This is a genomic window from Candidatus Amarolinea dominans (assembly GCA_016719785.1).
Classification (GTDB): Bacteria; Chloroflexota; Anaerolineae; order SSC4; family Amarolineaceae; genus Amarolinea; species Amarolinea dominans.
The window spans coordinates 173,015-288,357 of the sequence record JADJYJ010000007.1 but is presented as its reverse complement, the minus strand read 5'-3'; the positions used below and the strand labels follow the sequence as shown (position 1 = coordinate 288,357).

The 115,343-nt window shown below is 61.1% G+C and carries 94 protein-coding genes, 1 tRNA gene and 3 pseudogenes (2 of these 98 running past the window's edge); 74 read left to right on the top strand and 24 right to left on the bottom strand.

Annotated elements, in window-relative coordinates:
* The 13 genes and pseudogenes from IPM84_11080 to IPM84_11020 all read right to left on the bottom strand — a co-directional run.
* Positions 1–34: the beginning of a DUF4386 family protein gene (locus tag IPM84_11080; GenBank protein ID MBK9093303.1), read on the bottom strand. It extends 629 nt beyond the left edge of the window; the window shows 34 of its 663 coding nt (coding positions 1–34); the start codon lies at positions 32–34; its stop codon lies off the left edge, out of view.
* A gap of 170 nt (positions 35–204) precedes the next feature.
* A complete protein-coding gene (locus tag IPM84_11075; GenBank protein ID MBK9093302.1) occupies positions 205–528 on the bottom strand; it encodes a hypothetical protein in 324 nt (107 codons plus the stop codon).
* A gap of 726 nt (positions 529–1,254) precedes the next feature.
* Positions 1,255–1,446 (bottom strand): annotated as a pseudogene (locus tag IPM84_11070) (response regulator transcription factor).
* Between the two features lie 43 nt (positions 1,447–1,489).
* Positions 1,490–1,867 (bottom strand): hypothetical protein, encoded by a 378-nt coding sequence (locus IPM84_11065; GenBank protein ID MBK9093301.1) that lies wholly within the window; start codon positions 1,865–1,867, stop codon positions 1,490–1,492.
* Positions 1,868–1,911: 44 nt separating this feature from the next.
* Entirely contained in the window at positions 1,912–2,829 is a 918-nt protein-coding gene (locus IPM84_11060; protein MBK9093300.1) for an MBL fold metallo-hydrolase, read from the bottom strand.
* A gap of 56 nt (positions 2,830–2,885) precedes the next feature.
* Entirely contained in the window at positions 2,886–3,962 is a 1,077-nt protein-coding gene (locus IPM84_11055) for an alpha/beta hydrolase (protein ID MBK9093299.1), read from the bottom strand.
* Positions 3,963–3,997: 35 nt separating this feature from the next.
* Positions 3,998–4,240, bottom strand: coding sequence for a hypothetical protein (locus IPM84_11050; protein MBK9093298.1), 243 nt, complete (start codon positions 4,238–4,240; stop codon positions 3,998–4,000).
* 256 nt (positions 4,241–4,496) lie between these two features.
* Positions 4,497–7,232 (bottom strand): hypothetical protein, encoded by a 2,736-nt coding sequence (locus tag IPM84_11045; GenBank protein ID MBK9093297.1) that lies wholly within the window; start codon positions 7,230–7,232, stop codon positions 4,497–4,499.
* Positions 7,233–7,456: 224 nt separating this feature from the next.
* The gene (locus IPM84_11040) at positions 7,457–8,107 is read right to left on the bottom strand and encodes a hypothetical protein (protein MBK9093296.1); all 651 of its coding nucleotides are present in this window, start codon (positions 8,105–8,107) and stop codon (positions 7,457–7,459) included.
* Positions 8,104–8,640, bottom strand: a complete 537-nt coding sequence (locus tag IPM84_11035) for a gamma carbonic anhydrase family protein (GenBank protein MBK9093295.1) — start codon at positions 8,638–8,640, stop codon at positions 8,104–8,106. The genes IPM84_11040 and IPM84_11035 overlap by 4 nt, the downstream gene beginning before the upstream one ends.
* A 13-nt stretch (positions 8,641–8,653) precedes the next feature.
* Complete coding sequence (locus IPM84_11030; protein MBK9093294.1) at positions 8,654–9,871, bottom strand: TIGR00300 family protein; 1,218 nt, start codon at positions 9,869–9,871, stop codon at positions 8,654–8,656.
* Between the two features lie 50 nt (positions 9,872–9,921).
* Positions 9,922–11,961 (bottom strand): NAD-dependent DNA ligase LigA, encoded by a 2,040-nt coding sequence (gene ligA, locus IPM84_11025; protein MBK9093293.1) that lies wholly within the window; start codon positions 11,959–11,961, stop codon positions 9,922–9,924.
* A 7-nt stretch (positions 11,962–11,968) separates the two neighbouring features.
* Positions 11,969–12,616 carry an SH3 domain-containing protein gene (locus tag IPM84_11020; GenBank protein MBK9093292.1) on the bottom strand — a complete coding sequence of 216 codons (648 nt, stop codon included), beginning with the start codon at positions 12,614–12,616 and terminating at the stop codon, positions 11,969–11,971.
* Between the two features lie 238 nt (positions 12,617–12,854).
* On the opposite strand from IPM84_11020, the gene IPM84_11015 reads away from it, so the two are divergent.
* From IPM84_11015 to IPM84_11000, 4 genes are all read left to right on the top strand, one after another.
* A complete protein-coding gene (locus tag IPM84_11015) occupies positions 12,855–14,450 on the top strand; it encodes a hypothetical protein (GenBank protein ID MBK9093291.1) in 1,596 nt (531 codons plus the stop codon).
* A 35-nt stretch (positions 14,451–14,485) separates the two neighbouring features.
* A complete protein-coding gene (locus IPM84_11010; GenBank protein MBK9093290.1) occupies positions 14,486–14,923 on the top strand; it encodes a hypothetical protein in 438 nt (145 codons plus the stop codon).
* Positions 14,924–14,954: 31 nt separating this feature from the next.
* Positions 14,955–16,061, top strand: coding sequence for an ATP-binding protein (locus tag IPM84_11005; protein ID MBK9093289.1), 1,107 nt, complete (start codon positions 14,955–14,957; stop codon positions 16,059–16,061).
* Between the two features lie 161 nt (positions 16,062–16,222).
* The gene (locus IPM84_11000; GenBank protein ID MBK9093288.1) at positions 16,223–17,014 is read left to right on the top strand and encodes a VWA domain-containing protein; all 792 of its coding nucleotides are present in this window, start codon (positions 16,223–16,225) and stop codon (positions 17,012–17,014) included.
* On the opposite strand, the gene IPM84_10995 is transcribed toward IPM84_11000, so the two are convergent.
* Positions 17,004–17,678 carry a hypothetical protein gene (locus IPM84_10995; protein MBK9093287.1) on the bottom strand — a complete coding sequence of 225 codons (675 nt, stop codon included), beginning with the start codon at positions 17,676–17,678 and terminating at the stop codon, positions 17,004–17,006. The two genes, IPM84_11000 and IPM84_10995, sit on opposite strands and share 11 nt — an antisense overlap.
* A 105-nt stretch (positions 17,679–17,783) precedes the next feature.
* A complete protein-coding gene (locus IPM84_10990; GenBank protein MBK9093286.1) occupies positions 17,784–18,086 on the bottom strand; it encodes a Trm112 family protein in 303 nt (100 codons plus the stop codon).
* Between the two features lie 224 nt (positions 18,087–18,310).
* Between IPM84_10990 and IPM84_10985 the strand changes: the two genes are divergently transcribed.
* From IPM84_10985 to IPM84_10975, 3 genes are all read left to right on the top strand, one after another.
* Complete coding sequence (locus IPM84_10985) at positions 18,311–19,021, top strand: hypothetical protein (protein MBK9093285.1); 711 nt, start codon at positions 18,311–18,313, stop codon at positions 19,019–19,021.
* A 246-nt stretch (positions 19,022–19,267) separates the two neighbouring features.
* Positions 19,268–19,462, top strand: coding sequence for a hypothetical protein (locus IPM84_10980; protein ID MBK9093284.1), 195 nt, complete (start codon positions 19,268–19,270; stop codon positions 19,460–19,462).
* 24 nt (positions 19,463–19,486) lie between these two features.
* Positions 19,487–19,765 carry a hypothetical protein gene (locus IPM84_10975; GenBank protein ID MBK9093283.1) on the top strand — a complete coding sequence of 93 codons (279 nt, stop codon included), beginning with the start codon at positions 19,487–19,489 and terminating at the stop codon, positions 19,763–19,765.
* Positions 19,766–19,913: 148 nt separating this feature from the next.
* Here IPM84_10975 and IPM84_10970 read toward each other — a convergent pair whose 3' ends face one another.
* The 4 genes from IPM84_10970 to IPM84_10955 form a co-directional block, all read right to left on the bottom strand.
* On the bottom strand, positions 19,914–20,492 hold the full coding sequence (locus tag IPM84_10970; GenBank protein ID MBK9093282.1) for a hypothetical protein: 579 nt from the start codon (positions 20,490–20,492) through the stop codon (positions 19,914–19,916).
* A gap of 58 nt (positions 20,493–20,550) precedes the next feature.
* Positions 20,551–21,252 carry a hypothetical protein gene (locus tag IPM84_10965; protein ID MBK9093281.1) on the bottom strand — a complete coding sequence of 234 codons (702 nt, stop codon included), beginning with the start codon at positions 21,250–21,252 and terminating at the stop codon, positions 20,551–20,553.
* Between the two features lie 83 nt (positions 21,253–21,335).
* Positions 21,336–22,052, bottom strand: a complete 717-nt coding sequence (locus IPM84_10960; GenBank protein ID MBK9093280.1) for a hypothetical protein — start codon at positions 22,050–22,052, stop codon at positions 21,336–21,338.
* A gap of 130 nt (positions 22,053–22,182) precedes the next feature.
* On the bottom strand, positions 22,183–22,953 hold the full coding sequence (locus tag IPM84_10955; GenBank protein MBK9093279.1) for a hypothetical protein: 771 nt from the start codon (positions 22,951–22,953) through the stop codon (positions 22,183–22,185).
* 468 nt (positions 22,954–23,421) lie between these two features.
* Between IPM84_10955 and IPM84_10950 the strand changes: the two genes are divergently transcribed.
* The 7 genes from IPM84_10950 to IPM84_10920 all read left to right on the top strand — a co-directional run bounded on the left by IPM84_10950 (position 23,422) and on the right by IPM84_10920 (position 29,466).
* Positions 23,422–23,515 (top strand) — tRNA-Sec (locus tag IPM84_10950).
* Between the two features lie 98 nt (positions 23,516–23,613).
* Positions 23,614–23,955, top strand: coding sequence for a hypothetical protein (locus IPM84_10945; GenBank protein MBK9093278.1), 342 nt, complete (start codon positions 23,614–23,616; stop codon positions 23,953–23,955).
* A 67-nt stretch (positions 23,956–24,022) separates the two neighbouring features.
* The gene (locus tag IPM84_10940) at positions 24,023–24,739 is read left to right on the top strand and encodes an esterase family protein (protein MBK9093277.1); all 717 of its coding nucleotides are present in this window, start codon (positions 24,023–24,025) and stop codon (positions 24,737–24,739) included.
* An 88-nt stretch (positions 24,740–24,827) separates the two neighbouring features.
* Positions 24,828–25,757, top strand: a complete 930-nt coding sequence (locus IPM84_10935; GenBank protein ID MBK9093276.1) for a hypothetical protein — start codon at positions 24,828–24,830, stop codon at positions 25,755–25,757.
* Between the two features lie 18 nt (positions 25,758–25,775).
* Positions 25,776–27,146, top strand: coding sequence for a hypothetical protein (locus tag IPM84_10930; protein ID MBK9093275.1), 1,371 nt, complete (start codon positions 25,776–25,778; stop codon positions 27,144–27,146).
* 56 nt (positions 27,147–27,202) lie between these two features.
* The gene (locus IPM84_10925; GenBank protein MBK9093274.1) at positions 27,203–28,327 is read left to right on the top strand and encodes a carboxylate-amine ligase; all 1,125 of its coding nucleotides are present in this window, start codon (positions 27,203–27,205) and stop codon (positions 28,325–28,327) included.
* A gap of 11 nt (positions 28,328–28,338) precedes the next feature.
* Entirely contained in the window at positions 28,339–29,466 is a 1,128-nt protein-coding gene (locus IPM84_10920) for a carboxylate-amine ligase (GenBank protein ID MBK9093273.1), read from the top strand.
* A 22-nt stretch (positions 29,467–29,488) separates the two neighbouring features.
* Here IPM84_10920 and typA read toward each other — a convergent pair whose 3' ends face one another.
* The 3 genes from typA to IPM84_10905 form a co-directional block, all read right to left on the bottom strand.
* Positions 29,489–31,333, bottom strand: a complete 1,845-nt coding sequence (gene typA / locus IPM84_10915) for a translational GTPase TypA (protein MBK9093272.1) — start codon at positions 31,331–31,333, stop codon at positions 29,489–29,491.
* 103 nt (positions 31,334–31,436) lie between these two features.
* Positions 31,437–32,468, bottom strand: a complete 1,032-nt coding sequence (locus IPM84_10910) for a LysM peptidoglycan-binding domain-containing protein (protein ID MBK9093271.1) — start codon at positions 32,466–32,468, stop codon at positions 31,437–31,439.
* Between the two features lie 149 nt (positions 32,469–32,617).
* A complete protein-coding gene (locus IPM84_10905) occupies positions 32,618–33,667 on the bottom strand; it encodes an AAA family ATPase (protein MBK9093270.1) in 1,050 nt (349 codons plus the stop codon).
* A 282-nt stretch (positions 33,668–33,949) separates the two neighbouring features.
* On the opposite strand from IPM84_10905, the gene IPM84_10900 reads away from it, so the two are divergent.
* The 33 genes and pseudogenes from IPM84_10900 (at position 33,950) to ftsH (ending at position 76,380) form a co-directional block, all read left to right on the top strand.
* Entirely contained in the window at positions 33,950–34,729 is a 780-nt protein-coding gene (locus tag IPM84_10900) for a YIP1 family protein (protein ID MBK9093269.1), read from the top strand.
* Between the two features lie 29 nt (positions 34,730–34,758).
* A complete protein-coding gene (locus tag IPM84_10895; protein MBK9093268.1) occupies positions 34,759–35,508 on the top strand; it encodes an ABC transporter ATP-binding protein in 750 nt (249 codons plus the stop codon).
* 24 nt (positions 35,509–35,532) lie between these two features.
* The gene (locus IPM84_10890) at positions 35,533–37,242 is read left to right on the top strand and encodes a hypothetical protein (protein MBK9093267.1); all 1,710 of its coding nucleotides are present in this window, start codon (positions 35,533–35,535) and stop codon (positions 37,240–37,242) included.
* Between the two features lie 11 nt (positions 37,243–37,253).
* Positions 37,254–38,612 (top strand): ABC transporter permease, encoded by a 1,359-nt coding sequence (locus IPM84_10885; GenBank protein MBK9093266.1) that lies wholly within the window; start codon positions 37,254–37,256, stop codon positions 38,610–38,612.
* Positions 38,609–39,994, top strand: a complete 1,386-nt coding sequence (locus tag IPM84_10880; protein ID MBK9093265.1) for a nucleotidyltransferase family protein — start codon at positions 38,609–38,611, stop codon at positions 39,992–39,994. Before IPM84_10885 ends, IPM84_10880 begins: the two co-directional genes overlap by 4 nt.
* Positions 39,995–40,234: 240 nt before the next feature.
* A complete protein-coding gene (locus IPM84_10875; GenBank protein MBK9093264.1) occupies positions 40,235–41,101 on the top strand; it encodes a MurR/RpiR family transcriptional regulator in 867 nt (288 codons plus the stop codon).
* A 58-nt stretch (positions 41,102–41,159) separates the two neighbouring features.
* Positions 41,160–42,368: a cation:proton antiporter gene (locus IPM84_10870; protein MBK9093263.1), complete on the top strand. Its 1,209-nt coding sequence runs from the start codon at positions 41,160–41,162 to the stop codon at positions 42,366–42,368.
* Complete coding sequence (locus IPM84_10865; protein ID MBK9093262.1) at positions 42,361–42,735, top strand: hypothetical protein; 375 nt, start codon at positions 42,361–42,363, stop codon at positions 42,733–42,735. The genes IPM84_10870 and IPM84_10865 overlap by 8 nt, the downstream gene beginning before the upstream one ends.
* 8 nt (positions 42,736–42,743) lie before the next feature.
* On the top strand, positions 42,744–42,860 hold the full coding sequence (locus IPM84_10860; protein ID MBK9093261.1) for a hypothetical protein: 117 nt from the start codon (positions 42,744–42,746) through the stop codon (positions 42,858–42,860).
* Positions 42,861–42,864: 4 nt separating this feature from the next.
* Positions 42,865–45,159: a DUF389 domain-containing protein gene (locus IPM84_10855; protein ID MBK9093260.1), complete on the top strand. Its 2,295-nt coding sequence runs from the start codon at positions 42,865–42,867 to the stop codon at positions 45,157–45,159.
* 45 nt (positions 45,160–45,204) lie between these two features.
* Positions 45,205–47,019: a CBS domain-containing protein gene (locus IPM84_10850; protein ID MBK9093259.1), complete on the top strand. Its 1,815-nt coding sequence runs from the start codon at positions 45,205–45,207 to the stop codon at positions 47,017–47,019.
* Positions 47,020–47,313: 294 nt separating this feature from the next.
* Entirely contained in the window at positions 47,314–47,568 is a 255-nt protein-coding gene (locus tag IPM84_10845; protein ID MBK9093258.1) for a hypothetical protein, read from the top strand.
* Complete coding sequence (locus tag IPM84_10840) at positions 47,565–47,861, top strand: hypothetical protein (GenBank protein MBK9093257.1); 297 nt, start codon at positions 47,565–47,567, stop codon at positions 47,859–47,861. Before IPM84_10845 ends, IPM84_10840 begins: the two co-directional genes overlap by 4 nt.
* A 361-nt stretch (positions 47,862–48,222) precedes the next feature.
* Positions 48,223–49,842 carry an SAM-dependent DNA methyltransferase gene (locus IPM84_10835; GenBank protein ID MBK9093256.1) on the top strand — a complete coding sequence of 540 codons (1,620 nt, stop codon included), beginning with the start codon at positions 48,223–48,225 and terminating at the stop codon, positions 49,840–49,842.
* A 452-nt stretch (positions 49,843–50,294) separates the two neighbouring features.
* Complete coding sequence (locus tag IPM84_10830) at positions 50,295–50,615, top strand: hypothetical protein (GenBank protein ID MBK9093255.1); 321 nt, start codon at positions 50,295–50,297, stop codon at positions 50,613–50,615.
* Between the two features lie 264 nt (positions 50,616–50,879).
* The gene (locus tag IPM84_10825; protein ID MBK9093254.1) at positions 50,880–51,797 is read left to right on the top strand and encodes a hypothetical protein; all 918 of its coding nucleotides are present in this window, start codon (positions 50,880–50,882) and stop codon (positions 51,795–51,797) included.
* Positions 51,798–52,127: 330 nt separating this feature from the next.
* Positions 52,128–55,325 (top strand): DEAD/DEAH box helicase family protein, encoded by a 3,198-nt coding sequence (locus IPM84_10820; GenBank protein ID MBK9093253.1) that lies wholly within the window; start codon positions 52,128–52,130, stop codon positions 55,323–55,325.
* Positions 55,322–56,080: a DUF4391 domain-containing protein gene (locus IPM84_10815; GenBank protein ID MBK9093252.1), complete on the top strand. Its 759-nt coding sequence runs from the start codon at positions 55,322–55,324 to the stop codon at positions 56,078–56,080. The genes IPM84_10820 and IPM84_10815 overlap by 4 nt, the downstream gene beginning before the upstream one ends.
* Positions 56,081–56,094: 14 nt before the next feature.
* Positions 56,095–58,036, top strand: a pseudogene (locus IPM84_10810) (site-specific DNA-methyltransferase).
* A gap of 5 nt (positions 58,037–58,041) precedes the next feature.
* Complete coding sequence (locus IPM84_10805) at positions 58,042–58,572, top strand: gamma-glutamylcyclotransferase (GenBank protein MBK9093251.1); 531 nt, start codon at positions 58,042–58,044, stop codon at positions 58,570–58,572.
* A pseudogene (locus IPM84_10800) lies at positions 58,569–61,618 on the top strand (DEAD/DEAH box helicase family protein). The gene IPM84_10805 and the pseudogene IPM84_10800 overlap by 4 nt, the downstream one beginning before the upstream one ends.
* 248 nt (positions 61,619–61,866) lie before the next feature.
* Positions 61,867–62,580: a hypothetical protein gene (locus tag IPM84_10795; protein ID MBK9093250.1), complete on the top strand. Its 714-nt coding sequence runs from the start codon at positions 61,867–61,869 to the stop codon at positions 62,578–62,580.
* Between the two features lie 1,087 nt (positions 62,581–63,667).
* On the top strand, positions 63,668–65,173 hold the full coding sequence (locus tag IPM84_10790; protein MBK9093249.1) for an AAA family ATPase: 1,506 nt from the start codon (positions 63,668–63,670) through the stop codon (positions 65,171–65,173).
* 20 nt (positions 65,174–65,193) lie between these two features.
* The gene (locus IPM84_10785; GenBank protein ID MBK9093248.1) at positions 65,194–67,125 is read left to right on the top strand and encodes a DEAD/DEAH box helicase family protein; all 1,932 of its coding nucleotides are present in this window, start codon (positions 65,194–65,196) and stop codon (positions 67,123–67,125) included.
* Positions 67,126–67,204: 79 nt separating this feature from the next.
* On the top strand, positions 67,205–69,271 hold the full coding sequence (locus IPM84_10780; protein MBK9093247.1) for a hypothetical protein: 2,067 nt from the start codon (positions 67,205–67,207) through the stop codon (positions 69,269–69,271).
* A gap of 5 nt (positions 69,272–69,276) precedes the next feature.
* Entirely contained in the window at positions 69,277–70,278 is a 1,002-nt protein-coding gene (locus tag IPM84_10775) for a hypothetical protein (GenBank protein MBK9093246.1), read from the top strand.
* On the top strand, positions 70,262–71,110 hold the full coding sequence (locus IPM84_10770; GenBank protein ID MBK9093245.1) for a radical SAM protein: 849 nt from the start codon (positions 70,262–70,264) through the stop codon (positions 71,108–71,110). Before IPM84_10775 ends, IPM84_10770 begins: the two co-directional genes overlap by 17 nt.
* A 54-nt stretch (positions 71,111–71,164) precedes the next feature.
* Positions 71,165–71,542, top strand: a complete 378-nt coding sequence (locus IPM84_10765) for a DUF1257 domain-containing protein (protein ID MBK9093244.1) — start codon at positions 71,165–71,167, stop codon at positions 71,540–71,542.
* A 49-nt stretch (positions 71,543–71,591) separates the two neighbouring features.
* Positions 71,592–71,786, top strand: a complete 195-nt coding sequence (locus IPM84_10760; GenBank protein MBK9093243.1) for a DUF2997 domain-containing protein — start codon at positions 71,592–71,594, stop codon at positions 71,784–71,786.
* A complete protein-coding gene (locus tag IPM84_10755) occupies positions 71,737–71,958 on the top strand; it encodes a hypothetical protein (protein MBK9093242.1) in 222 nt (73 codons plus the stop codon). The genes IPM84_10760 and IPM84_10755 overlap by 50 nt, the downstream gene beginning before the upstream one ends.
* 114 nt (positions 71,959–72,072) lie before the next feature.
* Positions 72,073–73,071 carry an ROK family protein gene (locus IPM84_10750; GenBank protein ID MBK9093241.1) on the top strand — a complete coding sequence of 333 codons (999 nt, stop codon included), beginning with the start codon at positions 72,073–72,075 and terminating at the stop codon, positions 73,069–73,071.
* A gap of 66 nt (positions 73,072–73,137) precedes the next feature.
* Positions 73,138–74,367: a trypsin-like peptidase domain-containing protein gene (locus tag IPM84_10745; GenBank protein ID MBK9093240.1), complete on the top strand. Its 1,230-nt coding sequence runs from the start codon at positions 73,138–73,140 to the stop codon at positions 74,365–74,367.
* Between the two features lie 174 nt (positions 74,368–74,541).
* Positions 74,542–76,380 (top strand): ATP-dependent zinc metalloprotease FtsH, encoded by a 1,839-nt coding sequence (gene ftsH / locus IPM84_10740; GenBank protein MBK9093239.1) that lies wholly within the window; start codon positions 74,542–74,544, stop codon positions 76,378–76,380.
* Positions 76,381–76,435: 55 nt separating this feature from the next.
* Here ftsH and IPM84_10735 read toward each other — a convergent pair whose 3' ends face one another.
* Positions 76,436–79,516, bottom strand: a complete 3,081-nt coding sequence (locus IPM84_10735; protein ID MBK9093238.1) for a tetratricopeptide repeat protein — start codon at positions 79,514–79,516, stop codon at positions 76,436–76,438.
* A 458-nt stretch (positions 79,517–79,974) separates the two neighbouring features.
* Between IPM84_10735 and IPM84_10730 the strand changes: the two genes are divergently transcribed.
* From IPM84_10730 to IPM84_10600, 27 genes are all read left to right on the top strand, one after another.
* Positions 79,975–80,829, top strand: a complete 855-nt coding sequence (locus IPM84_10730) for a type 1 glutamine amidotransferase domain-containing protein (protein ID MBK9093237.1) — start codon at positions 79,975–79,977, stop codon at positions 80,827–80,829.
* A 40-nt stretch (positions 80,830–80,869) separates the two neighbouring features.
* Positions 80,870–82,576, top strand: a complete 1,707-nt coding sequence (locus IPM84_10725; protein ID MBK9093236.1) for a thiamine pyrophosphate-binding protein — start codon at positions 80,870–80,872, stop codon at positions 82,574–82,576.
* 26 nt (positions 82,577–82,602) lie between these two features.
* A complete protein-coding gene (locus tag IPM84_10720) occupies positions 82,603–83,049 on the top strand; it encodes a nuclear transport factor 2 family protein (protein ID MBK9093235.1) in 447 nt (148 codons plus the stop codon).
* A 149-nt stretch (positions 83,050–83,198) separates the two neighbouring features.
* The gene (locus IPM84_10715; protein ID MBK9093234.1) at positions 83,199–84,011 is read left to right on the top strand and encodes a nuclear transport factor 2 family protein; all 813 of its coding nucleotides are present in this window, start codon (positions 83,199–83,201) and stop codon (positions 84,009–84,011) included.
* Positions 84,012–84,071: 60 nt separating this feature from the next.
* Positions 84,072–84,509, top strand: a complete 438-nt coding sequence (locus IPM84_10710; protein ID MBK9093233.1) for an FHA domain-containing protein — start codon at positions 84,072–84,074, stop codon at positions 84,507–84,509.
* Positions 84,510–84,533: 24 nt separating this feature from the next.
* Entirely contained in the window at positions 84,534–87,500 is a 2,967-nt protein-coding gene (locus tag IPM84_10705; GenBank protein ID MBK9093232.1) for a molybdopterin-dependent oxidoreductase, read from the top strand.
* A gap of 81 nt (positions 87,501–87,581) precedes the next feature.
* Positions 87,582–88,445, top strand: a complete 864-nt coding sequence (locus IPM84_10700; protein MBK9093231.1) for a xanthine dehydrogenase family protein subunit M — start codon at positions 87,582–87,584, stop codon at positions 88,443–88,445.
* 86 nt (positions 88,446–88,531) lie between these two features.
* Positions 88,532–88,951, top strand: coding sequence for an ester cyclase (locus IPM84_10695; protein MBK9093230.1), 420 nt, complete (start codon positions 88,532–88,534; stop codon positions 88,949–88,951).
* 131 nt (positions 88,952–89,082) lie between these two features.
* On the top strand, positions 89,083–90,606 hold the full coding sequence (locus tag IPM84_10690; protein ID MBK9093229.1) for an FAD-dependent oxidoreductase: 1,524 nt from the start codon (positions 89,083–89,085) through the stop codon (positions 90,604–90,606).
* A 57-nt stretch (positions 90,607–90,663) separates the two neighbouring features.
* Complete coding sequence (locus IPM84_10685; protein ID MBK9093228.1) at positions 90,664–91,056, top strand: nuclear transport factor 2 family protein; 393 nt, start codon at positions 90,664–90,666, stop codon at positions 91,054–91,056.
* Positions 91,057–91,121: 65 nt separating this feature from the next.
* A complete protein-coding gene (locus IPM84_10680; protein ID MBK9093227.1) occupies positions 91,122–91,691 on the top strand; it encodes a DJ-1/PfpI family protein in 570 nt (189 codons plus the stop codon).
* A 40-nt stretch (positions 91,692–91,731) separates the two neighbouring features.
* A complete protein-coding gene (locus IPM84_10675) occupies positions 91,732–92,151 on the top strand; it encodes a VOC family protein (protein ID MBK9093226.1) in 420 nt (139 codons plus the stop codon).
* Between the two features lie 16 nt (positions 92,152–92,167).
* Positions 92,168–92,848: a DUF1211 domain-containing protein gene (locus IPM84_10670; protein ID MBK9093225.1), complete on the top strand. Its 681-nt coding sequence runs from the start codon at positions 92,168–92,170 to the stop codon at positions 92,846–92,848.
* 41 nt (positions 92,849–92,889) lie between these two features.
* Complete coding sequence (locus tag IPM84_10665) at positions 92,890–94,710, top strand: AGE family epimerase/isomerase (GenBank protein ID MBK9093224.1); 1,821 nt, start codon at positions 92,890–92,892, stop codon at positions 94,708–94,710.
* A gap of 67 nt (positions 94,711–94,777) precedes the next feature.
* Positions 94,778–95,110 (top strand): STAS domain-containing protein, encoded by a 333-nt coding sequence (locus IPM84_10660; protein MBK9093223.1) that lies wholly within the window; start codon positions 94,778–94,780, stop codon positions 95,108–95,110.
* Positions 95,111–95,130: 20 nt separating this feature from the next.
* On the top strand, positions 95,131–97,245 hold the full coding sequence (glgX, locus tag IPM84_10655) for a glycogen debranching protein GlgX (protein ID MBK9093222.1): 2,115 nt from the start codon (positions 95,131–95,133) through the stop codon (positions 97,243–97,245).
* Positions 97,246–97,373: 128 nt separating this feature from the next.
* Complete coding sequence (locus IPM84_10650; protein ID MBK9093221.1) at positions 97,374–97,712, top strand: STAS domain-containing protein; 339 nt, start codon at positions 97,374–97,376, stop codon at positions 97,710–97,712.
* A gap of 65 nt (positions 97,713–97,777) precedes the next feature.
* Complete coding sequence (locus tag IPM84_10645) at positions 97,778–98,227, top strand: ATP-binding protein (GenBank protein MBK9093220.1); 450 nt, start codon at positions 97,778–97,780, stop codon at positions 98,225–98,227.
* 38 nt (positions 98,228–98,265) lie between these two features.
* The gene (locus IPM84_10640; protein ID MBK9093219.1) at positions 98,266–99,534 is read left to right on the top strand and encodes a SpoIIE family protein phosphatase; all 1,269 of its coding nucleotides are present in this window, start codon (positions 98,266–98,268) and stop codon (positions 99,532–99,534) included.
* Positions 99,535–99,910: 376 nt separating this feature from the next.
* Positions 99,911–100,660, top strand: coding sequence for a MinD/ParA family protein (locus tag IPM84_10635; protein MBK9093218.1), 750 nt, complete (start codon positions 99,911–99,913; stop codon positions 100,658–100,660).
* Between the two features lie 247 nt (positions 100,661–100,907).
* The gene (locus IPM84_10630) at positions 100,908–104,270 is read left to right on the top strand and encodes a cyclic nucleotide-binding domain-containing protein (protein ID MBK9093217.1); all 3,363 of its coding nucleotides are present in this window, start codon (positions 100,908–100,910) and stop codon (positions 104,268–104,270) included.
* A 97-nt stretch (positions 104,271–104,367) separates the two neighbouring features.
* Complete coding sequence (locus IPM84_10625; protein MBK9093216.1) at positions 104,368–105,150, top strand: hypothetical protein; 783 nt, start codon at positions 104,368–104,370, stop codon at positions 105,148–105,150.
* A gap of 5 nt (positions 105,151–105,155) precedes the next feature.
* The gene (locus IPM84_10620; GenBank protein ID MBK9093215.1) at positions 105,156–106,988 is read left to right on the top strand and encodes a peptide ABC transporter substrate-binding protein; all 1,833 of its coding nucleotides are present in this window, start codon (positions 105,156–105,158) and stop codon (positions 106,986–106,988) included.
* Positions 106,985–108,997 carry a HAMP domain-containing protein gene (locus tag IPM84_10615; GenBank protein ID MBK9093214.1) on the top strand — a complete coding sequence of 671 codons (2,013 nt, stop codon included), beginning with the start codon at positions 106,985–106,987 and terminating at the stop codon, positions 108,995–108,997. The genes IPM84_10620 and IPM84_10615 overlap by 4 nt, the downstream gene beginning before the upstream one ends.
* A 113-nt stretch (positions 108,998–109,110) precedes the next feature.
* Positions 109,111–109,422, top strand: a complete 312-nt coding sequence (locus IPM84_10610) for a hypothetical protein (protein ID MBK9093213.1) — start codon at positions 109,111–109,113, stop codon at positions 109,420–109,422.
* Positions 109,423–110,877 (top strand): cyclic nucleotide-binding domain-containing protein, encoded by a 1,455-nt coding sequence (locus IPM84_10605; protein ID MBK9093212.1) that lies wholly within the window; start codon positions 109,423–109,425, stop codon positions 110,875–110,877.
* Entirely contained in the window at positions 110,870–111,745 is an 876-nt protein-coding gene (locus IPM84_10600; GenBank protein ID MBK9093211.1) for a cyclic nucleotide-binding domain-containing protein, read from the top strand. The genes IPM84_10605 and IPM84_10600 overlap by 8 nt, the downstream gene beginning before the upstream one ends.
* On the opposite strand, the gene IPM84_10595 is transcribed toward IPM84_10600, so the two are convergent.
* Positions 111,720–115,343: the 3' portion of a tetratricopeptide repeat protein gene (locus IPM84_10595; GenBank protein ID MBK9093210.1), read on the bottom strand. The gene runs 162 nt beyond the window's last position; only the last 3,624 of its 3,786 coding nucleotides appear in the window; its start codon lies beyond the right edge, outside the window — the gene reads right to left on this strand; it ends in the stop codon at positions 111,720–111,722. The two genes, IPM84_10600 and IPM84_10595, sit on opposite strands and share 26 nt — an antisense overlap.

Genomic DNA, 115,343 nt, shown 5'->3' with positions numbered 1-115,343 from the left:
CGGCGATACCGCCAGATTTCTGCAAGGATTTCATGTTTAGCTCCTTTAATGTTGAATCTATCTGAATTATGCTTGAGGGAAGCCCCCCCCCCCCCCCCCCCCCCCCGCCCCCCCCCCCCCCCCCCCCCGGGCGGGGGGGCGGCACGCGGCCCCCTTGCGGTCCTTCTCTGTTCCTGGACTTCGTTGTTTCATCGCTGGTCTCCTTTAGACTTCGTCAGTCCATGCCTGACCAAAAGCCCCGGTCAGCGCCGCCGCGCAACCCTGTTGTGTTCTGATTTGTTCCCTCTGACTGACGCTTGCTGCGAGACTTTCAGGGTTGCGCCACTTCCAGGCATACCAGACGATCAAAAGCTTGCAGGCCATCTCCACTATGCCGAAGAGCAGGTAGAAAGCGTGCAGGTTTCCCCGACCAGGTTCCCATATTGAATAGCCGTGTAGAGCGCCCCCAGGATGATGTTCGCCCAGCGCTCGACCCCGGGCTTCAATCGCCAGGGGCAGGAAAACCATGACGGCAGGGATCTGCATCATGATCGCGCGGTCAACAAAAAGGCCTGCGTGACTTGGAATGAACCCATTCGTTCCCGTGATCACTTCCTAAGACCATCAGACCAGGCTGTGCAACGAAAAGAGTCACCATAGATGTACAAGAACATGAGAGCCGCCCACAGGGCGGAAAGCTTCATCTTCACAGATCTTCACATCTTCCTTTCGGTGGTCCTATTGTTTGTGTTCATTTTTATCTCCTTGTTTTCTGCTTGATTTTGGCGTAAACGATCTGGATGAGTCTTACGATTTGACATCTGGCGCGTCTGCCTGGCCTGACCCCGCAAGCGTCGTCGGGGGGCTTGGGTTTGACGGGACAGACCGAGACTAAAGGCATGCCCAGATCACGCACTTTCTTGAGCAGGCCGTGCAGCGCGGCCTGGTCAACCACGGGGCCGGTCAGAAGCGTATCGCCGTCCTCTGCCAGCGTGATGGTCAGGCCGCCAAACCAGTCTGCCCACTCGGCGCCCCAGATGGCCCTTGAGCCTGATCTGATAGACCGCGGGCTGGCTTGGATCAGTTGTTGGTTCGAGTTCGTTCGCCATGACCTTGCACCTGTCCTGTCCGATGTTCGCCGGTTGAGCCGCTTGCTCAAGGCACAGGTAATATACAGGCGCGACGGTGTTGTTGTATAGACACTTTGGTGTTGGTGGGAGGTGTTGTTTTGAATTTATGGAGGGGGAGAGTGTCGAGGAAGACGAACACTTGGGGTTACAGCAAGCCCAGCTCGCGGGCGCGGGCAATGGCTTCGGTGCGGCTTTGCACCTGGAGTTTGTCGAAGATCCGGCGGTTGTGCCCTTTAACCGTGTCCAGGGCCAGGAACAGCCGTTCGCCGATCTCCCGGTTCGAGAGTCCCTGGGTGATCAGCTTCAGGATTTCCAACTCGCGGCCGCTCAGTGGCTCGAACGAAGGCTGAGGGATGAGGGATGAAGATTCTTTTCTTCTTTCATCCTTCATCCTTCATCCTTTCAGAGACCCATTCGCTGACCAGCGTGGTTTTGCCAAAGCCGGCGGCGGCAGAGATGAGGGTCAGTTTGCCGTGCAGACCCTCGTTAGGCGGGGGCGGAGGACGACTTTGGGCCGCGGTGGGGGAATATAAAGTTTGGTGGCTAAGATGGGCGTGGACGGTGTGGATGTTTCTGCTCTTGATGAACAGGCCCTGTTCCACACCGTTGATTTCGACGTGGATTTTCTCTGAAAGACTGCCGGCCAGCGGCTCCCCGGTTTCATCGAGGAAGGGCTGCGGCTGACCGGGACTCCAGGCGAACAGGATGCCCAGTAAAACAAGACTGATTGCCAGGAAAGAGCCGAGGACGATCCACATCACGCTTCGTGCCTTTCGTAAGTTGAATGGGAACATGATTCCGTTCAGGGAAACTGGATGGCTTCGCCAACCTTCAGGGTGTGATATGCGCCAGGGAAGGCGCTCTCGAACGCGGACAGGGCTTCCGGTCCGCTGTCGTGCGGCGAGAGGGCGACCAGGCTGACCCGGCGGGATTGCAGGATCTGTATCTGTGGTTGAACATCTTGCGCGGTTGCGTTGGTGTAGTGCAGGCCGCCGACCACACCGACAACCTGCGCGCCGTACAGGGACTCGGCGCGCGCCACCAGCCGTTCCAGGCCGGGATGCCCGCAGCCGGTAATCAACACCAATCCGTGACCGGCGACATGCACCACCAACGCTTGTTCGCCGCCTTTGGCCGCGAACAGCGCCAGCGGCCAGGCTTCCAGATAGGAAATGACGCCGGTCGTGGCGATGTCGGGCGCGGGCAGGGTGGGGATGGTGGCATGAACCGCGCCTTTGTAGGTCGTCACATGCGGGACAAACACCAGCCGCTCGCCCAATCCGCCGGGCAGTTCGCCAAACGAAATTGTGCGCTGGCGCCAGGCCGTCAATCCGCCGACGTGGTCGGGGTGGGGATGGGAAATCACCGCCCGGTAGACTTCATCCCAGGCGATGCCCAGGGCCTGCATATTTTGCGCGAAAGGCGCGACGGTCAGCCCATCGGGATTGTCGCCGACATCCAGCAGGATGGTGGCTGAGTCGGTGCGGATCAGGTATGAGACGCCATGTCCGCTGCTGAAGTCGGGGCTGGCGCTCGCCGCCTCGTACAGCGGGATGATTTCCAGGCTGGAAGTCGTCGCCAGGGCGGGCGCATGGGCGTCGAAATTCGTCCACGCGTCGGCCACTGCCTGCCTCGCCTGCCACCAGCGAAAGCCAATCAGGGCGGCGATGAGCAGGGGGATAAGGATCAGCACTGCGAAGAAGAGTTTAACTTTGTTCATTTCGGATTCCTTTCTACGGAAGTAGTTTGCAGGGTAGTCGTCATGGAATTCTCCATCTATCTGTACGTTTCAGCAAGGACGGTATCCACCATTAGGCTGTGGAACTTGTCAGCCTCCTCCCAAATCATGCCGTGCCCGGAGTTTTCAAAGAAGACCAGTTGCTTGCTCGGCGCTTCGAGCAGGTTGAAGTATTCTTCGGGAATCTGGGATGGATTGTTCATGTCGTGGCGTCCCAGCACGATGTACGCCGGCAGGGCGAGGCGGGTTGCGTCCTGGCGGAAGTCCATCTCCTGCAACTGCGGATAGACCACATTGAAGGTGTTCATTAGGCCCAGCAGGTAGTAGATCCGGTCCAGCCAGCCGTACTCGGGCTGTTTGAGCATCAGCATCAGGATGTCGCCGTCACGGCGGTATTCCGGGTCTTTGATATTGGGGGCTTCGAAAAGGGCATACTCGCGCCCAAACAGAGTGGCATAGGGCTGGATGGGGCTTTTGCCGAAGTAGGGCGGCGGGCCTTGCTTTTCCAGCGTCGCCACGAACTTGGCGTCGCCGCTCTGGCGGGAGTGCTCCAGTACCATGTCGTAGATCATCTGGTCGGTTTCCTGCATATCCACCATTTGCGACGTGCCGACGTAAGCGTGGAACAGGTCGGGGCGCTGTTGGGCGGCGCGCACGCCGATGATGGTGCCCCAGGAATGCCCCACCAGGTAGATTTTCTGCTCATCGAAGCGTCCACGCAGCAGGTCGGTCAGTTCGATGAGGTCTGCAACGTACTGGTCAACGGTCAACGCCGCTTTCGGGTTCAGCGCCGGGTAGGACTTGCCGCAGCCGCGCTGCTCCCAGATGACGACCACGAAATGCTGCTCCAGTTCGCTGTTGAAGCGCAGGACGCGTGCCGCTTCGCTGGCGCCGGGACCGCCGGAGAGGAAGAGCAGGACCGGCTTGTGTACATCCTGTCCGCGGACGATGAGCCACTGATCCACGCCGCCGAGTTTGACCTTCTCCAGCGCGGCGATGCTGCCGGGCAGGGGCTTCCCGTCCGCGCCGGTGATGGCGGGGGTGTGGGCGGTCCACTGCGAACCGATGACGATCGTCGCCAGTAGAACGATGATGACGGCAAGCAGAAGAATCATGCGACCTCCAAATCGCTTCAGTCGTTGAGGAGTGTTCATTCTGGTTTCCTTTCTTGATCTGGTTCGGTCTGCGCCGGGGCGCGCTGGATGGAAATCAACTCCAGCCCCAGGTCGCGCATCCGATTGAGAATGGCATGCAGGGCGGCCTGATCCAGCCCTGCGCCGGTGATGATGGTCTCGCCGGCGGGCGTCAGGCTGAGCGTCAGTCTGTCGAACCAGCGGAACCAGCGCTCATCCAGGTGACCTTGCACGCGGATTTGATAATCGTGGCGGTCCATACGTCAACTCCTTTGGGTCTCACATGGCGCCAAGCGCCGGCTGTTGCTCAGTGGCCGCAGCGCCCTAATGACAGCCCCAGTCTACCGCAACCAAGCGCGGCCTGTCGCCTATCGAAGGATAGGTTGGAGGATAGGTTGCGTGTCAGGTGAGGGGAGGGTGTGGACGAACTAAGGGTTCACAAAAGCATCCGTTCCGCCGCTGGTTCAGTCGGAGACCGGTCAGAGCAGGAAGTAGGAGGGGATGGGGCTGGACGAACTAATGCAAGCCGAGATCGCGTGCCTGCGCGATCGCCTGGCTGCGGCTGCTAACGCCCAATTTCTGCAAGACGTTGTGTACGTGCCACTTGGCTGTGCCCAGGCTGATCACCAGCTCATCGGCGATCTGCTGGTTGGACTTGCCGGCCGCGAGCAGGCGGAGGACGCGCAGTTCCTGTTCGCTGAGAGGCTCCGGCAATTGCCCACAGGGTGCGGGGCGCGCGCCGCCGGCGGCCGTGCCCATGCCCAGCAGGGAATCCACCAGTTCGGGCGCGTGGTGGCGCGCTTTGGGCAGCAGGTCGAGCAGGGCCTGGCCTTCATCCAAAAAAATCCGGGCGTAGCCTTCGGACGCGGCCAAGCGCAGCGATTGCCCCAGCAATTCCAGCGCAGCCGGGGTGTCCCCCCTGGCGTGCTGGCACAGGCCCAGCAACATGAGCGTCTCGATGCAGGCCTGGGTGCGGCCGGCCGCGGTGGCCCGTTCCAGGAGCGGGCGCAGGATGGCCGGGATCGCTTCCAGATCGCGTGTCGCCAGCAGCACGCGCGTCAACGTCAGATCCACAAATTCGTACGGCGCGTCAGCCCGTAGCGGCCGAACCTCAGCCGCCCATTGCGCCGCCGCGGAGATCTGCCTCAGGAGCAGTTGCAGGCGGGCCAGATAGGCCGCGACGTGTACATCCATGTGCTGAATGCCATACGCCTGTACGATGGACTTGACTTCCTGCATGGCGGCGAGCGCCCCGCGTGTGTCGCCCTGGCAGCCCCGCAGGCGGGCGAGAGACGCCAGCCCCAGGATCACATCTTCCATCAAGCCGCCCTGCCGGGCCAGCGCCATGCCATCCGCCAGCAGTTTTTCGGCCGCGGCCAGATCGTTGCGCTCCAGGGCAATGCCGCCGAGAATCGTGTACGCCAGCCCCAGCGGCGGCAGGCGGGCGCCTGCGGCCAGTTGAATGGCGGCGCGACAGGTCTGCTCGGCCTGGTGTAAGCGGCCTTGCCGGATTTGCACCTGCGCCGCGGCGCAGAGCGCATGGATGGCCAGGAAGAGCACCCCAGCCGCTTTGGCTTCCGCGCTGGCGTGTGAATAGTTCGCGACGGCCTGCCCGTTCTGATCAGCGATCTCGTACGCCAGCCCCAGGCTGAAAAAGGCGCGGGCATGCGCCAGGTGATTTTTGCGAGGGATTCGGGATTGCGCAAAGGCAATCTGCGCAATGGCTTGCGGGGCATCTCCGCGCATGGCCGCGATCGCGCCGCGATAAAGCGCAGCCAGCGCCTGCACTTGTCCGCGTTCCGCGTCAGGCAGCGCAGGGGCCGCTTCCAGCGCTTGTTCGGCTTGCATAAGGTGGGATTCGGCCAGCTCGAAGCGTCCCGCAAGATACAGGATACGTGAGGCGTCCAGGTTCAACTGCGGACGGCTTTGGAAGGCCGGCGGCGGCAAGGCGTCCAGCCAGGACAGCCATTGCGTCAGGTTGCCGGCCGACCAGGTCGCATCGCGCTGCAAGGCCCGCTCGATGACATCCGCAGCGAAGTTAGTATCGCCGCCGGCCAGCGCATATTGCACCGCCTCGCCCATCAGGTCATTGGCTTCGTGCCATGCAGATGCCTGCTGATACAACCGGCTTTGTTCAGGCCTGGTCAGCAGGGTGCGCAGGTAATCGGCAAACAGGTGGTGGTAGCGATACCAGCTCCGCTCGTCATCCAATGGCACGATGAACAGGTTGGCTTGTTCCAACTGCGCGATGGCCGCCTGGGCATCCCCTCGCCCGGTGAGCGCGCAGCAGACGTCGGCGTTGAAACGCTCCAGGATACTGGTTTGGATCAGGAAGCTGCGCAGCGCCTCGCCCTGCTGGCGGATGACTTCCTCTGCCAGGTAATCCAGCACGTACCGATGGCTGCCGGTGAAAGATTGGATGAAGCGGGTGACGTCCTGGTGTCCCTGCATAGAAAGCGCGGCCAGTTGCAGACCGGCGATCCAGCCTTCGGTGCGGGCTTCCAGCGCGGCGATGTTTTCTGCCGAGAGGCTCAATCCCATCACCTCGTTGAGAAAATCGGCGGCTTCGGCGGGGGTAAAACGCAAGTCGGCAGCGCGCAGTTCGGTCAACTGGTCCCGGACGCGCAAGCGGGCCAAGGGGAGCTGCGGATCCTCACGCGTGGCGATGACCAGGTGCATCTGCGGCGGCTGGCGCTCGACCAGGAAGGCGAGGATCTCGGCAACCGGTTTGGAGTCAATCGTATGGTAGTCATCAAGGACGAGGATGAAGCCTGTTCCTTCACTGCGTTCAGGACAAGCTTTGAGCGGAGGCGAAGGATCAGCCGGGATGGCGGCGATTTGGTTGAGCAGGATCGTCAGGAGCGGCTCGATGGGCGGCGGCTGCGGAGAATCGAGCGCGGCCATCACCTCGGCGTTTTCGCAGAAAATCGCCCCGGCGCCGATCCCGGACGAGATAGTCTGCAAGGCCGCCACGAAGTAGGCCAGGAAGCGGGCGGGATCGTTTTCGCCAGCGTCCAGCGACAGCCAGGCGACCCTCACCTCTGGCCCCTCTCCCGCTGGGAGAGGGGAAGGGGTGAGGGCGGCGACCCATTCGCTAACCAGCGTGGTTTTGCCGAAGCCGGCGGGGGCAGAGATGAGGGTCAGCTTGCCGTGCAGACCCTTGTTCAGCCGCTCGATCAGGCGGGGGCGGGGGACCACTTTGGGTCGCGGTGGGGGGATATAAAGCTTGGTGGCTAAGATGGGCGTGGACATGGATCAATTATACAGCACGCCTCCCCAAACTCAAACAGCATCCCAAATCAGCCACGATCTTCTATACAACAAACCCAGCTCGCGGGCGCGGGCTATAGCTTCAGTGCGGCGCTGCAACGGTATGGGTTTCGGTCATGCCGATATACTGCAAGCGGGAATAGGCTTCACTTTTCCGCCTAAGGGGTCAGGCGCAATTCATGCCCGCTTGCAGTATAGCTTAACGATCAGTCCTCTGCACGCAGACCCCGCGCCGCCAGCCAGGCTTTGAGCCACGGGACCAGGCCCCACGTCTGGCGGCTGAGTGCATCCACGGCCCACGCCTGCGTCAGCGCATCCACGCGTACGCGCTCGACCTCCTGCTGGGACAGCGACTCGCGACCCTGCACCGAGGCATCGAGCAGGCCCATCGCCGCGTAGATGTTGCTCAGGGCCGTTGCCACCTCCACCGGGCCGCGCAGGTCCAGCGGGTAGTCACCGCGCACGGTCTGCACGTGCTGAAGCGCGCTGCGCAGCACTGCTCCCAGCGTCAGCAATTGCGCCGCCTGTTCTTGCGCCAGAAAGCCGGCCACGCCTACGACCTGCCCCACGGTATCCCACACAAACTCCGCATCCATTTGCAACGCCAACGCCAGCGCGCGCGCCAGTTGACTGCACGCCTCATCCAGGCGCGCCAGGCGCAGCAGAATCAGCGCCTGGCTGCGATAGGCCACCAGCAGCCCCGGCGCATCACCGGCTTGCAGGAAACGCGCCGCGGCCGCCTCGTTCAGCGCCAGCGCGGCCGCCAGATCGCCACGGTCTTCGGCCGCGCGGCTCTGCTGGCCCAGGCTGCGCGCCTGCGCCGCCAATTCGGTAGGGGTATCCGGCAACAAAGTCATGCCAGCGTAACCTGGGGGGAGGGCGCGCTGCGGCCGGCCAGGTAGGCGCGGCTGGATTGGACGTAGGACTGCGCGATGCGACGAATCATGGCGGCCTGCTCCGAACTGACCGGCCGCACGATTTTGGCGGGCAGACCGAGCACCAACGAATGGGGCGGCACCACCATGCCTTCAGGCACCAGCGCGCCCGCGCCGATCAGCGAGCCGTGGCCGATCAACGCGCCGCTGAGCACGGTGGCGCGAATGCCGATCAGCACGTCGTCTTCCACCGTACATCCATGCACGATGGCGCCGTGCCCCAGGCTGACACGGTCACCCAGGCGCAGAGGCTTGTCCCCATCCACGTGCAGGATGCAGCCGTCCTGGATGTTGCACTGCGCGCCGATGGTGATCGTGTTGACATCGCCGCGCAACACGCAGCCGAACCACACCGATGACTCCGGCCCCAGCGTCACCTGGCCGGTGATGATGGCGCCGGGCGCGATGAAGACGGAACGATGAATCGTCTCAGGGTGAAAAAAAGGATCGAGCATCAGGTTTCATCGCCTATTCTGGCAGGTCGAGCTCTTCGACCAGCTCGCGCAAGAACAGTTCCGCATCGGTCACGATGCCAACCGCCTGGAACGAACCGCGGTCCGCCAGCTTAGTCACCGTGGCCGGGTTGATGTCCACCGCCACCACCTTGACATGGCTGGCGAGCAGGTTGCCGGTGCCAATCGAATGCAGCATGGTGGCCAGCATGATGCACATCTCCACGCCATGTAGCGCGGCGCGCATCTGGCGCTGCGCCTCGCCCATATCGCCGATGACATCGGGCATGGGGCCGTCATCACGCACGGAGCCGGCCAGCACCATGTCAATGCCACTGCGATAGGCCTCCGCCATCAGGCCGCTGCGCAGGAAACCGCTCTCCACCGCGCGCTTGATCGAACCGATGCGCCGCATAGCATTGATCGCGCGCATGTGATGGCTGTGACCGCCGGGCACGGGCAGCCCGTTGGTCAGGTTGATGCCGAGCGAGGTGCCGAAGAGCTGCGACTCGACATCATGCACGGCGATGGCATTGCCGCCAAAGAGCACCTGCACATAGCCGCTGCGAATCAGGCGCTCCATGTACGGCCCCGCGCCGCTGTGAATGATGGCCGGGCCGATCACAAAGCAGATGCGCTGCCCGGCCTCGCGCACCTGGCGCATGGTGCGCGCAATCTGGGCAATCGCCAGCTTGTTCGGCCGCTCCGATGAGACTTCGTTGCGCATGAAGCTGAAGACTTCCTGCTCACGCTGGCGCTGCGGCGGCAGTACGCGGATACCGCTGTGCCCCACGACGACCAAATCACCCTGTTTGACCTCTGAGATCGGCACGTTGTGCGCCCGGCCCTGGTCCGGGGCCACCACCACCACCAGGTCCATCTCCGTGCCTTCCACAGACTGCCAGCGTCCGCCCAGGCGCACCTCGGTCGGCAGGTTGGTTGTGGAATAGAAGGCATCTGGCAGCGCGCCGTCTGTCGGCGCTGGCGTCACATGCGCGTCGTCGCTGTTGACCAACTGCGCGCCCAATTCCTGCAGCGCAGTGATGATATGATCCATCTGCTCCTGCGTGTCGGCAAGAACCTTCATACGCGCCAGGCTGACCGCGTGCTTATGCGTGCCCACGTCCACTTCGAGCACATCGAAGTTGCCCCCCGCGTCCATGATGACATCCATCACACGCGGCAGGATCAAGGAGTCAATAATATGCCCTTCGAGCCTGATCTCTTCGCTCAGGCGAGAATGAGAATTCGCCACAGGTACCTCGTCCTCAAGTATCGTTTGCTTCAGGCGTGCAGCAGGCGCAGCAGATCATCCAGGCTGATCGTAGGAACGCCCAGGCCGGCCGCCTTCGCCGCCTTACTGCCGGGGTTTGTGCCCAACAGCAGATAATTGGTCTTCTTGCTCATAGAATCGGTCACTTTGCCGCCCTGGGCCTCGATCAGAGCTTTGGCCCCGTCGCGGCTCAGGCCTTCCAACGTGCCGGTGATGACGAACGTCATGCCTGCGAATGTCTGCGGCCCGACCAGGGCCGGTGCGTCTGCGGCCAGGCGCACGCCCGCGGCGCGCAGGCGCTCGATCGTCCGCCGGTTCGGCGCGTGGCTGAACCAATCCACCACGCTGGCGGCCAGCACCGGCCCCACGCCGCTGATCTGGCTGAGGTCATCCGCGGTGGCGGTCAGCAACGCTTCGATACCGCCAAAATGACTGGCGATAGTCTCCGCGCCCACCGCGCCGACGCCGTGAATGCCCAGCGCGTTGAGCAAACGGCTGAAGGGGCGTTCCTTCGACGCCTCGATGGCGCTCAGCAGGTTGCTGACCTTCTTCTCGCCAAAACCTTCCCGGCCCAGCAGCTCAGCCCTGCGCTCATGCAGGTAATAGATGTCGGCCAGATCGGTAATAAAGCCCAGTTGCACGAACAACTCGGCCTGGCGGATGCCAAAGCCCTCGATGTCCATCGCGCCCCGCGACACAAAGTGCTCGATGCCGCGCACCAATTGCGCCGGGCACGCGCTGTTGACGCAGTGGTAGGCTGCCTCGCCGGCCGGCCGCTGGATCGCCTCGCCGCAGACCGGGCATTTCTCCGGCATCGTCCAGACGCGCTCGGAGCCGTCACGCAGTTCCGGCAAGGAGCGCAGCACCTGCGGAATGACCTCGCCGGCCCGCTTGATGATCACGCGGTCGCCGATGCGCAAGTCCAGTTCCGCGACATAGTCAGCGTTGTGCAGCGTGGCGTTGCGCACCATCACACCGCCCACGGCCGCCGGTTCCAACACGGCAAAGGGGTTGATCGAACCGGTGCGGCCCACGTTGACCTGAATGTCGAGCAGGCGGGTGATCACCTCGTGCGCCGGGTATTTGTAGGCGGTGGCCCAGCGCGGCTCTTTACCCACGAAGCCCAATTCCTCGTGCAGCGCCACCTGGTTGATCTTGATGACCAGGCCGTCAGTTTCATAGGGCAACGCCTGACGCTGATCTTCCCAGGCGACCACGTAATCCACCAACGGCTCGAAGTCGTCGAAGAGGCGAATGTGCTCGCCCAGGGAGATCACCGGGAAGCCCAGGTCGCGCAGAAAAGTCAACGCGTCCCACTGCGTGGCCAACGGTGCTGCGCCTTCGAGTACCACCACCTGGTAGGCCCACAGGCGCAAGGGGCGCTGCGCACTGATCGCGGAGTCAAGCTGGCGCAGCGCGCCGGCCGCGAAGTTGCGCGGGTTGGCATAGGTGCGTCCTTCCTGCGCGGCGCTCTGTTCGTTGAAGCGTTGAAAGTCGGCCACGTTGACATACGCCTCGCCGCGCACCACCAGGCGAGCCGGCGCGGGCTGCTTACCCGTCAGCGGGATGGTCAGCGGCAGGCCGCGCACGGTGCGCAGGTTGGCGGTGATGTCCTCGCCCTCCGTGCCATCACCGCGCGTGGCGCCGAGGACAAAGCGGCCGTTGTCATAGTGCAGCACCACGGTCAGGCCATCAATCTTCGGCTCAACCACATAGCTGAGCGTTTGGCCCACCTCAGGCGACAGCAAGCGCAGGGTGCGCTCACGCCAGGCGCGCAGTTCACCGGGATTGAAGGCATTGCTCAGGCTGAGCATCGGCTGCGGGTGGCGCACCTTGACAAAGCGATCGGCCACCCAGCCACCCAGCCGCTGCGTGGGTGAATCCGCGGCCTGAAGCTCTGGATGATCAGCCTCCAGGCGCCGCAGTTCGTTCAACAGCGCGTCATATTCCGCGTCGCTAATCTGCGGCGCGTCCAGCACGTGGTAGAGATAGCCATGATAGTTGAGCGCCTGGCGTAGGGCGGCGGCTTTTTGCATCAGATCCATGGTCATACTGGGTTCAATTGATCGGCTGCAGCCAGGCGGAAGCCATCCAGCCGACAGTGCCATCGTCCATGCGGATGCGCCACCAGGTGAAGCCGTCGGCTATCGTGGGGTAGGGATCGGTGTAACCGGCCGGCGGCTCCATGACCGTCAGTTCAACGCCATCGTACAGGGTTGTCATGCGTGCATTGCCCTGACCGGCGCCAAAGCGGACGCTGATCCCTTCCGGATTCGCGTTGACGACGCGCACACGTCCGCCCATGCGAATCTGAGTGGCAGGGATCGGCGCCGGCGTCGGCGTGGCGGTAAAAGACAGATCGGCCGTCGGTGTGATGACGGCGCCGGCAAGCATGGTTGGCGTGGCCGTGGCTTGAAAGACCGTCACCAGGGTTGGGGTTGGGGTAGCGGTTGGCTCCACGCGGCCAAAGCCGCTGATGCCCCAGATCAACGCCAGGACGATCAACGCCAGCACCACGCCACCGGCTACCCAAGCTAACAGGCCAGGGCTACGGGACGCTCCGGCTGCGAAATTCGGCTGATTGTCCCAGCCGTCGGCATCAACGTCAGCGTCAGCGTCAACGTCAGCATCAGTCGCGCCGGTGTCGTCGGCCGAATCATTCCAGTCAGCAGGCGCCGATCGGTTGTTCTCAGAGTCATACGTCATGAAAAATGCCTCCACTTCTGGTCAGGGTTCCCCAGGCTCGAACGAGCAGACGGGGAGTCAACAGAGCCCCCTGCGGAGGCTGTCTGTTACCCGCCAATTATACCAACGGACAGGATGCTTGACAAAGACCTCTGCACGCATTTGTCAAAGGCGCGGCAAACTGCTAAAATTGTGAAGATTTACATTAGAAACCGAAAAAGATGCATAAGCTGACACCACACGGAGGAGGATAGACGGGGTGATTCGTCGTAATACGCAGACTACCGCCTATTGGCGTGAATCGTTCAAGATCAATCTCGATGATTTGGAGTACCTCGGAAACTATCTCCTGGAGAAAGAGACTCCGCAGACCTCTGAAGCACTGACCCTGGCGCTAATTGAGTATCGCTGCCAGCGTGAAGAGAGCAAGATCCGCAGCGAGCTGAGCAAAGGCGAGATTTACCAACCTAGCAAGGCTTATCGCACGGGCCAACAGGTGGTTTTTCCCGCCTTTGAGTACACCCTGGGAACGATCACCAGTGTACGCAAAGGCTCGAATCCTGAACACGGCGAGTTCGACGTTGTCCAGGTGATGCTGGAAGGACAAGCGGAACCACGTGAATTTGCCGGTAGCCTCAAGACCGCGCATCGCCTCAGCCGCACCGATGGCGAAACCGTGGAAACTGGCGAGCGGCTGCAGACGCCGCGAGATCTGTACAGTCAATACGGTGGCAGTGTGCGCAAGGCGTTGGTTGAGCAACTGCGCGCCAGCACTCAGCCGGCGTTCGTGCAAGACGGGGATCAGTGGCTGACCCGTGAGGCGCTCGTCGAGGTTCATGTGGGGCATCTCAACATTGCCGAGGCGCTCATCGAGATGAAGACTCAGCCCATCACGACCACTGTGCTGCTGACCGAGATGGGTCTGCCGACGGAAGTGCCGGAGCACCTGCGTCGTTTTTCAACCAATGCCGGGTTGCGCCAGGACGAGCGTTTCGATGACGTGGGTAGCGGGACCGAACCGTCATGGTATCTGCGCCGTCTGCAGCCGCCCGAAGTCTGGCAGACGCCAAGCGCCCTGCGTTATGAACCGATCCCCTATGATCGCCTGGCCCTGGGCGTTGAGATGCTGCAACAGGAATGGGAACTGGACGATGAATGGTCAACCGACGGCATTAGCGTGGACACACCGATGGTGGTGCCGACCATTACGCTCAATCTGATCTTTCCCCACCTGCGCTCTGGCACGTTGCCCTTGAGTGGTCGGGCGCAAGGATTCTTCCCGCGTGGCCTCGGCCGCAGCACGATGATCACCCTGGTTGATGGGCGCTGGGGCGCACGCTTTGCGGCCTTTGTCTGCCATGAAGGGCGCTACATCGCCGGTCTTGGCGGCTGGTTAGAACAGCACAAGCTACCGGTTGGGGCCATCATCACGCTGGAACGCACGCGCGAGCCGCTCGAATATGTGGTGGACTTCCGTCCGCGGCGCCCACGCCGCGAATGGTCGCGCACCGCCGAGATCCGAGACGGCGAGTTGGTCTTCGCCCTACAAAAACAGTCCATCAACTGCGATTACGATGAACATCTGACGGTCGCCGAGATCAGCCCGGGCGCCTTGGATGCGTACCGTCAGACCCTGGCGACGGAGCGCGTCCCACTCAGCCGCCTGGTGCGGCAGTTGGCCCAGGAATTGGCAGGCAAAAGCCCGCAGGGCACGGTCCATGCCAAGACGATCTACAGCGCGGTCAACCTGGTGCGGCGCTCACCTCCGGGGCCAATCTTCGCCATTCTTGCCACCGATAGTACGCTGCGCAGCATGAGCGGCGGTTATTGGGCAATGGCGGTGCGTGCATCCTAGATCATTTCCAAGAAAGCAGGCAAAGGCGACGATTCATGACAACAACCTGGATAAAGCCGACAGTTAGTTCCAAGTTTCATATTGACTTTAATTGGTGGGAAACGAGCGGGCTTGATTTCCGCCTCTATCTGCGCAATCAGTTGTGTGAGGATTGCAAGTCTCGTTTTCCCAGTCACCGCGACACGGAGATGGTTGACTGGATTGATCCGGAGACTGCGGAAGTCAAGCGCACCGATGCCCTATGGCAGTGTTTGCGTACCGTTTGCGCGCGCAAGCCAGACTATATCAATAATGGCTTGCCCCTGGCAACGGCTGTTTTTCGCGCGTTTTTGGCCAACAACAATGCCCCGCTGAGTCCCAACGAGATGCACGATCTGATTCCCTGGAAATTGCCCGACGTGATTCTGCGCACCCTCACCGCCGGCGACACCCATATGGGCATCCGCCCGTTGCAGATTGTCTCCAGGCGCTAGTCTGCCAGAGCTAAAAACGGAGAAGAACCAGATGCCGGCTCCCATCTTTCCCTTTACGGCCATTGTCGGCCAGGACCGCATGCGGCGGGCGCTAATCTTGAATGCCGTCAGCCCGCGTATCGGCGGTGTGTTGATTCGCGGCGAGCGCGGAACCGCTAAATCTACGGCTGCGCGCGCGCTGGCCGCACTGCTGCCAGAGATCGAAGTGGTGGCCGACTGCCCGTTCCAGTGCGACCCGAACCGCCCTGACCATCTGTGCGATAACTGCCGCGGTCGTCTGCAGCGCAGCGAGGTGCTGCCCACGGCTCTACGGCGGACCCGTTTCATTGACCTGCCCGTCAGTGCCACCGAGGACCGCGTGGTGGGAACCCTCGATATCGAGAAGGCCATTCAGCGAGGTGAACGCCATTTCGAGCCAGGCGTGTTGGCCGCGGCCAACCGTGGCCTGCTCTACGTGGATGAGGTCAATCTGCTGGATGACCACGTGGTGGACATTCTGCTCGATTCCGCGGCGATGGGAATCAACGTGGTGGAGCGTGAAGGCATCTCGTTTCAGCACCCGGCGCGCTTTATCCTGGTTGGCACCATGAATCCAGAAGAGGGCGACCTACGGCCGCAGTTGCTCGATCGGTTTGCGCTGTGTGTAGATATGCAGGGTATCAACGATGCCAACCAGCGCGTGGAAATTCTGAAGCGCCGCATCGAGTTCGAGCAAGACCCGGATGGTTTCCGTGACCGCTGGTACACTTCGGAGCGCCATCTGACCGAAGAGATTGATCACGCCCGTGCGCGCTTGCCCCTGGTGACGTATGCACAACGCGATCTGTATATGATCGCGGCGCTGACCGCGGACTTCAAGGTGGACGGTCACCGGGCCGACATCGCCATTCTGAAGACGGCCCGTGCCCAGGCTGCCTACGAGGGCCGCCTCAGCATCAACGAGCGGGATATTCTGCTGGCGGCCGAGTTGGCCCTGCCCCATCGCATCAAGAAAGCGCCGTTCCAGGATATTGCCCTGGAACCGCGGCAGTTGGAAGAACGCCTGCGCCAGATTCGCGCCGACATGGGGCCATCCGAAGAGAGCAGCTCGACCGAGAGCCAGGCGCCGTCGCCCAATGTAAAAAAAAAGATGATGTAAACGACGAAGCACAGGAGGGCGAGCCGCAGAGTGCCAGCGGCTCGCCGGATATGAGCACCAACCCCAGCCGCCCAGGCGAGGACAACAAGGCGCCGGCCGGCCGGCCGATCAAGGTCGGCGACACTTTCAAGACCAAGCGCATCGGCACTCCACTCGACAAATTGGCCCGTCAACAGGCGGGCAAACGCTCTGTCACCCGCACGCAACGCAAGCGCGGCCGCTACATCAAGGCGCGGCCAGTACACGATCACCCAACCGACATTGCCTTCGATGCCACGATTCGAACGGCCGCGCCCTATCAGTTGCAGCGTGCCCATCTGCGCGCGGAGCGGGCGGTTGCCTTTGCCGTTCAACGCCGCGATTTGCAGCAGAAGGTGCGCGTGCGCCGCACCGCCAATCTCGTGCTGTTCGTGGTTGATGCCAGTTGGTCCATGGCCGCGGCCGAGCGCATGGAAGCCACCAAAGGGGCCATTCTCTCGCTGCTCATGGACGCCTATCAGCGGCGTGACCAGGTTGGGCTGGTGGTGTTTCAGAAGGATCGTGCGCGCCTGATCTTGCCGCCTACTTCCAGCGTGGATCTGGCGGAACGAGCGCTGCGCACCATTCCGGTGGGTGGCAAGACGCCTCTGAGCAGTGGCTTGCTGCTGGCGTATGAGATTTGCCTGGCGGCTCGCCAACGTGACCAGGAGGTGCTGCCGATCATCATCCTGCTCACCGACGGGGCCGGCAATGTCACCATGACGGGAATGCCGCCCCAAGAGGAAGCCACGCGCATGGCAGGCCTGATCAAGGCGAACCATTTACGTAGCGTGGTCATCAACATGGAACATGTGGCGTTCGATCGTGGCCTGGCGCGCAATCTGGCCGACGCGATGGGCGCGCCCTGCTTCACACTGCCTGAGTTACGCACCGAGGTGTTGGTGCGCACCGTGCGCGAACACCTCAAGCCGTAAGGCCGTAGATGCGCCGCAGGCGCTGCATCTCCAGAGTCTCGACCGCGACCACGAAGGCCTCGACATCGCGCGCATGGTGAAAAACCTTGTAGCCTCGGATCAAAAAGGCCAGCGTAGGTTCCCAACCCAGGCGCCGGGCCGGCAGGCGCAGGGCCTGCAAGTTCCAATCAATCAGTGGCAGGCGGCTGAGGTTGGCCACCGCCCGCAGCGTGGCGCCGATGCGTTCGATCTGCTCGACCCGCGCCAGGTAGTTATTGCACTCTCGGTAGGCCCACTCATACTCCGCAGTCGTCCAGCCGTCGGCCTTTTCGTGCAGAACCAGTACATCAATCAGGTAATCGTCCAGGGCCTCGGTCAGTTCCACCAACTCCAGCGATTCCTTCATCGTTGCCAGCGGCTTCGGCCCGACGATGTGAACTAACTTGTCGTACAACTGACGAAAACGAGTATTGCGGTCATCGAAGTCGTGCGGGCCATAGATATCAACGAAGAAGAACTCCGCCAGGCGTCCGTACACGGGCGAACGCGCCAGATCATCGTGATCATGGCGCAGACGCTGGCTCTGGTAGGCCTGCAGCCGCGTACGCAGCACGGTGCGCTGGGCATCGGCCAGGTGAACAGCGGTCAACGTCGGTTTGTAGCGAACATGCATCCAGTCAGGCATGGCAAATCGCAGGTGGTGATCAGGCTCTATCGTGCATTGGGCGTCGGAACGTCTCCGGCATCCGGCGTGCTGCCAGTCGCGGAGACGTTCCGGGCCAGCTCGAATTTACGCGGGTTGGGCGATCAGGCTGGCATCCTGATACTTGCGCCCTTCGTCAATCAACATCACGGGGATGCCGTCACGAATGGGATACCGGTAGCCATTGCGGGGGTTGATGAGCCATTTGCCATCCGCGCTGAGGGTCAGAGGCCCCCTGTCCAACGGGCATACCAGGATCTTCAACAGGTCCGGGCTGAGGTCGCCGCCCAGTTCAGTCTCTTTCAACGCTTCGGCTTCTGACGGGCCTGTGTTTTCTGCGCCGCTCAAGTCAATCGCCTTCTGTTCGCCCAGGATCTTGCGCAGAATCATGATGGCGGCTGCAATCAAGGCCAGGGGCAGCAGCCATTTCAGTAGACTTTTCATCGTCGTGATGATCTCCTTTACAAACTAATTGGCCTGCCCTGCGCAGCGTAAACCACGCCACGCAGACGCCAGGGCACCCGGTAAATATCTTACGACGAACAGGGCGACTTGGCAAATTCGAGTCTGAGGTCAATTTGCAGCCCAGGCCCGGTGCCCGTTATAATCGCAGCATGGCGATTCGGCAAGAGAGTGACCTGTACGCGCCGCTCAAGCGGTTCTTCGAGCAACAAGGCTACGAGGTGCGTGGCGAGGTCAAGGACTGTGATCTGGTGGCACGGCGGGACGTGCGGTTGCTGGTCGTGGAGATGAAGATTGCCTTCAACCTGACGCTGGTGCTGCAAGGGCTGCGACGCCAACAGGTGACGAATCATGTCTATGTGGCGATCGAGGCGCCGGGACGCAAACAGCGGACGTCACGGTGGCGCGAAGTCCAGCAGTTATGTCAACGGCTTGGCTTGGGACTGCTGATCGTCAATTTCAGAATGGAACCGCCGTTGGTCGAAGTGGTGTTGGAAGCAGGGGTCGAGCAAGCGCCCCGCACTCGCCGAGCCAAGCAAGCACAGGTTGCAGGCGAGTTCGACGGGCGCAGCGGTGACTTCAACACGGGCGGAAGCACACGGCGCCCATTGGTCACCGCCTATCGCCTGCTGGTGTTGCGCATTGTGGGGTATCTGCAGGAGCATGGCGCCAGCCCGCTGGGCGAGATCAAGACCGCGCTGGGGCAGGCCAATGTTGCGGCCATCCTGCAGCACAATCATTACGGCTGGTTTCAGCGCGTGACGCGCGGGGTCTATGGGCTGAGCGCGGAGGGGGAGGCCGCAGGCCGGCAGTATGCGGATGTCATCGCCTCTGCCGTCGCGGGCAATTTGAGGTCCCGCTAGCGGACACAAGAGGCGGCCAGGCAGCACAGCCAACGTCGTGCGCAGAGAGGTTTGACAATTCACTAAAAGCGGTTAGAATAACTTCGATCCTCGTGCTCGAATGTCAGCGAGGAAGTCCAGTGCGCACCAGCCGTGCGCCCGCCACGCCAGGCGTGGCCAATCTGTTTCCGACCGACAATTGCACGGCAAGCGGGCGCGTCACGGCACGCATTGCTGAACGTTGTGACCAAGGAGAAACCCTAATTCATGGGTGAATGGGAATGTATGGAATGTGGGTACATTGCACCGGGGCAAAAACGGCCTGACCACTGCCCTGAATGTGATGCGCCGACTGAGGCCTTTGAATACTTCGAATACGAAGAGGACAACTTCGAGGACTTCGACGATCTCGATGAGAGCGACGAGGACTACGAGGGCGTAGAAGCAGCGATTTCAGCGTAACCTCGCCAAAAGGAGACACTCTCTATGACCAAGATTCTGTGCCCACTCTCGGACTGTGGCAACTGGGATGACGGTTTCTGTGCTGCCGAGACGATTCGCCTGAGCGAAGAAGGCTATTGTTTGACCTACGAAGAAGTGGGCCAGGTAGCTGCGGACACAACTGAAGACCAATGGGAAGACGACGATCTGGATCTCGACCTGGATGAGGACGAGGACTGGATGGATGAAGAAGACGATGAAGATGAAGAAGATGAAGACGACTGGAGCGACGATGGGGATGACGATGACGTCTCGTCTTGGTAGCTGTGTGATGTGTACTGCAAGCGGGCACGAATTGCGCCTGTTTCCTTAATCGGAAAAGTGAAGTCTATTCCCGCTTGCAGTATAACTGCAACAAAAAAGCCAGGCTTTTGGGCAAAGCCTGGCTTTTTTGTTGCCATCGGCGCGCGGTTCAGGGCCGACGCCGGCGCAGCAAGAGAAACGCGACAACCCCGACGAGCAAGATGCCTGCGCCCAAGAGCAGAGATTGCGCGTTGTTGATGGAGGCAGGGGTAGCCGCCGTGGCCACGCTGACCTTACCCGCGCTGATTTCGCCCGGCAAGGCTGTGCCACCCGCGCCGGCCAGTTGCAGCTTCTGCAGTTGCAGATCCAGGTTGCCGTTGGCTTTGGCCTTCCAGCGCAGCGTGACCATCAGGCCATCACCACCGGCGCCGGCTTGCTGACCCAGGGTATAGGCGCCAATGGTGGCGCGGCCGCCCTCTTTGGCCAGGGCGGGGCCGAGCTTGGCCGGGCTGCGGCCAGAGCTGCCCAGCCAGGGGCCGAGATCGAAATCGCTCAATTCCACCAGGTTGGCATCGTAGAGCACGTCGAACTGGAAACCCAGGACCGCCTCCGCGCCTTCGATGGTGACATCGGTCGTGAATTCACTGCCAGCCACGACGCCGGCTGGCGGCGAGTTGAGGGTAACGATCGCGCCCGCGGCCAGGACGGTGGCGGGCAGGACGGTGGCGGGCAGGAGCAGCAGGGGCAATAACCAGGTAGCTTGTCGTGCGTGTCAGTCGCATCAATCTCCTCCGATTCGTTGGTGTTCAAGGCCTGCGTGTGCGCAGGAAAGCGATCAGCGCAGCCGCAAGCAAAATGATGCCGCCGACGAGCAGCGCCAGGATAGGGGCCGAGGTAGCCAGGGGAGACGCTTGCGCAACAGGGCTGTCAATCGTGGTCTGGATGCCTTCGGTCTGGTCGCCACAGGCGCCGCCATCGAAGAGATCCGCGTCGGTGAAGGTGTAAGGCTCATTGTTGACGTCAATGATGTCGCTGACCCCTTCACCAAATTGCTGGGCGCCGGTACGCAAATCAACCACAAAACCCTCGCGGCAGTCTGCCCAGTGCAGAGTGGCGATGACCAGCACATCCTTGACCAGGCCGGCCGGGATGCGCGTGGTGCAGAAGCCGTTGATCATGATGTCATTGGCAGCCAGCGCCGCTGAGGTCTCGCTAGTGGAGATGTTCGTGGTGAAACCGCAGTCGAGCGCCTCCCAGTCAGGCCCGGGCGTGATCCCCACCAGGCGTCCACGGCTCTGTGGAAAATTGAAGTAGATGTCCCACGAGATGGCCGGTTGCGCGCCGGGGTTGGTGCCCACGTTGTGCGCGATGATTTGGGAGGTGGTGGCATCTATCGGCTTGACAGACAGGGTGGTGGGGCCGGGGGAGGCCGCGGCCAGCCAGGGCAGCAGGAGCAGAATCAGACAGGCAGCCAGAAATGGCGGCAGAGCAGGAAGAAAACGTTTCATGGTCGGTCCGCGGATGAGTAGAAAAACAACAGGGGCAGCCCTGTCGGCAAGGCTACCCCCGTCAGTCACGAAGACGCAACAGTCTAGTGCTTGCGCATGCCCTTGAAGGCCACGCCAGCCATCGCCAACAGGGCCGCAACGCCGGCCATGGCCGGGTAGAGGGCGTTGGTCATCGGCGCCACCGGGCCGGCCGTGATGTTCGCCAACTGCACGGCCGTGGGATTGCCGCACGCGCCGCCGTCGGTCAGTTCAGCATCCGAGGGGAAGTACGGATCGTTGAAGCGGTCAACAACGTCGGTCACCTCGTCGCCGAACGCATCATCGCCGCTGTCCATGTCCATGAGGAACCCAGTAGCCGGACAGCCGCTAAAGGTGAGTGTTGCAATTAAGACGTCACTACCGGTCACAGGAGTGGTCGGAGTAGCAGTACAGAAACCACTGATGTAGTATCCATTGCTGCCTACGCCGCCTACACCCGGTTGACCCGGCGCCACAACCGTCGTAAAACTGCACGGAGACATGGCAGTCCACGCTGGCCCAGGGACAATAGTGATGGTCGGGTACGGCATGGACACACTCGCCGGCAAGCGGAAGTAGATGTCCCACGAGATGGCGCCATTACCGGCGGTGCCGCCGTCTGTAATGCCGTCGGCGCGGATCTCTGCAACACTCGGATTGGCCGTTGCACGCCAACGCAGGGTTGGCGCTCCAGGAGCGGCCGGGCTGGCGCTGGCCATGGACGCAACCAGCAGCAGGGCGACCAACGCACCGAGAATAATAAATCGGCGTTTAATCATCATGACATTCCTCCTCTGACGATAGTGAACGGAATCTGAACAAAGCAAGAAACATTGACTCGCCCATGCGTCCAAACTGATCTGTTTGGAGAACAGTCTGGGGCAGTAGGTGAGTCAATACATATCAAAGATCTTAGCTTACGCACGCTGTCGTCGTGTTTTGACCGACTTTGGCTACAACCGCGTTGACATCCAGTGAATTGATCAGTGGGCCACCCACCGATGCATCGTAACGGTAGTTGCCACCGACAGCGCATGCCGCACCGACAGCCTGTCCAACCTTGCCAACCACCGCATTGACATCCAGTGAGTTGATCAGCGGGCCGCCGGCGCTGGTGTCGTAGCGGCTGAACACAGCTACCGAGCCGCCGGTCTGATTGGTCAGGGCAATGACGGTGCCATTGATGTCAACCAACTGGGTCTCGGCCAGGGTCACGGCGGCGGAGCCACACGTGGCAGAAGGCTTGACGCTCACGGTGGAGAGGAGGCCGTCAGCCGCGTTGCCCGGAGGATTGCCGGCGCCCCAGGAGTAACCACCCCATTTGACGGCGTCGGTAGAGACGGCCTTGAGGGCCGGTGTGCTGCTGTCACCAGTCTGTTGGCGGGTGCCGCCGTTGGTGAGGTAAGCGCCAATGTTGATGGAAATGTCAGCATCGGCTGAGCTGAAGCGACCGGCGGCCCAACTGAGTTTGGTCTCATAGCCACCCAGGCCGGCGCTCAGGCCGCTGACGTTGATTGCCACAGGCACTGCGCAGTTGTGTCCATTCCACACTTGCGCACCAGAGCCTACGGCTAGAGTTCCGGCGTCTGGTGATGCCGGGAGCGCGGGGGCCGCAGTAGCTACGACCAAGAGAGCTAGTAGCCCCACCACGGCTGCCAGTCGCCCGAGGGTTACACGATTCATGTTGCGCCTCCTAATACAGAAATCTGAAGGTGAGAAATTGGTGTGTGGGGAAGCGAGCTTGGCCATCAGCCTACATGCTCAGCCACACGATTTTAACACAGGGCCGTGAATTTGTCCAGTACCACGTTTGTACTAAATCCCGGCGCTTTGCCTGCGCTTTGTTACTCGCTGCCCCGGCCATGCGCTTGCGAGCCGTCTGGACAGCCACCCGGGGTGGAGCCACGATTCGTTATCATGACACCGTCAGTCCAAACTTTGTTACAGGGCTCTTCACGCCTCGCTATGCTCAAAGAGATGAACAGCGTCTCTTTCTTGCAGGCGAATCCGACGCGCTTTGCAGCCCGGCGCTGCCTTGAACCTCTTTAGCGCCTTCTTGTACCTCCTTGAACCCTCTTGTCTCGCGGCCTGGACGTTCAGCCGGACTTTGACGAATCGTGCAAAGCATTGTATTATCCCCATCGCTGCAATGGGGGTGGATGGGTCCCGGTGGGCTCCCCGGTCTTCAAAACCGGTGACGGGTGCTCGAAGCGGCCGTGGTGGGTTCGACTCCCACCCACTCCCGCCTCCTGGGCTGACGCGTGGATCAGACAGCCTATGTTAGCAAACCGCGGGGTCATCATTCTGCAAGCTAAAATCCGAACTGCGTCGCACTCGTGAATCATGCAAATACAGATCAACTGGGAAGACCAGGCACCACAGATTATGGCGGCGGTTGTTTATCCCTACCCTGACCTGGGCCGGCTATGGCTGCGCGTGGCGCTCAGCGCGTTTGCCGAGTATCCCAACCTGGATGTGATCATTACCGACCCTGCGGGCAACCAGGTCGCAACTCTAAGCGTGATAGAGGTACGCGAGCAGGAAGTTGCCTACACCTTGCACTTGCGCCAGGCGCCGCAGCCTGCCGCGATCTACCAGGCCCATTTCCTCCTCACGCGTGGCGATGTGACGCTGCACCGGTCAACGATTGATTTTCCCCTGGCCTTTGTCGAGCCGGCAAGCTGAACGCGCGATCAGCAGCACGGCCAATTTTCTTGATGGGGAGGGAAGATGGGAAAGAGGAAGAGAACCCATGAATCGTGAATACTACAAATGGTATAGCCCAACGCTGAACCGGGAGATGGAATTGCTGGTCTTCGGGCACGGGGGGGCGCGCATGATTGTCTTTCCAACCTCGCGCGCCCGTTTCTTTGAATATGAAGACCGGAGCATGGTCGCGGCGCTTGGCGATCACATCGAGAGCGGCAGATTGCAGCTCTTTTGCGTGGACAGCGTGGATGCCGAGAGTTTCTACGCGCGCGCGGCACATCCTAGCGGGCGCATCGTGCGCCACCTCCAATACGAGCAATACCTGATCCACGAGTTGCTGCCCTTCGTGTGGTCCAAGAACCTGACACCGTTTACCATTGTCCATGGCTGCAGCTTCGGAGCCTACCACGCCATCAACTTTGCCCTGCGCCACCCGGAACTGGTCAACCGAGCCATTGGGTTGAGCGGCAAGTATCAGATGCGCGGTTTCTTCGATGGCTATGACGACGATAACATTTACTCCAACAACCCCAGTGACTACGTGCCCAATGAGCATGACTCCGGACGGCTTGAGCAGATCAAAAAAGTTGACCTGATCATGGTCATCGGTGAGCATGACCCGGCATACCAGAACAATCGCGAGCTATCCAGTGCGCTGTGGAGCAAGAATATCTGGCACGCTTTTCGGTCGTGGAACGGATGGGCGCACGATTGGCCCTACTGGCAGCAAATGATCCGCAGGTACATCGGCGGCGCCTGAATGGTCGCCGCAAGCAGCTACGTGCTGACCGAGCGCTTGACAGTCAAGCGGCCAGCCGTCCGCATACAACATCATGCAGGAGGAATAGATGACAGACATCAAAAAAGTTGGCGTCATGGTGGGCCGTGAGTGGTCTTTCCCCCCCGCTTTCATCGAAGAAGTCAACCGCCGCAATGTCGGCGTCCACGCGGAGTATGTCAAACTCGGCGGCACGGTGCAGAACGAGCCGAATGAGTACGCGGTGATCGTAGATCGCATCTCGCATGAGATCAAATACTATCGCACCTATCTGAAGAATGCCATCTTGCAGGGTACGTACGTCATCAATAACCCCTTCTGGTGGTCGGCTGACGATAAATTCTTCGAGGCGTCGTTGGCCACGAAACTTGGCGTCGCCAGCCCGCGCACGGTGGTGCTTCCCAACAAGGGCTACGTTCCGGGCGTCGTCAGCGAAAGCCTGCGCAACTTGAAATACCCGATTGACTGGCAGGCCATTGCCGACTACGTGGGGATGCCTGCCATCCTGAAGGATGCCTGGGGCGGCGGCTGGCGCGATGTCTACAAGGTCAACACGATTGATGAGCTGATCTACCATTACGACCAGAGCGATCAGTTGTGTATGATTGTGCAGGAATTCATCGCGTGGGATCACTACGTGCGCTGCATGTGCATCGGCCAGGAGACCATCCTACCCATGAAGTATGACCCGCACGAGCGCAAGTATCATGTGGAACATGCACACTTGGACCCTGATCTGGGCCGGCGCGTGGTGCATGACGCCCGTCTGCTCAACCGGGCGCTGGGCTACGATATGAATACGGTCGAATTTGCGGTGCGCGATGGGGTACCCTATGCCATTGACTTCATGAACCCGGCGCCCGACATGGACATCTACTCCCTGACACCGCACTATTTCGAATGGGCGCTCAATGCCATGAGCGACCTGGTCATCAGCCGGGCCACCCAGCCTGTCTGGCAGGGCTACCAGTACCCGTGGGGCAAGCTGGTACGACCGTAGATTACAGAGGAAGGGCCAATGAGCGCCGAGACCAACATCACCGATGTCATCGCGTACTACCACGATCTGTGTACGCCGGCCATGGCAGCCGCAACCTGGAGCGAGCTGGAACAGGGAATGCGCGACCGCCGTCTGTTTTTCGGCGACCGCCCGCTATGCACCGTTTTGCGACCCCACCTGCTGACGCAAGCGCAATGGGACTACGTCGTGGGCGTGTGTGAACAGCTGCTGAGCGCGTTCAACAAAATCTACAGCGCCATGATGGCCGATGCCTCGTTACGGCAGCAGGTGGCGCTGACGCCTACCGAAGAGTATTTGATCACGCTGGAGACCGGCTATGATACACCGGTGCCCACCGCGCGCCTCGATTCCTTCTTCAGCCATGACGGCACGCTGCATTTCGTCGAGTACAACGCCGAAAGCCCGGCGGCCATGGCCTACGAGGATGTCCTCTCCGAGGTCTTTCTGCAGACGCCGCTGCTCAGGAAGTTCCAGGAGCGCTACCCCCTGCAACCACTGTGGGCGCGCCAGCACGCGGTAGATGCCATCCTGGAGATCTACTACGCCTGGCGCGGCAACCGCGGGGCGCTGCCCACCATCGCGATTGTGGATTGGCACGGCGTCCCCACGGCCAACGAGTTCATCCTGTTCCAGGAATACTTCGCCCGGCAGGGCATCCAGTCTGTCATCGTCAGTCCGGACGAGCTGGAGTATCGTCACGGCGCCATGATCGCGCACGGCGCCGGTGGGGGGCTGGCGGTTGATTTCATCTATAAGCGTGTGCTGTCCACCGAGCTGCTGGAGCACTACGGCCTGAATCATCCGATCATCCATGCGCTGGCCGATGGCAAAATCTGCATGATGAACCCCTTCCGCTGCAAGCTGTTGCACAAAAAGGCCAGTTTTGCCGTGGTCAGCGATGAACGCAATCAGCACTTCTTCACGCGCGCCGAACAGGCCACCCTCGCCGCCCACATTCCGTGGACGCGCATGATCGAAGAGCGCAAGACTCTCTTCCACGGCCAGGAAGTGGATCTGCTGCCCTTTGCGCTGGAGAACAAAGACCGCCTGGTCATCAAACCAAACGATGAATATGGCGGCAAAGGCGTTGTCATCGGTTGGGAAACCGATCGCACGGCCTGGGAGCAGGCCCTGCAGACCGGTCTGCCGGAGAATGCCGTCCTGCAGGAGCGGGTGAAAATCGCCTACGAGGACTACCCGACCTTGACCAGTAACGGACAGGTGGAGATCAGTCGGCGCCTGGTGGATTGCGACCCCTTTGTGTTTCATGGGCGCATGATTGGCGGCTGCCTGACCCGACTCTCCACGGTGACACTACTCAACGTGACCGCCGGAGGCGGTTCAACGATTCCCACCTTCGTGGTGTGATCCACGGTGCATCTCGAACCGCAGGGAATGGCAGAAGATTTAACGGGAGGCACGCGATGGCCCAACAGCCCAGCCTGAACATTGGCATTAGCGAAGAATACCAGATCATTGACCCGGAGACGCGCGAACTGCGTTCGATCATCTCGCGCGTGATGGATAGCGAGCGGCTTATCCTGCGCGAACAGGATGCGCAGGGGGACGTCCTGGTGGAATTGCCGGCCACGCTGGAGATGGGCACGCCTGTGTGTGCCAACATCAAAGAAGCGCGCCAGGCCCTGGTGCAGCAGCGGCTGGGCGTCATGAAACTGGCCGAGAAGCGCGGGTATGTGGTGGCCCTGGCCGGCACGCACCCGATCACCTCCTGGCGCACACCCGGCATTCCGCGCCCCGGTCACATCGAGGGTTTGGTGTCGGGACGTGACATGCTGGCGCAGCGACTCCTGATCTTCGGCACGCATGTGCATATCGGCATCGAAGACCCGGAACTGTGCATTGACGTGATGAATGTCATCCGCTACATGGTGCCGCACATGCTGGCTCTCAGCACCAGCTCGCCATTTTGGAGCGGTCGCAACACCGGGTTGAAATCGTACCGCAACGTGCTGCTTGAAAACTTGCCGCGCAGCGGCATCCCGCACCACTTCGCCTCGTGGAGTGAATACCGCCAGTACGTTGACATGCTGCTGGCTACCCACTGCATTGATCACGAACGCCAGATCTACTGGGATTTGCGGCCCCATTGGCGCCTGCCCACGCTGCAATTCCGTGTCTTCGACGCCTGCACCACCATAGATGAAGCGCTGGCCGTGGCCGCACTGGTGCAGGCCACCGTGGCCTGGCTGGTGGAACTGCGGCGCCACAACATGATGTTCCGCGACTACACGCGCAGCCTGGTCGCCGAAAACAAATGGCGCGCCGTGCGCTACGGCCTGGATGGCAAGCTGGTGGACTTTGGCAAGGAACAGCAGTTCTCTGCCAAGCAACTGGTGCGCGAGCTGTTACGTCTGGTTGACCCCGTAGTGGATGAACTGGGTAGCCGCGAGGAGCTCGAGTTCGCCTATTCGATCATCGAACAGGGCACCAGCGCCGACCGTCAGTTGCGCATCTACGAGGAGAACAACCATGACTTGCGGGCCGTGGTAGACTATTTGATTGCCGAAACACGCAAGGGGTTGGACTGAGAGGACTATTTATGGTAAAGCGACCATCACTGACCATTGGCGTCGAAGAAGAATATCAGATCATTGATCCCTCCTCGGGCGATCTGAAGGCCGCCATCACCGAACTGATGGAGCAGACCGGCGCCCAGAACGTGGAAAAAGGGGTGCTCAAAGAGCATGGCATCAAGCCAGAGATGCACCAATCCATGGTAGAGCTAGGCACGCCCATCTGCCAGAACGTGACACAACTGGCGGACGAGCTGCGCAGCCAGCGTGCGTCCATCATCAGCCTGGCTGCAGAGCACAACCTGGCGATTGTGGCCGCGGCCACGCATCCGTTCTCGCACTGGGCGCAGCAGGAAATCACGCCGTTCGACCGCTACAAGGGCGTGGTGCAGGACATGCAAATCCTGGCGCAGCGTCTGCTCATTTTCGGCATGCATGTACACATCGGCATCGAAGATCGCGACTTCGCGATTGATTGCATGAACGTCGTGCGCTACATGCTGCCGCACGTTCTGGCTCTCTCCACCAGCTCGCCTTTCTGGCTGGGGCAAAATACCGGCTTCAAGTCCTATCGCAGCATCGTCTTCGAGGATTTCCCGCGCTCCGGCGTGCCAGAGCGCTTCGAGTCATGGGGCGCATTTCAGCGTTTCATTGACCTGCTCATCAACACCGGCTGCATCCCCAACGGCTCCAAAATTTGGTGGGATGTGCGTCCGCACTACTCCTTCCCCACCATTGAGTTTCGCGTGTGCGACATGGTGACGCGGGTGGATGAGGCCATTGCGATTGCAGCCCTCTTCCAGGCCATGGTGGCCTGGTTGTGGGAGCTGCGACGGCGCAACATCACCTTCCGCATCTACCGCCGCGACTTCATCGAAGAAAACAAACGTCGCGCCGTGCAGCATGGCATTGATGGCAAATTGATTGATTTTGGCAAGAATGTCGAGGTGCCCACGCGACAACTGGTGCGTGAGATCCTGCGCCTGGTAGACGAACAGGTGGAAGAACTGGGTAGCCGCGAAGCCATCGAGCCGATCTACCGCATCCTCGAACATGGCACCAGCGCCGACCGCCAGCTCAGAGTGTTCGAGAAGACGCACGACATCCGCGCGGTGGTGGATCATCTCATTACAGAAACCAAAATGGGAATTTAGAGTCTGAACCTCTCAGACTCGATTATCCCTCGCGGTCCTTGGAGGCCTTACGTCTCTGGTCCGAAGCTAAAATGCGTTTGCGCATACGAATGTTGCGCGGCGTCACTTCAACCACCTCATCGTCGGCAACGAACTCGATGCAGTCATCCAGGCTCATGATGCGATGCGGCGTCAGGCGAATCTGAATCTCGCTGCTGGATGCGCGCATGTTAGTCAACTGCTTCTTCTTGCAAACGTTGACTTCCATGTCGCTGTCGCGGCTGTTCTGGCCCACAATCATGCCTTCATACACATCCCGGTTGGGGCCGATAAACAGGATACCGCGGTCCTCGGCATTTTTCAGGCCATAGGTCGTCGCGATGCCCGCCTCCCAGGCGATCAAGCTACCGTGCGTGCCCGTGGCGATCGGCCCGTAGAACGGCTCGTACGCGGCAAACAGGGTGTGGAGGATGCCGTTCCCCTTGGTCATGGTCATGAAATCGTTGCGAAATCCGAGCAGGCCGCGCGTCGGCACCTTGTAGTGCAAATAGACGATGCTGTTCTCGCTGTGGCGCATGTCCTGCAACTGTGCCCGCCGCATGCCCAACATCTCCACGACCGCACCCAGCCACGGTTCCGGCACTTCGATGAAAGCTTCCTCGATCGGCTCCAACCGTTCGCCGGTTTCTGCATCGGTACGGAAGATCACCTCAGGCTTGCTCACCTCGAACTCATAGCCCTCACGGCGCATCGTTTCGATCAATATCACCAGGTGTAATTCACCGCGTCCAGACACCAGGAAAATTTCGGCCGAGTCGGTCTCGTTGACGCGCAGGCTGACGTTGTGCTCCAATTCCTTGAACAGGCGCTCGCGCAGCTTGCGGCTGGTGCTCCAGGTGCCCTCACGCCCGGTGAAGGGGCTGGTGTTCACGCCAAAGGTCATGCGCACCGTCGGCTCTTCGATGCGGATGGGCGGCAGCGGGTGCGGGTCATTGGCATCGGCAATCGTCTCGGACACGGTGACATCAGGCAGCCCGGTGATCGCGACAATGTCGCCGGCCTCCACCTCTTCCTGCTCGACACGCTGCAGGCCCTGGTGCGTAAAAACCTGCGCCAGACGCCCGAAGGTCGTCTGGCCGCTGGGCGTAATCACCGCCATCGGTTGCAGGCGCCGCATTCGTCCGGCAAACAGGCGGCCGATCGCAATGCGGCCCTTGTAGTCGTCGTAGGCCAGCAGCGTCACGAGCATCTGCGCCGGGCCGTCCATGTTGACGGAGGGGCCAGGCAGGTACTCCAGGATGCGGTCGAGCAGAGGGGTCAGGTCAGGCGCCAGGTCTTCCGGCGTGTCGCCAGCGCGCCCATTCTGGCCAATGGCGTAGATGACCGGATAAGAAGCCTGCTCGTCGGTGGCGCCCAGATCAATGAAGAGATCGAAGATGGCATTGGTGACCCAATCGGGCCGGCTGTCCTTGCGATCCACCTTGTTGACCACGACGATGGCGCGATGGCCCAATTCCAACGCCTTGCGCAGCACAAAGCGCGTCTGCGGCATCGGCCCTTCGGCCGCATCCACCAGCAGGAGAACGCCATCCACCATGTTGAGCACGCGCTCCACCTCGCCCCCAAAATCGGCATGGCCGGGCGTGTCCACGATGTTGATCTTGACATCCTTGTAATAGACCGCGGTGTTTTTGGCGAGAATCGTGATGCCACGCTCGCGCTCCAGATCGTTCGAGTCGAGCACCCGATCTATCACCGTCTGGTTGTCGCGGAAGACCCGCGTCTGCTTGAGGATGGCATCCACCAGCGTGGTTTTGCCATGATCCACGTGCGCAATGATGGCGATGTTGCGGATGTCGTTTCTTGTTGTCAGATTTAGTTCAGTCATGTTTTTATATTTCCGCTCATTTTCTTCAGATGATTCCCACAAAAAGAGACCCTCACCCGGCGGCAAGGGCCTCTGGCGTCTCTTGATTTCAGGGATAGATCGGCTAGTAGCGAATGACCACCGGCATGCCGATGTAGGCCAGGCTGTACAGTTGGGCAGCCGTTGTGTTGTCCAACATGACGCAGCCAAAGGTGATGGGGGTGCCCACCAATCCGGCCCACACCTGGCCCCCGTTTGGATACCAGGGCTGGCCATGAATTCCATTCTCGCTGGAACCGGCCCAGTAGATACCCAGCCAATAGGGCATCCAGAACTGCCAGCGCGAACCCCACGCGTTGCGAATCTTGCTCTGCACGCGGAACGTGCCGGCCTTGGTGCCCGAACCTTGACGCCCGGTGGAGCAACGCCAGGTGTTGAGCAGCGTGTTGCCAGCGTACAGTTGGCAGCGCTGCGCGGAGATGCTGACCTGGAAGCGCAGATTGCGACTGCCGCCCGGATAGGTGGTCGCGCCACCGCTGCTGCTGGTCGCCCCCGCACTGGGAATACGCAGGCGTTGGCCAACGATGATCAGGTTGGCGCTGCGGATGCCGTTGGCCGCCATGACCGCGGACACCGTTATGCCATAACGGGCGGCTATGGCGCTCAAAGAATCGCCGCGCGCCACCACGTGGACGCGAGCGCCGGTCGTAGTGGCGCTGCCGCCGGCGGCCGGCGCACTGCCGTTGACCCGCAGACGCTGGCCCACGATGATCCGGCTGGCGTTGGTGATGCCGTTCAGCGCCATCAGGTTGGCGACCGTGGTGTTGTAGCGCGCTGCAATGGCGCCCAGGCTATCGCCAGGCTGCACCACGTAAACCCCAGTGGTCGTGCCGGCGCTGGTCCCAGCACTGGCGCCGGGGATGCGCAGCCGCTGACCCACGTAAACCAGGTTGGCGTTGGCAAGGCCATTGGCCGCCATGATCGCTTGCACCGTGGTGCCGTAGCGCTGGGCAATGCTGCCCAGGGTTTCACCCGCCTGCACCACATGGATCGCATTCAGAACGGGTTGCTCGCTGGGGAGAGCGAGGGCGGGCACGGCAGTCGCCAACAGCAGAAGCAGCGTGAGCGCGACCTGTGCGAATCTACGTTTCGTCATGTCTTCCTCCTCTCGGCCTGACCCAATCAACGCCAACTGTCATAAGGCTACATCATATTCATATTCAGACAACGATTTTAGCACCGTCCGGGCAAACCGCCAAAACGGAACGCAAGTAATGTACGAGCGCGCGGCGATAACCGGCCAACTCAACCGGTCGGCTCTACCCGGTCTCCAATCAGCTTCTCTTTGACCGATTGACCTTCGGGCCAGACGCAGCAGTAAGCCAGGCGCAGCGGATATTCCAGGTTGATGGCCCCAGGGCCGCCGCGGTTCTTCTCCAGCGACACGATCAGCCAGTTACGGTACGCCTCGGCCTTGTGCGGGCTGTAGGTCAGATGCGAACGGGAGACGATGTCATACTTGTTGTTCAGCATCAGGATGACGTCCGACTCGTACTGGAGCGCGGAACTGCCGCGCAGATCGAACAGGCGAATGCGATCGCCTTGCAGCGCCTTGCGGTCGGCCGCGGCCACGGCCAGGACCGGGATGTTGAAGGTGTTGGCGATGTCCTTCAGGCCTTCGGCCACCATCGTGGACTTGTCATCTTCGTCTTTCGCGACGCGTGGATGGATCGGAATCTTCTGCAGGTAGTCCACAAAAAAGACGCAATCGCCCTGGAAGCGGGCGGCCAGCGCGCCGGCCATCTGGCGCAAGGCGTCGAGCGTGGTGGTGGTGGTATTGGCCTTGACCATCTCCAGCCGGCTGCCATAGCGGTCCACCTGGGCCAGCATCGGCGCCACCCGCGGGTCGGCGCGCAGGGCTGAGGTGATGGGACGGCCCGAGCGCGCCGCTTCCAAAAAAAGCGTGTTCAGGTGATAGAGCGTGAGCGGTTCTGGCAGCCCGGCCAGGGCGCTTTCCATGCACAGCAGGCGCTTGGAAAGGTCAATGTGGTCGTGTTCGTAGCAGACGTACATGGCGCCGCGCGTGGGTGATGACGCGACGACGTTGCGCGCCATTTGCAGGGTCATGGTCGTCTTACCCACACCGGGCGCGCCGCCGAACAGGACCAGCTCGCCGCGACCAACGCCGCCGCCGATCAGGCGATCGAGCGGTTCATACCCCAGGGGCATCATCGTGTAGCGCCCGGTTGTACCGCGACTGGTTTCCTGGTCGGCCCGACGTAGAACCTCGGCCAGGCTGGCCGGCTGCGTCTGATGGACTTGCCAGTCACTGTTATTTGCGTTTGCTTCGGGCATACCCGATCTCCTCTCGACCTTGTTGACTCCCGTGTGGGCGGTGGTATGCGGATCATGGTCATGGACAGCGCCTATTGTCCCCGCGGATCGGTCTCTTGTCAACCCCTGCTGTAAGGCTATTTTTGCACTACAGCGCCACCAATTGGGGAGCATAAACCCGGCTGTGCTATAATATGCTGCAAGCGGGCACGAATTGCGTTTGTTTCCTTAGGCGGAAAAGTGAAGTCTATTCCCGCTTGCAGTATACAGTCCAGCCAGATTTCATCCACAAAGGACATCGCGATGTCATTTTCTTTCGACCCGGCGGCTGCAACCGCCCTGCCTGCTGCCCCACGGGGACCGCACCCGTTTACCCTGCTCTGGTGGATTTGGGTGCGTCCCCGCATGGCGCTGACGGCCGTGCGCGACGGCCGGCGCTGGCTGCTGCTGATCCCACTGCTGGTCATCCTCAGCCTGCTGGCGCTGCGGGTGGTGGTCGAGGCGCCCTATGTGACTGAACTGCGGCGCCAGGCAAGCATCGAACAGATGCGCCAGACGCTGTCGCCGCAAGAATTCGAGAACCTGCCGCCCGAAGCGCTGCAAGGCCCCACAGCCCAGCCGATCTCCCTCGGGCTGCTGGCCGCGCTGGGGCCGCTGCTGCTGGTCTGGGGGGTTCGCGCAGGTATCCTGCACTTACTCGGACTGGCCTTTGGCGGTCAGAACACGTATGGCAGCCTGTTCAGCACCGCGGCCTGGGCCAGTTTGCCCCTGGCCTTGCGCACGCTGCTGCAGATCATCTTCATCGCCGGCACCCGGTCACCGGTCGTGGGCAGCGGCCTGGCCGGCCTGATGACGCCTGCCGAGCAGATCATCAGCGGGCCGACGGGGTTCGCTGCTGGGCTGCTGAGCACCGTGGATCTGTTTTCGCTCTGGTACGTCATTCTCCTGGGCATGGCGGTGTGGGTCAGCGGGCGTTTGAGTCGCAACAAGGTGCTGATCATCATGAGTATTTACGTCGTGCTTTCCCTGTTGCTGGGCGCTGCGCCCAGTCTGCTGATGGGCGCCTTGTCCCGGGGCTTTTAGCGCGGCAGGCGTTGATTTCGATGGCAACCATGGCAAATTCAGACAACGGTCAGGGCACGCCTTCGACGATGATGATCGAGGTTAGCGGCCTGCAAAAAATCTACGTGATGGGCAAGACCCAGGTGCATGCGTTGCGCGGGGTCAGCCTGCGCGTGCCGCGAGGCGAGTTCTGCTGTCTGATGGGAACCTCTGGCTCCGGCAAATCCACCCTGCTGCACCTGATCGGCGGCTTGGATCGGGCGTCGGCCGGTGAGATCACGGTGTCCGGGCAGAAACTAAGCGAATTGGACGAAAATGACCTGGCGGCCTACCGGCGCACGTGCATCGGCTTTCTCTTCCAGTCGTTCAACCTGGTCTCGACGATGACCGCGGCGCAAAATGTGGAGTTTCCGATGCTGTTTGCCCGTGTGGCGGCGGTCGAGCGCCGGCGGCGGGCGCAGCATCTACTGCAAGCGGTGGGCCTGGCCGCGCGTGTGGGGCACAAACCGACTGAGCTATCCGGCGGCGAGCAACAGCGCGTGGCGCTGGCGCGGGCGCTGGTCAATCAGCCGACCATTCTGCTGGCCGACGAGCCGACCGGTAACCTGGACAGCCACACCGGCCAGGAGATCATGGACATCATGCTGCGCGCCAACCGTGAGGCCGGCATCACCATCCTGATGGTGACGCACGACCCGGCCGTGGCCCGTTATGCGGACCGCGTGGTGCGCCTGAAGGACGGTCATGTCCTGGGTGAAGAAAGCGCCGAGAACCTGGAGAAGGCGGCAGCCGTTATTTGATTCAGGAATGCTTAAAGGAGCATTATGCGTTCGAGCCTGAGACTCGCCTTGTATCTGACCGTGCTGTGTATGCTGATCGGTGTTGGGCTGCCAACCCTGGGTCACGGCATGGTGGCGCATGCGCAAACCAGCACGCCGCCGACTTCTAACGAGCGGCCGCTGATCTTCATCCGCAGCTTCCGCACGGAGCCGGCCGTGGTGCAGGCCGATCAGACCTTCCGCCTGTTCCTGGAACTGCACAACGTGGGGTCGGCGGGCGCGACGAACATCATCATCTCCCTCGCCAGTGAAAACTTCGTGCCCCAGGGATCGTCCAGCGTCAAAACGCTGAACGGGCTGACGGTGGATGAGCACGGCTGGGTCTGGCAGGACCTGCGCGGCAATCCCGATCTCAAGGGTGGCACCTATGCGATGGCGATCAGCATCAGCTATCAGGGCGACGATGGCGTGCCCTATGCCTCCAACGAGACTGTGGGCGTCAATGTGGCTGCGGCGCCCCCCACCCCAACGCCCACCGCGCAGCCCAAACCAGGCATCCCCCAGTTGGTGATCGAACAGGTGTCCACCGATCCCGTCACCATCATCGCGGGGGAGCCGTTCACGCTGACCTTTGCGGTGCGCAACACCGGCACCGGCGCGGCGCGGCGCACCCTGGTCACGGTGAGCAGCGAGAATAAGAATTTTGCGCCGACCGTGGGCAGCAACGTCGTCAGCGTGGGCGACATCGGCTTCAACAAGCGGCAGGCGGTCTCCTTGCACCTGGTGGCCGACACGGATACGACGCCGGGTCTGCACACCCTGCAACTCGGCCTCGATTTCATCAACTGGGGCGATGAAAAGTACAGCTCGCAGCAGGTGATTGCCGTGACCGTGGGCGGCGTCAGTGCTGGCAAGCCTTCGACGCCGCAAGCGCTGCCGATCATCGAGAGCTACGTCAGCGAACCGCTGCGGCCCAGTCCTGGCCAGCCCTTGACGCTGCGCCTGAACATCCGCAACGTGGGCACGAGCGATGCGCGACGGCTGAATATCACCTTCGGCACCGCGTCCACGGGCGGCGCCTCCGCGGTCACCGTGTTTGCCCCGCTGGGCACCGGCAACGTGCGCGTCGTACCGGTACTCGGCGTCAACGAATTGACGACGGTCGAGATGCAGTTCATCGTCAGCGGCTCGGCCAGCGCGGGCACCTACGTCGTGCCGATTGAGTTTAGCTACGATGGGCCGACCGACAAGACGCTGGAGCGCACCGAGCAGATCACCCTGCTGGTCAGTGTGGCGCCCCAATTGCGGGTCAGCTTCTATCGGCCGGTGGGTCAACCGATGCCGGACACCCCCATCGAGCTGCCGATCGAGATCATCAACCAGGGCCGCAACACCGTGGGCATCACCTCGGTGGAACTTGGCCCTGTGGAAGGATTGACGTTCGAGAACGCCTCGGTCTACATCGGTTCGCTCGACTCCGGTCAGTCGGGCACGCTCGACGCGCAGGCCGCGGCCGCGCAGGGCGGCGAGTACAACATCGAAATCATCATCAAGTACATTGATGATTTCAACCAGAACCAGGTTTACACCGCCACCCTGCCGCTCAGCGTTCTCAACATGGGCGAACCGGGCGACGGCAGCGGCGGGAGCGATGGGGGCAAAGGCGCGAACGGCGGCGAACCGCCCGTCACCCGCGTCCAACGCCCCTTCTGGCAACGCCTCTTCCTGGGCCTGTTCGGTCTTGGCAGCGGCTGACAGAAGTACAAATGACATTCATTGATCTGTTTCGCACCGTTCTATCGAATCTGAACCGTATGCGCATGCGCGTGGTGTTGACGGCCATTGGCGTGGTCATCGGCACGGCCGCGGTCCTGGTGTTGATCAGCCTGGGCGCGGGTTTGCAGCGCAGCGCCACGCAGGGCATCGGCGGCATCTCCGACCTGACCCTCATCAACGTCATGGGCGAACAGACGGTGATGATGGAAAAGAGCGCGCCGGATCCGTCAAGCGTCCAGCGCAGCGAGGCGCAGGGTCTGACCCTCAAGGTGTTGGAAAAACTGCGCGCCCTGCCCAACGTCGTGGCGGTGACGCCGCAGGAATATATGCAGGGCCAGGTGGAAGTGCATTTCAATCGGCTGACGGGCGGAGGCGGCATTTTGGGCGTGGATCCGGAAGCCTGGAAGGCGTTCGGCTACAAGCTGACCTCCGGCGAAAACCGGGTGAGCACCGGCCAGGTCGTGGTCGGCGCCCAGGTCGGCGCCACACTCTACGATCCGCGCCAGGCCGGCCGCAAGGAGGACCTCTTCAGCAGCCCCAGGGGCCTGGGCGCGTCAGGTGAGCCGGACGTCACAGACTTGCAGGACGCCAGCCTGACCCTGCGCGCCATTCGTTACGACAACGAGGGCAAGATGGCGACGCGCAATCTGCGCGTGCAGGTGACGGGCGTCCTGGCATCGTTGGGCGAAACCGACTACAACATCTACCTGCCGCTCAAAGAGGTGGATGAGTTGAACCAGTGGTTCAGCGGGCGCCGGGTGGATCGCACGCGTGAGGGCTATCAGCAAGCGATCGTCAAGGTGGCCAATTCCCGCGACGTGGCGGCCGTGCAGAAGGAGATTCAGCAGATGGGCTTGAACGCCTACTCCGCGCAGGACACCGTCAACAGCATCAACTCCTTCTTCCTGGTGCTGCAAGCCATCCTGGGCGGCATTGGCGCCATCGCGCTCCTCGTCGCCGCGTTCGGCATCGCCAACACCCTGAGCATGGCGATCTACGAGCGCACGCGTGAAATTGGCTTGATGAAAGCCATCGGCGCGCGCAACCGCGATGTCATGAGCATCTTCCTGGGCGAAGCCGCCGCCATCGGCTTCCTGGGCGGCGTGGTCGGCGCCGGGCTGGGCTGGGCGGTCAGCGGCGTCATCAACCTGATTGCGCAGTCGGCCCTGGGGCAGCAGGGCAACCCCATCTTCGGCGGTCCCGGCGCCGACAGCAGCATCGTCTACACCCCTATCTGGCTGATTCCGTTCGCTGTCATCTTCGCCACCCTGGTCGGCCTGCTCTCAGGCGTCTTTCCAGCCCTGCGCGCCGCCACCCTCGATCCGTTAAAGGCCTTGAAGTACGAATGAACCAGGCCACCCTCTCCCGCGCAACGGCCGTCTCGCGGCTGATGCGCTGGCTCGGCGCCGCAGCCCAGCCCCCCGCACCTGCACCGCAACAGGTGGACGCGACTGGCGCAGAGCGACCGTTTTCCCTGGCCGACTGGACCGTGATTCTGCAGGAGGCGGTTCGGCACGGCGTCCATCTCCTCCTGGCCGAACATGGGCAGACGATCGCCGCGCCTGATTATGTCATGCGCTGGCTGGCGGCTGAGACTGCGGCCAACGCCCGGCGCAATGACCTGCTGGCCGCGGAATTGAGCGCCATCCTGGTCGGCGCGGCGGCGGCCCAGGTCGAGCTGATCCCTTTCAAGGGCGCGCACTTCCTCCTCGAACGGCGCAGCTATCCCCGGCCCGAGATCAGGCCGCTGGCTGATCTCGATCTGCTGGCGCGGCCGGGTCAAATTTCCGCGCTGCGGAAGGTCATGCAGGCCCTGGGCTACAGCGAAGAATCACGCGTCACCTGGAAGCACCTGAGCTTCATCAAGCCTGACAACCGGCAGCTCGCGTCCTTCAGCGCCGGCGATCCAAATAACCCGCGGCGGGTGGAGGTTCACAGCGCGCTGGCCGAAGATTTTCTGGGCCTGCGCCTCGATCTGACGACCGCGGCCTGGGGACACAGTCAACCCATGGAGATAGAGATGAAGATGGACGCGGCATCGGTGCGCCTGCTGCCGCCCTGGCTGCTCTTCCTGCACCTGGCGGCCCATGCGTCGCAGGATGTGTGGGAGCGCAAGGCGCGCCTGCTACAACAGGCCGATCTGCAGCGGGTCTGGCAACAGCTAACGCACCCGGACATTGCCATCATCGGCGGCGCCTGCGCGGCGCCGGCCGCCTGGTTCGATGCACAGGGCTTGAGCGCGCATGACCGAACCGCGGCCAGCCTGGTGGGCGTAGCGCGCCTGGAACCGCGCTTGCTGCTGCCCAGCCTCACCCTGCTGGAAACCGCCTTCCCCGGCGCGCTGCCGCCCGGTCTGACAGCCGCATTGGCCGCGCCCCTGCCGCCCGCGCTGCGGGCCTGGCTGCAACATCTCAGCCTGGCCGAGGTTTCCCTGAGCAATCCTGCGCCGCGGCGCCTGGCCGACAACCTGCGTTGGACGCACGGGCCGGCAGAGCGCGTGGGCGCGCTGCGCCGCCTGCTGCTACCCGACCGCTTCGGCCTGTTGGGCAACCGCTTCCCGCGCCTGGTCAGCTCACCGCTTTATCCGCTGGCCTACCCCCTGCACCTGGTCTTCCTGGGCGGCTGGTTACAGCGCCGCCTGCGCCGCCACGGCCAGCGCGCCGACGGCTCCCTCCATCAACGCATGCTCGATGACCTGGCCCACAGCCTGGCCGCAGAAGCCAACCGGTAGGGGCATGGCCTTGCGCCTGCCCGCTCAGCCAGGCAGTGAGAATGGTCTCGATAGCGCCCGGAGTGCCCCCCTGCCCCCCAATCCTGGGGGAGCCGAATGCTTTTCCCCCCAGGATTGGGGGGCAGGGGGGTCGCCTGAGCAAACTTTTCATTCGTCTAGTCTTTGACAAAAGATATTTCCTTTAGTATCATAACGGTAGTGTTCTGGTTCGTCAAGGTCTTATCCGCACAGGAATCGCAGATGGCAGGATCGTTATCAACACCCACAACCAGTTTATTGCTTACCATTCGCGGCTTACTGCCGGCGCTCAATGAGCAGGAGCAAAAGGTGGGTCAGTACGTGCTGGATCACGCCGATGAAGTGATCCACCTGGTGATGAGCGACCTGGCCGAGAGGTGCGCAGTCAGCGATACGACGGTCTTTCGGTTCTGCCGGCGGGTCAGGACCGACGGATACCAGGATTTCAAGATCCGCTTGGCGCTGGAGTCAGAGCCAGATCATACCACCACCTATGCTTCGATCACGGACGGGGATAGCGTCGCCCAAGCTGCGCGAAAGGTCATCGCGGCTGACGTCAAGGCATTGGAAGACACCCTCAAGGTGCTGGATTTGGCCGCCCTGGAGCGTGCCGCGGATGCGCTCCTGGCGGCACGCCGGGTGGACATCTACGGATCCGGCGGCGGAGCCATCGCCGCGCTGGAATTGCAATACAAGCTCATGCGCGTGGGTGTGCGCGCCGTCCCCCATACGGACGGCGAGATGCAGGTGATCTCGGCGACGCTATTGACACCGGCCGACCTGGCTATCGGCATCTCACATTCTGGGGAGTCGCACGATGTCCTGCGCGCGCTTGGGGTAGCCCGACAGGCCGGCGCCACGACGATTGCCATCACCAACCACCCGGCCTCGCCCCTTGCGAAATCAGCTGACATCTGCCTGCACACGGCGGCTCAGGAGGCCCTCGCCCACGGCTATCCGCTCGGCGCGCGCGTGGCCCAGGTCGCGTTGATTGATGTGCTTTACGCCGCACTGGCGCTCCAGTGCCCGTCCGAAGTTGAACGCAGCCAGGTGCGCATCGCCGATGCTTTGTTGATACGATTGAGCTAGTCGAAAATCCAGTCGTGTCGTGTCGTGTCGTGTCGTGTCGCAATGAAAGGGCTATCACATGACCCCATTTCTGCAACTCGTTTTTTCTTTGATGGTGATTATTACGGCGGCGAAAACCGGGGGCTGGTTGGCCAACCGCCTGCGTCAGCCAGCCGTCCTGGGCGAACTGCTGGTTGGCGTCTTCCTCGGCCCCAGCGTGCTCGACCTTCTCCACTGGCCGTTTCTGGCCAATCCGGTTGATCCGCATTTGTTGACCGAAGCAGTTTACGAACTGGCTGAGTTGGGGGTGGTCTGCCTGATGTTCCTCGCCGGTTTGGAGGTGGACATACGCGAGATGCAACGCGCGGGGCGCGTGGCGACGCTGGCGGGTGTCAGTGGCGTGATCGTGCCGCTGGCGCTAGGCGCACTGGTTATGCTGCCGTTTGGCTACCAGGGTAACGCCGCCCTCTTCGTCGGCATGATCCTAACCGCAACCAGCGTCAGCATCAGTGCGCAAACCCTGCTCGAGTTGGGTATGTTGCGCAGCCGCGAAGGCATTGCGCTCCTCGGTGCGGCCGTCGTAGATGACGTGCTGGTCATTCTGTTGTTATCCATCTTTGTCGCCGTGGCAACCAGCAGCGCGGGGCTGGCCGCGGTGCCGCTCATCCTGCTACGCATGCTCATTTATCTGGGGGTGGCCGTGGCCGTCAGCTTCCTAGTGCTGCCACGGCTGGCCGACTGGGTGGATCGCCAGTCAATCAGTGAGGGGTTGGCCGCGCTGGTCTTGGTCGTAGCCCTGGCGTTTGCCTGGACTGCCGAAGTGAGCGGCGGCCTGGCTGCGATCACCGGCGCGTTCATCGCCGGTGTTGGTTTCGGCCGTAGTCATCTGCACGCCAAGATTACACGCAGCATGCACACCATCACCTACGCATTCCTGGTGCCGATCTTCTTTGTCAGTATTGGCCTCAAAACGGACGCCCACCTGCTGACTGGGCCGAATCTCCTGTTGATTATGGTCCTGGTCGTGGTGGCCGTCATTTCCAAGATCGTCGGGGGTGGGCTCGGTGCACGCCTTGGCGGCTTCACGAACCGAGAAGCGCTGCGTGTCGGCTTGGGGATGATTAGCCGCGGCGAGGTGGGCCTGATTGTAGCGGCCGTTGGTGTGAATGCCGGACTGATCCAACCAGAACTATTTTCCAGCATCACGTTCATTGTACTGATTACCACCCTGATTACGCCGCTCTTTCTGCGGCGGGCCTTTGCCGAAAAAGAGGTAAGTTATGCCTAACATGGTCGTAGCTGTCTTGCCGAGCCTGGAAAAGAGCCAGGATGTGCTAAGTGCCTGGGAAGCCTTTGGGGTCACCGGCGTCACGATCCTGGAGAGTATTGGACTTCGCAAACTGCGGCAGTTGCGCGCCCAGCGCGATGATATCCCCTTATTCCCCTCGTTGCGACATCTCCTCGAGGAGGAAGAGTATCACCAACGCACGATTTTTGTGGTCGTGGATGACGCCTTTGACCTGGAGGGACTGATCCGCGTCACTGAAAAAGCGGTGGGCGGCAATTTCAACGCACCTGACTCCGGGTTGCTCTTTGTCACGCCGGTGACGCACGTGCTCGGACTGCGGCCGCATTGGACGCGAGAGCGCAGATAGAAGTCGTCGTGCGCCGCGCCGACCTGCCCTGCGTGCTCCAGGCCGTGGACTCCGTGGATGGCAAGGCGTTTGTCACGGTCGAAGAAACCCGCCGCGTCTATCGAGATTGGCGGCTAGGAAAATAGCTAGATGGCGTCCGTTCATCACACACAGACTGGAAGCATCCTTCTTCCGGTGTCCAACCCCAGCCGCGCGGCCAGCCTGGCAGCCACGGCAGCCCGCATCGCCTTGGCTCGATCTGCCCCGGTGATCGTTCTGACCATTGCCTTGCCGACCGATCCTTCGCTTGCGCGACTCGAGGCTGAGACAAGCGCGGATATGCAGCCGGCTTTGGAGACGGCGCTGGTTGTCCTCCGCGCAGCCGGCGTGAGCGCGCGTTCGATGGTGCGCGTTGCCGACGACGTCGGCGTAGCCATTCGTCAGACGATCCGCGAGCTGGGCAGCCAGCTCATTGTGCTCGGATGGCGCGGCGAAGCCCAACCCGACGGCAACTATCTCAACACGGCCCTCGCCGCTGTGCTGGAAGACCCTATCTGCGATGTTGTCATTGTCGGCGGATATGCCCCGCAGCAATTGCAGCGAATCCTCGTGTCGGTTGGCGGCGGACCTCATTCCGCCTTTGCCTTTCGGCTGGCTTCGGAGTTGGCTGGCACTTCTACCGGAGGCTCTGCGCAGCATGTGCAGGTAACTGCCCTGCATGTCGTGCCACAGGAGCACCATCCCCGCAGCACATTCATCTCCTCGGCTCGTCATCTTGAGCAAATTATCGATGACCGCCTGCATGATTCAGGTCTGGTTCGCAAAACCGTGGTGGCGAGTGACATCGCACAGGCAATCCTGGATGAGCTTGCGACCGGATACGATACGGTCTTGATGGGCACCTCACGCGAAGCCTTGATTGATCGGCTGCTGTTTGGGGACCTACCACAACGAGTTGCCGAGGAGAGTCGCGCGACAGTAATCGTGGTTCGACGACGCACCGGGTTTGTGACGCGGGTCTTCCGGCGCGCCTGGCATGGTATCATCGCCGCCATGCCCGCGCTGACCCCCAGTGAGCGAGACGAGGTCCGCACCGTCATCAGGGAAGGTGCGAGTTCTCGCGCCGACTTCTTTGTCATGATCGCGCTGGCTGCCATCCTGGCAGGTTTCGGCTTGCTCTTGAACAGCCCCGCGGTCATCATCGGCGCCATGCTGGTCGCACCGCTGATGACCGCCATCGTGGGGATGGGGTTGGGAATTATTGAAGGTGACACCGGTCTTCTGAGGATGGCAGCCTGGGCTTCAGCCCGTGGCATGCTGCTGGCCATCTTGATTGGCGCCCTGTTGGGTATGCTTGTGCCGGATGCGGCCACGACGCCTGAAATCATGGCGCGTACGCAACCGAATGTGCTGGATCTGGGCGTCGCCCTGGCCTCTGGCGCGGCCGGCGCCTACGCGTTGTGCCGCAAATCAGTCTCTGCTGCCCTCGCGGGCATTGCGATTGCCGCCGCGCTTGTGCCGCCACTGACCACAGTTGGCATCGGCTTGGCACTCGGTCGTCAAGACATCGCCGGCGGCGCGCTGCTCCTGTTCTTGACGAACTTGATCGCGATTGCTGCGGCCAGCGGGCTGTTTTTTCTTTTATTTGGGTTCGCGCCGCCTGCCAGGTACAAAACACAGCGCGCCCTGTTGCGCCGAGGACTCTTGGGCGCGCTAGCGCTCCTGGCGGCTGTCACCGTGATCCTCGGCATCCTCACGACCCAGACCCTACGTGTCGTGCGCCTCGATCGAGCCATTGACGTAGCGATTCGGGCCGAAGTCGAAATTCTGCCTGATACTGAACTCGTCGAAGTACGGCGTAGCCAGACCGATGATGGCGTCCTACACCTGGCTGTCACCTTGCGGTCGGTCCGCCAATTCCCACATGAAACAGCGTTGACATTTCAACGAGACATCGCCACGCGCCTGCAACAGCCGGTCGCACTCTTGCTCAACGTGATTCCCGCGACCCGGCTCGATCCATTAGTGCCGCCGACATTAACGTCAACGCCAACGCCGACTCGAACGCCAACCCCTGGGCCGACGGCTACGACCACCTTCACGCCAACGCCGTCCCCCACGCTCACGCCAACGGCGACGGCATCCGCTTCACCCACCGCCACGGCTACCGCGACCGCACTCTCTACCCTGACGCCGACTGCCACACCGACGACGCCTCCGACACCGGCGCCAGCCGTGGTGGTCAACACAAGCGGCCGCGGCGCCTGGCTGCGAACAACGCCTGGCGGATCAATTGCCGGCACGGTGATGGAGGGCACGGCAGTTTTTCTGTTGGGAGAGCAGATTGAAGTCAACGGGCGCCTGTGGGCACGCGTCTTGATCCCCCGGGGACTTACCGGTTGGATTGCGCTGGATTATGTGAAGCTCGTTAGTGCTACGCGTTAACCCCGCGCACTGCTCATTGCGCCCCCAGCTTATGCCATGGTTGGCATGGCTGCCGTACTGGCTGCCGCCGTACACGCACCCCTGACCGCCATTATTCTGCTGTTCGAGATGACTCAAGACTACCGCATCATTCTGCCGGTGATGTTTGCCGTGGTGGTCGGTCTGTTCGTGGCGCAACGATTGCGTCGTGACCCTGTCTATACCCTGGGACTTGCGCGCAAGGGGCTGCGCCTACAACGCGGTCGCGACGTGGAGGTGCTGGAAGGCATCACGGTCGGCGAGGTCATGGAGACGAACGTCGTCACGCTGCGCGAAACGTACCTGCTCGCTACGGCCGCCGATCTCTTTGCACGGACGCGCCACCACGGACTGCCGGTCGTTAATGAGGCGGGCGATCTAGTCGGTATCCTCACGGTACAGTATCTGGAACAGGCACGAAACGAAAATGATGATTCAATCTGCACGGTGGGCGATGTATGCACGCGCGAGATGCTGGTGGCGCATTCCGAGGAAAGCATTGCACGCGGGAACCATCCCGCATCGGCTTCCGTCTCGATGGCGCACTCGAAAGGAGGTGCTGCCATGAGACACCGTCTAGCCAGGCATTTCTGGCTTACTACCTGTCTGTTCATCGTGCTCGCCCAACTCGTGACCGGCTGTGAACCGGCGCCGGTGGGGGCGCAACCACAACCACCCCCCGCACCCGCCATCCCCGCCCCGGCGGAAGACCTGGCCCAGCTCGCGGCCGGGCAGAATACGTTCGCAACCGACCTGTACCAGCAACTGCGTGACACCCCGGGCAATCTCTTCTTTTCCCCGTACAGCCTGGCCACGGCGCTGACGATGACCTATGCCGGTGCCCGCGGTAACACTGAAACCCAGATGGCGCAGGTTCTGCACATCACCTTGCCGGCTGCCAGGCAGCATGCGGCGGCGGCAACCCTCAACTGGACGCTCTACCCCGCGGAGAAAAGCAGCGCCCGGCTCAACACCGCCAATGCCCTGTGGTCCCAACTGGACCTGCCGCTGCAAGCAGACTTTGTGGCCCTGATGAATCAGCACTACGGCGCCGGCGTCAAGCCGACCGATTTCAAGCAGGCGCCAGAAGCGGCCCGTGTAGCCGTCAACGATTGGGCGAGTTTCCAAACCGCCGGCAAGATCACGGACCTGGTTCCGCCCGGCATGATCACCGCGGACACCCGATTGGTGCTGGCGAATGCCATCTACTTCAAGGCCGATTGGCTCCTGCCGTTTGACAAGGCGCTCACGCGGGACGAGCCGTTCTTCCGCCTGGACGGCAGCGAGCGCCGCGTCCCCATGATGTTTATGCAAAAGCCCGCCGATCTCGCCTACGGCGCCGGCGACGGCTACCAGGCGGTCACCCTGGAATACACGGATACGCTCATTGCCATGACGGTCATCGTGCCGGACCGCGGGCGCCTGGAGACGGTTGAAGCAAACCTCAGCGCGGACTGGCTGCGTACGAGTATGAGTTCCATGACCTCACGCAAGGTCGCGCTGGGCCTGCCCAAATTCCGCTTTGGCTCGACCTTCTCCGTGGCGGATGCGCTCGGCGAGCTGGGCATGTCCGATGCCATCACGCCCTATCAGGCCGATTTTTCCGGCATTGATGGCACCCGCGATCTCTTCATCGGCGCGGTGCTGCACAAGGCTGTGGTGGAGGTGGACGAGAAGGGCACCGTGGCGGCTGCCGCCTCGGCTGTGGTGGTGAGGACACTCTCGATTCAAGTAGAGGAGGAACCGCTCCCCCTCACCGTTGACCGTCCCTTCCTGGTGGTAATCCACGACCGGCAGACAGGCGCGATCCTCTTCCTGGGCCGCGTGGTGGACCCGGCTTGAAATTGCAGCAACGTTCCCGGCACGGGTCAGAAGATCGTTCTTCAGAAACGGTCTGTGCGGCCTGTGCCGGGGACAGGGCAAGGCCGCGACGATCTCGGCTTCGCTCTTGTGGCCGTGCGGATCGCGATAGGTTGCCAGTTTGTGCGGATTGCGCTCGTCTGCGATAATATCCTGAATGATCGCAAACCCGGTCACGCCGGTGATGTCGCTGAGCACGTTGGTCAGCTTGAGGTTCATCAAGTGTTCGCTTGTTTATGGGTCTAATGGCGTGGCTATTGGCACTGGGAGCACGCTATGAGCGTCCTTTTTCCCGACACCCACCCCAAAATGGAAGCCCTGCAAATCCAGCTATGGCGGCAGGCCAGCCCCACCCGCAAAATGAACATGCTGGCGCAGCTCAACAAATCGGCGCAAATGCTGGCGTCTATGGGACTGCGCGCCCAATATCCCCAGGCCAGTGAGGCCGAAATCCGCCGCCGGCTGGCCGGTTTATTATTGGGAGAAGAGACCGCCCGCAAAGTGTATGGAGAAATCAGCCATGCAAAATGAACCGATTGAAGTCACGCTCAATTTTACAATCGCAACTGGCCCGCGCCCAACAACAGACCTTCGCCTTTGAGACGGAAATCAGCGCCAAATTTGCCAGCCCCGAAGATACGGTCCTTGCCAAGCTCGAATGGTATCGCATCGGCGGCGAAGTATCAGAGCGCCAATGGCGCGATATTCTCGGTGTGCTGATAACCCGCGCCGGCGCACTCGATCTGGATTATTTGCGGAAATGGGCGGGCGAACTCAGGGTCAATGATTTGCTGGAACGCGCCTTAGGAATGAGAATTAAATAAGTGTCCGCTTTGGTGCTGTCTGTATGCTCAGAATTCGCTCGGAACTGGACAGTTAAAAAATTCTCATTCCTTACAACAAATGAAGTACAACGCACGCAGATTATCCTCAGAGTAATTCATCGGATCATGATCCAGGTGCGCCACGGTCAGCAACTACTGTGTCACCTGGCAATCCGACTTGTTCGGCGAAGGCGCCGTAGTGCGCTCTTATATTGCGTCGCCGCCCAACCCTGCGTGCAGGCGACGGAGGCTAATAAGTCGCAAAATCAAAGTTCAGGCGACAGCCGCCCCCACGCCTGACACACGCCGTTAGCGGCCTGCACGACCTATCGATCCACTGCATGACGCGATCAGGAACTCCATGGCAATCACGAAGGACAAAACCAACGATACCGGCGCCAACCTCGGCTTCGAAGCGAAGCTCTGGGCCGCCGCGGACGCGCTGCGCAACAACATGGATGCGGCCGAGTACAAGCACGTCGTCCTGGGCCTCATCTTCCTCAAGTACATCTCCGACGCGTTCGAGGCGAAGCATACGGAACTGGATGCGCAGCGCGCCGAGGGTGCGGATCCCGAAGACCGCGACGAGTACCGCGCCGCCAGCATCTTCTGGGTTCCCAGGGAGGCGCGCTGGCAGCACCTGAAGGCCAGCGCGCCGCAGCCCACCATCGGCACGCTGGTTGATGACGCGATGGCCGCGATCGAACGCGACAATCCGTCGCTCAAGGGTGTGCTGCCGAAGGATTTCGGCCGCGCCGGCCTCGACAAGCAGCGGCTGGGCCAGATCATCAACCTGGTGAGCGACATCGCCTTCAACTCCCCTCTCCCCGCGGGAGAGGGGCCAGGGGTGAGGGCCGACCGCGCCAAGGACACGCTCGGCCGCGTGTACGAGTACTTCCTGGCACGCTTCGCCAGCGCCGAGGGCAAGAGCGGCGGGCAGTTCTACACGCCCTCCAGCGTGGTGCGCGTGCTGGTCGAGATGCTGGCGCCCTACAAAGGCCGCGTCTACGACCCTTGCTGCGGCTCCGGCGGCATGTTCGTCAGCAGCGAGAAGTTCATCGAAGCGCACAGCGGCAGGATCGGCGACATCTCCATCTACGGCCAGGAGTCCAACTACACCACCTGGCGCCTGGCCAAGATGAACCTCGCCATCCGCGGCATTGATGCACAGATCGCGCACGGCGATACCTTCCACCGTGACGCGCACCCCGATCTCAAGGCCGACTATGTGCTGGCCAATCCGCCCTTCAACGACAGCGACTGGCGCGGCGAGCTCCTCAAAGACGACAAGCGCTGGGTCTACGGCGCACCGCCCGCGGGCAACGCCAACTACGCCTGGGTGCAGCACTTCATCCACCACCTCGCGCCCACGGGGCTTGCCGGCTTCGTGCTCGCCAACGGCTCGATGTCGTCCAACCAGTCGGGCGAGGGTGAGATCCGCAAGGCCATCATCGAGGCCGACCTGGTGGACTGCATGGTGGCGCTGCCGGGCCAGCTCTTCTACTCGACGCAGATCCCGGTCTGCCTCTGGTTTTTGCGCCGAGACAAGCGCCACCTCCCCTCTCCCGGCGGGAGAGGGGTCGGGGGTGAGGTGCGCGACCGGCGCGGCGAGACGCTCTTCATCGACGCGCGCAAGCTGGGCACGCTGGTGGACCGCACGCACCGCGAGCTGAGCGACGCCGACCTCGCCAGGATCGCCGGCGCGTACCACGCCTGGCGCGGGGATAAAGGCGCGGGCGCGTACACCGATGTGCCCGGTTTCTGCATGGCCGCGCAGCTCGACGACATCCGCAAGCACGGGCACGTCCTCACGCCGGGACGGTATGTCGGCGCGGAGGCGGCCGAGGACGACGGCGAGCTATTCGAGGAGAAGATGGCGCGGCTCGCTGCGACGCTGCACGAGCAGCAGACCGAGGCTGCGAAGCTCGATGCTGCCATCGCCGCCAATCTCAAGGAGTTGGGCTATGGTCTATCGAAATAACGATGTACCGGCATCCGGCGCTCTTGGAGGTCTTGAAGGCATGAGAGACCATTTTACTCGCAGAGATATGCCGGCGAAATCGGTATTTCATCGGCATATCGCCCGAATATGCCGACGTCATCGGCATATCGTTGCCTTACAGAGCAGTCCTATGCGCGTCATCGTTGACTTGGAGGAGCTTGGGTATGGCGGGTGATTGGAAGCGATACCAAGTAGCCACGGTCAGCAACTACTGTGTCACCTGGCAATCCGACTTGTTCGGCGAAGGCGCCGTAGTGCGCTCTTATGGACGTAAGGGCGGCGCGAACCGTATCCTCAGCTTGTCCTTCGACCGGCGGCTCTGCGGACCGCCGCAGGCGATTTGACAAATCTATAGACGCCCTCAATAATACAGGCAGATGAATGCACATCAGCGGGCGCCCCGACGCCCGCCACAGGATCCCAGTACCCATATGGCTGCCACCCTGGACACCGCACCACGCGGCCCCGCCGCACACCTGCCAACCCGGCGCAGAACGTCGCTGAATATCACCGCGGCGCTCGACGCCAAGCTCGCCCAGATGGCCGGCCGCACCCGCCTGACCAAGACCGCCATCCTGGAAGCCGCGCTCGATTCCTACTACGCCGTCGTCATGAAGTCGCCTGACATGACGCTCGGCTACGTACAGGTCGCACGTCCCGGCGACGGTGGTATTTGGTTCACCGTGGGTCTCACCCGCAACCAACTGTCACTCAGTGGCCCGCTGCGCATACGCTGCGCAGCCAGGGAGTAGACTCATGAAGACCCAAGCCCCGCCGGCGCAACGAAGTCGAGGCGTTGCAAAGTTCGAGTGGTTGAATTATGTGTTAGGCCAACAATGCGATGCCCGCTATGAAGAAGGAGTTACAGAATGTCAAGACGCCATTCCTGGCCCATGATACGATACTGGTTCACAGCTTGTCTCCTGAGTTTTGCGGTAACGATAGGGCCATCTTCTCTGACCGCTCAAGGAGGACACACGCCAGAGTCCGTGCCGCCGGCGCGCTATGGTCACTCGTTGGTTAACGTGAATGGGAGGGTGTTGCTCTTTGGCGGTAGAAATAGCACCTATGTCTACAACGATCTGTGGGAATTCGATCCTAGTACAAACACGTTCAGGCAGATTGTCCCAAGCAGCGTCTCCCCGCCCCCGCGCTACAGCCACGGAGCAGCTGAATTCAACGGCAGGATGTATGTGCTTGGCGGACATAATGTTGGGTCCGCCTCGCAGGATTTATGGTATTTCGCGTCTGGGACGAACACTTGGACGCAAGGCAGCAGCCATCCCACGTGGCCCGCTTTCAACCATACGAATCTGTCGCACCTTGGCGATTTCCTCTACCGTACTTCTTTTGCCGGTTTGACTAGCCGGTATGATCCCGGTACCGATACTTGGACATCTGGATACGCGGAACCGGCACCTCCGGGTGGCTGGGTCGGCACGGCGCCGGTCAATGGCAAGTTATGCAGTTTCAAAGTTGAGTGGTCCAATACGCAACCTCCGCCTGTCAAGGTCATCTGCTATGAGGAGTGGACTGGCCCATACCCGCCAGGATATGATATGTCGCTTTCCGGTGAGCTACAGCCTTATACCCTTGAGCCCGCCATGGCTTGGTGGGGCAACACAGTCTGGCTCCTCGGGGGACATACGTCCACAGGGTCAAACAAACAGGTCTGGCAATACACCTTCACTGACGCTACCACGGTCGCCGTGACCCGGTTGCCGGACATGCCGACGCCGCGGACGCGGGCCGCCGCGGCACCTCTGTCACCCAGACCAGCAACGACCGCTGCTTCTGCGACGATCCAGGCCAATTTGCCGATTGTAGTCTTTGGTGGACAAACCATCCCTTGGGGTGGGGCAATGGCAGACACAATGATCTACACTGTGACAGTGTCTGCTAACTTCGTCTATCTTCCGTTGACCATGCGATGAGGAGCGTGATTAACCACTACGTTTCGTCGTCGTGGGTGGCGTTCGCGTTGGGCGGGGCTGGTCAGGGGCGGGGCCTAACACTGCGTCAAGCTGACGGCTGCGCCGGTCGAGTTCGCGCGATTGTGGGTTGGGTGGGCGCAGCCGCAGCTTACACCATCCGTTAGGCGCACCCGTGCCCGCGCCTGAAAGCGACCCATGCGCAGCCTGTGAAAGGAACGCGATGCCAATCCATCCTATAACCGTTCGCTCATGGCCTCACGATGGCCTTAACCACCACCCCGACGCCGGCTGGAGAGCCACTCTGTCCGACGATCCCCGGTCAGCAACGGCATGAAGCTCATCCGCAATACCGGCGCCGACCGCGTCATTGACCTGCTACGCCCGCAACTCACCGCAGGACGCCAGTGCGACGTTGTAACGTCGGCCATTTCGCTCTTTGCGTTCTCCGAGTTGCTGCACGAGCTGGCCGCGTTGAAGCGATGCCGCCTTGTCCTGCCACCGGCTGGTACCGACCTCAGCGTATTGGGCTCGGACGCCGACCGCGCCGCGCGCAACCGTCTGCAAACGCGCTGGCTTGCAAGACAGCTCTGGCAATGGATTGGGGACAAGGCTGAGGTAAGGCGAGCACTTGGCGCGGTTCCACAAGGTGCGTTTGTCCTGCGCGATGGCGAGGCACGCCCGCTACAAGTGCTTCTCGGCTCGCTTGCGTTCAGTACCGATGGGCTTGGGCTGACGCCGGGCAATCCCCTGAGCCTGATCCAGGCATCCGAGACGCCCGAAGAAGCCACCTTGCTCAGTCAGTGGTTCGATGCGCAGTGGTCCAGCCTTGTGGCCGACGCTGGTGCGAAGGCCGCCTTGATGGGCAACTTGCAATCACTCGCCGCCCACCGCGACCCATTCCTTGTCTACACGCTCATCCTGCACCACCTCTTCCGCGACCGTGGTGACGATCTCGACGAAGAGCGCATCATCAAGTCGGCGACCGGCATTCGCAATACGGTGGTCTGGAAGAAGCTCTACAGGTTTCAGCGTGACGGCGTGATCGGTGCGATTGACAAGCTGGAGCGCTTCGGCGGCTGCATTATCGCCGACAGCGTTGGCCTCGGTAAGACGTTTGAGGCGCTCGCAATCATCAAGTACCACGAGCTACGAAACGATCGTGTGCTGGTGTTGGTGCCCAAACGCCTGCGCGACAACTGGACGCTCTATAAGGCGAACGATCGCCGCAACTTCCTCGCGCCAGACCGCTTCAACTACGACGTTCTGAATCACACCGACCTCTCGCGAGACGGCGGGTTATCAGGCGACATTGACCTCGCACACGTCAACTGGGGCAACTACGACCTCATCGTGATTGACGAGTCACACAATTTCCGCAACAAAAAAACGCCACGCGTCGGCAGTGAGACGCGCTACGACCGCCTGATGCGCAAGATCATCAAGGAAGGCGTCAAGACGCGCGTGCTGATGCTCTCGGCGACACCGGTCAACAACCGCCTGGCCGATCTGCGCAACCAAATCGCGTTCGTCACCGAGGGCGACGACACGGCTCTGCTCGATCACGGTATCAGCAGCATCGACAGCACCACGCGCCTCGCGCAGAAGCAGTTCAACCGCTGGCTCGATTCCGAGGACGCTGAACGAACGCCTTCCCGGCTAATCGAGATGCTCGGCTTCGATTACTTCACCCTGCTCGACCTGCTCACCATCGCCCGCTCGCGCAAGCACATCGAGAAGTACTACGGCACCGCCGAGACCGGCCGCTTCCCAGACCGGCTCAAGCCGATCAACATCAAGGCCGATGTGGACCGCGCCGGAGAATTCCGCTCGATTCGAGAAATCAACAATGAGATTCGGCGGCTGAATCTCGCCTCCTACGCGCCACTCCGGTATGTGCTGCCGCACAGGCAGGCGGCGTACGACAAGAAGTACAGCACCGAAATTCGCGGCGGCGAGGGCTTCTTCCGCCAGGTCGACCGCGAGGAGAGCTTGATCCATCTGCTGCGCGTCAACGTGCTCAAGCGCATGGAAAGCGCGGTGCCTTCGTTCGCACTCACCGTGCACCGCCAATTGCACGACGTGGAGGCCATGCTAGCCCGCATCGAGAGTCACGCCGAGGAACTGGAGGAGATAGATATCGAGGACGTGGAGCTCGACGATCCCGCCTTCGAGAGTCTGCTCGTCGGGCGCAAGGTGAAGGTGCTGCTGAAGGACGTGGACGTCATCCGCTGGAAGCAGGAGCTGATCGAGGACCGCAACCGCTTGGCAACGCTCCACGCGGCAGCGATCATGGTGGATGCCTCTCGTGACGCCAAGCTCACGGCCCTGCGCGCGATGATCGAACATAAGTGTCGTAACCCGATCAACCCCGGCAACCGCAAGGTGATCGTCTTCACCGCCTTCGCAGACACCGCGCGCTATCTCTACGACCAGCTCGCCCCGTGGGCGAAGAAAAGCCTCGGCATCGACACGGCGCTGGTTACCGGCACGGGTAGCAACCAGACCACGCTGACCGGCCTGCGTAAGGATCTGGCTTCAATTCTGACCACGTTCGCGCCACGGGCAAAGGAGCGGCCCGTGGAACTCGCCGGCGAGGGCGAGCTTGACCTGCTCATTGCCACCGACTGCATATCGGAAGGCCAGAACCTCCAGGACTGCGATTGGCTGATCAACTACGACATCCACTGGAATCCAGTGCGCATCATCCAGCGCTTCGGACGCATTGACCGCATCGGCTCACCCAACACTCGCATCCAGCTTGTCAATTTCTGGCCCAACATGGAGCTGGAAGAGTACATCAACCTGGAACAGCGAGTCAGCGGCCGCATGGTGCTGCTCGACATCTCCGCCACCGGTGAGGAGAACCTGATCGAACAGCAGTCCGGCAACCAGATGAACGATCTGGAGTACCGCCGTAAACAACTGCTGAAGCTCCAGGACGCGGTGATAGACCTGGAAGACCTCTCTTCCGGTGTCTCCATCGCCGATCTGACGCTAACCGACTTCCGCATTGATCTGGCGCAATACCTCAAGGCGCATCCGGGCGTACTGGAGAGTCTGCCGCTCGGCACCTGCGCGGTCACCACCACCACCGAGGCGGAGATTGCAGCGGGCATCATTTTCTGCCTGCGCGCCGAGGGCAACGCTGCCAAGCGCAGCGCCGAGGCCGGCTATCCGCTCGGCGCCCGGTATCTTGTGCATGTGGGCGACGACGGCACGGTGCTGCTCCCGTACACGCAGGCCAAACAGATCCTCGACCGGCTCAAGCGCCTCTGCCTGGGGCGCGACCTACCCGATGCCGGCGCCTGCGCCCGCTTCGACAAGGCGACCAGGCAGGGCGAGGAGATGCGCGCTGCGCAGCGCCTGCTCGCCGCCGCCGTGGCCTCGGTGGTAGGCAAGAATGAAGAACGCGCCGTGGTGAGCCTGTTCCGCCCCGGAGGCACTCACGTTATGAAGGGCGAGTTCGCGGGCATCAACGACTTCGAGGTGGTGGCCTGGCTCGCGGTGCTGCCAGAGGCGGCCGGATGAACGGCGACGCGCTCCTCACCGCCCTCGACCTGCCCGCCAGCAGCCGCGTGGATCAGCGCGTGCCCAAGAAACTGATGCTTGAGAATGGCGCGCCCACGGTCGCTGACAAGCGTCTCATCAACGCCGGCATCGAGGAGCTGCTCTGGCTGGCGGCGCTCAAGCCCACGACCATCGGCGTGCCCGAGTACCGCAACGATGTGCGGGAATATCTGGAGATCGCCGTGCTGCGCCTCACCCTGCGGGCTGGGGCCAGGGCGACGCGGTTGGTGGAGTTGGTGCACCGGGCGGTACCCTATCCGTTATTGCTGTTGACGAAGCAGGGCGAACGGCCCGGACTTTCTGCCGCCCACAAACGCTGGTCGCAGGGGGAAGCGGGCAAGACGGTGCTGGAGGGCGTGGTAGTCGCCGTCGAGTGGGACGCGGCGCGCGATGCCGAACGCTGGCCCGCCTTCCGTGACGCGCTGGCGCTGGGCAAGCAGCCACACACAACGCTCTATGCGCTGTATCAGGGCTGGATCGACACCCTGCTTGCGCTGCATGCTGCCCGCGTGACCGGCGCCTTCGCAGTCGCCGGCAACGCCGAATACGCCGCCACCCGGCGCGACGCCCTGCAAGAATGTGCGCGGCTCGCTGCGGAGATCGTCCGCCTGCGTGCCGCCGCGGCGAAGGAAAAGCAGATGGCGCGACGCGTGGAACTGAATCTGGAACTCAAGCGCGTGGAGGCAGCCCAGGCTGCCGCTCGCGCTAACCTGTGAAGATCGAGGACACGATGCAGAAGTTCACCGCCCACGACCCCGAAACCAAGTCCCCGGACCTCGTCGCCGCGAACCTCGCCGCGCTGCGGGCGCTCTTTCCTGAACTCGTCACCGAGGGGCCGGACGGCGTGGTCGTGAATCTCGACGTGCTCAAGCCTCGTGGGTGACCAGACCGTCACCGATGCGGAGGAGAAGTATGGCCTCAACTGGCATGGCAAACGCCGCGCCCGCCAGCCGCCCCTCACCCCCTCCGCCGGCACCCTGCGACCCTGTCCGGAAGACAGCGTCGACTGGGACAAGACCCAGAACCTCATGATCGAGGGCGACAACCTCGAAGTCCTCAAGCTGCTCCAGAAATCCTACGCCGGGAAGGTGAAGCTCATCTACATTGACCCGCCCTACAACACCGGCAAGGACTTCGTCTATCCCGACAACTTCCAGGACAACATCAAAAACTACCTCGAACTCACCGGCCAAGTGGTAGGGGGCCGGAAGATCAGCAGCAACACCGAAGCCTCCGGCCGCTTCCACACCGACTGGCTCAACATGATGTATCCCCGCCTCAAGCTGGCGCGGAATCTACTGCGACAGGATGGGGCGATCTTCGTAAGCATCGACGACACTGAAGTCGATAATTTGCGTAAAGTCTGCGATGAGATTTTTGGGGAAGAAAACTTCGTTGGTATCTTCGTCGTAAACGCATCCCCAAGCGCGATTGACTACGGGCACATTGCGAAGATGCACGATTACGCCTTGTTCTATGCCAAGTCTATTGATGCCACTTTGACTCTGCCGCTGACGGAGGAAGACAAGGAATTCAAATACGAAGACGAAACTGGGCCATTCAACATCTACCCTCTTTACAATGGAAACGTTGCGTTCAATCCTCAGACGCGACCAAATCTCTTCTACCCGTTCTACTTAAACCCTAATAGCAAAATCGGAGATTGCTTTTATGAGATCAGTCTGGAGCCGCACCAGGGCTGGGAGAAAGTGCATCCCGTAGTCTCCAGAAAAGATTCCATTCAGCGCGTTTGGCGGTGGGGAAAAGACCTGTCTCGCCAGCATCTCAATAAAGAGATCGTCGGCTACATTACAGAGGAAGGCGAATACAGGGTTGTTCAGAAATCCCGGCACACCGGAAAAGTGATTCGTTCCCTTCAGCTCGACAAAGATATTTCGACAAGGAGAGGAACGGGCGAAGTAGAGGAGCTGTTTGGCTCGAAGGTCTTCCCATTCCCGAAACCAGTGGAGCTAATCAGGAGATTCGTTGCTGTCGGCACTGAGCCCGACGGGGTAATCCTCGACTTCTTTGCTGGTGCAGGAGGGACTGCACACGCAGTGATGAAACAGAACTCGCAAGATGGTGGAAAAAGACAATTCATCCTCGTGCAACTGCCTGAACCGACCGAGCAGGAAGACTACCCGACGATTGCCGACATCACCAAAGAGCGCCTGCGCCGGGCCGGGAAGAAGATACGTGAAGAGAACCCGATGTTCGCGGGCGACACCGGCTTCCGCGTCTTCAAGCTCGCCAGCAGCAACATCCTGGCGTGGGAGCCGGACCGCGACAAGCTCGCCGAAACCCTCGAAGCCTCCATTGAGCACCTCAAGACCGACCGCACGGAGCAGGACATCCTCTTCGAACTGCTCCTCAAGCTCGGCCTCGACCTCTGCGTACCCATCGAACGAAAGAAGGTGGCCGGGGGCGCGAAGCAGGCGCATACAATCCACGCCATCGGCGGCGGCTCGCTGCTCGTCTGCCTCTCGCCCGCCATCCCGCAGGCCGACGTAGAGCCGCTGGCCCTCGGCCTCGTGGCGTGGTACAAGGAACTCAAGCCCGCCGGAGAAACCACCGTCGTTTTTCGCGACAGTGCCTTCGCCGACGACGTGGCCAAGACCAACCTCGCCGCCATCCTGCAGCAGCACGGCCTCGAAACCGTGAGGAGCTTATGACAGCGATGACTACATCCATACCTACCATTTTCGTATATGCCTATGGCTCGAACATGCTCACGCAGCGTATCAAAAAGCGATGCCCTTCAGCAGAGCCGATTGGCATAGCCACACTGGAGGGGCATGAGCTTCGGTGGCACAAGCGGAGCAGGGATGAATCCGGGAAGTGTAATGTCGTCGAGTCCGCTGCGGCAGGAGCGGTGGTCTTCGGGGTTCTCTTTCAGATCGCAGTGGCCGAGAAGCCTGCCCTCGACAGAGCTGAAGGCGTAGGAAGCGGGTACGAAGAGAAGTCCGCGACTGTCACATGCAACGGTGAGTCGCACAACGCGTCCATCTACTTCGCGACAGACATCGAAGACTCTCTACAGCCATACACCTGGTACAAGGCGTTGGTCGTGGCCGGAGCCAAAGAGCACTGCTTGCCAGCCGCATATGTTGCCCAATTGGAAGCCGTAGAAGCAGTCAAGGACCCGAACGCCGGGCGGCACGCAAGCAACATGGTGATCGCCAACGACGCACCGGACATGGCGCAATGAAACTCCACTTCGAACCCAACCTCGACTACCAGATCCAGGCCATCGAAGCAGTCTGCGATCTTTTTCATGGGCAGGAAACCTGCCGCACGGAATTCACCGTCACGCGGGACGCCGCTAGTGGGCAAATATCGTTGCTTGAAAATGACCTCGGCATCGGCAACCGGCTGACTTTGCTCGACGACGAGCTGCTGGCGAACCTGCACGCCATCCAACTGCGCCACGGCCTGGCGCCCTCGGCCTCGCTCGCGTCCGGTGATTTCACCGTGGAGATGGAGACCGGCACCGGCAAGACCTACGTCTACCTGCGCACCGTCTTCGAGCTGAACAAACGCTACGGCTTCACCAAGTTCGTCATCGTGGTGCCCTCGGTGGCGATCAAGGAAGGCGTCTACCACACCATCGAGACCGCAGCAGAGCACCTCAAGGGACTCTACGCGGGCGCACCCTTCGACTTCTTCATCTACGACTCGGCGAAGCTCGGCCAGGTACGCAACTTTGCCACCAGCCCGCAGATCCAGATCATGGTGATGACCGTGGGCGCCATCAATAAGTTCGGCGACGAACAGCAGGCGCAGTCGGAGGAGAAGGACGAGGCCGCGCGCCGCGAGAAATCGAAGAACGTGATGTATCGGCCCAGCGAGAAGACGGGCGGGGAGAAGCCCATCGACCTGATCCGGGCGACGCGCCCCATCCTGATCGTGGACGAGCCGCAGAGTGTGGAAGGCGGGCTTGACGGCAAGGGCAAGAAGGCCATGGAACGGATGAATCCGCTGTGCAACCTGCGCTACTCCGCGACGCCGAGAGATGCGCACCACATGGTCTTCAAGCTCGACGCGATAGACGCCTACGAACGCAAGCTGGTGAAGCAGATCGAAGTGGCGGCGGCCACTGTGGAGGGCGGGCACAACAAGCCGTATCTGCGCTTGCTCTCCGTGAGCAACCGACGCGGCGTCATCACGGCCATGGTGGAACTCGATATGCAGACGAAGGCCGGGGTGGCCCGCAGAGAACTCGCCGTCCAGGATGGCGACAATCTGGAAATGACCACCGGGCGGGCGGTGTATCACGATTGCCGGGTGGGCGAAATCCGCGTGGCCAAGAACGATGAATTCCTGGAACTGCGCTACCCCGGCGGCGAGCAATACCTGCGCCCCGGCCAGGCCTACGGCGACGTGGACGCGTTGGCGGTGCAGCGCCAGATGATCCAGCGCACCATCAAGGAGCATCTGGACAAGGAGAAGCGCCTCCGTCCACAGGGCATCAAGGTGCTCAGCCTGTTCTTCATTGATGCCGTGGAGAAATACCGGCAGTACGACGCAGGCGGCAATCCGGTGAAGGGGGACTACGCCCGCATCTTCGAGGAGGAATACCGCCGCCTCGCCAAGCATCCCGATTACCAGACCCTCTTCCAGGAAGTGGACCTGACCACCGCCGCCGAGGATGTGCACAACGGCTATTTCTCCATCGACAGGAAGAAGGTCGGTGGCAAGACAGTGGAAATGTTCAAAGACTCCAAGGGCGAAGGCACGACGCAAGCCGACGACGACACTTACAGCCTCATCATGCGCGACAAGGAGAAGCTGCTGAGCTTCGACACGCCGCTCAAGTTCATCTTTTCCCACTCGGCGCTACGCGAAGGGTGGGACAACCCGAACGTCTTCCAGATCTGCGCCCTGCGCGAGATGGCAAGCGAGCTCGAGAGGAGGCAGACCATCGGGCGCGGCCTGCGGCTGTGCGTGAACCAGCAGGGCGAGCGCGTCCGGGGGTTCGAGGTCAATACGCTGACCGTGATCGCGACCGAGAGCTACGAACAGTTCGCTGAACAGCCCAGAAAGAGATCGAGAACGAAACCGACATTCGGTTTGGCATCGTCAAGGATCACGAATTCGCCGGGGTCACCGCCACCGGCGCCGACGGCCAGCCCGCGCCGCTGGGCTCCCACCAGTCGAAGGTGCTGTGGGAGCATTTGAAAACCGCCGGTCTCCTGAACGCCCAAGGCAAGGTGCAGGACACGCTGCGCAAGGCGCTCAAGGACGGCACGCTGACCCTGCCAGAGCCGTTTACCGCCCAACTGCCGCAGGTGCAGGAGATTCTCCGCAAGCTGGCTGGCCGCCTCGAGATCAAGAACGCCGACGAACGCAGGCAGGTAAAGACTCGTCAAGCCGTGTTGCAAGGTGCGGACTTCAAGGCGCTGTGGGAGCGCATCAAGCACAAGACCACCTACCGCGTGCAGTTCGACAACGAGGCCCTGCTGGCAACCTGCATCAAGGCGCTTGCGGGCGCGCCGCCCATCGCCAAGACCCGCCTGCAATGGCGCAAGGCCGACCTCGCCATCGGACGTGCCGGCGTGGAAGCGACGGAAACGGCCACCTCCGCCCCCGTGACGCTCGACGAAGGCGACATCGAACTGCCCGATATCCTCACCGACCTCCAGGACAAGACTCAACTCACGCGCCGCAGCATTCACGGCATCCTCGTGGGCAGCGGCAGGCTCGACGACTTCAAGCGCAACCCGCAGCAGTTCATCGAACTCGCCGCCGAGATCATCAACCGCGCCAAGCGCCTCGCTCTTGTGGACGGCATCAAATATCAGCGTATCGGCGCCGAGGAATACTACGCCCAACAACTATTCGAGTCTGAAGAGCTTAGCGGCTACCTCAAGTCCATGATTAACGCCAGCAAATCGGTTCACGAGCAAGTCATCTACCAGTCCGACACCGAGCGCACGTTTGCCGACGACTTAGAGAAAAACGAGGCAATCAAGGTCTATGCCAAGCTCCCGGGCTGGTTCCAGGTCCCGACGCCGCTCGGTCCTTACAATCCCGATTGGGCCGTGCTGGTAGAGAAGGACGGGGCAGAGCGTCTTTACCTCGTGGTTGAGACCAAGAGCAGCCTCTTCACCGCTGACCTGCGCGACAAGGAAAGCGCGAAGATCGAATGCGGCAAGGCACACTTCAAGGCACTCGCGGTTGGCGAGTCGCCTGCGCGGTACGTTGTGGCGAGGTCCGTGGACGACGTCCTCAGCCGCAATAGGATGGGGAGGTGAGTGCTCAGGTGCGTGAACGACCTGGACCAGTGCGGAAGGACGCCTAACCCGCGCATGGAGCCGGCCTTGCCATTCGCGCAGCGCGCTCGGCCCGGCGGCTCAACCCACTGTGTCAATGAAGCCTGGGTTTGAGATTAAATTGCCCACGAAAGTTCGATGATTACGACAATCAAGATTACCTACAACTGCAGAATTGACCGCACCAGCTACTATCGTTCAACTGAGTCAATGAAGACGGAAAACAAAATATGCCATCCATGCCATTCACTTCACCATTGAGTTATCTGGGAGCCTTAGCTTTAATATTCGGCTTTTTTCTGATCATTGCAGGGTTAAAGATTGTCACGGTTGAGAAGGTTTCAGTAAAAGAGGGGCCAACGACGTGGAAATTTGGTGTCGTTTTAGTAGCAGTAGGAATGGCGGCTTTGCTGCCAGATGTTTCAAGGTCACTCTCTCAAACTCCCAACCTAACTCCCACACTCGAAAAGGAACCCACTGCTACTTCCTTCCCTATATCGCCAACTAATACCCTTTTTCCCCAAACGGATATACCAACACCTGTACAGCATCGAATCGTGTACTTCTCCGATAGCACTTTTCATATTGGTGATGAGGAGTTTCGAGATTGGGTACATCTTAATGGAGAGTGCTTTGATATTAGCTTTAGAATAGACTTCTTAATACAAACTCTGACTTTAGAACTGGAGACATTTGGAGCGGAAGTTCCAAATCCGTTATCTCTAAACGGGCGTAGGATTGCCGTACTACCGCCTCAAGAAGCCAAAAGCGCTGGCGCTAGACCTAATGAATGGACTGAGGTTCGATATATTTCAATACCAACCAGTGATATTGTTGAGGGTTTCAACATACTCAAGCTTTGCTCCGAGCTCACACCAGTTCCCGAGTTTTCTGGAGATAAGGATGATTTCCAGTTCCGAAGTATTCGGCTCATTGCTAACTAGATTTTCAAAAATACATGCTCTACGTTTTGAACATAACAAAATCTTTGCCAGGCGCCGCAGCCACTCCGGTCGTAACGCCCGTCGCCCTGCTGGGGGACGCAGCGATATAGAAACACCTCGGATTTCGAGTGGTTGAATTGCGGTTGTGCTGCTGGTTTTCAACAATATCATCGCAATGACATTTGGGGGATTGAAATGCCAAGTACTAGAACCCAATCATGGGAATTCGCCAAAGTGGAGTATGAAAATGCGCTCGAACAATACCGTCACTATACTAGCCTACGTAGACAAGATATGGCGTTCGTAACGACGGTCCAAGTCGCCGTATTGACTATCATTGGAGCAAATTTGCGCAACCTGGATTTGGCTAATCTGTTACTCTCAATTATTGCCTTTTTCGTTCTGCTACTTGGCATTAACAATGAGCGACGCCTTACAGCCTACATGGCCGGATACATGAAGCGGGCTACCCAAATCGAAACAGACTACGAGATGTCCTTATTGGTCAAAGGCAGGCAAGAAGTTTTAAATCGGAAGTTGCTGCTTTCTAACATAGTTGTATTTCAGCTTTATTATTTCATTTTCTCTGTTGTGTGGGTAGTTGTGTGGGTATTGAATGTTATTTGAGCTTCTATGTGTTGGCAACACTTTTGCCGTCAAGTAAAACGCAGCCCAACACCGCGTGCAGGCGACGGCGCTCCGCTCCGCTGCTCGCCGCGCCTGACGCCGGCTTTTAGCCCAAACGCCAATCAAAAAGCCCTGGGGGAACCTGCCCCCGCGGCTTTTTTATAGCAATTCCATTTGCCCACTCGCAATCCGCTTCCGCCTTCGCGTCCTCGCCGCATTGGCCGCGTGATGCCTCGCGTCATGCCGCAGATGACAACGCTGGCACAACGCTCGCAGATTACCCTCAGAGCAATTCATCGGATCGTGATCCAGGTGCGCCACGGTCAGCTCTTGCCCTCGTTCTACAACCTCGGCGGCGGCTGCTTCTTCCACCACGGGCTTAACCGACTGCGCAAAGGCAAAGGTTCTGTGGTATACTTGGGCTCGCAAGTCAGAAGACGAGGACGAGGACAAGCATTCGATGCGCCAGGAACTCGATATTTACATTCGTGCCCGCTATCCGCTGTTGTACGTGGTGACAGCCGAAGAGGAGCGCGCGCTGGCCGAAATCCAGAAGCTGGCCGACGAATCCAAGACGCGCAAGCAGGTCATCGCCTGGTCGTGTACGGAGGGCTTCGTCAACCAGGCCAGCGGTCGCAAGGACCCAGCCAAACGTGATCCACTCGTGGCGCTCAACAGCATCATGGAAGACAACACCCCGACGCTGGTCATTTTGCGCGACTTTCACCCCTTCTTCGAGAATCATGAGATCGTGCGTAAGCTGCGCGACCTGGCCCAGGCCCTGCAAAAGGGCCATCGCACCGTGATTCTGCTCTCACCGGTGCTGCGCATCCCGCCGGAGCTGGAAAAAGAGATCACGGTCATTGACTTCAGCCTGCCCAATGAAACCGAGTTGGCTGACCTGTATGAGCGCGCGGTGCAGACGCTGGAGGCTGACGGCAAGGCGCGTATCCAGCTCGACCGGCGCGAGCGCGAGCGCCTGGCCAAAGCGGCCCTGGGGCTGACCTTGTCCGAAGCCGAAAAGGCGCTGGCCAAAGCCGTCATCATGGCCGGCGGCCGCCTGGATGGTCACGCCGCGGAGGCGGTGACGGCCGAGAAGAAGCAGATCATCCGCAAGTCGGGCTTGCTGGAGTTTTACGACACCTCGGAGACGCTGACCGATGTGGGCGGACTCGATGTGCTCAAAGAATGGCTGCGTAAGCGGGTGCGCGCCTTTTCGGCCGAGGCGCGCGCGTTTGGCCTGCCGGAGCCGCGTGGCATCCTGCTGGTGGGCGTGCAAGGCTCTGGCAAGTCGCTGATGGCTAAGGCTGTAGCCAACGCCTGGCGCCTGCCGCTGCTGCGCCTGGATGTGGGACGCCTCTTTGCCAGCCTGGTCGGTTCGTCCGAAGAAAACCTGCGCACCGCCATCCGCGTGGCCGAATCCATTGCGCCGTGCCTGCTCTGGGTGGACGAGATCGAGAAGGGCTTTTCGGGCGTCGGCAGTTCCAACGTGAGCGATGCCGGCACCGCGGCGCGTGTCTTTGGCAGCTTTGTCACCTGGCTGCAAGAAAAAAAGGCGCCGGTTTTTGTCGTTGCCACCGCCAACCTGGTGGATCAACTGCCGCCCGAATTGGTGCGCAAGGGGCGCTTCGATGAGATTTTCTTCGTAGATTTGCCCATGACTTCAGAGCGTGAGGACATCTTCCGCATCCATCTGCGCAAACGCAACCGCGATCCGCAGCAGTTCGATATCTCAACCCTGGCGATGTCGAGCGAAGGCCTGAGCGGCGCGGAGATCGAGCAGGCTGTGGTGGCGGGCCTGTACGAGGCCTTCGACCAGGGCCGGCCGCTGGCGACAGACGACATGGTCAGCGTGCTGGCCGAGACGATCCCGCTGTCACAAATGATGGAAGAGACGGTCAACGCACTGCGCACCTGGGCCAAGCACCGGGCGCGGCCGGCGTCATCCCAAACCCGGCTGTTTTAGACGAGCGATGAACAGATTTTATGCTTGAACGATTCGAATGGCTGGAGATTCCGGCTGAAGTGCAGGCCCCCAAGAAGCGCCGCTCCGCGGCCGATGACGTGGTTTTGGGTAAGCGCTGCCCCGCGTGCGGCTGGCTCGATGAAGAGACCGCACTGGAATGTTTCCGCTGCGGGCATCGCTACAACCGCCAGACGCAGTTGGTCAGCGCCATCGAGGCGCTCGGCGTGCAGTTGCGTCCGCGCGTCATCGAAGGACACAGGGACATGGCGCGCTTCCTGCGCCAGCAGGAGCCGGCCGGTCTCGATCTGTTTCACTTACGCCTGCGCGCCGAGATGCTGCACCTGTCGCGTGGCTTCGACGAGTTGATCTGCCTGGAAGATATCGCGGTGGATCACTACGATCATCAGTTGGACACAGCCCGCCGCGCCCTGCGCGACATGCGCGGCCGCGCCCTGCTGGCCGATGAGGTCGGCCTGGGCAAGACCATCGAAGCCGGCATCATCATGAAGGAGTTGATCGAGCGCGGGCTGGCGCAGACCATCCTGGTGCTGACGCCGGCGTCGCTCACCGAGCAATGGCGCGAGGAGTTGGAGAGCAAGTTCCGCGAGCCATTCACGGTCCTCGATGCCGCGGCCGACTGGGCCGCGGTGGCAGGCGCCAGCGCGGGGCGTTGGATCGTCTCCCTGGACACGGCCAAGCAGGCCAACCGCGCCGAGCATCTGCTGAAACGTGACTACGACCTGCTGATTGTGGATGAAGCGCACAAGCTGAAGAATCGCAGCACGGTGGCCTGGCGGTTTGTCAACCAGATTCGCAAGCGCTATGTGCTGATGCTGACTGCCACGCCGGTGCAGAACGACCTGACCGAGCTGTACAGCCTGGTGACGATTCTGTCGCCGGGGCACCTGGGCACGGTGCGCGGTTTCCGGCGCCAGTATTTCGATCAAAGCGATGGGCGCCAGCCCCGCAACGCGCCGGCGCTGCGACGCCTGCTCAACGATGTCATGATCCGCAATCAGCGCAGCAAAGTGACCGTGCATCTGCCCGCCCGCCGCGCGGCCGTCTATCATCTGAACCTCTCCGAGCCTGAACTCAATCTGTACCGGCAGGTCACGCAGTACATTCGCGATGAATTCGAGCAGGTAGGCAATAGCAAACACCTGCGCCTGGTGCTGCTCACGTTGCAGCGCGAGCTGTGCAGCAGCCCGCAGGCGGTGGCCGGCACCCTGCAAAAGCTGGTAGCCGACACCCAATATCCGGAGGCGACGCGCCGGCGCCTGGCCGCGTTCCTGGCCCTGGCGCAGTCCATTGGCGAGAGTCGCAAGCTGAGCGCCGTGCGCGAGATCCTGGGGCGCTTTCCGGGCAAGTTCCTGATCTTTACCGAGTATCGGCACACGCTGGAGCAGATCGTCAGTCAGTTGCGCGCCTGGGACATTGCCACCGTGGCATTTCATGGCGGCATGAACGTTTTTCAGAAAGAGGACGCGGTGCGCGCCTTCGCGAAAGACGCGCGCGTGCTGGTCAGCACCGAATCGGGAGCCGAGGGGCGCAATCTGCAATTTTGCCATCAACTCATCAACTATGACCTGCCCTGGAACCCAATGCGCGTCGAGCAGCGTATCGGTCGCCTGCACCGCCTGGGTCAACGGCACGAGGTCAGTATTTTCAACCTGTCCAGCAACGAAACGGTCGAATCGCACATCCTCGACCTGCTGGCCTACAAGATTCGCATGTTCGAGCTGGTCATCGGCGAGCTGGACCTGATCCTGGGCACGCTCGACGCCCGCAAGAGCTTCGAGGACCTGGTGCGCGAGGCCTGGCAAGGCAGCCGCAGCGAGAATGATCTGACCACACGCATGGGCGCGATTGGCAGCGCGATTGATCGCGCCCGCCGCGAGTTCGACCACATTCGACAATCGAACGATCTCCTCAACACCTGGTTGGAGAACTGAGGATGCAGACGACGCCGCGCAACCTGCCCGGCCGCGACCCTGCGCGGCCCCTGGAATTTCCGCTGGATCGCTCAAGCTGATGGCACGCAAGAAGGCAACCACCCAAACCCCGGCCGATTCACCTCTGCGCCAACTCGCGCTGGAGTTTTTCCGCCTGTTTGGCGCCACCGTACAGACCAATGGCAGCACCGCCTTGACGGTGGAGTTGACGCCGGACCTGGCGGCTCATTTCGATAAGCCAACCCTTAGCCTGGTTTTTTCGACCGCAGAGCTGTCGCCCTATCATGACCTGGTAGCCTATGGCAGCCGTGTGTTCGACCGCATGATGACCTACATCGCCAATCACGGTTCGATGGCGCGCGAAACGCTGCCAACCCATTTCCCTGAGCTGGCAGTGAGCCGCCTGCCCGGCGAACTGACCCTTTCGGCTTGCGACCTGACCCACAGCGCGGGCAAGAACGGCTGGCGCTACCTGTTTCAGTTCAATTTTCACATCAGTTACCGGGCGGATGACAAGCGCGAGGAGGTCTTCTCGGTAGCGATGGACGAGGATGGCAACCCGGCGCCCAACATGGACGACCTATTGGCGCAAGCGACGCGGGCCGGCGCTGAGGTGACCGCGCCCAAGATGGAAGGGCTGATCGAGTTGGCGCAGCAGGCACAGAAGTTGGCGCTCTTTCATGCCGATCAGCAGTGCGGTGAGGTCGAGCAGGACATTTTGCCGCGCTTACATGCCATCCTCTCACGCCTGGTCAACTACTATGAACAGCAGGCGCTGGAGATCCAGGAGCGCGGCGATGATCCCGACTATGCCGCCAATCAGCGCCAGGCGTTACGGTCCGATTTGCAACGCAAAATTGCGGAAGAGCTTGAGAATCATCGGCTGCGCGTGGCGGTGACGCTGTTCAGCCTGGCGCAGGTGGCGCAGCCCACGTGGGAACAGAGCCTGAGCTTGCGCAGCCGGGCGGGCGACACCACACTGAAGCTGCCGCTGACGCGTAACCTCTACACCGGCAAGTTGACCCTGCCTGTCTGTCATGCCTGCGATACAGAGACGGCCGTGGTAGGCGTTTGCGCGCACGAGCATGTCAGTTGCCCCGCCTGCCTGACCCATTGCCACGCCTGCGCCAGAGACATCTGCCTGGAATGCGGCGTGCAGGGCTGTACCGTTTGCAAGGAATTGCTCTGCCAGGACTGCGCCGTCACCTGCCCGGCCTGCGGTCAGTGGGCGTGTCAGGAACACACAGCGCGCTGTCCCATTTGCCAGGAGACCACCTGCTTTGCCTGCCAGGACACCTGCGCGCAGTGCGGGGTGCAGCAGTGCAAGACTCACCTGGTAGCCGATTATCTCGCGCCGGGAACGCTGCTCTGCGCCAATTGCGCGCTCACCTGCCCTCACTGTCAGCGCCCCAGCGCGCAGACGGCCCTCTGCGACTTCTGCGGTCAGGTTTTCTGCCGGGGTTGCACCGATTCTTGCTATGCCTGCGGCAAGGTCTTCTGCCGACCCCATCTGCTGGCGGATCCGGTCAACGGGGGCGCGGTGTGCAAACGCTGCGTGGCGCCCTGCCCGCACTGCGGCATGAAAACCGCCTCGCTGACGACCTGCGCGGTGTGCGGCGTCACACAGTGTACTTCATGTCTGCAAGGTTGCGCAGAATGTGGTACAATGGTCTGTGCAGATCACCGGGAACGGTGCAGCCTGTGTGGGCGGTTGCACTGTCAGCGTCACAGCGACCGCTGCCACATGGATGGAAAGACCGTATGCGTTGCCCACAGCTTTGCCTGTCCGGTCTGCGGCGCCACGGTGTGTCATGCCCACCAGAAGTTCTGTGTCGTGTGCAACATGGCTTATTGCCCCGATTGTATCAACCTGGACAACAACGTTTGTGCCACATGTCAACAGTTGGAGGATGCGGACCCGATCAACCTGGCGCAGGAACCGGTGGCTCACGATCCAGATGTGGCAGCCCTGGCAACGGCCTACACCTGGCGTTCAGCCAGCAATCGCGCCCACACCGTCTATTTCGGCACGCGGCTGATGGGACAAATGACGCTCGTCGTGAGACACGACGGCAAGGTGGTGCATACATCTCATGTCAAGGGGCTGGAATCGCTGATCAGGTGGGGACGTCGTCTTCTTGGATGAACTGAATGGAACACGATCAATTTTTCAAGACGCTTCTGCGGGCGTTCCTGGCCGAATTCCTGGATCTTTTCTTCCCGGATATCAAGACACGGCTGCACTTGGATACCGTCAAATGGTGGGACAAGGAGCAATGGCTCAACCTCGATCTGGGCGAATCTCAAGAAGCGGACTTGATGGCCGAGGTTGAGGCGTTGGGAGACGAGCCAGAACTGCTGTACATTCACATCGAAATCGAACGGCAGCATCGCCAGGCGTTTCGCCAGCGCATGTGGCGTTACTACGCCTGGATACGGTTACATCTTCAACGCCGCGTCATTCCCATCGCGATCTACCTCACCAGCGGAAGCGGCGGCCTTGTGAGAGAAATCTACGAAGAGGGTGTGTTTGGCCGCAAGTACCTGGAATTTACTTTCGACTGCGTGGGGCTGCCGGATTTGCAGGGCGAAGTGTACATCAACCGTACCAATCCCCTGGCATATGCGTTGGCAGCCCTGATGCAACCACCGCAAGGCATAAACCGTATTGCCTGGAAATTATCCTGCCTGCGGGGGATTCTACAACACGAACCGAGTCAGACGCGACGGAGCGTCCTGGCGATGTGTGTCAACAAGTATCTGCCGTTAGCAGAAGTTGAGCAACGGAGGTTAGAGATGATGCTAAGTACGGATCCACGGATCGAGAAGGAGTTAGAGGACATCGTTGCAGCGTGGAAGCAAGAGGAACGCGAGCGTATGATCCGCGAGGCGAAGGCAGAAGGACGCGCAGCAGGACGCGTAGAAGGCCTTGAAAAAGGACGCGCGGCGGGAATTACTGAGGGCGAGAAACGGGGCCTGCTCTATCTGGTGTCCATGCGCTTTGGCGATCAGCCGATTCCAGACGAATTGCATGATACCATCATGAACATTGCCAGTGAAGAGGAACTGCTGAAGTGGTACCGATTTGCCTATGAAGCCGAGAGCTTGACCGATCTGTTGCCAGGTAAACGTGGAAATGGGCACGGCGCCTAGCCTCGACTCCGCATCGTTGACCGCGCGGGCGGCGCAGGCACGCACGCACCTTGACAATTGCCAGTTGTGCCCGCACCGCTGTGGTGAAACCCGCGTCACAGGCCGCGGGGTCTGCCGGGTTGATACCCGCACGTTCATTGCCAGTGAGATGCTGCACATGGGCGAGGAAGAGGCCATCCGGCCGGCCCATGCAGTGTTCTTCTCCGGCTGTACGGCGACCTGCACCTTTTGCACGGCGGCGCGCTTTGCCTTTCGACCGCAGTACGGCGTGGAAGCGACGCCGGGTCAACTGGCGGCCGCCGTGCGGCGACGCGTGGCGCAGGGGGCGCGCACGCTCGAATTCGTGGGCGGCGACCCGCTGCCGCATCTGCCGTTTGTGTTGGAAACGCTGGCGCTGCTCGGCCATGATGCCAATAACGCGCCGCCGGTGGTCTGGAACTCGAATTTCTACCAGACGCCAGAGGCGCTGGCGCTGCTCGATGGCGTTGTGGCGCTCTATCTGCCCGACTTGAAGTTTGGCAATGACCGCTGCGGCCTGGAACTGGGCGGTATGCCTGACTATTGGGCCGTGGTGACAGGCGCCATTGCCTGGGTCGCGGCCCGCAGCCCGGTGATGGTTCGGCATCTGCTGATGCCCGGGCATTTCGACTGTTGCACCGAACCGGTGTTGCGCTGGCTTGCCACCGCTGTCCCCCAGGTCACGGTGAGCCTGCTCACCCAATACTTCCCGCCGGCGCAGGCGCGTGGCAGCCTGGCGGCGTTCCTCAGCACGGCTGAGATTGAGCAGGCCCAAAACCTGGCCCAGGCGCTGCAGCTCAGGCTGACTGTCTGAGGCCAAGTGAGTCCACGAAGCGAATGAAAGTAGGATTGCGAACGGAGGTTTATCATGTCCAAGTTCGTCAAGATACGTACGGAGTTGCGCGATCTCACGATGATCAAGCGCGCATTGGATGACCTGAAACTGAACTACCAGGAAAACGCCAATTATCGTCACGAATGGTCAGGCGCCAGTCACACGGCCGAACTGGTTGTCACGGCCGGCATGTTCACCAGCTTCGGTCTGCGCCGCAATGATGAAGGCGTGTACGAAATCCTGGGCGACAACATGGGCCTCTCCAGCCAGCAGGAGACTTTGCAGCAGTTGAATCAGCGCTACGCCTATCACAAGGTTCTGAATGAAGTGGGCAAGGCAGGATTCAGCCTGGTAGAAGAAGCCACCGATCGCAACAAGGCGATTCGCCTGGTTGTGCGGCGCTGGGCCTGACAGGTCAACAGCCGGCTTCTGCCTTCGACTGTAGACAAGGGAGCGACTTATGCCTAAGAAACAGGAAATTGCCATCACGATCCTGCCGGATGGACGGATTGAATACACCATCCAGGGGATCAAAGGCGCGCAGTGCGAGAGCATTTCCCAATTGCTGGAAATCCTGGGTCGGGTAGATCAGGAGAAGAAAACTGGTGAGTACTACGAATCTGACCGCGCCCCCGGCATTGTCATTCAGCACTGAGACCGAGATCTACCTGACGGCTGATGGTCAGATCATTGTGGCGGACTTGCCGGTGGAGCTGGCCGATCTCATGGTCGAACTGGGGCAGGTACAGCCCTGCGAGATTGGCCCTGCCGTGGCAACGGCGCCGGTGCGGCTCTTGGGCCAGGCGCTGGCTCCAACTCAGCCCTGACCCATCCGTGAATGGCGAGTGTCCCGCCAACCGGCTTCAACCGGCTTCGACCGGTTTCGACCGGTTTCTAATTAAGGTGGCGGAACAAGAAATCGTGGGAGGAAAGTCGCAGACATGGCGAAGGACAACGAAAAGACGAACGAACTGGTGGTGGGTGTGGATCTGGGAGGCACCAAGATTCTGGCGGCGGTCATCACGGCCGACGGCAAGATCTTGGGTCAGGCCAAACGCAAGACGAAACCGGAAGCGGGCACGGAGAGTGTCATTGATCGCATCGTGAAAACGGTGGACGATGCGCTGGGCAGCGCCAAGCTCACGCGCAGCGATGTGCGCGCGGTGGGCATCGGCGCCCCAGGGCCGATTGACCCCGACACGGGCACAGTGCTGATGGCCCCCAACCTGAACGGGTGGGAAAATGTCGCGCTGGCCAAGATGCTGAGGGATCAACTCGACCTGCCGATCTTCCTGGACAACGATGTCAACGTGGGCACCCTGGGCGAGTACGTCTATGGCGCTGGCCGCGGGGCCAGTGATGTCATCGGTGTTTTTGTCGGCACGGGCGTCGGTGGTGGGTTGATTATCGGTGGACAGCTCCGCAGCGGGGCACGTCATGCCGCCGGTGAAATCGGACACATGATCGTGTTGGCCGATGGGCCATTTTGCGGCTGTGGCAATCGCGGCTGCATCGAAGCCCTGGCCAGTCGGACCGCCATTGTGCAGAGTTTGCGCATGGCCGTGCTATCAGGACGCAAGACGGTGCTGGCCGATGCCCTGGCCGGAGGCGGCATTGAGCGGCTCAGCAGCGGCGCGCTGGCGCAGGCGTGGAAGGCCAACGATACATTGACTGTCGAGGTGCTGAGTCGAGTGCAGCACTACCTGGGGCTGCACATTGCCAGCCTGGTCAACTTCATGGATCCTGAGCTCATCGTATTGGGCGGCGGCGTCATCGAGGCGCTGGGCGAAGACTTTCTACCGCCGATTCGTCGTGTGGCTTACCAGCATTTTACACAGCGCCGAGATGCCAACCGGGTCAAAATCGTCATGTCGCAACTTGGCGACAATGCCGGTATTTTGGGCGCGGCGGTAACCGCCCGCTTTCATTTGAATAGCTGACCTGAATAGCTGACCTGAATAGCTGATCTGAATAGCTGATCTGAATAGCTGATTTGAGTCGTCAGGATGAATAGCTCAGGACGCGACACGGGCAGTGGCGTCGCGGAGGTTTGTGTGCGTCGTCATTCGATCTTGTTTGTTTTCAGCTTGCTGGCCCTGGCCGCGCTGGCCTGCGGGCCGCTGCGGTTGCCCAGCTTGCCGCGCCTGGCTACCCCGACGCCTGCGCCCACGGTGACGCCCGTGATCATGGTGGTGACGGCCACCCCGGACCCGCTGGCCGTGGCGGCCGGGGCGGACCTGGCCGAAGAGCGCGTGATTCGTGTGTATGAGCAGGCCAGCCCGGCCGTTGTCAACATCACGAGCCGGGTCGTCGTGCGCTCGTTCTTTTTTGGCGCCTATCCAGAAGAGGGCAGTGGCTCTGGGTTCGTGTGGGACGCCCAGGGACACATTGTGACCAACTATCATGTGGTAGAAAATGCCGATTCGTTGGCGGTCAATTTTGGCGACGACAACGCCGTCAGGGCCACGGTGGTGGGCGCCGATCCGCACAATGATCTGGCGGTCATTCTGGTGGATACGCTGCCGGCCGGCGTGGAACCATTGGTTGTGGGCGACTCCAGCACGCTGCGGGTGGGCCAAACAGCCATTGCAATCGGCAATCCCTTTGGCCAGTTCGAACGAACCTTGACCACCGGTGTGGTTAGCGCCCTGAATCGCACCATTGAAACCGATAGCCAGGTCCTGCGGGGCGCCATCCAGACCGACGCCTCCATCAACCGCGGCAATTCGGGCGGGCCATTGCTCGATAGCTTGGGGCGCTTGATTGGCGTCAACTCGGCGATTTTTAGTCCGAGTGGCACCAGCGCCGGGGTCGGTTTCGCCATTCCGGTCAATACGGTCAAAAAAGTGGTGCCGGTGTTGATCGAACGCGGTCGTTTTCCACATCCGTGGCTGGGTGCGATCGGCTACGATATCACCCCACGCCTGGCCCAACAGCTGAGTCTGCCGGTGGAACAGGGCCTGTTGGTGGCACAGTTGTACGAAGGTAGCCCGGCCCTGCAGGCTGGGGTGCAGGGGGCGCGGCGTGAGGTGATTGTAGGCAATCGGCGCATGTTCGCGGGCGGCGATATCATCACGGCGATTGATGAGCAGCCGTTGCGCGCGTGGAAAGACCTGGACGCCTACCTGGAAGCGAAGACTGAGGTGGGACAGGGAATTACCCTGCATCTGCTGCGCGAGGGTCAGGCGCAAACGATCACGATCGAACTGGCAGAAGAACCGCCCCATTTGTCTTGAACCGCCTGCAGGCGCCGCCCGCTGCGTTGGTAAGTCGCGCTACGGCGCCAAGCGGCCCCTGGCGCGACACTGCACGCCGTGGATCGGTACCGGATCGTGCTTGTTACTATTGGTGATTTTGGCAGTCTAAACGAGTGAGAAAGCGCCATCTTTGGCGGAGGGTATTGAATAGACATGGTTCCGAAAGTGTTCCGCAATGGATTAGTCTACTTGCTGTTGTTGACGGCGCTGGCTGCGTTCGTCTTTACATCGTTTTCGCGCACGCGGCCCGACGTGCCCGAAGTTGCGATTGCCGACCTCGCGCGCGAGGTGACGGCCGGCTTTGTGCAGCGCATCGCCATCAAGGGCAATGAACTCCAGATTACTTACAAGCCTGAGTACAAGTCAACCACGGCGATTGTGCGCAAGGAAGACGGCATCAGCCTGGGCGATACGCTGAAAAATCTGGGCGTGCCGGATGACAAACGCCAGGCTATCGTTGTGGAAGTGGTCGCGCCGAGTCGCTGGGAAAACTGGGGCGCCATCCTGGGCACCCTGCTGCCGCTAGTCCTGGTGGGCGCTTTTTTCTTCTTCCTGATGCGCCAGGCGCAGGGCGCCGGCAACCAGGCTTTTGCGTTTGGCAAGAGCCGCGCCCGCATGTTTACCGGCGAGAAGCCAACGGTGACCTTTGCCGATGTGGCCGGTGCGGATGAGGCCAAAGAAGAGCTGCAGGAAGTGGTTGAGTTTCTCAAAGAGCCGCAGAAATTCGCCGCACTGGGCGCGCGTATCCCCAAGGGGGTCCTTCTCATCGGCTCGCCTGGCACCGGCAAGACCCTGATGGCGAAGGCGGTTTCGGGCGAGGCCGGCGTGCCCTTCTTCTCCATTTCCGGTTCTGAGTTCGTTGAAATGTTTGTGGGTGTGGGCGCCAGCCGTGTCCGTGATCTGTTCGAGCAGGCCAAGCGCAGCAGTCCATGCATCGTTTTCATTGATGAAATTGACGCCGTCGGTCGCCATCGCGGCGCCGGCCTGGGCGGCAGCCATGATGAACGCGAGCAGACCCTCAATCAACTGCTGGTAGAGATGGATGGCTTCGATACGGATACGAACGTCATCATCATTGCGGCCACCAACCGGCCCGACATTTTGGACCCCGCCCTGCTGCGTCCCGGTCGTTTCGATCGCCAGGTGGTGATGGATCGGCCGGACATGAAGGGGCGCAAGGCCATCCTGGAAGTTCACGTCAAGGGCAAACCTTTGCTTCCCGACGTCAACCTGGAAACATTGGCCAGGCAAACGCCGGGCCTTGCCGGTGCGGACCTGGAGAACATGGTGAATGAAGGCGCCATCCTGGCTGCGCGTCGTAACAAGCGCGGCATTGGCATGGCCGAGTTCCAAGAGGCGATCGAGCGGGTGATTGCCGGACCCGAGCGCCGCAGCCGCCTCATTTCGGCACACGAAAAGGAAGTAATCGCCTTTCATGAGGCCGGCCATGCGGTGGTGATGCATATGCTGCCCAACTGCGACCCCGTGCATAAGATCAGCGTGGTCTCACGTGGCATGGCCCTGGGCTACACGATGCCCCTGCCCAAGGAAGACCGGGTTCTCTATTCGCGTGACAAGTATCGCGATGACCTGGCCGGTTTACTAGGCGGCCGCGTGGCAGAAGAGATTATCTTTGGCGATGTCACCACAGGAGCCAGCAATGACCTGGAGCGCGTCACCAAACTGGCGCGCCAGATGGTGACGCAGTTTGGGATGAGCGACAGCCTGGGGCCGCTGCAGTTTGGTCAGCGCGAAGAGATGATTTTCCTGGGGCGGGAGATCAGCGAGCAGCGTAACTACAGCGAAAAGGTTGCCCGTGAGATTGATATGGAAGTGCGCCGTTTCATTGATGAAGCCTATGAACGTGCGCGTTCCATTCTGTCAACGTACAAAGAGAGGCTGACCGCGGTGGCGCAGCGTCTCATGGAAGTGGAAACGCTGGACATGTCCGAATTTGCCGCCATGTTGACGCCGGCGCCTGCGACCGCGTGATCACGTGATGGTCGCAAAAAGGCCCTGATCGCCGCGGCGATCAGGGCCTTTTTTGTTACTCCTTTGACTCGGCTAACAGCGCAGAAACCAACGCCGGCAGACCCTGCTGGTGACTGCGCGCTTCACAGGCGCGCAGCGTCTCAGGCGGCAGTCTGTCCGTCAGCTCCGACAGAAGGCCGCTCGCCCTCGTCCTGGTCGCAACGGAGCTGGCGCGGTGGTGTAAAGGAAACGTAACCAATGCCACGACCTGTTCAAGCGCGCCGCGCTGCAGAGCCAGGTTGGCCATGCCAACCAGGATCGAAAGAATGCGAGGCATCGCTTGAATTTCCACCCCAATGCGCAGCGCCGCCTGCAAAGAGGCGCTGGCCCGGCTGTATTCTCCCTGGGCGCAGGCGATCTCACCCAGGCCAGACAAGGCCAGCAGGATGGCGGTCCGCTGCCCAATCTGGCGAGCCACAGAGAGGCACTCGCGATAGAAGGTTGCGGCCATGGCATAGTCCCCGGACGACGACGCCAACAGGCCCAACTGATCGAGGGCGGCCGTCATCTCATATGGATTGCCCAACTCACGGCTAACCAGCAGGCTTTCATTGAGGCGCTGGCGCGCGGTGACAAAATCGCCCTGGTCGGCGCTGAAACGGCCAAGAGCGCCGAGCGCCGAGGCCACGCCCTGCATGTCGCCAGCCTCCTGCCGAATTTTCAGGGAACGTCGCAGCATTTCCTGAGCCTTCGTTTCGTCGCCGTCCAGATGCGCGGCCACGCCTCGGTGATGCAGGGCCGCGGCCAGGCAAGACCGATCACCGAGGATTGGCGCGACGGCCAGACTTTCATCCAGCAGATGGATGGCCGCAGCCAGGTCGCCGCCGGCGCCCACCAACTGGCCGAGGTGAGTCAGAGCAAAGGCCATCTCGCGTTTGTTGTTCGCCTGGCGCACGATCATCAGCCCAGATTCCAGAAGCGTGCGCGCACGGGCATTGTGGGAGAGGCGCCCCAAGAGAATGCCCAAGCGAATTTGCAGCCGGCCCAGCAGAAGCGTGACGTCAGACCGGGCAGCAGCAGGCGTGCCGCTGCTCCAGACCCGAACAGTCTCCTCGAACAGTTCACTGCCGCGCACAAACCAACTCCGCACTTCGAAGAAGCGGAACAGGCTCTCAAGGGCCTGGTCTATCATCCGGTCACGACGCCCGGCAATGGCCCAGCGCCACATGGCGCCCACGTTGTCCAGTTCAGCGTTGATGTCATCCAGTGCCTGCTTCTGCTGCGATCCAAGGAGCAACGGCTCCTGTTTAGCCATGAAGCGTGCCACATAGGACGCGTATCGTTCACGCACCATGTCTTTTTCATCTGCGGCTTCGTTGAACTTCTCCTGAGCGTAGTATCGAACCAACTGATGAAGCCCATAGCGCTCTCGACCACTGCTGTAAAGCAGTGATTTGGCGGCCAGGGCCGTGAGCACAGCAGGCGTAGCGCCGGTCACAGACAACGCGGCCTGTTCGCTAATGGTGCCTTCGAAGACCGCCAAGCGGCGCACGGTGCGTTGTTCTTCGGGGGTGAGTAATTTCCAGGTGTGATCGAACACGGCGCGCAAGCTACGGTGGCGGATGGGGACATCGCGCATGGCGGTGTGCAGAAAATCGAGGCTGCGTTCGATGCGTTCGGCAATTTCGGCGCAGGAGAAATCACGCGCCCAGGCCGCGGCCAGCTCGATACCCAACGGAATCCCATGCACCTGGCGGCAGATGCGCACGATGGGCGCTTTGACCTGGTCGGTCAACGCAAATCCTGCACGAATCTGGGATGCCCGCGCCACAAACAGGCGCACCGCATCGTAATCCTGGGTGGCGCCATTGAGGTGACCGTTCGGAATCTGCATCCCGTCCACATCGAAAATCCATTCGGCCTGCAACTGCAAGCGCTCTTGCGAGGTGACCACAATGCGCAAACCTGGCGCGGCGTGCAGCATTTGGATGATGAAACTGCCGGCTTCCACCAGGTGCTCGAAATTGTCGAGGACGAGGAGCATCTGTTTGTCGCGTAGATAGTTCAGGAGTTGCGCTTCAGGCAGTTCGTGGCCGTAAAAAACCAGTTGCAGCACATCGGCCAGGGTCACCACCAGGTGGGCCGGCGATTGGAGAGAGACCAGCGGCGCCACAAACACCCCATCCCGAAAGTGAGAGGCCTGCTGGGTTGCCAGCTCTAGCGCCAGGCGCGTCTTGCCGACGCCGCCTGGGCCAACCAGGGTCAGCAAGCGACAGGCGGGGTCATGGAGGCGCTTGGTCAGCATGGCTAACTCACTCGCCCGGCCGATGAATGGCGTGAGTTGCGCGGGCAAAGCCAGCCCGCGAGGCGCCATCGGCTGTACGGTGGAAACCGGCCATGACGGCTCGGCCACAGACCAGGTGCGTTGGCTGGGAGTTTCTTCGGCGCGTATGCAGTCGTAGAGGGCCACCGTCTCTTTGCTGGGGGAGACGCCCAATTCATCGCTGAGCACGCGGCGGCAGGTTTCGAAGTGAGCCAGGGCGGCGTCGCGTTGTCCACTCAGGGCCAGGGTGTGCATGATATGACGGTGAGTTTCCTCGCGCCAGGCCTCCATGCCTAACTCACGCCAGGCCAGGGCAAGCGAGCGCTCGTACTGACCTTGCCGCTCATAGAACACGGCCAGGGTGCGCAGGGCGCCGAGCATTTGCCGGTGATAGTGGCGCCGCTTCTTTTCTACCCACTCCTCGAACGCGCTGCTGTCATCGAGAAAAAAGCCCTCCAAAAACTCGCCGCGATAGAGATCAATGGCCTGCTGCAAGCGGTCCACGCAGGTGGTGCAGGCTTCGACGTGCAGGTGGTCGTGATGGCGACAGGCTTCGAGGAGTGAATCGAACAGACGCACGTCAAACCAGGCCTGGCTGGAATCGGGAAAGTGAACCGCTTCGCGGGTCAAATGAAGGAAGGGGGTGGGGCTTTGGTTGTCTTGCAGCAAACGGCGCAGGTTCGAGAGCGCCTGCCGCAGATTGTGACGCGCGGCATCCTCAGGTCGCTCAGGCCACAAGAAACCTGCCAGCGCGTCACGTCGCTGCGGGTCTTGCGCTTCCAGGGCCAGATAGGCCAGGAGCGCGCGCATCTTGTCATATTCGAACTGGGCCACAGACTCATGGTTGAGTTTGGCTTGAAATGATCCCAATAGAAAAAGTGCCAGATGAGTCATGGCATTAACAAGGTTTAATCAAGACAAAAGTACTCAAAGTTGTATTTTACCTCATCAGGTCAGATTTTTTGACGTTCTCTTGACGATAGCCTGGTACACTAATAGTATCTGGTAAACAATTCATTTCCACTCAACGCCGTTCTGTTGCCAAACCCATTCTGTGATCTGATTCTTTTTGTAAGAAAAATCCCGTTTAGTGATGCAAGCATGAAGTATACCGTACTGCGCACCTGGCGCATGTAGGTTGTGTGACAGTTGCTTCCGGTGAAGAAATTCACCTGGTTGCGGTTAGCGTTGTTTTGCGCCCCTGGTTCACCGTTGTTTTGTCGAAAGCAGTCATGGAAGTACCTCTGTGACCGGGCATTCGAAGTGATGATTCAAACTAAGGAGACTTACGCATGTCAAAGAAGGTCTTGGTCGTTTTGTCTGAGTGGGGTTACTGGGGCGAGGAATTGGTCGGCCCTTACGATGTGCTGGCCGCACGTGGATATGAGATGGACTTCATGACGGCAAAAGGCAGGAAACCGCCTGCGTTGCCCCCCAGCATGGAGCCAGGATATCTGGATCCGCCGCTGGATAAGGTCGTGACCGACGAGCACTACGCCACCCGGACGCGACAGATTCACGAGGCGGACCTGTTGAACAACCCCATCAACCTGTCCGAGTGGTTCCCGCAGATGCCGTATTTCAATAGCCCCAGCTTCGGGCACGAGCTTGAGGCGTACCACAACAAGCGCGCCGAATGCTGGAAAGACCTGGAGAAGTACGATGCGCTGCTGCTGCCTGGTGGCAGCGGCCCCATGGTGGACATGGTGAACAACGAGCGCCTGCACGACGTGATCCTGGGGTTCCTGGCCCAGGGCAAGCTCATCGCCGTCGAGTGCTACTGCGTGACCTGCCTGGCCTTCGCCCGCGATTGGAATGACCGCAAGAGCATCATCTGGGGCAAGCACGTCACCGGCCATGCCCGCGAATACGACTATAAGGACTCGACTGGCTTTGCCCAGATGTACGACTACGACGGCAAGCCAATGAATACGTCCGCTAATTTCGGTCCGCCGTTCTATCCGCTGGAGTACATCCTGCGGGATGCGGTCGGCCCGGAGGGTCAGTACCACGGCGGCGTCGGCCACACCATCTCCACGATCCTGGACTATCCGTTCCTTACCGGCCGCTCGACGCAGGACTCGCGTCTCGTCGGCGAGCTGATGATCGAGGTGCTGGAAAACGGCCTGCGCCGCTATGGCTGGTAAGCCGTCGCGCGCAATCTAAATCCCGCTTATGAGGCAATGTATGACACAAAAGACAGGTCGCTTCGCCATCATCGAGCAGTTCCTGGCCGACGGGATGCACTTCATGTTTGGCAATCCAGGCACCGTGGAACAAGGCTTCCTCGATGCCCTGGCTGAATATCCCGCGATGAAGTATATCCTGACCCTGCAGGAGAGCGTGGCCGTGACCATGGCCGATGGCTACGCGCGGGCGACGCAAAAACCGACACTGGTCCAGTTGCATAGCACACCGGGGGTTGGTAACGCCATTGGCGCCCTTTACCAGGCCAAGCGCGGACATTCTCCCCTGGTCGTCATCGGGGGGGATGCCGGCATCCGCTATCAGGGTCTCGATGCGCAAATGGCCGGCGACCTGGTGGCGCTGGCCGAGCCGGTCACGAAATGGGCCACGATGGTGGTTGACCCTTCCTCGCTGCTGCGCGTGCTGCGGCGCGCCATCAAGATTGCTGCGACGCCGCCGATGGGGCCGGTATATGTCTGCATTCCCCAGGACATCATTGATGCCCCGCTGGTCGAGGACGTGGTCCCGACCTCCATCCCCTCCACGCGTTCAGCGCCCGATCCGGAGTTGCTCAGGGAGGCCGCGGCGCTGTTGGCGGCGGCAACCAAACCCATGATCTTCGTGGGTGATGGCGTGGCCTATTCCGGCGCGCAGGACGAGCTGACACGCGTGGCTGAACTGCTGGGCGCCGAGGTGTGGGAGGCAGACGCCGGCGAAGTCAACATTGACTACCGCCATCCACTGCACCAGGGCATGACCGGGCACATGTTTGGCTATGCCAGCAAGCCGATCATGGTCAAGGGCGACGCTAATCTGATTGTGGGCACCTATGTGCTGCCAGAGGTCTTTCCTGAACTGGGCAACATCTTCGCCCCTGGCGCGGCGGTTATTCACATTGACCTCAACGCGTATGAGATTGCCAAGAGCCATCCGGTGACGCTGGGCATGGTGGCTGACCCCAAGCGCAGCCTGGCCATCCTGGCAGACATCCTGGCAGCCACGATGACCGCCGAGCAGAGGGCGCAAGCTCAAGCGCGCACCGCCGCGATCGGCGAGATCAAGGCCGCCAGGGAGGCCGCCAACCTGGCCCATGATCGCGAGACACGTGACAAGGCGCCACTGACGATGGCGCGCTTCATGGAAGAGCTGGCGCCGCAGTTGCCGGCCGATACCATCATCTTCGATGAAGCACTGACCAGTTCACCGGCCGTGGTGCGTTATCACCCACCCTCGCGCACCGGTCAATACTTCGTGACGCGGGGCGGTTCTCTGGGGGTTGGCATTCCCGGCGCCCTGGGCGCCAAACTGGCCAATCCTGACAAAACGGTCATCGGCTTCACCGGCGACGGCGGCTCGATGTACACGATCCAGGCCCTGTGGTCGGCCGCGCGGCACAACATCAACGCCAAGATTATCATCTGTAACAACGGCTCGTACCGCCTGTTGCAGTTGAACATCGCGGCCTACTGGAAAGAACGCGACATCCCGGCGCATGATTTCCCGCTGAGCTTCGACCTTTCCCATCCGCCGCTCAATTTTGTAGACATCGCGCGCGGCATGGGCGTGGCCGGGGTGCGCGTGGAAAAACCGTGGGAGATCGGCCCGGCCATTACGCAGATGCTGGCGCATCCGGGGCCTTTCCTGATTGACCTGGTGCTCGCAGGCGACACCCACCCGGAGCGCGTGGGCAATACGTGCGGGCAGTAAACCAATATGGAGACAAACAATTCGCTATGAGTACACCATTGCAGTTAGATGAAATTAAGCGCCTTGTGGCCGCGTGGTACCGTGCGCTTGACAACCATGACCCGATCGAAGATGTCTATCCCCTGCTGAGCGAATCGGGCCTGAATATCCAGTTCCCGGATGGCGACATCCATGACTACGCCTCGTTCAAAACATGGTATGACCGGGTCACCAACCTGTTCTTCGATGAGAATCACTACGTCCAGACCGTGGACGCCCAGATCAATGGCGACGAGGCGGTGGTGGATGTGGTGGTCGGTTGGCAGGCCAGTTGGTGGGAGCCGCCGGCAGCGAAGAGCAAACGCGTCTCCATGGATGCGACCCAACGCTGGACTGTGCGCCGGTCAGACAAGAATCGCTACGGTCTGCAAATTGTGGCCTATAACGCCACGGTGAAGCCGTTCGCGTACGCGCCAGGATTTGCACGACTCTAGCCAGGACAACGTCCATCGTGGCGGCCCCGCAATCCGGCGGATTGCGTTACAGGCCGCCACGACGGGCCTTGTCAGGTTCGTTGTTCATGATCTGTATGAACGAGATGTGACGAACTTGTGATGAGCTGTAGATGAGAGGAACCGAATCCATGCATGTATCAATGACCATTAACCAAAAGCCCCATGAGGGAAATGTGGAGCCGCGTATGCTCCTCGTTGATTTTCTGCGCGACGACCTGGGGCTGACCGGGACGAAGATAGGCTGTGATACCGGCCAATGCGGCAGTTGTACCATCATGCTCAACGGCATTTCGGTGAAGAGTTGCACCATGCTGGCGGTGCAGGCCGCAGGCGGCGACATCGGCACCATCGAAGGCGTTGCGCACGCGGGCACGCTGACTACCCTGCAGGAAGGGTTCTGGGAGCGCCACGGCTTGCAGTGTGGCTTCTGCACACCGGGCATGGTCATGTCATTGACCGACCTGCTGCAGCATAACCCGCACCCAACCGAAGCAGAAATCCGCCGCGGCCTGGAGGGCAACCTCTGCCGCTGCACCGGCTACCAGAATGTGGTCAAAGCCGTGCAGTACGCGGTTGAGAAGACGAACAGCCTGGTACACATGATTATTGACACGCCAGGCAAAGCCTTCTACGAGCGCCAGGTGCGTTATCTCATTGCCGGCAACCCAGACGCGTTGGTCGAAGACAACTATCATGAGGATGCCGTCGTCGCCTCGTTCGATTGGACGGTGCGCGGCCATGCAGCCCTCAAAGAGCACTTCCGCAACTACATGCGCTGGGTGCAGATCAAAGAAGTGGTTACGACCGAAAAATTTACAGAGTCCGAAAACTCGGTCTCATTCGAGGCCACCGTACGCACGAATCGAGGCACCGTGCGCGTCTACGATGTCTTCATGCTGAAGGACGGCAAGGTCAGCTATCATTTCACCGGCGTCAAGTAGGATCGCCCGGAAACAGGGTTACGTTGCAAAAAAGTCAGTACGGAAGGCGGTAACGATACGATGCCCGGTTCATTTCAGCTATCAGTACAGCGCGGCCAGATGGTCGGCGAGTGCTTCGAGATTGAGCAAGCCACAGTCATCATTGGGCGTGACCCGGCTTGTGATTTTGTGGTGGACGATCCGCTCGTCTCACGTCGGCATGCCCAGGTGACGAAGGCGAACGATACGTTCACCATTCAGGATTTGGGCAGCACAAATCGCACCTTTGTCAACGGCGTACAGGTGATGACGCCGGTGGTTCTGAAACAAGGTGATGTGATTAACCTGGGCAAAAATGTAACCTTATGCTTCGAACCAACCGACGGGGCCAATATCACCCTGTTGGCAATTGACAAGGCCAGGAAGGCAGCCCATGTGGCCGAAATCACCAATGATGCCTATTTCCAGGACCTGCAGAAGATGGCTAAGCAGATCCGGCGCGGCAAGGGATCGAGCTGACGGGCGAAAGGGGAACACACGGAAATGACGGAAATCAAGGATTCGTTTCGACTGGTTGTGCAAGAAGGCATTGCGGCCGGCAAGGTCTTCGAACTGAAGGAGGATGTGGTCACCATCGGGCGCGATCTGGTGAACGACATTGTGTTGACTGACACCGAAGTGTCACGCCGACACGCACGCCTGGCACGCTCGGATGACGGCTTCACGATCGAAGACATGAACAGCACCAACGGCACCAGTGTCAATCAAAACCGGCTCATGGGGGTGATGAACTTAAGTCCCGGCGACACCATCTCCCTGGGCAAGACGGTCAAGGTGGGCTACGAGAGCATGGCCGAGGTGGATGAGCATGCCACCGTGATTATTCAGTCGGGCACCACGATGCTCTGGGAGTCAGGCATTCGGGCGCAAGAGGCGAAGGCGGCCGCGGCTACGCAGGCGCCCCCCGGGGAGAATACGCCCCCACCCATGCCCGCGCTGCGGGAAACAGCGCCTGTCAGCGCGCCGGCAACCCCACCAACCACGACAGTCAGCAGCAATGGCGCCACGGCAGCGGACGCAAAGCCCGCCGACACCGTCAAGGTGACGCCACGCGCAGGCAAGATCTTGGGCGCACGCCTCAAGCGCAAGGAAGATCCGGAGATGCTGCGCGGCGAGGCCAAATTCACCGCTGACCTGACTTTGCCCGGCATGCTCCATATGGCCATTCTGCGCAGCGAGTACGGTCATGCGCGCATCAAGAGTATTGATATCAGCGCGGCGCTGAAGATGCCCGGCGTGGTACGCGTGTTGACCGCGGCTGACATTGAAAACAAGATGATGCCCCTGCCCTGCGTCTGGATTCCGGGCGGTGTGGTGAGTCACTTCCCCTCGCATCCCTTTGGCGTACCTGGCGCCGGCAATGTCCTCGCCACCGATCGTGTGCGCTATACCGGTGATCCGGTGGCGGTCGTTGTGGCCGAAACACGCTACCAGGCCTATGACGCACTCTCCGCGATCAGGGTGGACTATCACCCGCTGCCGGTGGTGGTGGATGCCGAAGAAGCGTTGAAAGCGGGCGCGCCGCAGTTGCATGACGAAGTGGCGAACAATCTGAACGCCTACATTCCGTATGGCAACAAAGAGGCGGCCGAGCGCGCCATCGCCGAAGCTGAGGTCAAGGTCTCTCTGTCCATTCGCAACCAGCGCACCATCAACAGCCCCATTGAACCACGCGCCGCCATCGGCGAATACGATGCCGGGACCGGTGAGTTCACCCTGCGCTCTTCGACTCAGTCACCGCACGATCATCGCCTCTTGTTGGCGCTGATGATTCTGGGGGTGCCCTTCAACAAGGTGCGCGTCATTGCGCCGCAGATCGGCGGCAGTTTTGGCACGAAGGGTTATGTCTACGCGGACATGCCGTTGGTGCTCTACCTGGCGCGTGAGCTGGGCCGTCCGATCAAATGGGTTGACACACGCAGCGGGCTGATGCGTTCCACGGTCCAGGGCCGCGATCAGAAGATGTACGCCACGCTGGCCGGCACACGTGAGGGCAAGATCACCGCGCTGCACTGCACCAGCTATGCCAACCTGGGCGCCTATCCATCCACCATTGGCCCCGGCGTAGCTACGGCCATGGTTGGGCGCAATGTCACCAGCGTCTACGATATTCCCAATCCGTTCTGCGAAGTCTACGCGGTGTTCACCAACGTGGTTTCGCTCGGTGCGCAGCGCGGATCGGGCCGGGCAGAGGCAACCTTCATGATCGAACGCCTGATTGACCGCTTTGCCCAAGAGATCGGCATGGATCCGGCCGAGGTGCGGCGCAAGAATCTGGTCCAAGCCGCGCAGTTACCTTTCGACAACCGCATGGGCTGGATGTACGATTCGGGCGACTACCCCACGTCGCTGGAAACGGTGCTGGCGATGGCTGGCTATGCGGACACGACCGCCCGCCGTCAAAGCGCCCGTCAGCGCGGCAAGCGCTACGGCATCGGGATGGCGCCCTTCATTGCGGTCAGCGGCGTCGGCCCCTCCTCACGCATGGCGAAGGAGGGCATGTTGGGCGGCACCTGGGAAAGCGCGAACATCAAGGTACACCCCACCGGCGAGATCAGCGTCATCATCGGCTCCAAACCGCACGGGCAGTCGCATGAGACCACCTTCGCCCAGATCGTGGGCGAGGTGCTGGGCATTGACATCAGCCAGATCGAAATCCTGCACTCTGACACCAAACGCGCCCCCTTCGGACAGGGCAGTTACGGCAGCCGATCCTTCAGCGTTGGCGGCGCGGCGACTCTCAAGGCGGCCCTGGAGATCAAGGCAAAGGTCATCAAAATGGCCGCGCACATGTTCAAGGTGCCCGAAGCGGAGGTTGTCTACGAGGATGGCAAGGCCTATCCGAAGGACAACCCGGAGAAGAAGCAGACTCTGCAGGAAATCTCGCTGGCGTTGTGGTACGGTTGGGACATGCCGCCAGGTATGGAGCCGAGCCTGGATGTGACCACCTTCCTCGATCCGCCCGGCTTCAACTTCCCCTACGGCGCGCAGGTGGCCGAGGTGGAAATTGACGAGCAGACCGGTCAGGTCGAGGTGACGCGCTTCTTCGGCGTGCATGACGTGGGGACGATGGGCAACGCGATGGTCCTCGACGGCCAGGTGCATGGCGGGATCACGCACGGCCTGGGTCAGGCGCTCTTCGAGCAGGCCATTTACACCAGTGAAGGCCAGTTGCTGACGTCAAACCTGACGGAATACCCGCTGCCGCGCGCGACGCAACTACCAAACTTCGAGATTGCCAGCATGGTGACCCCGACGCCGCACACCGAGTTGGGCGCCAAGGGCGCCGGTGAGATCGGTACAATCGGCGCGGCCGCGGCGGTGGGCAATGCGGTTTGCAATGCCCTGGCCGACCTCGGAATCCAGCATCTGGAAATGCCATTCACACCGGAGAAAGTCTGGCGCGCGATGCGTGACGCCCAGGCCGCCGGCAGCCAGCGACGGGTATGAGTACTCCGCATCAAGGACTGAAGACTGGGGAGAACGGCGCCGGACGCCCACTCTCACCCGTTGCCGCAGGAGCATAAACGTATGATTCCAGCTTCTTTTGATTACGCAGCTCCCAGCAGCCTGGAGGAGGCCATCACCTTACTGCAGGCGCACCCGGGAGCCAGAATTCTGGCCGGTGGGCATGATTTGCTGACGCAGATGAAATTGCACCGCCTGGCGCCGCCGCTGCTCATTGACCTGCGGGAGGTTCGTGGCTTGCGCGGCATCACCACCCTGAGCAACCCCGACTTTCTGCAGATTGGGGCCATGACCACCTGCACCGAAATAGCCCTGCATCCTGAGATCCGGACGCACGCCGCGGCCCTGGCCGAAGCGGCGGACAGTATCGGCGATGTGCAGGTGCGCAACGCCTCGACCATCGGCGGCAACCTGGCTTTTGGTGACCCAGCCGCCGATCTGCCGGCCGCGCTGCTGGCGCTCGAGGCGTCCATCCTGACCCAGGGTGCGCATGGGCCACGCCACATCCCGGCCGATCAGTTCTTCATCGGTTCGTTCCGGACGGCTCTCGAAAGCGATGAAGTGATCACGTCGGTGCATATTCCGCTGCCGAAAACCGGGCAGCGCAGCGCGTACGAGAAATTCAAGAACCCGGCCAACGGCTATCCGGTCGTGGGAGTTGCCGTCAGCCTGCTGCGCCGAGACGACGGCACGATTGTCAGTTGCCGGTTGGGCCTCACCGGCAGCGAGGCGCATCCCCAGCGCCTGTATCAAGCCGAAGAAGCGCTCAAGGGCCAAAAGGCCAGCGCGGCGGCGTTCGCGGCCGCGCTGAGCCAGGGCGTGGCCGGTTTGAAGGGTCGCAGTGACCTGTTCGCATCGGGTGAGTATCGCGTTCACCTGGTCACAATCCTCGCCGAGCGGGCGCTGACACGTGCCCAGGCCGGTTGAAGCCGAAGAATCGTTCGTTAAATTCGTGAAATTCGTGACACAAAACGATTCATGAATTCCTAAATCAGATCACAGGAGAAAGTATCATGTCAGACGCCGTTTCGATTGGTCGCCGTTTCTTTGAGGAGTTGCTCGGCAAGGGCGATGCCAGTGTCGCCGATGAAATTCTTGCTGACAACATCGTGATGTATCACCCCAGCAGCCCGACGCCGATCACGCCGCGGGCAGCCGTGCAGGGTTTCCTGGGCGCGTTCCGTGCCGGATTCCCCGACATGCACATGGTCGTCGAGGACGCGTTTGGCTCCGGTGACAAGGCCGCGGTGCGCTGGCACATGCAGGGCACGCACACCGAGAACCTGTTTGGCATTCCGCCCACAGGCAAGGCCGTCAGCGTCAAGGGCATCAGCGTGGTGCGTGTAGCCGACGGCAAAATTGTTGAGGACTGGGTGAGCGAGGACACGATGGGCTTGATGCAGCAATTGGGCATCGTCCCGACGATGGGTTAATTCCCTACGAGTCAGGCTGAGCATTGCCAACGTCGAGAAGGCGGGCAACGCTCGTCCCGAGTCGCCGCTGCTGCTTGGGCGCCGGCCAATGGGTTGGCGCCCAGGCGAACCGTTGCAAGGAGTCATGACACATGGCAACAGAAAAATACGATTATATCATTGTGGGCGCGGGGGCGAGTGGGTGCGTCATTGCCAATCGCTTGAGCGCCAATCCGGCCCTGAAGGTTCTGATTCTGGAAGCAGGCGCCACGGATACCGATCCTGGTATTCATGCATTGGGCGGGTTCGTTCCGCTGTGGGGAGGCGATTACGATTGGAAGTTCGCCACCGAGACGCAGAAGGGCATGGGCGGGCGCCAGATCATCATCAACCAGGGCCGCGTGATCGGCGGCGGCACCTCGATCAACGCCATGATGTATGTGCGGGGCAATCGCCGCAACTACGATCAGTGGAACGCGCTGGGCGCGGATGGCTGGAGTTTCGACGATGTGCTGCCCTACTACAGGCGCATCGAAGACTACGAGGGGGGCGCCTCCGAGTATCACGGCGTGGGCGGTCCGCTCAAGATTCGCGATTGTCCTGACCCCGCGATGCGCTCGGAGGCCTTCCAGGTCGGTGCGACCGAACTGGGCTACGATGGCCCCAACTGGGACAACAACGGCGCCCGCCAGGAAGATGGCGCGGGTTTCCTGCAGTTCCATGTGGATGACCAGGGCAATCGTGCCAGCGCGGCCACCGCGTACCTGGCCCCAGCCATGAAGCGGCCCAACCTGACCGTGCAGACCGAAGCCGAAGTGACGCGTGTCCTCTTCAGCGGCACGCGCGCCAGCGGCGTGGAATACGTGCGCCAGGGCCAGACGCTGCAGGTGGAAGCCGAGCGCGAGGTCATTCTGAGCGCAGGCGCTTTCCTGTCGCCCAAGCTGCTGCTGCTCTCTGGCATTGGCCCGGCCGACCATCTGCGGGAGCTTGGCCTGAAGGTGCTGGTTGATTTGCCCGGTGTGGGGCAGAATTTGCAGGATCACGTGCAACTGCCGGTGGTCTTTCGCTCGCTGGTCAATCTGCCGCAGCCCGACTTGCTAACGGGCAATGTGCTGTTTGTGCGCACCCGGCCGGGGATGGACGCGGCGCCGCCCGATCTGCAGATGAACTACACCCCGGCGGTGCCTAAGGCGCTGGCGCCGGTGATGAACTTTGGCGGCCCGGCCAGCATCTTCCTGCCCATCCTGATTCAGCCGTACAGCATCGGTGAGGTGCGACTGCGCTCAGCCGATCCGCTGGCGGCGCCGTCCATCAACCCCAACTATCTGCAGCAGGATGCGGATGTGCAGGTGTTGGTGGCCGCGGTCAAGCTGGCGCGCGAGATCATCAACACGAAGGCTTTTGCCGGGTTGAACGGCGGCGAACTCGTGCCTGGCCCGGACGCTGACCTGGTGGCTTTCATTCGGGCGCAAAGCTCGACCCTGTGGCACCCCGCGGGCACCTGCAAGATCGGCTACGATGCGCGTGCTGTGGTTGACTCTGCGCTGCGCGTCTACGGTGTGCAGGGCCTGCGTGTGGCCGATGCCTCGGTCATGCCCACGGTGACGAGTGGCAACACGGTGGCGGCCTGTTTCCTGATCGGCGAAAAAGCGGCCGACATGATTCTGAACGCCTGAGCGACGCGCCAGCCATGGGTATGGCCGTCAGCAACGATTTCTGGAGGTAACTTTATTATGAAGAACGTGCCGGACACCGCCCTGGGCCGCATGTATCGTGAGCATATTCAACTGATCCTGGACAAGAACATTGACGCCTTGCTCGCTCAGTACACCGATGACTGCCTGCTCATCAGCAGCTTCATGAAAACACCGCTCTACTACCGCGGCCAAGAGCAGTTGCGTGAGCACATGCAGGGGATTCTGGGCATCGAGGGCCTGGAGACCGACATCGCGTTCTGGGCCGAGACCGAAAACCCGCAAACGTTGATGATCGTCGAAGCGATCCAGATGACCGCCGGCGGCCAGAAGGCCGAAATGCGTTTCGCCGACAGTTGGGTGTTGCGCGAGGGCAAGATCATGATCCATTTTGCCGGCATGACCCAGTATCCAGATGGTTCAGTCGCCTGACGCAAGGGCGGAGTGTCGGACTTCCGCAGTCACGCAGACTGCGGAAGCCAAATAAAGGGGTAGGTATGCGATTACAGGGCAAGAAAATCGGCGTCTTGATCGAAGGCGACTTTTACGAGAAGGAAATCTTTTACTACGAGCATCGTTTTCCCGAAGAAGGCGTAGAGCTTCATTTTCTCAGCCGCTTGTGGGGCCAACCGTCGCTCACCTTCCTCGGTCACGAGTACAGAGCGCCCTTTGTCTGCTTCGAGAGCTTCGAGAATATGAGCGACGAGGAATTGCGCAGTTACAGCGCCATCATCGTGCCGTCCGGCATGGTGTCGGACCGCCTGCGCTACACGGATGACGTCACGAAACTGCCTCCGGCGACAGCCTTCATCCAGCGCGCCTTTGCTGAAAAGGACGTTCTCAAGGGCATCATCTGTCATGGCATGTGGTTGCTGGCGCTGGTGCCGGAGTTGGTGCGCGGGCGTCCGGTGGTGGTACACAACAACCTGGTGGGCGATGCGCGCAACATGGGCGCCATCTACACCGACCAGGACGTGGTGGTGGATGGCGATCTGGTGACAGGGCGCACGGGCGGCCATTGCCACCAGTTTGCCCGCCAAATCATTGACCTGCTGGCTGAGCGCTAACGGTTCGCTGCGGACAGGCGCAGGAAAAAGGGAGAAAACGATGTTTCATCATATGGCTATTGCCTGCCAGGACATGGCCGCCATTGAACGCTTCTACAGCCGCTACTTCGGCTTTGCGCGTGGGCGCGTCATTGCCCTCGGTGACACGCAGATCATCTTCTTGCGGGCCGGCAACGCCTATTTGGAGTTGTTCCAGGCCAAAGAAGATTCACCGCTACCGCCCAACGAGAAGGACGGGCCCTGGTTTCCAACCTGGCGCCACATCGCGTTCCAGGTGGCGAGCGTGGATGCCAAGCTGGCCGAACTGGGCGAGGCCGCCAGGATTACGTTGGGGCCGTTCGATTTTGACGCTTTCATTCCGGGCTGGCGCACCGTGTGGGTCGCGGACCCGGAAGGCAACATCGTGGAGATTACCCAGGGCTACGCGGACGAAGAAAACCCGCCGCCCTTCCCCGGTTAGAAGTTGGTAGAAAACGATGACAGAACCACAGATGAGTCACGCAGAGCACGACGTGAAGCGCAAACACGCGAAGGGACATCACAGTGCGCCCGGAAATGAGCGCATTGGATCTTTCAGCGATGGCGTCTTCTCGATCGCCATCACGCTGCTCGTGCTCGAAGTAAAAGTGCCAGACGACATTACCGGCGGCCTGATCACGGCCTTGCCAGTGATATTGCCGAAACTCCTGGCGCATGTCATCAGTTTCGCTGTCCTGGGTATCTACTGGGTGGGGCACCACAATATGTTCCTGCATATCAGGCGCCACGACCGCTGGCTCCTGTGGATGAACATTCTCTTTCTGCTGTTTGTGGCTTCCATGCCGTTTGCGGCCGCCCTGATCATTCATTACCCCGACGATCAACTGGCCCTGATCTTCTATGCCCTGATGCTGATCGGCGCTGGCCTGGCCCTCAACCTGACCTGGCGTTACGCCACGAAGCAGCGGCGGTTGGTGCCAGCGGAGTTGGATGCCGACTTGATTGCGTTTGTCAACCGGCGCCAACTGATGGCGCCCATGGTCTACGTGATCGCTGTCTTGGTTTCGTTTCTGAACCTGAACGTAGCCAAATTGTTGTTCATTCTGGTTCCCCTATTGTACATCGTGCCCAGCCCGTTGGATCAGTTTCATCACAAACAACTGGCTGATACTGAATAGCAGCGCCATGCGCAGCAAATTGAAGCACAGGAGAGTGACACATGGATAAGTTGAAGTTTACCTTCTCGGACACTATTGCCGGCTACGTTACCCAGTACGATCGGTCACTGGACACCTACTCGGTGCGCACCAGTGGCGGCGTCACCTATGACATCAAGCTAAAAAGCAACACCTACGCCTTACTCACCCGCAACCTGGGCGATCCCTACCAGGATTGCACAGGGCAGATGCGCGACATGCTGGTGGCCGAGCGTCATGTTTTTACCTACGGCATCTTTTATCCGCAGGGCGATGGCTACATCTTCGAGGCGCAGTTTCTGGTGTTCCCCGGCCGTCGGGCGGGCGAATTCGTTTTCGAGCGCCAGGACTGGTGGGTGCAGCAGATTGGGGAGTTGGGCAAGTTCTACGCCCGCGCTCAGTTTGGCGATGCACCGGTTGACTACAAGGACTACCGCACGAACATCACCCTGACCGGCGAGAAGGCGTCTGACCGCTATCGCCAGGAAACGGACACCATCTCCCGCCTCGTCTACGGTTTTGCCACGGCGTACATGCTCACCGGTAATGATCGCTTCCTGGAGGGCGCCGAGCGCGGCACTGAATACCTGCGCGACCACATGCGCTTCTACGACCGCGATGAGAACATCGTCTACTGGTATCACGGCATTGATGTCGAGGGACGCCGCGAGAAGAAGGTGTTTGCCTCTGAATTCGGCGATGACCTCGATGCCATCCCCGCCTACGAGCAAATCTACGCCCTGGCCGGCCCCATCCAGACCTACCGCGTGTCGGGTGATCCGCGCATTTTGCGCGATGCGGAGCTGACCGTTGACCTGTTCGATCGCTTCTTCCTGGATCGTGAGAAGGGCGGCTATTTCTCCCATCTTGATCCGATCACGCTGGACGCGCGCAGCGAGGCGCTCGGTCCCAACCGGGGAAAGAAGAACTGGAATTCGGTGGGCGATCATGCGCCGGCCTATCTGATCAATCTGTGGCTGGCGACGGGCGAAGAGCGCTATGGCAAGATGCTCGAATACACCTTCGACACCATCACCGCTCACTTCCAGGACTACGAGCACAGCCCCTTTGTGCAGGAGAAGTTCCACGAAGACTGGTCGCACGATTCCACGCACATGTGGCAGCAAAACCGCGGCGTGGTGGGCCACAATCTCAAGATCGCCTGGAATCTGCTGCGCATGTTTGGCGCGCAGCCCAAGCCAGAGTACGAGGCCTTTGCCCGCAAAATTGGCGCCATCATGCCCTCCGTCGGCGGCGATCAGCAGCGCGGCGGCTGGTATGACGTGATGGAGCGTAACCCCGCACCTGGCGAAAGCCTGCACCACTTTGCTTTCCATGATCGCAAGGCGTGGTGGCAGCAGGAGCAAGGCATCCTGGCCTACCTGATTCTGCACGGTGTGCTCGGCGACGAGGAGTACCTGCGCCTTGCGCGTGAATCATCGGCCTTCTACAACGCCTTCTTCCTTGACCACGACGATGGCGCGGTCTATTTCAATGTGATGGCCAGCGGTGTGCCTTACCTGATGGGCACCGAGCGCCTCAAAGGCAGCCATTCGATGAGCGGGTATCACTCCTTCGAGCTGTGCTACCTGGCCCAGGTCTACACCAACCTGCTGATCACCAAGCAGCCGCTGACGCTGTACTTCAAGCCGCTGCCCGGTGGGTTCAAGGACAACATTCTGCGCGTTTCGCCCGACATCCTGCCCGCCAACAGCATCACCATCAGCGAAGTGTGGATTGATGACGAGCCTTACAGCAATTTCGATGCCCAGGGGCTGACCGTCAAGCTGCCAGAATCGAAGGAGCGCCTGCGCGTGCGCGTCACGGTGCAGCCAACCAAGTAACTGGCACGAGCCAGTAGCGCCATCCGGCGGATGGCGCTACTGGCCGGCCCAAAAAGGACAATCTTTCATGGAAATAAACGTTCAGACCGAGCAGTCTATCCAAATTATTGATATCAACGGCGAAGTGGACGGCAACACGGCCCCCCAGGTGCAGACGCAGATCATGGCGGCGGCCGCAGCGAACCCGCGCCTACTGCTGGATATGAGCCACGTGCCCTACATGTCGAGCGCCGGTTTGCGCATGCTGCTGGCCACCTACCGCAACGTGGTAGGTCATGGCGGTCGCGTTGTGTTGGTGGGCCTGGTGGAAGAAATCAAGGACACGATGGAAATGACTGGCTTCCTCGACTTCTTTGCCCATTTCGATACATTGGCCGAAGGCGTCGCTGCCCTGGCGTAGCCGTTTACAAGGAGTGATCTATGGACCGAGTTGATGCATACCCCACCCACGAACACCAGGGTTTCAAGCTGCGCACCGGCAAACCCTTCCCCTTTGGGGCCACGTTTGTGCCCGGCGGAGTCAATTTCTCCGTTTTTTCCAGCCATGCCACCGATTGCACCCTGGTGCTGTTCGAAAAAGGCGCTGCCCAGCCGCTGGCTGAAATCCCCTTTCCTGATGAGTTCCGCATTGGCAACGTCTATGCGATGATCGTGTTTGGCCTTGACTACGAGAAGATCGAGTATGGCTACCGCATGGAGGGGCCGTTCGATCCACCAAACGGACACTGGTTCGACAAGTCCAAGATTCTGCTCGATCCCTACGCCAGGGCGATCGGTGGTCGCGATGTGTGGGGCACGCCCCCCAACTGGGACGACATCTACCGCTATCGGGGACGCCTGGTTTTTGACGACTTCGACTGGGACAACGACCGCCCGGTTGAGATTCCCACCGAAAACCTGGTGATCTACGAGATGCACGTGCGCGGATTCACCCGCCATCCCTCGTCCGGGGTGAAATTTCCTGGCACTTTTGCCGGCATCCGCCAGAAAATCCCCTATCTCAAGGAACTGGGCGTGAACTGCGTCGAACTCCTGCCCATCTACGAGTTCGACGAGTTCGAAGGCAGCAGTCCGGATCCAAAGACCGGCGAACTGCGCGTGGGGAACTACTGGGGCTACAGCACCGTGGGCTTCTTTGCGCCCAAATCAGCCTATGCCGCCACCGGCAAGATGGGCATGCAGGTTGATGAGTTCAAGGCGCTGGTCAAAGAGTTCCATCGCCATGGCATCGAAGTGATGCTGGACGTGGTTTTCAATCACACGGCCGAGGGCAACGAACATGGGCCTTCCATTTCGTTCCGCGGGATTGACAACAAAACCTATTACATGCTCACGCCCGAAGGCTATTACTTCAACTTTACGGGCACCGGCAACACCCTCAACTGCAACAATCCGGTCGTGCGCAACATGGTGTTGGACTGCCTGCGCTACTGGGCGGCCGAGTATCACATTGACGGCTTCCGTTTCGATCTGGCCGCGGTGTTGGGACGCGCTCCCTCGGGCGCGCCGTTGTCCAACCCGCCGCTCCTGGAAACCCTGGCCTATGATCCCATCCTGGCGAAATGCAAGCTGATCGCCGAGGCCTGGGATGCTGGCGGTCTCTACCAGGTTGGCTCGTTTCCTGCCTACGGCCGCTGGGCCGAATGGAACGGCAAGTTTCGCGACGATGTGCGCAAGTTTGTCAAAGGCGAGGCGGGACTGGTCGGCGCCATTTCCCAGCGCGTGCAAGGCTCGCCTGACCTCTATCTCACCCGCGGCGCCACGGCCTCGATCAACTTCATCATCGCGCACGACGGTTTTACCCTGAACGACCTGGTGTCCTACAATGAGAAGCACAACTGGGCCAACGGCGAAGAGAATCGAGATGGGGCCAACGACAATGACAGTTGGAACTGCGGAGCAGAGGGTCAGACCGACGACGAGGGGATCAACAGCCTGCGTCGTCGCCAGATGAAGAACTTTGCGGCCATCCTGATGTTGAGCCAGGGTGTGCCCATGATCCTGATGGGCGATGAAGTGGCCCGTACCCAGGATGGCAACAACAACACCTATCGCCAGGACAATGAAACCAACTGGTTCGATTGGAACCTGGTGCAACAGAACAGCGCCCAGCTGCGTTTCTTCAGTCAGCTCATTGCGTTCCGGCATGCGCATCCCATCCTGCGTAACCGCTGGCATCTGCGTAACCAGGACTACCTGGGCACCGGTTATGCCGACATCAGCTGGCATGGCACGCAGGCCTGGAATGCGGATTGGTCAGACAACAATCGCACCCTGGCTTTCATGTTGAACGGCCGCTATGCGCATGGGGGCCAGACGGCGGATGACTTTATCTACATGGCATTGAACATGCACTGGGACGCTCATCATTTTGAGCTGCCCCGGCTGCCCGAAGGCATGCAGTGGTATGTGTTTGCCAACACCGGCGTTGAGTCGCCGGCCGATGTGTGGGAGCCAGGCCACGAGCCGCGGCTGGATGACCAGGCTGGTTTCCTGGTGGGATCACGCTCGGTGGTGATCATCGTTGGGCGCTGAAATGCAGGGCGCGCCCTTGCGGTCGCCCACGCGGGCAGGCGCAAGGCCTACCCCGGATTATTGAGAAGCGTTGAACTGCGATCAACCATCGCAGTTCATGAACGAAGAGACAGGAATGGAGAAGAAAAATGGCTTTTACAGTTTCAAGTAGCATGAACAACGGTATTGCCCAGGTCACCCTGGTGGGTGAGCTTGATGGCGGCGTGGCGGGTCAGTTCAAAACCGCGGTCGAAGAAGCAGCCGCCTGGAACCCGCGGCGCCTGGTCCTGCTCTTGCAGGATTTGACGTACATGTCCAGCGCGGGCCTACGGGTTCTGGTGTTTGCCCGCCAGAAGATGGGGTCACACGTTGATCTCTACCTGGTGGCGCCCCAGGAGTCGGTCCAGGAGACCATCGAAATGACTGGTTTCGATCAGAGCTGCATTATCATTGACACTTACGATCCAGTCGTGATCGAGACCTTCTAGTCGTTTACGGCAAACCGGGTTTCAAGAGAAACCCGGTTTGCCCCATTGAGCGCAGGAGTTGATCCATGCAGCCTTTGAAGGTACCGGGTACCCTCGCTTCCCTGAAGCTGATTCGAGATTATGTGACCGAAGCATGCGTGCTGGCCAGCCTGGACAAACGTGTTGGCTACCGGTTGCGCCTGGGTGTAGACGAAATTGCGACGAATATCATCAACTACGGCTATGATGGCTCCCAAATCTCAGGCGACATCGAAGTCAGCGCCCATGTGAATGACGAGTCGCTCACCATCATCCTGGAAGATACGGCGGTGCCCTTCGATCCGTTGTTGCACCCAACGCCAGACAACCTGGATGCACCGTTGGAATACCGCGGCATCGGCGGTCTCGGCGTCTACCTGGCCATCCAGGGCACCGACCAATTTCTCTATGAGCGCATTGATAATCGCAACCGCAACATTTTCGTGGTCAAACGTTCCGATCCGACGCCGCCGGTCACGACGGCGCCTGTGCCATAACTGATGGCAAAAGAGATGATAAAAGGAGACGCCGGCGCGTGCCAATTCAATCTGCACGAGTGTTAGTCATTGATGATAGCCCGCTCCGCCGCGCCACGCTGGCGCGGCGCCTGGATATGCTTGGCTATGGCGCGCTACTGGCCGAATCGGGGCAGCATGGGCTGGAATTAGCCAAAGCAGAAAAGCCAGAGCTAATGCTCCTGCAGATCAACCTGCCGGACATGACCAGCGAGTATGTCATCAAACATCTCAAGGTGGACGACGACCTGAGCAGCATCATCGTGCTCATGCTGACGTCCGGACAAACCACCGAGGGCGTGGAGGCCTGCCTGGCCCTGGGCGCGGACGATTACCTGCCCGAACCGTTCTCGCCCTCCCTGCTCAAGGTGCAGATCACCGATTACCTGGAGGTGCGCCAGCATCGGATGGAGGATCGCGAGCGCCTCAAGCGCGAGAAGGTGCTCAACGATGTGGCGATTGCCCGGCGTTTCCAGAGCGATTTCTTGCCCAAGGAAGTGCCGCAGCCCAAGGGCTGGCAACTGGCGGCCTGCCTGCATCCCGCGCGCGAAGTGGCCGGTGACTGGTATGACATCTTTACGCTGACGCAAGGGCGCCGCGTGGGCATTGTCATCGCCGATGTCTGCGACAAGGGCGTGGGCGCGGCGCTGTTCATGGCGCTCAGCCGCAGCCTGACGCGCGCCTTTGCGCAGCAAAACTACAGCCTGAACCTGGTGGAATCTCTCTTGGGCGACGGCCCGGCCCAGATCAGCGCACGCCCAGGACGGCGTGGCCTGCCCGCCATTGGCGCCACCGCGCTCAAGAACGCCGTGCTCCTGACCAACAACTACATCATGGAAAACCACTCCGATCTGAACATGTTTGCGACCATGTTTTTCGGCGTGCTCGATCCAATGACCGGCGGGCTGGTTTACATCAATGGCGGCCACAATCCGCCGTATATCATGGGCGCGGATGGCGCCCTCAAAGCGGTGCTCAAGCCGACCGGAATGGCGGTCGGTATGATGGCGCAGACCGATTTTAGGACTGGGGATGCGCAGCTTGAACCCGGCGACACCCTGGTCATGTACACCGATGGCGTTCCCGACGCGCGTAATCCGGCCGGAGGGCAGTACACCGACAAGCGCCTGCGCGAGCTGTTAGCCACGCCGGCCACCTCCGCGGCCGGCCTGCTCGAGCGCATTGATAGCACGGTGCGCAATCACATCGCTGACGCCGTCCAATTCGATGACATCACCATCGTGATCGTGCGCCGCATGCTGCCGGCCGAGAGCAGCGCCGTCGGTTGATGAGCAGGAATCCCACACAGGCAACGCCCCCTGGCGCAATGTGTACTGTGTGACCCCCATGTCGTCTGTCCCGTATCCCTTCAATAATCCGGGGGAGGGGTATGGCCTTGCGCCTGCCCGCGTGGGCGACCGCAAGGGTGCGCCCCTACGAATTGAGAAGATACTCTGTCCCTGTCTGAGCAACCCGTATTGACGATCAGTGGGGGTATGCTACAATGGACAGCACTTGCAGCATGAATAATACCAGTAACCGTTCAGGCCCTCACCCCCTCTCCCGTCGTGTGCTTTTCCACGACGGGAGAGGGGGTCGGGGGGGTGAGGGCTTACGTAGTGCTGTAAGAAGACAATAAAATCCGAACTGAGAAGGTGGGTAGTTATGATTATCTCTGTTCACTCGTTTCGAGGTGGCACTGGCAAATCGAACACAACGGCCAATCTGAGCACAGTGCTGGCGATGAGCGGTAAGCGTGTGGGCGTCGTTGATACCGACATTCACTCCCCCGGCATCCATGTTTTGTTTGGTCTCCAGGAAGGGGACGTTGTGCATTCGCTCAATGACTACTTATGGGGCAAATGCAACATCGAAGATGCGGCCATTGACGTCAGCCCCCGCTTAGGAAGAAAAATCTCAGGGCAGATCTTCCTGATCCCATCCAGCATGAAAGCCAGTGATATTGCCCGCGTGCTGCGTGAGGGTTATGATGTCGGTTTGCTCAACGATGGCTACCAGCGCTTGATCGAAGAGTTGAAGCTGGACGTTCTGATGATTGATACCCATCCTGGCCTGAACGAAGAAACGCTGCTCTCGATCGCCATCTCCGATGCGTTGGTGCTCATCATGCGCCCTGACTCGCAAGACTACCAGGGCACCGCAGTCACGGTCGAAGTGGCAAAGAAGCTCGATGTGCCGCACATGTTGCTCGTCGTCAATAAGGCGCCGCCCATCTGGAATCCAAACGATGTCAAAGCGCGCGTCGAACGCACCTTCAACTGCCCGGTGGCCGCCGTGCTCCCCCATTCGGATGAGATGATGACGCTCGCCAGCGAAGGAATCTTCGTCATCCGCTACCCCAACCATCCCATGACGGCCCTCTATCAGCAAATTGCGGGCATGTTGAACGTCTGACCGGTTGCGCGACCTGTTGTCCTGCAAATCCTAAACGCTGGCTAGCCAATCTGCACCGTGCGGGGAACCTGGCCAGCGTTTTTTATCCCCAAAATCCCTGATCTCTGATCTCCGATCTCCGATCTCTGATCCCTGATCTCCGATCTCTGATCCCTGATCCCTGATCTCCGATCTCTGATCTCTGATCTCCGATCTCTGATCTCCGATCTCCGATCTCATGCAATGCTGAGCTTAGGATTTTCTTGCCGTGATTCTTGTCCTGGGCAGACTGCTCAATATCCGAACGCATGAATGGCCGCGGCTGCTCATCCTCTATTTGATGTCGTTTGTCGTTTTGACCGGCATCAACTGGGGTGAGACCATCGTCGAGGCTGATTTCCTGCGCCAAATCGGCGTGCAATACCTGCCCTGGGCGTTCATCGCCAACGCGATCTTTTCCATCCTGGCGATCTTCATCTACTCGGCCTTTGCCGATCGCGTCAGCAATGACCGCATCCTCGTGGCCCTCCTGGCCGTGAGTGTCATCGGCATCGTGATCGGACTGGCGCTGTTGGCCGCCGGCGCTGTCTTCATCGCCTTCCCCCTCTTCTACCTGATTCTCAATGTGCCCTTGCTCGACATCTACAACGTACATTGGGCCACCTATGTGAGCAGTTTCTATGATACCCGCGCGGCCAGGCGCGTCGTCCCTGTCCTGGGAACTTCGGCGCGCCTGGCCGGCATCGTCGCGGGCCTCACCATCCCGCTGCTCAATCAGCATCTGGCGCCAGTCGGCATCATCGGGCTGTGGATGGGCGCCCTGGTCGTCATGGCGCTGCTGGTCTGGTTGATGCCGCGCCTGCTGCACGAAAAGACCGCGCCGACCGCCATCACTATCACGGCAAGCCTCGGCTCTGCCCCACGGACACTGGCCCGCCCATCAGCACGCGAGAATCTACGTGAAGGCAGCGCGTATGTGCGCCAATCGGTTTTCCTGCGCTGGATGGCGGTATCCACCCTGATTTTCACCGTATTGTTGGCGCTCATCAACTATCGCACCAGCAGCATTCTCCTGGGCGAACTCAAAACAACCACGGCCATGGCCGATTTTATCGGGGTGGTCAGCGGCATCACCAACCTGATCGCCCTGCCCATCCAGTTATTTCTCGTAGGCCGACTCATTGGTTGGTTTGGGCTGGGCAACGCCAACCTGATCTTCCCCGCCGGCACCATGCTGATCAGCGGCAGCCTGATCTTTTTCCCGCGACTGGCGTCAGCCGCCCTCGGTTACTTCAATCGCACCACCTTTCGCACCGCGTTCCGCAATTCCACGGAGAATCTGCTCTACAACGCCGTGCCGCTGCGGGTCAAAGGACGGGCGCGCGCCTTCATCAGCGGGCTGATCGTCCCTGTCGGCGCCATACTGGGCGGCGCGATCCTGCTCCTCACGCCGCTCCTGCGCGGCTCAGGCGCGGCCGATTGGGTCTTGTCGGCCGCCATGGGCGCGCTGGCCCTCGCCTTCGTCGTGATGGCCGTCATCATTCGGCGTCAATACAGCCAGGCGCTGCTGCGCCTGCTGGAGCAGGAAGATTACGCCAGCCTCCTGCTGCAACATGCCGCCACCTTGACCAGCGCGGACCCGCCCACGCTGGCGCACCTGCGCAGTAGGATAGCAGCCGCCAAAGATCCGGCGCTGACGCTCTTCCTGACTCAGCTCCTGATCGAGATCGGCGGCGTCAACGTGATCCCCACGGTGACTGAGTCCATTCGCCAGGCGCCTGACGCCGCGCAGCGCAGCGCGCTGCTCGACCTGTTGACCGCGGCTGATTTGCACCATGACAGCGTGCGCCAGGTCTTTACCGAGTGCCTGGCAGATACCAGTGGTCTGGTCCGCCAGGCCGCGCTGGCCGGCCTGGAAAACATGCTGGGCGCCCAGCACAGCCAGTATCTCAGTTTGGCCTGCACCCGGCTCAGCGATGATGATCTCGACGTGCGCGGCCAGGTGTTGCCGGCGGTGCTGGCGTCTGCTGACCCAAACCTGCGCGCGGCCGCAACCACCATCCTCCAGGAGATGCTCGATAGCACCGACAGCATGCAGCGTTTGCGAGGCGTGCAGGTGATCGGACAGACGGCAAATCTCTCCTGGCTGCCGGCTGCCATGCACAGCCTGGACGATCCGATGGATGACGTGCGCCTGCAGGCCATGTTAGCCATCGAAGCGATGCTTCCCCAACCCTTGCCCGACGAACAAGAGAGCCTGCTCTTTGCCACCCTGGAAAAGCATACCCGCGACCCCATCGAGCAGGTTCGGCAGGTTGCGCTCACAACCCTGGCGCGCCAGACCGGCAACGGAAGCATGGGAGCGCAAACCTGCTCTATTCTCTTGCTCGGTTTGCATGACGACAGCGCCGGTGTCCAACAGGCCGCGGTCGAAGCCCTCGCGTACCTGGGAGACCGGGTCTTGCCTGCGCTGCAACCGCTGCTCAACGCCAGCAGCTCACGGCAACGCAAACTAGCCACGATCGTCGCTGGCCGTGTCGCCGCGCAGGCCTGGGCGCCAACCTTGAGCGCCGAGATGAACGATAGCCTGCTGCAGGCCGGCCGCTTCTACAGCTACTGGTACGCCTTGACCAGCGCGTCAGCCCAGCACGCGGCCCTGCAGACGAGCGGGATGACCCTGCTGCAGGCGGCTCTGCGTACACAAACCGACGAACGTCTGCACGAGGTGTTCGAGCTGTTGGCCGCTCAACACCACGCGCAGGGTACGCAGGTCGTGGAAACGGCTCTGCGGGCCGAGGATGAACGCACGCGCGCCAACGCCGTCGAGGCGCTGGAGTCCTTGACGACTCCGGCCCTGGCTTCACTCATGGCCGCCCTGTGCGATCCAACCGCCGCGGCAGACCGTGTCAGCAGCCTGGTGGCCGCGGGCCAGGATACAGGTGTACCCACTCCGGCCCAAGCCATACTCGCCTTGTGCAGTCACGCCCAGTCGGACGAAAACCCATGGCTGGACGCATTGGCCGGTTTTGCGCTGAGCCAACTCACACCGGCGGACGCAGCCCTGTTGGGTGACAGCTCGCTCGCGGCCCCTGAGCAAACCGAACTCACCGTCAACGCCAGGCCGCAGGAGGAAATCATGCTCTCACTGATCGAGCGTATCATTTTTCTCAAGGAAGCGCCATTCTTCCGTGAGATGACCATCAACCAGTTGAAAGTCCTGGCGCCGGCGTGCGAGGAACAGCGCTTTCACGCCGGCGACATCATCTTCCACCAGGGCGAGCCTGGCGGCGTCCTGGTGGTGATCATCAATGGGCAGGTGGGCATCGAACAGAGTCGGCGCCGCGGTTCGTCCATCCGCCTGGCGACGCTCGGCGCGCATGGCTACTTTGGCGAGATGACCCTTTTCGACAACAGCCCCCACACCGCATCGGCCATCGCCCTGCAAGATACGCTGGTGCTGCATCTGCGGCGTGAGCCGCTGATCGCCCTCATGCGCCGGCATTCTGACCTGGCCCTGGTGCTCATCAATGTGTTGAGCAGCCGTTTGCGTGAAACGAGCGATCGGGTGGGCGACCTCAGCCGCAGCCGACCACGGGAGTTGCATAAACTATATGATCAACTTGATCAGTAACCGGAGGCAGTCCCTCGATCCCCTCCGCACATCCTGGGTCAGACCGCCGGCATCATCTGTCGGCCATCCTCTGATTTTTTCTGTCACCGAGTCCTTGTTGACCGGTGACTGCCTGTTGCGGCCTGATCCTGACGCGCCGTTAGCGCCCACAGCCTGGCAGCAGCTGGCCGAGTCCGTGGCCCATGAAAAAAGCCTGACACCATTTCCGGCTGCCGTTCTCTACCGGCGTTGGCAGCAAGGTCTGGCGGCCGTAGCCGTCCACCAGGGTTGCATCATCGGCCATATCAGTTGTATGCCGATCTTTCACCAGACCACGCGCAGCCAGGTGGAACGCGCACTGCGCGGCGACCAGCCCCAGGGCGCCTCCGTCTGGCCTGCGATTGAAATGTTCGAACTACTCACCGGCTGGACGCATCCCGACTGGCGTAGACGCAAACTCAGTTTGCACCTGCGTCAGCATCTCCTGGCCCAGTTCCGATCGGAGTTCCTGCCTCGCCAGCGCTTCTTTGTCAGTGTCACCGTGGGGCGAGGTGGATCGCCTGTTCTGGCGCGCCTCGGATGGCACACCCTAGCTTGGGATGCCATTCCGTATGTCAGCAGCATGATCGGCGCGAACGACGACGGCCGGCCGCGTCCGGGATGGCATGTCACCAATCATGCGCCCTACAACGGATCGGACATTGCCCCCCTGGTGGACACCGCCCGTAGCTGGGATCACCACTGCTTCTTGTGGGTTTCCCATGCTGCCCTCGCCCAGCAGCTCAACGACCAACTGCAAGCCGCCGTTGGTCACGATTTGGATCGCTGGCGCCGCGCGTGGCGTGACGCAGCGTTGCCAACCTTGCTTCAGGCCGGCTATCTCCCGGTTCTGTTTGGATAATCATGATGCTCAAAACCAACACCATCCTTCGGTTCTGCTTTGTGATCGGGTCGTTGCTGTGGGGGCTGACCGCCTGCGCCGGCGAACCGCTGTCGCCGGCGCCGACCCTGGCGCCCACGCCCACCACAGCCCCGCCCACAGGACGCGGCGCCGGCGGCGTCTTACGTATCCTCTTTTGGCAGGCGCCCACGATTCTCAACCCGCACCTGGCGTCCAGCCAGAAAGACTGGGCGCCGGCGCGTGTCACCTATGAACCACTGGCCAGTTTCGACAAAGATGGCAATCTCATCCCGATCCTGGCGGCCGAAATTCCATCGCTGCAAAACGGCGGGGTTGCACCCGATGGCAAATCGGTCACCTGGAAACTGCGTTCCGATGTCAAGTGGTCGGATGGCATGCCTTTCAGCGCGGCTGACGTTGAGTTCACCTACGATTTCATCGCCAATCACGATGTCAACGGCGCGACCACGTTCACCAACTACCAGGGCATCGAGAGTGTCAAGGCTCAGGATGACCTCACCGTGCGCATTGATTTTCAGGCTGTCAATCCGGCCTGGGCTGTGCCCTTCGTGGGCGTGCAGGGGATGATCATCCCGCGCCATGTCTTCGAGCCTTACAACGGCGCCAATGCCGCCGACGCCCCGGCCAATCTCCTGCCCGTGGGCACCGGCCCCTATCGCGTGGTGCGCTTCAAGGCGGAAGAAGTGCTGTTCCTGGGCAATACCCTGGTCGAGACCAACAAGATCATCTATGAGCCTAACCCGTATTTTCGTGAACCGGACAAGCCGTACTTCAGCCGCATCGAGCTGAAGGGCGGCGGCACCGTCAACGAGGCCGCGCGCGCTGTGTTGCAGGCAGGCGATGTGGATTACGCCGCCAATTTGCAGATCAACTTCCAGGAGCAGCCAGGCCTGGCGAGCGGCAGTAAAGGCCAACTCCTGGCGCCGTTTGGCGCGTTCGTGGAGCGCATCTTGCTCAACCGCACCGACCCCAATCGCGAAACCGCCGATGGCGAACGGTCGAGCCTTCAGTTTCCCCATCCCTTCTTCAGTGACCTGCGCGTGCGCCAGGCCTTTGCCCATGCCATTGATCGTGCGGCGATTGCCAGCCTGTACGGGCCGACCGGTCAGCCGGCGACGAACATTCTGGTGTCCCCGCCTCCCTTCGAGTCACCCAACACCGCGAACCAGTACCCGTTCGACCTGGCAAAAGCCGCGCGCCTGTTGGATGAGGCCGGTTGGCGCGACACCAACCGGGACTCGATTCGTGACAACGGCATGATACGCCAGGCCGGCGAACCATTGATCACCCTGCGCGTGCTGATGCAGACCGCAGCCAGCCCCATTCGCCAGCAAACCCAAGAGATCATCAAGGGCACGCTCAACTCGATCCAGGTGGATGTTCAACTCACCTTCTTCGATTCGATTACCTTTTTCAGCAGCGACCCGGCCATCACCAACACGCGTCACCATTTCTACGCCGACCTGGAAATGTACAGCACTGGCAATCGCAGCCCTGATCCGGGGGCCTACATGCGCACCTGGATCTGCAGCGAGATCGCGCAAAAGGCCAATAGTTGGAAGGGTCTGAACAAGGAGCGTTGGTGCGATCCTGCGTACGATGCGTTGTACCAGGCATCTACGACGGAAATTGACCCCGCACGCCGGCGCCGGCTCTTCATCGAGATGAATGACAAGTTGATCGCTGATGGGGTCGTGATTCCCCTGGTGCGCCAGGCTGACATCTCCGGGGTGAGCAACACCCTGGTTGGTGTTGACCTCAGCCCCTGGGACGCGGACCTGTGGAATATCAAAGACTGGAAGCGGAGTACACCATGACCGAATCACCAACCGCCCATTCCCCAGACGAGCGGGCGCTCGTTGACAAGGAGAACCTGGCCTACCGGGTCGGCGCGCCGTTGCTCAACCGCCTGGCGATCGGGAGTAAACTGAGCCTGGGCTTCGGCATTCTCGTGCTGCTGACGATCGTGGGCGCCATCTTCAACTATCTGGCCAGCACCAACGCCATGGCGGGCATCAACATCGCTGACGAAGTGCGCGCACCCACCGCGCTGACAGCCATCCGCGCCGAAGCCAATCTCCTGCGCCTGCAATCGGACGTGCGTGGCTACCTGGCATTGAGCAGTGAGGAGTATCTGCAAGACCAACAGCGCGATGCCCGGGCCTTCCAGAATGACCTGGACGAATTGACCGTCCTGTCTGCGCAGCTCTCTCCTGAAGATCAGCAGCGCCTGAAACGGGTGCGTACACTCTATGACCAGTTGGCAGCTGATATCCCCACGCTTTTCGCACTGCATGACGACCCATTGGAACGCGAGCCGGCCTACGCCATCATGGCGACGAAGGGCCTGCGCCTGGGCGGACAGGTTCTGATTGATGTCGGTGGGTTGATTGATGAACAGGGACGGCGGTCTGCGAGTGAGTTTACCGCTGAGGCCGAAGGCATGGCTCAACTGGCCGAGATGGCGCGTTTTCAGGGATCACTCAGCGCCATGCTGTCTGGCCTGCGCGGCTACACCACCACCCGTAACCGCTCCTTCCGGGGTGAGTACGAGGCCAATCGCGATCTCAATCAGCAGGCCTGGGATCAACTCAAAGCGAGTCGTCCGCGGCTCAATGCGAAACAGCGCAGCCTGTTGGATGGCATCTCCACCAATCGCGCCGCTTTTCTGCGCTTGCCAGACGAGATCTTCCCCATCCTGGAAGGCGAACACTGGCGCGAAGACATCTACCTGTTTCGTACCGCTGTCCTGCCGCTTTCGACGGAAATGATCAGCCTGCTGGATCAGTTGACCGCCAATCAGCAGAATGCCCTGCGCAGCGATCTGCATCGTGGCCGCCAGGACCTGGTGGCTGCCAATCGCGTCGTCCTGGCGGGCGGCGTGGTGGCACTCATCATGGGCGTGGCGTTGGCCTTCATTTTTCGTGAGAATATCGCAGGCCCAGTGCGTCGCCTGACCGGGGTGGCCGAACGTGTGCGTGGCGGAGACCTGGAAGCCCAGGCCCGCGTTCGATCGCGTGATGAAATTGGGCGCCTGGGTGAGGCCTTCAACAGCATGACGACCAAGCTGCGCCAAACACTCAGCCAGGTGCGCAGGGAGAAGAAACGCGCCGATGATCTCCTGCACGTCGTGATCCCCATCGGCGTATCGTTGGCGTCTGAAAAGGATTTCAACCGCTTACTGGAGGTCATGCTCGTGGAGGCCAAGACTTTCTGTCACGCCGACGCCGGCACGCTCTATCTGCGCACAGATACCAACCACCTCAACCCGATGATTGTGCGCAACGATACGCTGCATTCTACGATGGGCGGCACCTCGGCGCTTGCGGTGACTCTGCCTCCGATTCCGCTCTACGACGCCGTCACGAATGAACCCAATCATGCCAATATCTCGTCCCATGTGGCCCTGGAAGGCAAGAGTGTCAATGTCTCGGATCTGTCCCACGCGACCACCTTCGATTTTTCCGGCCCGCGCGCCTTCGAAATCCAAACCGGCTACCGCTCGCACTCGCTGTTGACGGTACCCTTGAAGACGGACGAGAATCATGTGCTGGGCGTGATGCAGTTGATCAATGCCAAAGACAGCGAGACCGGCGAGGTGACGGAGTTCGATGACGCCCTGCTGCCGTTAATGGATTCGTTCTCATCGTTGGCTGTGGCTGCGCTGTCAGCCTACGTGCGTGAGCAGGGTCTGCGTCAGGAAATCCAGCAGTTGCGCATCGAAATTGACGAAACGCGGCGTCAACACGAAGTCAGCGAAATTGTGGAGACAGACTTCTTTCAGGCCCTGCAAGCCAAGGCCCGTGTGATGCGCCAGCGTCTGTAGGGGCATGGCCTTGCGCCTGCCCTCTGCCCGCGTGGGCGACCGCAAGGGTGCGCCCCTACAAATTGCGTTACGACGATATTGATGAAAGACCGAGTGGGTAAATGATGAACTTCATGGTAAACTTCAGTGAACTGATGGAACAACTGCAAGCAATCAGTGTTTTCCCCGGCATTACACCGGTTGACATCCTGATTCTGCCTGATCCGGTTGACTCGGCCGTGCAGAAAATCTTGCGACGCGGGCCGATGGGCGTGGTCGAAATAGCCTCTGTCCTCAATCTGCCCGAAGATGAAGCCAAGCAAGTGGCCGATCTCCTGGTTGAAAAAGGTTATCTGCTGACGGAAGAACGCCACAGCGATGGCAGCCTGATGTACAAGGTCTATTTTGCCCGGATGCGGGGGCACAAAATTCCACTGGACTTATAGATGACTTTATCTGAGGAACGGGCCGCAGTTTTGAGTGCGGTGAGCATTTTTTCCGAAACGCCACGCGCGGCGCTCGCTTTCATTGCGCCTTTGCTCGAAGAGGTCACCGTGGCCGCCGGCGAGACGGTGATCGAGCGGGGAGAGATGGGCGACGCCATGTACATCATCGAACGCGGGCGCATGATGGTGCATGACGGCGAACGGGAACTCAACACCTTGGGGCCGGGCGATGTCTTCGGCGAGATGGCGGTGCTCGACCCGGAACCGCGCAGCGCCTCGGTCACGGCGCAGGAAGCGGGTGTCCTCCTGCGCCTGAAACAGGAGGCGCTGCACGATTTGATGAGTCACCAGCCAGAAATTACGCGCAGCGTCATTCGCATCCTGTCCAACCGCTTGCGCCATATGGTCCACCACATGTCGGTTGAATTTGCCTACATGCAGCAGTTTGCCCGACTCACAGCGGCGGCGGTCGCGATCGAAAGCGAGATCTATGTGCCCTCAAGCCTGGACGACGTCGCCGCACGTCCAGATGAGTTGGGGCAACTGGGCCGGGTTTTTCAGCAAACGATTCGTGAGCTGGCCCGCCGCGACCAACAGCTGCATGACCAGCTGGCCCACCTGCAAATTGAGATTGACGATGTCAGGAAGGCTCGCCATGTGGCCGAATTGACGGAGAGCGCGACCTTCCGAAATCTACAGATGCAGGCGCAGCGCCTGCAGCGGCGCAGAAAATCGCGAACCCCGGCGCCTGCACCACCGGCGACGCATATCCAGCCGGAGACCACTGAACCCGCGCCGGGATCGGCCATACCCGCGCAGCCGGATCTGGCCCGCGCACGCCAGTATGTCGTGAAGCGTCTGAGCACTGAGCTGGCTGCGTACAACACCTACCATTCTCTCGAGCACACCGTTGAGGATGTCGCGCGGGCCGCAGACCGCCTGGCGGCGTTGTCTGGTATCGAGGGCGATGATCTGCTCCTGCTGCGCACGGCCGCGTATTTTCACGACATCGGTTTTGTGGACGACCGCGCCAACCATGAGGTGATCGGCGCCGACATTGCGCGTACCGTCCTGCCAGGCATGGGCTATCAGCCCGAACAGATTGATGCCATCTGCGGGATGATTATGGCGACGCGACTCCCGCAAAGCCCGCGCACCCTCCTGGAGCAAATACTGGCCGATGCCGATCTCGATGTGCTGGGGCGCGCCGATTTCATAGAGCGGAGCGCGGCGCTGCGCGCTGAATCGGCGGCCATGGGCGCGCTGCAGACCGACTACGAGTGGTACCAGTCGCAGTTCCAGTTTGTGCGCCACCATGATTATCATACCCCAGCCGCGCGCACGTTACGCCAGGCCGGCAAGGAAGCCAACCTGGCGACCCTCGCCCGCCTGATCGAGACCAGCCGCTCACCGTCATTCTCTCAACCCGCAGATGCGAGCAAGCATCATGACTGAGCAGATGAACGCCAGCAGCGCCAGTCAGGTGAGCAATGCAAGTGCTGCAAGTGATGCAAGTGATCGTCGCGCTGAACTGTTGTCCAAAGCGGACATCATGGCGATCCTGCGCACAACCACGATCTTCATGACGACGACCGACGAAGCCCTGGAAGATGTGGCCGATCTTCTGCGCCCGCAAAGCCTGGCCGCCGGCCAACTGCTCTTTGCCCGCGGCGACCCCGGCGATTGTATGTACATCGTGGTGAAGGGCCGCGTGCGTGTGCATGATGGCGAGCGTGTGCTGAATGACCTGTGGGCCGGCGCGGTCGTGGGCGAAATGGCAATCCTGGACGATGCCGGGCGCGTGGCCTCGGTCACCGCCATCGAGCCGACGCAACTACTGCGCCTGGACGAGGCGCCTTTTCAAGCCCTGATGGACGCGCAGCCTGAGATCGGTTTTGCCATCATCAACGTGCTGTGCCAATACTTGCGTGCTCGCCTGCGCGACATGGCGCAGGACTTTGTCTATTTGCAGCACATCGGTCGCATGACGGCGGCCGCGGCGGCGCTGGAGAACAACAGCTATGATCCGGCTTCCATCGCTTCCATCGCGGACCTGGCCGAACGCTATGACCCGCTGGGGCAACTGGCGCGGGCTTTTCAGCACATGGCAGAAGAGGTCATCGCGCGTGAGACCAGTTTGCGCCAACAGGTGCAGGCGCTGATCATCGAGATTGACGAGGCCAAGAAGGCGCGGCAGGTTGCGGAAATTACCGAGACCGACGCCTTTCGTCGCTTGCAGGAGAAGGCAGGCCAGTGGCGGCGTGACCGCCGCGCAGGCAGCAGCCGGGCCGCCCCTTCTACAGTTGATCCAGCGCCTCGCTGATGGCGTCCGCCTGTGGCAGCGCCCGCCCGTCCGCCAGCGCCCTGGCCTGGTCCCACCCCGCAAGGTGGCTGAGTGCAGGCGCCAGCAAGCGATCCAAGCGCGCCTGCTCCGCGCCCGAGAGCGGAACGCCGATGGCGGCACGCAGGGCCGCGGCCGCGCCGATCAGGCGCAGGGCGTGGGTTGGCTTGCCTTCGAGCGCCAGTAAACTGCCAATATCCTCCAGCAGATAGGCCAACGCCCATTTGTCCCCGAACCCACGGTAGATGAGCAAACTTTCGCGGTACAGGGCGTGCGCGCGGTCATCGTCACGCTGGCCGCGTGCCGCGTTGCCCAGGTTGTTCAGGAAATTGGCAATCGTCCAGCGATCACCCACCTGGCGCATGAGCGCCAACGCCTCCTCGAAGCATAGCGCCGCCTCGCGGTCGTTGCCCAGGTCAAGCAGGACATTGCCCAGGTTATTGAGAGAGACCCCGATGGCCCAGCGATCACCGAAGCCGCGGCGGATGGTCAGGCTCTCCCCGTGCAGGCGCCGCGCCTCTGCCAGGTTGCCCTGGCGCCGCGCCACAATCGCCAGGTTGCTGAGCAGGCTGGCGACGCGCGGCTGGTCGCCCACGGCACGCCGCAGGGCCAGGCTTTCCAGGTAACGGGCCTGCGCCCCGGCATAATCGCCCTGTTGATCGGCCAGGGTGCCCAGGTAGTGCAGCGCCTGACCCAGGCCGTCCTTGTCTGCCAGCGCCTCGAAGCCGCGCCGCGCGGCCGCCAACCACTCCCATGCCTCGCCAAATCGGGCCTGCTTGCGGCAATTTTCGCCCAGGCGAATTTGGCACCAGGCCTGCGTCAGGAGGTCGTCCAGGTCCGCGGCCAGCCCCAACGCCTCCGTATAGAGATCACTGGCGCCGCGCCAGTTGCCCGTCAATTCGAGAACCTGGCCCAGGCTGAGCAAAACGTCCACTTTTTGGCCGCGAGCGAGAATGGGCAACACTCGCTGGTAATAATCAATGGCCGCGCTGTTGGCATAGCGCGCCTGCGCGGCCTGGCCGGCCCTCAGCAGATACTCACGCTGTTTCGCCTCGTTGTTGCTGCGTGCGTAGTGAAAGGCCAGGAGATCAAGATGCGGATCAAGTGCCTCGTGATAGGTCTCCTCCACAAAACGCCCCAACTGGTCGTGGAGCATGGCGCGGGTGGCATAGGGCAGGCTCTCATACGCCACTTCCTGTGTGACGACATGTTTGAAGAAATAGACCGTGTCCGGCTCCGTACGCTCCAGCACCATCAGGCCCAGGCTTGCCAGCGTCTCCAGATCGCGTTGCACAAGGTCGTGCGCTCCCAGGCTGGGATGCACACCCCACAACAGACGCGTGCCAAACAGGCGGCCGATGACACTTGCCGCCTTGAGGGTGATTTGCTGACTTTCGCTCAGTTGGTCAATGCGGCTCAGGATCAGGCTGTGCAGGCTGACCGGCAGATCGAGCTGGGCGAGAGATTGGGCATCATCGAACGCGATCCCGCGCGCCTGGATGTAGTTCAGCAACTCCTCGATATAAAACGGGTTGCCGTCGGCTCGTTCCAGGATACGATCGACCAGGGCAGCAGGCAGGTCGTCAGGATGCAGGGGCGCGGCGCCCCCTGCCTGCCCACGGTGGCCGATTCTGAGTGCGATCAGGTGGGCAGCTTCGGCGGGCGAAAATTCGCCCAGGGCAATCCGGGTGACGAGCGGGAGCCGGCTGAGCCGCGGCGCCTGTTCCTGCGCCAGGTCGGGCGGGCGATAGGTCAGCACCAGCAGCACCGGCAAATTGTCCAGCGCCTGCCCCAGCGCCTCCAGCAAGTCCTGCGAGAGCGCATCCATCCAGTGTGCGTCTTCCAGGATGATCGTCAGCGGGGTGCTGGCGGCCAATCCGCGCAAGCAGTCCACAAGCAAGGCCTCCAGCGAGGTTTTGCGCAGCTTGGCATCGAACGTGTGCGTCAGATCGTTGTCGGGGATGGGCAGGTTGAGCAGCCGGCCCAGCAAGGGCAAGCGGGGGACGAGGGTCGGATCAAGCTGGCGCAGGGTCGCTTCCAGTAGTTCGATCTGGCGTGAAGTCGCGTGGGTCACAGGACCTACGGCTCCGTTGCCGCCATCTCCCCGCATTTCGTCCGACGCGCCCGCGTCCACCGCCAACAGCCCACGCCAGATATTCTGCCACACCAGGTAGCTGCTGTTGGTGCCGTAGGATTCGCACTCGCCAGCAAAAATAGCGAATCCAAGCGCGCGGGCGCGGCGTATGACTTCGGCCACCAGGCGTGATTTGCCCATGCCCGCTACGCCCGCGATGGCAATGATCTGGCCGTGCCCTTCATGCGCGGCGGCCAACCGTGTCTCGATCAAGGCGAGTTCCGCCACGCGTCCCACCATGGGCAGGGCATACGCGGCCTCGTGCGTACCTACAGCCGGCTTCTGCCGCCGCCCAAGCAGGCTGGCGATGGCAATGGGCAACGACTTACCTTTGACCCGAATGGCCGGCAGCTCTTCCCAGGCGAAGCTGGCGCCGGCTGCGGCTTGCACCGCATCGGTGACCAGGATTTGCCCTGGTTTGGCGGCCTGCATCAGGCGCGCGGCCACATTGGCCGCGTCGCCCATGACGCCATAGGTGCGGCGGGTGACGCCGCCGTAGGCGCCCGTGCGCATACGCCCACGCGCGATGCCAATTTGCACCGGGGTCAGATAGTCCAGCGACGCGGCCAGGGCGCGCAGCTCCAGCGCGGCCGCCAGGGCACGCGCGGCGTCGTCTTCATGCGCGTGCGGCGCGCCAAAGGCGATGTACAGATAGCTGCCCTTGTCGCCGACGACAATTTGCAGCGGCGTGGCCGCGTAGCGCGTCAACAAACGCTGCACCCCACGGATGAATTGATCGAGCTTGTCGCGTACCGATGGATCGTGATCGTAATCGAGGCCGCCAAAACGCAGAAAGAGCGACACCGCCGGCCGCAGCTCGGCCAGAAACTCACCGCCGCCGGTGCGCAGGCGCTCGTAGACAGCCGGCAGCAGCCAGGGTTGCACCTGCGCCGCGCTCAGCGCGTCTGCGGCCAGCAGAGGCCAGGGTTGTGGTTCGACCGGTTCGCGTAGGCCGGCAGCGACCCCAAAGCGAGCCGGTGGCGCCTCATCCTGGGCGTCGGTGTGCAGCGTCTCACGCCATGCGCTGAAGATCACCGCGTCACCGACGGCCGCGGCAGCAGCCGCCGTGAGGAGCACCTCCCCTTTTTCAGCGTGGTGTTCAGCCTGTGCGAGGTGGTTGAGGGTTATGCCTGACAGGACATCAATCACCTGCAAAGCAGGATCACCGACCACAAAGCGGTGTACCGGGCCGACCGCGACCGTTGCTTTGACGGCCAGGGAAATGGCTCCGGTGTTCGGCAGGGGCGCAGACTGAAACGGGCGCATGGCTTCCTGCATCGCCAGGGCGCAAGCCGTCGCCCGTTGTCCCTGGTCGCCGTCGAGCCAACAGGTGATGGCGTCACCGCTAAAGCCGATGACGCTGCCGCCAAAGCGATCGAGTTCGGCAATCAACGTGTCGTAGACCTGGTTCAGGTAGCGCGTCAACTCCTCGGCGCCGCGCTGAGG

Excerpts from the sequence above, each read along its gene's own strand:
- IPM84_10775 (MBK9093246.1), top strand. The coding sequence starts at position 69,277 with ATGGAACACGATCAATTTTTCAAGACGCTTCTGCGGGCGTTCCTGGCC.
- IPM84_10615 (MBK9093214.1), top strand. The coding sequence starts at position 106,985 with ATGACCGAATCACCAACCGCCCATTCCCCAGACGAGCGGGCGCTCGTT.
- IPM84_10845 (MBK9093258.1), top strand. The coding sequence starts at position 47,314 with ATGAGCGTCCTTTTTCCCGACACCCACCCCAAAATGGAAGCCCTGCAA.
- IPM84_10645 (MBK9093220.1), top strand. The coding sequence starts at position 97,778 with ATGCAGCCTTTGAAGGTACCGGGTACCCTCGCTTCCCTGAAGCTGATT.
- ftsH (MBK9093239.1), top strand. The coding sequence starts at position 74,542 with ATGGTTCCGAAAGTGTTCCGCAATGGATTAGTCTACTTGCTGTTGTTG.
- IPM84_10720 (MBK9093235.1), top strand. The coding sequence starts at position 82,603 with ATGAGTACACCATTGCAGTTAGATGAAATTAAGCGCCTTGTGGCCGCG.
- IPM84_10785 (MBK9093248.1), top strand. The coding sequence starts at position 65,194 with ATGCTTGAACGATTCGAATGGCTGGAGATTCCGGCTGAAGTGCAGGCC.
- IPM84_10710 (MBK9093233.1), top strand. The coding sequence starts at position 84,072 with ATGCCCGGTTCATTTCAGCTATCAGTACAGCGCGGCCAGATGGTCGGC.
- IPM84_10820 (MBK9093253.1), top strand. The coding sequence starts at position 52,128 with ATGAAGCTCATCCGCAATACCGGCGCCGACCGCGTCATTGACCTGCTA.
- IPM84_10780 (MBK9093247.1), top strand. The coding sequence starts at position 67,205 with ATGGCACGCAAGAAGGCAACCACCCAAACCCCGGCCGATTCACCTCTG.
- IPM84_10815 (MBK9093252.1), top strand. The coding sequence starts at position 55,322 with ATGAACGGCGACGCGCTCCTCACCGCCCTCGACCTGCCCGCCAGCAGC.
- typA (MBK9093272.1), bottom strand. The coding sequence starts at position 31,333 with ATGACTGAACTAAATCTGACAACAAGAAACGACATCCGCAACATCGCC.
- IPM84_10875 (MBK9093264.1), top strand. The coding sequence starts at position 40,235 with ATGGCAGGATCGTTATCAACACCCACAACCAGTTTATTGCTTACCATT.
- IPM84_11010 (MBK9093290.1), top strand. The coding sequence starts at position 14,486 with ATGACAACAACCTGGATAAAGCCGACAGTTAGTTCCAAGTTTCATATT.
- IPM84_10770 (MBK9093245.1), top strand. The coding sequence starts at position 70,262 with ATGGGCACGGCGCCTAGCCTCGACTCCGCATCGTTGACCGCGCGGGCG.
- IPM84_10990 (MBK9093286.1), bottom strand. The coding sequence starts at position 18,086 with ATGATTCTGCGCAAGATCCTGGGCGAACAGAAGGCGATTGACTTGAGC.
- IPM84_11065 (MBK9093301.1), bottom strand. The coding sequence starts at position 1,867 with ATGTGGATCGTCCTCGGCTCTTTCCTGGCAATCAGTCTTGTTTTACTG.
- IPM84_10955 (MBK9093279.1), bottom strand. The coding sequence starts at position 22,953 with ATGAATCGTGTAACCCTCGGGCGACTGGCAGCCGTGGTGGGGCTACTA.
- IPM84_10830 (MBK9093255.1), top strand. The coding sequence starts at position 50,295 with ATGGCTGCCACCCTGGACACCGCACCACGCGGCCCCGCCGCACACCTG.
- IPM84_10620 (MBK9093215.1), top strand. The coding sequence starts at position 105,156 with ATGCTCAAAACCAACACCATCCTTCGGTTCTGCTTTGTGATCGGGTCG.
- IPM84_10900 (MBK9093269.1), top strand. The coding sequence starts at position 33,950 with ATGTCATTTTCTTTCGACCCGGCGGCTGCAACCGCCCTGCCTGCTGCC.
- IPM84_10600 (MBK9093211.1), top strand. The coding sequence starts at position 110,870 with ATGACTGAGCAGATGAACGCCAGCAGCGCCAGTCAGGTGAGCAATGCA.
- IPM84_10935 (MBK9093276.1), top strand. The coding sequence starts at position 24,828 with ATGACAGACATCAAAAAAGTTGGCGTCATGGTGGGCCGTGAGTGGTCT.
- IPM84_10855 (MBK9093260.1), top strand. The coding sequence starts at position 42,865 with ATGGCGTCCGTTCATCACACACAGACTGGAAGCATCCTTCTTCCGGTG.
- IPM84_10760 (MBK9093243.1), top strand. The coding sequence starts at position 71,592 with ATGCCTAAGAAACAGGAAATTGCCATCACGATCCTGCCGGATGGACGG.
- glgX (MBK9093222.1), top strand. The coding sequence starts at position 95,131 with ATGGACCGAGTTGATGCATACCCCACCCACGAACACCAGGGTTTCAAG.
- IPM84_10715 (MBK9093234.1), top strand. The coding sequence starts at position 83,199 with ATGCATGTATCAATGACCATTAACCAAAAGCCCCATGAGGGAAATGTG.
- IPM84_10945 (MBK9093278.1), top strand. The coding sequence starts at position 23,614 with ATGCAAATACAGATCAACTGGGAAGACCAGGCACCACAGATTATGGCG.
- IPM84_10885 (MBK9093266.1), top strand. The coding sequence starts at position 37,254 with ATGACATTCATTGATCTGTTTCGCACCGTTCTATCGAATCTGAACCGT.
- IPM84_11075 (MBK9093302.1), bottom strand. The coding sequence starts at position 528 with ATGATGCAGATCCCTGCCGTCATGGTTTTCCTGCCCCTGGCGATTGAA.
- IPM84_11040 (MBK9093296.1), bottom strand. The coding sequence starts at position 8,107 with ATGACTTTGTTGCCGGATACCCCTACCGAATTGGCGGCGCAGGCGCGC.
- IPM84_11045 (MBK9093297.1), bottom strand. The coding sequence starts at position 7,232 with ATGTCCACGCCCATCTTAGCCACCAAGCTTTATATCCCCCCACCGCGA.
- IPM84_10665 (MBK9093224.1), top strand. The coding sequence starts at position 92,890 with ATGGATAAGTTGAAGTTTACCTTCTCGGACACTATTGCCGGCTACGTT.
- IPM84_10725 (MBK9093236.1), top strand. The coding sequence starts at position 80,870 with ATGACACAAAAGACAGGTCGCTTCGCCATCATCGAGCAGTTCCTGGCC.
- IPM84_10730 (MBK9093237.1), top strand. The coding sequence starts at position 79,975 with ATGTCAAAGAAGGTCTTGGTCGTTTTGTCTGAGTGGGGTTACTGGGGC.
- IPM84_10685 (MBK9093228.1), top strand. The coding sequence starts at position 90,664 with ATGAAGAACGTGCCGGACACCGCCCTGGGCCGCATGTATCGTGAGCAT.
- IPM84_10960 (MBK9093280.1), bottom strand. The coding sequence starts at position 22,052 with ATGATGATTAAACGCCGATTTATTATTCTCGGTGCGTTGGTCGCCCTG.
- ligA (MBK9093293.1), bottom strand. The coding sequence starts at position 11,961 with ATGACCATGGATCTGATGCAAAAAGCCGCCGCCCTACGCCAGGCGCTC.
- IPM84_10975 (MBK9093283.1), top strand. The coding sequence starts at position 19,487 with ATGACCAAGATTCTGTGCCCACTCTCGGACTGTGGCAACTGGGATGAC.
- IPM84_10610 (MBK9093213.1), top strand. The coding sequence starts at position 109,111 with ATGGTAAACTTCAGTGAACTGATGGAACAACTGCAAGCAATCAGTGTT.
- IPM84_10835 (MBK9093256.1), top strand. The coding sequence starts at position 48,223 with ATGGCAATCACGAAGGACAAAACCAACGATACCGGCGCCAACCTCGGC.
- IPM84_10680 (MBK9093227.1), top strand. The coding sequence starts at position 91,122 with ATGCGATTACAGGGCAAGAAAATCGGCGTCTTGATCGAAGGCGACTTT.
- IPM84_10750 (MBK9093241.1), top strand. The coding sequence starts at position 72,073 with ATGGCGAAGGACAACGAAAAGACGAACGAACTGGTGGTGGGTGTGGAT.
- IPM84_10995 (MBK9093287.1), bottom strand. The coding sequence starts at position 17,678 with ATGCCTGACTGGATGCATGTTCGCTACAAACCGACGTTGACCGCTGTT.
- IPM84_10805 (MBK9093251.1), top strand. The coding sequence starts at position 58,042 with ATGACTACATCCATACCTACCATTTTCGTATATGCCTATGGCTCGAAC.
- IPM84_11020 (MBK9093292.1), bottom strand. The coding sequence starts at position 12,616 with ATGACGTATGACTCTGAGAACAACCGATCGGCGCCTGCTGACTGGAAT.
- IPM84_10925 (MBK9093274.1), top strand. The coding sequence starts at position 27,203 with ATGGCCCAACAGCCCAGCCTGAACATTGGCATTAGCGAAGAATACCAG.
- IPM84_11005 (MBK9093289.1), top strand. The coding sequence starts at position 14,955 with ATGCCGGCTCCCATCTTTCCCTTTACGGCCATTGTCGGCCAGGACCGC.
- IPM84_11035 (MBK9093295.1), bottom strand. The coding sequence starts at position 8,640 with ATGCTCGATCCTTTTTTTCACCCTGAGACGATTCATCGTTCCGTCTTC.
- IPM84_10870 (MBK9093263.1), top strand. The coding sequence starts at position 41,160 with ATGACCCCATTTCTGCAACTCGTTTTTTCTTTGATGGTGATTATTACG.
- IPM84_10635 (MBK9093218.1), top strand. The coding sequence starts at position 99,911 with ATGATTATCTCTGTTCACTCGTTTCGAGGTGGCACTGGCAAATCGAAC.
- IPM84_10705 (MBK9093232.1), top strand. The coding sequence starts at position 84,534 with ATGACGGAAATCAAGGATTCGTTTCGACTGGTTGTGCAAGAAGGCATT.
- IPM84_10700 (MBK9093231.1), top strand. The coding sequence starts at position 87,582 with ATGATTCCAGCTTCTTTTGATTACGCAGCTCCCAGCAGCCTGGAGGAG.
- IPM84_10880 (MBK9093265.1), top strand. The coding sequence starts at position 38,609 with ATGAACCAGGCCACCCTCTCCCGCGCAACGGCCGTCTCGCGGCTGATG.
- IPM84_10675 (MBK9093226.1), top strand. The coding sequence starts at position 91,732 with ATGTTTCATCATATGGCTATTGCCTGCCAGGACATGGCCGCCATTGAA.
- IPM84_10910 (MBK9093271.1), bottom strand. The coding sequence starts at position 32,468 with ATGACGAAACGTAGATTCGCACAGGTCGCGCTCACGCTGCTTCTGCTG.
- IPM84_10850 (MBK9093259.1), top strand. The coding sequence starts at position 45,205 with ATGGCTGCCGTACTGGCTGCCGCCGTACACGCACCCCTGACCGCCATT.
- IPM84_10670 (MBK9093225.1), top strand. The coding sequence starts at position 92,168 with ATGACAGAACCACAGATGAGTCACGCAGAGCACGACGTGAAGCGCAAA.
- IPM84_10745 (MBK9093240.1), top strand. The coding sequence starts at position 73,138 with ATGAATAGCTCAGGACGCGACACGGGCAGTGGCGTCGCGGAGGTTTGT.
- IPM84_10660 (MBK9093223.1), top strand. The coding sequence starts at position 94,778 with ATGGAAATAAACGTTCAGACCGAGCAGTCTATCCAAATTATTGATATC.
- IPM84_10650 (MBK9093221.1), top strand. The coding sequence starts at position 97,374 with ATGGCTTTTACAGTTTCAAGTAGCATGAACAACGGTATTGCCCAGGTC.
- IPM84_11050 (MBK9093298.1), bottom strand. The coding sequence starts at position 4,240 with ATGGACCGCCACGATTATCAAATCCGCGTGCAAGGTCACCTGGATGAG.
- IPM84_10980 (MBK9093284.1), top strand. The coding sequence starts at position 19,268 with ATGGGTGAATGGGAATGTATGGAATGTGGGTACATTGCACCGGGGCAA.
- IPM84_10765 (MBK9093244.1), top strand. The coding sequence starts at position 71,165 with ATGTCCAAGTTCGTCAAGATACGTACGGAGTTGCGCGATCTCACGATG.
- IPM84_10695 (MBK9093230.1), top strand. The coding sequence starts at position 88,532 with ATGTCAGACGCCGTTTCGATTGGTCGCCGTTTCTTTGAGGAGTTGCTC.
- IPM84_10890 (MBK9093267.1), top strand. The coding sequence starts at position 35,533 with ATGCGTTCGAGCCTGAGACTCGCCTTGTATCTGACCGTGCTGTGTATG.
- IPM84_10895 (MBK9093268.1), top strand. The coding sequence starts at position 34,759 with ATGGCAAATTCAGACAACGGTCAGGGCACGCCTTCGACGATGATGATC.
- IPM84_10790 (MBK9093249.1), top strand. The coding sequence starts at position 63,668 with ATGCGCCAGGAACTCGATATTTACATTCGTGCCCGCTATCCGCTGTTG.
- IPM84_11060 (MBK9093300.1), bottom strand. The coding sequence starts at position 2,829 with ATGAACAAAGTTAAACTCTTCTTCGCAGTGCTGATCCTTATCCCCCTG.
- IPM84_10905 (MBK9093270.1), bottom strand. The coding sequence starts at position 33,667 with ATGCCCGAAGCAAACGCAAATAACAGTGACTGGCAAGTCCATCAGACG.
- IPM84_10605 (MBK9093212.1), top strand. The coding sequence starts at position 109,423 with ATGACTTTATCTGAGGAACGGGCCGCAGTTTTGAGTGCGGTGAGCATT.
- IPM84_10840 (MBK9093257.1), top strand. The coding sequence starts at position 47,565 with ATGAACCGATTGAAGTCACGCTCAATTTTACAATCGCAACTGGCCCGC.
- IPM84_10865 (MBK9093262.1), top strand. The coding sequence starts at position 42,361 with ATGCCTAACATGGTCGTAGCTGTCTTGCCGAGCCTGGAAAAGAGCCAG.
- IPM84_10920 (MBK9093273.1), top strand. The coding sequence starts at position 28,339 with ATGGTAAAGCGACCATCACTGACCATTGGCGTCGAAGAAGAATATCAG.
- IPM84_10965 (MBK9093281.1), bottom strand. The coding sequence starts at position 21,252 with ATGAAACGTTTTCTTCCTGCTCTGCCGCCATTTCTGGCTGCCTGTCTG.
- IPM84_10940 (MBK9093277.1), top strand. The coding sequence starts at position 24,023 with ATGAATCGTGAATACTACAAATGGTATAGCCCAACGCTGAACCGGGAG.
- IPM84_10930 (MBK9093275.1), top strand. The coding sequence starts at position 25,776 with ATGAGCGCCGAGACCAACATCACCGATGTCATCGCGTACTACCACGAT.
- IPM84_10985 (MBK9093285.1), top strand. The coding sequence starts at position 18,311 with ATGGCGATTCGGCAAGAGAGTGACCTGTACGCGCCGCTCAAGCGGTTC.
- IPM84_10690 (MBK9093229.1), top strand. The coding sequence starts at position 89,083 with ATGGCAACAGAAAAATACGATTATATCATTGTGGGCGCGGGGGCGAGT.
- IPM84_11055 (MBK9093299.1), bottom strand. The coding sequence starts at position 3,962 with ATGATTCTTCTGCTTGCCGTCATCATCGTTCTACTGGCGACGATCGTC.
- IPM84_10795 (MBK9093250.1), top strand. The coding sequence starts at position 61,867 with ATGCCATCCATGCCATTCACTTCACCATTGAGTTATCTGGGAGCCTTA.